This is a genomic window from Paenibacillus sp. VMFN-D1 (assembly GCF_003386155.1).
Classification (GTDB): domain Bacteria; phylum Bacillota; class Bacilli; order Paenibacillales; family Paenibacillaceae; genus Paenibacillus_AQ; species Paenibacillus_AQ favisporus.
Window position 1 is genome coordinate 100,454 of sequence record NZ_QRDU01000005.1, and the last position, 115,343, is coordinate 215,796.

Here is a 115,343-nt window from a genome sequence, read left to right on the forward strand (position 1 = left end):
AGCGGCGTGGCAAAGCAAACCGAAGTGGGTGGTGTCGAGGACGTTAAAGTCCGTCGGTCCGAACGCTTCTCTGATCGAGGGCGACCTCGCAGCGGCCATACGTGGGCTGAAGGCTCAGCATGAAGGGGAGATTGAAGTTGCCGGGCCGGAGTTGGCCCACAGTCTAACGGAGCTCGGACTCGTTGATGAGTATCGACTCTATCTCCATCCAGTCGTGCTGGGTCACGGCAAGCCGTTCTTCGCCGGTCCGCGTCCGCCGCTGCGCCTCGTGGCAAGCGATCGAATTGGCGAGAACGTGATCAGGTTGACCTACGTTCCAGTTTAGTTGTGAGGTTGGCCCAGCGGCCTAAAGGGCACGTTACTTTAATAGGGATTCTCCGGCTGTAGAGGCAGTCAGAGGATCCTTTATTCTTTAAAATTTGTTCAGTTATGCGAAATGACATAGTTATTTAAGGAATTGTTGATTAACCTAACGAGAAACGATAGTTCAATCTGCAAGGAGCATTTCGCTACGGTGAAGTGCTCCTTACATTTTTTGTTCAACAACCTATAGGTTAGCAAAGATAGGGGGGCCAAAAGTCGGGATACCAATGACGGAAAATTCCTTGGTTAGCGCGACAGGACCTTTAACTGGCTTGATATCGTTCCAAGGTGGAAAGCTTCGTGAATCAGAGTGAAGTTTAACAGCTCGCCTGGGGTGCTGAATTGGAACGGTCCCAAGGAAAACGGATTAGAAAGCTTCTCGCCCAGCATTTCAGGCACCAGATCAGATATGCGGGACAGCTGCGCTGTTAACATTTCGACCAGCTCTTCCTTCGATGGAGGATTAAACGTCCAGTCCAAGGGTTTTGTTCCTGTGTTAAACAGCGCTTCATACGAGTCCGGTATGGCCGATGGGGAGCCAAAAACCAAAGGAGAATACTTATCCATCCAATAAATCATATGGCCGAGATTCCAACGGATTGTATTGTTGAAACCTGCCGCTTGAATATCGAACAATTCCTCAGGGATTGCTTTTACCTGCTGCAGCACCAATTGACGTCCGGTTTTTGCCGTGTTGATAATCATTTCAGACACGTCGATTCCCTCCTTTATAGTGAGACGCTTGATACGTTCCTAGTTTAGGTCTCATGAAGATTACCATCAATGCAGTGGGCATTACCGAAACGTTAAGTATGAGTTAACGATTGTTCATTGACAGACAAATAAGATGGCAAGACAATAATCATTGAATATTCATTCAGCCATGCAATGTGAGAGCGGGTGTTAGTCATGGAGTTAAAACAACTACAGTATTTTATGGCGATTTGTGAGGAGCTTCACTTCACGAGAGCAGCCGAAAAGATGGGAGTCAGCCCACCCAACATCAGCCAGCAGATCAGGAGATTGGAAGAAGAGTTAGGGGTGCTATTATTCGATCGCGTGGGGAAAAAAATAGTACTAACTGAAGCCGGAACGATTCTTCAAAAACATGCTGCTGCCATGTTCGGGCATCTACAACAAGCGACTGACGCTATTGTTGATTTGAAGCATATGCAAGGCGGATCGTTATCCATCGGTGTCTTGCCCGGTGACGCGGAATTCATGTTTGAAGCCTTTTTACTGAATTTCCATCAGACCTATCCCACCATCTCACTGTCTCTTCTGGAAACCATGAAAATAACAGAACAAGTTCTGGACCGAAGCATCGATTTCGGCGTAACCGTTGGCCCTGTTATCGATACACGTATCACGTCTATTCCCCTGTATCACGAGGAGTTCTTATTGGCGGTAAGCAAGAATGATCCTCTTGCCACGGAAAGCTTCATCCCCTTAAACAAACTGCAGACCTTGAAGATGGTCATGTTCCCGCCCGATCATCAATACCGCATGCTGATTGACCGCTTTTGCATGGACCAAGGGTTTACTTTGCAGCCGCATATGGTGACGACAACGTTATCCTCCCTTCTCCAGATGGTGCAGAGCGGAGTTGGCTCCTGCATTCTGCCGAAAATGCTCCTGGACAATCTTCACCATTCAGACATCAAAGTCTTGGACCTGAGGCATCCTACGCCATCTCAGGACTTTTGTCTGATTTACCGCAACGACAGATATGTCGGATACGCCATGCGCACGTTCATCAAGACTTTGAAATCTTACATCGAGACCGCTGTCAATGAATCGAAGTCCTAATGAAACATAGGGTTTGGCCTGATCCTGCCTACGATGAATTACAGCTAAGAGAGCTGGGTCCTATAAGTAAGGAATCATCATATTTCACTAAATAGCAGCTCCTGTGTCCGTAAGCCTCCGGAAAGAAACAGCATTTTCTGATCAGCAATATGTGGGCGGGAGACATGTGGGATTAAGCGAATGCTTTTGTGATTTATTCCCAGTCACTCACAACAAAACTGGTACAAGCGTCGTCAATACTAAAGAATGGAAAATAGTCTCTGAGGGAGCGTGGACAACAGTTGCTTAAAAAGATGGCTGTTATTCTTATATTTACGACGATGGTATTCAGTACAAACGTGGCGGGGCAATCTCAAGCTGCCAGTGCGACCGCTATACAGGCGCAGACAGGCGATCAACTGTATCTGATTGAAGTTAACGGAAAATACGGTTTCATCAACGGCAAAGGCAAGGAGATTATCGAGCCGTTGTACGACGGATACGGATATTCAGGAGTATCCGGAGGGAAGGTGTATGTCGAGGACCATGCGGCTAAAAAGCAATATTACTTCAGTTCGGCGGGCAGTGAGCTGTTCGAATACAAGTTGAGAGGTGCCAGCGTTCTTTTTAATGACCGTGCGCTGTATACGACGCAGGTTCAGAACGCTGACGGAGGTACGGCGACACGGTACGGATATATAGACAGCCATGGCAAGGTGATCATACAGCCCATCTACGCCAATGCGTATAATTTCTCCGAAGGTCTGGCTCGGGTCAATGTGGGCAAAGCAGCGGGGTACATCAACACGGAGGGCGAGCTGGTCATTCCATACCGGTATAGCTCGACGTCCGATTTTTCCGAAGGTATGGCGGCCGTAATGCTTGCGTACGGCGGCAAATACGGCTATATCGACACCACCGGCAAGCTCCGCATTACACCCCGGTATGATCACGCCGATCCGTTTTCAAACGGGGCGGCAGTAGTTTACGTGAACGGAAAATATGGGTACATCGACAAAAACGGCAATTACCTGCTAACACCGCAGTTCAGCATGGCGCAGCCGTTCTCGGAAGGACTGGCTTTTGTCGAGCGTAATGGAGTCACCTTCTATATCAACAAGAAGGGTAACAAAGTCATCCAGGGCTTTAAAGCCGGAGGTTTGTTCAAGGGCGGCCTGGCTCCGGCCAGCCAGGGGCAGAGGTACGGCTATATCAATACATCCGGCCGTTTTGTGATCAAGTCGAAATTTTATTGGGCTGACGATTTTAAAGGCGAATTGGCGGTGATCAGTTTGCTCGTTCCGAATTCGCGCGAGGAAATCAGAGGGTACGTGAACCGCAGCGGAGCGATCGTCTGGCCGCCGGCTTCCGAACTTCCGAACGGAGTGACAAAGCTACAGTAAGGCAGAACAACCGAGCTTCACGGTTTGTATCGGAAAAAGAGCGCATTATAGCTAACTCATCGAAACTAACTTGCCGTTGGCAACTGTTTCATTTTTCGTTAAGCTAACGGACAGTATAGTTTAGTTATAAACGTACTTTCCAAAAAAGTGTGTGATAAACTGTTTGAAGCACAAGCCTGACTATACTGCGGATGACTTTTTAAACGATGAAAAGCTCTTTTCTTTTCTTTACTTTACATGAGTCCAGCAGAATTGAAACAAGAATTGGCGAGGGGACTTGAAGACGAAAGCCGTTAGTGAATGTAAAGTGGCCCCCTGTCAATTGTGTGTATGTTAATAGGTAAACAAATGAGCAGCGAACAAAATTTGTATTAGGAGGAGTATCTGCCATGCGCATAGAAACTCAAAATGTTGTTATAAGAACATTGGAAAAAAAAGATGCTAAAAGATTTTATTCAATTGCCAGGGAATCGGCTGTATACCGCTATATGCCAGATTGGGCTGACGGACGCGCACATCCGAAGGATTATTATGGATTGATTGATCAGTATCAAAAGCAATCGGATAATACGGATATTTCCATTGGCCGTTCCTACGCGATTGCCTTGCCAAACACCGATGAGATGATTGGTAGCATAGGAGTGGGGCTTAAAGAGAAGCTAAATGAAATCGAACTGGGATATTTCATGTCAGAAAAGCACCAAAGGAACGGATATACCAGAGAAGCGATAAGTGCCTTGGCAGAATGGTGCTTTGAGGTATCTGATGTTAAGTATTTAATCCTGACAATTAATTGTGCCAATGTTCCCTCGAACAAATTGGCTGAAAAATGTGGATTTAAATTGCTTGAAAAACGAACGCCTATAGGGGATAACCAATTTTATATGGAAAATGATAGTTACTTTTATTACAGAAGCTACAGAAAATAAGCAATGGTCCACGGTCTCCGTGGACCATTTGCAATTGGATATTGTCTCAGGTGATCTGCAGCCATAAACGCTCGTTTTACGGATCGAATTAAAAATGCTCCAAGCTTTTGGACGAGCCTAGTCGCCAGAGGCAATTTGTAGACATAAAACTAACGGAGAACGATAGCTCAATAAATACACAAATACGCGGGCTGCCGTATGATCGGCAGCCGCGTTCTGCTAACGGTAAGGATACTTCCAATTGCTGTATAATGAATATGTGAAATGGTTTGGTATAAGGGATCCAGTTTGCGAAGCTGGATCAAATGCTTCAGGTTGGAGGTGCTCCGGTGAATGAAAAGTCCATTGCTCAGCTTTACGTAATGACGGCAAAGATTCCGGAAGAAGGCGTAGAGAAATTTAATGAATATGAAAGTCATGTACTACCTTTACTTAATGAGCACGGCGCGAAAATGGAAAGAAGACTCCAAAGCCCTGATCGTCTCATTGAGATTCATATCATCTGGTTTCCATCTTCCCAATCGTTTGAGAATTATTGTACAGACCCTAGGCGCAACGAGCATATCTATCTTCTTGTTGAATCAGGTGCTGAGATTGAGTTAAGGGTGATGAAAGACTTGAAGTAATAAGCTATCGGGGAACGATAGCTCCATGAAGACATTTGAAGGCAGCCGCCACAAAAGCCGGTTGCCTTTTTCTTAAACTAACAGGCAGAATACTATAAATTTTACGTGTGGTCCTTATCCTGCTCATTTACAGAACGATTGGGAAAAAGCCATCCTTTATATATTGTGCGAACGGAATATGTCCCCCGGTCAATTCGTTTCCGACCAAAGAGATCCCAGCTTCCTGGATTTCGTCCTCCACGTCGAAGAATCCCGAACAGGCTTGGCAGCCGCCCTTCACGATCCCCGATTTCAACACCTGCTTATACAAACCGTTAAATGGATGATCCGCCTTGCTGAGTTCGTTTGGCCACTCCGTTCCGGCTCCGTCAAAGAGAACTGCAACCTCAAAGCCCTCTTCGTGCAGCTCCTGCCCGTACAACAAACCATGAACTGCCTTACCGAGATCCTGTTGATTCGCTTGAATGATGATGACAAATTTATTGGAAACTGACATTTTGAATACCTCCAATTTCATTTTTATTAATTGCGTACAAGAGATGGATTTGCAGGGGAAAACTCATGAAAGTCCCAGATAATCGGCGTGTCATTTTCAATATACAGAACTTCATCGATCTCAAACCGAACCAGCCGCTCTGCCCCCGGATGAAGAGCAATCTGGCACTTATCCCAAATGATATAGGAGCGCCCGGTCAGTTGAAGTGAATGTCCCGCTTGAAAGTCAATAAACAACATACCGGTGTTCGGATTGCTGTAAAGATTGCCAAGCGTATTAAACATGGAATTCCCGAAATAATCCGGAAAAAGAAGGGTACTCTCATCCAACAATTCTACGAACCCAGGATGACCTCCACGATGAGAGGCGTCCATTTTCCCTTCCAAACTTGCGCTGCCAATAAAAAAAGTATCCGCTAGGCGAATCCATTCCTGTTGCTCGGAACTTATCTTGTTGCTGTGTTGTGCATGTCTTTGCGTCCGGCGGAACCCCCCACTCGGTTGGAGCGATCGCTTCTGTATGTATTTGGGGCAGTTACCGTATACCTGCTCCGTTGTGACTGTCAATCGTCCGCTCTCATCGATTTCTCCCTTTCCATTTATTCTCATTCGGATTCTTCGGTTGAAATCGATCGCAAGCAATCCGATCTCCGGGTTAGAAAGCAAATTTTTGATGAGGGGATCGCTTGCAGGAGGACAGGCCATGATGGTTACCATAGTCTCCGATGCAGCGCTGATGAACCCTGGTTCACCGGTTAAAAAGGAAATCCATACCTTCCCGTTCTCACCAACAGTGGAAGCAATGATCATGGATTGTGTCTGGATAAATGCCATGGCACCCTTAAAAATAACAGACCTTATGCTTTTACTGTTCTGTTCCGCGAGGAATTCTTCACCCGCCAGCTTTTGAACGGCCAATTCCCCGGCATGATACACACCAATCACGTATTACACCTCCTTTTTTAACCATCATAAACTTCTTATGGGTATTATATATTGTTTTATTTAACCTGTAAACGTTAAATATGGGTATTAATAAATGACTGCAAAAAAAGAGTCCTAGACAATTATGAATCTAGGACTCCGTGGTATCTTTATTTTTATGCCGCTCCAAATAGGCCGTGACTTTCATGCGGTTGCCGCACGTTTTCTGGCTGCACCATCGGCGGGTACTGTTCCTGCTATTGTCATAAAAATAAAGTACGCATGCCGGGTTCTCGCACTTCTTGATCAGACGAATATCATAATGACAGAATAGATCGACGGCAGCCTCTGCTACGGGAATGAGTAAATCGCTCGGTTTCCGAAGGGCAACCTGCTTCTCGGCAGCAAATCGGTGATCGGTTCTGATCAGTTTGGTGGTGATGACCTGCTCTTGAAGTACCTTGTTGATACATGACATGTCCTCTTCCGAGACTTCGATATTCCGCGTTCTATTCTGGACCATCGTGAGCATACTTTTTCTAAGCGCTATTGCTTCCTCAACCAGCGATTCTCCTTTCCCGTACTCCCATTTCTGTATCACAGCATCGAGTTGTTCTTTCGTGTAGAAACTCATTAGGGATAACCATTCAAGCACGTCTTCCCAGCTACACAGTAATTCTACGGGTTGTCCGCCCACCGCAATCTTCGTATTGATAAAATCCAGTGCTGGATGATTCCCGATAAATTGAAAAGCAGGGGCAATTTTCTTAGGCATCTTACCGAACTCCTTACAAACTTATTCTTTCATCATTATAGTCTTTCTGCTGTTATTCGCCTAGAACGTCGCCATGGCCCGTCGATAAGGTTGCGATCAAGTGAGGGGAAGATAAATAATGCTTGCCTTAGAGTGTACTTTAAGATGTAAGATGAATATATTCCAATTCTTGGATGGAAAGGTGTGAAAGAATAATGAAGCAAAGATCGTTAGGTAACAGCGGCTTAAAGGTATCAGCGCTCGGACTCGGTTGTATGGGCATGTCCGACTTTTACAGCGGTCGTGATGAAGAAGAGGCCATTCGGACCATACATAGAGCTATAGAAGTGGGAGTTACTTTTCTGGACACGGCTGATATGTATGGCGTCGGGAAAAACGAAGAGCTAATCGGCAGAGCGGTGAAAGGCCGGCGCAGCGAAGTCATTCTGGCAACGAAATTCGGCAATGTGCGAAGTGAAGATGGTAAATTTCTGGGGATCAACGGCAGTCCGGAATATGTAAAAGCAGCTTGTGACGCCAGCCTTCGGCGCCTTGGCATTGACTATATCGACCTGTACTATCAGCACAGGGTAGACCCAAATACGCCGATCGAAGAGACGGTCGGCGCTATGGCCGAACTGGTGAGTGAGGGCAAAGTCCGTTATATCGGGTTATCAGAAGCCGCCGCTGCGACTATTCGGCGAGCGCACGCCGTACACCCGATCACGGCGCTGCAGACGGAGTATTCACTCTGGAGCCGCGATGTGGAGGATGAGATTTTGCCGGTTTGTCGCGAACTCGGTATTGGCTTTGTGCCATACAGTCCACTCGGACGCGGATTTCTTACAGGTCAAATCCAAAAGTTTGAAGACTTGGCGGATGATGATTATCGACGGTTCTCACCCCGGTTTCAAGGTGATAATTTCATTAAAAATTTGGAACTCGTAAGACGAGTAAAAGAAATAGCCGCCGAGAAAGGTGTCATGCCGTCCCAATTAGCTTTATCTTGGCTGTTGGCACAAGGAGACGACATCGTACCCATTCCGGGAACCAAACGCAGGAAGTACCTGGAGGAAAATATCGGTGCTATCTCAGTCGAACTGACTAAAGAGGATTTGGTGCGAATTGACGAAACTGCTCCCAAAGGAGCGGCCTTCGGAACCCGATATCCGGATATGAGGAGCGTAAACTTGTAGCAGGGAATATCTGATAGGAAAGTGTTGATTGAAATAAACGAACGGTGAACGTTAGTTGAATAAAACTTGATGTTGAGCAGGCTGCTGCAGCCTGCTCATTTTATTAAGCTAACGGGCAGTATAGTTCATCAAACGATCTCCCAAATAAGTTCGTGGTAAACTATTCAAAGCAGGGTACTTGAGGGAGGATACAACTCACAATGAATGAGTCTTTAGTTAAACAAGCAGCACGAATTGCAGGCCATTTTCTTCAGGAAGAAGTTAAAACCTCTTATCAGATCGAAGGAAAAGGCATCACAAATCAGGTATGCGTAGTTGAAACAGAGATCAATAAAGTGGTTGTCCGCATGAACGTAAAGGATGAATATCAAAGCTTTATCAAAGAGAAATGGTGTATTGAGCAAGCAGCTGAAGTAGGCGTTCCTGGACCTAAGGTCATGTCCATTGGCATTGTTGATGAGACAGCATATATGATTCAAGGCTTTATTGAGGGAGTCAACGGGGGAGACAGTACTGTACAAAAGTCTATTATTTGGAGAAGACTGGGCGAATATGCCAAGCTTATTGATTCTATTCAAGTGAAGGGATACGGGGAAAATCTGATTGATCCTGTCCACGGAGAGTTTCAGTCACCACCTCATGCTGGATCAGACGGTACATGGCAAGGGTATGTACAGCATAATATTAATAGTTTGACTGAGCATGATCCCTTGATTGAACATGGAGTAATCAATCAGGCGGAATCACAGAGAATAAAACAACGGTTTGAGGATATAAAGAGTGAACCGTTCCGATTCGGATTAATCCATGGTGATATCTCCTTAAAGAATACGATTATCAATCAGGCAAACCAAGTGATCTTGCTGGATTGGAATGCAAAAGTAAGCGTGGTACCACATGCAACTGTTGCTCAATTGATGCATTACCAAATCCTAGGGCTGGATGAAAGCCCAAATGCTGAAGAATTCGAAGCGTTTATAGATGGGTACGGAATAATTAGAGAAGACCTTTCTGGCATAAGGAATTATCTGTTATTACGGGCTTTTGATAACCTTAGGTGGTCTATTGATCAAAGGCCGGATCTAGTCAAACCCTATGCTGCATTCGCGAAACAAGTAGTAGATATTACGATGGATTAGCAGATTGTGCGGAACACGATAGCTTAATGAAGACATTTGAAGGCAACCGACCCCAAAGCGGCTGCCTTTTTCCTCATCTAACGGGTAGGATAGATCAGTAAAAGGATCGAATAAGTAAACCTACTACATAATCTACGGGTTTATATATTTCGACTGTATACTTTCAAAACGCTCTAAAGGTAGTTTGGCAACTTAGTAATTGGAGTTGGTAAATTATCGAGAAAAGAGGAGAAGTATGGCCATCTTAAAGGATGCAGCGTACCCATTTAATGGTTGTGAATTTGAGATTATATTAAAAGAAAAAGAAGAAGAAGGGATAATCAGCACTGTCTTTTTTCGTTTTGGTACTAACTTTCCAGAATTGAAAGCCGATATTTCTTGTTTACAGAAGGATCTAATTTCTGCTTTTTTGGATATGAAAAATATAGATACAATCACTCCAAAGGTATTTACAACACAAGATCCTGGCCTATCTATATATTATACTCCTGAATCACCAAGAAACGGTATAGATGATGTTCTTTATAGGCTAATATTTGTACTAGATGCAGGAGAAATAAATCAATATATAGCTACTGAAACTGGACCGGCATTATGTTTACTAGTTACAAAAAAACAGATTGATAGTTTTGTTCAAGAATATATTAATGAAATGAAATAATAATATAATAAGTCATTGACGAGTCAGGAAGCGCAAGAGCAGAGACTGAAGGGTTAAAGGCAAGGCATCCATTTATTAGGCATTATCGCCTTAGATGTACATATAAGTGCTTCGTAAAAATGAAGGATAAGTTAGAAGATATAATAACAGGGTAAAGATGAACCTGGTCGAAGATCCAAGTGGAGTTGAAATTCTTCATTAAATTCCTATCAGAACTTTTTTATTCTGCCGATAATGAAGGAGCATATATTTTTTTCTTCAGGAGGAATCTTCAGTGAAAAAAACAGTCATCTTGCTAACCAGTCTGGCATTAATACTTGCGTCCGCAGGCACTACCTCAGCCAAATCGGGAAACACTCCACCCGGGAAAACAAAAAACGAGGTATCGTCAAAAGCACCTGAAAAAAAGGAATCTCAAATTGAGGTGAAACAGACCCAGGAAGTCGAGTCTCCAGTAACGGTGGTCACTGACGATGGCCAAATTAAGGATTCATCAACATCGGAGACCGAGAAGTCAGACAACAACACATCAGAATCTGAGAAGAAGGGTTCCCAAGGATACAAGGGTTTGCTAAATGCTATTCAACATGTGAAAGATAAACCTGCAGGTGCCGTATTGGCAGACATATTGCTTACAACATATGCGACTGAGCTGACAGAAGAACAAAAAAAGGAACTTGAAGTCATCAAAGAACAGGATAAAGCATTGGAAACAGCAGCGAAAATGCTTGAAGAAAATGGTAGCGTGACGGACGCAGTGTATTTGCAGGAAGAAGCCATTAAAGCAAATTTTACAAATTTGGACCTGTACAAAACCATGGGAAAACTTCAAGAAAAAGCGGGTGATCAGGAAAAAGTAAAGCTATATGTGAATGGAGAAGCTTCTGCCACTGAGCCTTTTCTCAAAAAAGGCAATACGTTTGTTCCCTTTCGCACCATAGCTGAGTCTTTGAATGCGGAAGTAGCATGGAATCCTGAAGAACGCTCCATTATGGTTATGAAGGATGGGGTGAGCATCAAACTGGTGGTTGACAGTAAGACTGCAACAGTCAATGGCACCAACGTCTCTTTGGATGCGCCAGCCACTATTACAAAAGGCAGTACTTATGTGCCAGTGCGTTTTATAAGTGAGGCATTGAGTGCAACCGTCCAATGGGAAGAAGAAAGTAAAACCGTTGTGGTTTATGATGAACCAGAGGATGAACGTTAAGTGAACCGCCTCGTCTCCAAGATGGCCCCGTATTTTGATAAGATTAACGGAACTGTCAAGCCATAAGAAAAGAAGCAAGGGACCATTCGAAATGAAATGGGCCCTTTTTTTACTCTGTTCCTTTATTCATGATCATGTCCACACCATACAAAATGTTGTCTCGTTCGTTCAAAGAATGATGTCGTTCGGGCGTTTATCATATCAGATAACACGATCCAAATTCATTTTCTTGTTAGTAGATATTCACGACGTATGATGACTAAGAAAGGCGTGAGGATAGCAATGAAAAAAATCTATGTGGTCAACAAAACTCATTTGGACATTGGTTTTACCGATTTGGCAGAAAATGTCCTGCACAAGTATTGCCATGAATACATTCAAAACGCGATCACTTTGGCTGAAGACTTAAGAAAAGAGGGCAAAGACTTTGTTTGGACAACAGGCAGCTTTATTATTGAATATTACTTCAAAAACATGGATGAAGAAGCTTGTCAAAAGCTGGACGACGCCATCAAGAAAGGTTACATACGCTGGCACGCGATCCCGTGTACGTTTCACTCTGAAGCGATGACACCTCAAACTTTACATTACATCATCTCCATCTCAAAGAAGTTAGATGCTCGTTATGGATACACAACGACAAGTGCAAAAATGACGGACATCCCAGGACATACGATCGGGATTGTTGATGAGTTATATCGTCAAGGAATTAGATTCCTGCACATTGGTGTAAATGGCTCGAGCTCCATTCCAGAAGTTCCAGATACATTTCTATGGAAGCATGGTGAAAGTGAGATCATTGTCTCTTATTCAGACGACTATGGCGGCGTCATCGGAGTGGATTGCATGGATAACAAGCTGGCGTTTATGCATACGCATGATAATAGTGGTCCAGGAACAAAAGAGAAAATTAACGCTTACTTGTCAAAAATGGCGAATGCGTATCCAGACTATGAGCTTGAGATGACTTCCATGGATCAGTTTGCAAATGAACTTTGGGAAGTACGTGACCAACTGCCAGTGATTACGGAGGAGATTGGGGACACCTGGATTCACGGAACGATGTCTGATCCGAAAATCATTCGGGATTACCGGATTTTAACGAAATACATGTCTGATCACCAAATCGAAAATGATGATGCTAATTTCTATGCCATGTTAGTTCCAGAGCATACTTGGGGAATGGATATCAAACGCTATTTCAGTGACTATATGAATTATGAAAAGAAAGACTTCCAGCGAGCGCGCAGTTTAGACCAAATTACCGATGCCGATTTAACCTACGCTTATGGCATTGTTAAAGATGCAACGGTTGGCGAAATGAAATTCACTTATAATGAGTGGACGGATCGTTCGTACACATTTTATGAGTCTTCATGGAAAGAACAACGCAAGAACATTGATCGTGCAATCGCTTGTTTGGAGCCCGAAGATCAACATCACATTAAAAAACTGATCGAAGTTCCATATTATATCTTTGAAAACCAAGGTGTTGAATGTGGTTTGGAAGAATTGATTTCGATAAACGGGTATCAAGTGATGTTTGCTAGCGATGGTTCAATTACCCACTTAGAAAAGGATGGAATCCTTTACTTTGATCAGGACAACAAACTCGGCGTTCTGAGCTATACCATTGCCGGGCAAAATGACTATGATAACCTGCGTTACAACTATTTGCGTGAATTGCAGCATAATTGGTGGGCCATTGACTTCTTAAAGCCAGGAATGGAAATTCAAAAACGCATTCAATGGAATGAACATTTCACACCACATGTTATTAAATTAGTTAAGGAAAATGATTCGATGATTGCCACTTTAAAGTACAGCCAAAGAGCTGTGGAGGAGTATGGTGCTCCAAGAGTGGTAAAGGTTAAATATCAATTTGGAGATAAAGTAGAAATTGCACTTTTATTACAGGATAAAGATGCCATTCGTTATCCGGAGATTTATTCTTTTGACATGACACCACGCTTGAATTCGCCATACTTAACGAAGATTCGTAAAATGGATACCGTGATTTCACCTTTTGCAGTGGTAGGTCACGGAAATAAGCTGCAGCACATGATTGAAGAGTTAATTTACGATGGCAGCGATAAAAAAATCAATATTAAACCTATTGATGCCCCTCTGTTGGGAATCGGAACACATAACAATCTAAGCTATAACAACAAATACCATCCAGACAACCATAAATTTACGTTTACACTATTGAACACTACATGGGGAACGAATTTCACGATGTGGTATGAAGAAGATATTTTCGCTCGGTTTGAGTTAGTGCTGGGATAAAAAGTCCAAAACAAAAGAAGACAACAGGATCCTCCTGTGTGTCTTCTTTTTGGTTTAGATGCAGAAATCAGGCACCCAGGAACAGGTTCATGTCATCTTCCACATTGGTAATGCCGCCGATCCCGAAGTTATCCACGAGGACTCGGGCCACGTTAGGCGACAGGAATGCTGGAAGCGTAGGGCCCAGGTGGATATTTTTGACGCCAAGATAGAGCAGGGCAAGCAGCACGATCACCGCTTTTTGCTCGTACCAGGCAATGTTGTAGGAAATCGGCAGTTCGTTGATATCTTCAAGGCCGAATACCTCCTTCAGCTTCAAGGCAATGACAACCAGGGAGTAGGAATCATTGCACTGCCCGGCATCCAGAACTCGAGGAATTCCGCTGATTTCGCCTAGATCCAGCTTATTGTATTTGTATTTGGCACAGCCTGCAGTCAGGATGACCGTATCCTTTGGAAGTGCAGCTGCAAAATCGGTGTAATAATTCCGGGATTTCATCCGTCCATCGCAGCCGGCCATGACGAAGAAGCGGCGGATCGCGCCGGATTTCACGGCATCGACGACTTGATCGGCCACGTTCATCACAGCCGCATGGGCGAAGCCGCCGATGATCTCGCCGGTTTCAAGCTCCGTTGGGGGCGGGCACTCTTTTGCCTGCTCGATCAGTACGGAGAAGTCCTTGGCAGCGCCGTTCGCTGCCTCCGGAATATGGCGGACACCCGGAAAGCCGGTGTTGCCCGTCGTATAAATGCGGTCCTTATAACTATCCTTCGGCGGAATAATACAGTTGGTCGTCATCAGAATCGGCCCGTTAAAGGAGGCGAATTCGCTGTTCTGCTTCCACCAGGCATTGCCGTAATTGCCTACAAAATGCTCATATTTCTTGAAAGCCGGATAATAATGGGCAGGCAGCATTTCACTGTGCGTGTACACGTCCACGCCGGTTCCTTCCGTCTGCTTCAGCAGCTCTTCCAAATCCTTCAGGTCGTGGCCGCTGATGAGAATGCCGGGCCGGTTTCGAACCCCGATATTGACCTTCGTGATTTCCGGATGTCCGTACACGGATGTGTTTGCTTCGTCCAGCATCGCCATGGCGTTTACCCCGTATTTGCCGGTTTCCATCGTCAAAGCGACCAGATCCTGCACTTCAAGGCTGTCATCCAGCGTAGCCGCAAGCGCACGGCGCATAAATCGGTTCAATTCGATGTCGTCTCGCTCCAGATGAAGCGCGTGGTACGTATAAGCAGCCATCCCCTTCAAACCGTACGTAATCAATTCGCGCAGCGAACGGATGTCTTCGTTGGGGGGGGAGAGGACACCAACCGAACGAGCTTTTTCATCAAAAGCAGCTTCGTTGTCCGCTTCCCAGACGGCAGCATCAGGGAGATAAGCCGTTCCTTCCGGATATTGTTCGTTATAATAAGCACGCACCTCGCGGCGGAGCGCGATCGCTTCCTGGATTCTCCCCACAAAAACCCCGCGGTCAAAGTTAGCGTTCGTAATGGTTGCAAACAAGGAGTCCATGATAAACAGCGATACGCGCTGTTCAAGCACTTCCGGCAGCCGGACATCCAGACTGAGATAAGAGATCCCTTTCAGCAGATAAATCAGCAAATCCTGCAGGTTCGCCACGTCATGCGGTTTGCCGCATACCCCGACAAGGGTGCAGCCTGTTCCTTTGGATGCTTCCTGGCATTGAAAGCAGAACATGGACGGCTGATGATTCAAGGACGGCTCTGTCGCGTTGTTATTCATGATTCTCCCCCGTTTCGTGAGTGATTGGTCGCCTAAGGTCAACATACTTACGCGTTGTCATTGGACTGTCAGAAACAGTATACTCCGCTGCAATCACCGAAAAAGTGATGAAAATCACTAAAGGACAAACGAACATAACGTACGATCCGGAGGCGAAGAACAAACGGGTACCACTCGGCGCTTGGCTGAAATAGATGGGCAAATCAGGACACCTGCTCAAGGAAGAAAATAAAGAAATGCTAGGCGAATTGGAAAAGAAGTGGAAGCAGCGTTGGTTGATTTTGAAACGAGGGACCTTGATGATTTGTTCCGGTTCGTACTGAAAAAGTGTGACACCGAAACGAAGGAGAATGAAAGTGCAGACTTTGTGGGTTGTTTTTTAGCAGGGGGTTATTCATACTGAACAGAGGCACAATGAAACGAGAGTTATTTTTAAATAGAAGAAAGCTTAGTTGAGAATATAGGAGGAGCCATGTCCTGGAGTAAATTGAAGCAGCAGCTGGAGAGTTTTCTCAGTCCTGCGTTAGTTGGAAGGGTTGAATACCGTGCAACGGGTTATCGTTATTTACCGGATAAAGCCGGGCTTTGTTATATTTCGGTAGATAAAAAGGACGTCCTCCGAATGAATGATAAAGCGAGTCCAATAAGGTGGTATCAGACGGAGCTGGAAATTAAGAATGACCCCGATATCCAAATTCCCATCAGCGCTGAAGAAATGGAAGCGGTCCGAAAGGACACCCAGGGAAACGTTCCGGAGGATCGTCTAAAAGTCATTGCCAGAAACCGAAAAATAACAGGGTATGCCAAGGAGCTAATGTCAGCACAGGCTTCATTAAGTAAATCCAATTTTGTCGCTCTAGCTACTCAATTTTTATCTACTTCTATAGAAGAAAGCATCGAGAGCAAAGATATTTTATTGAATATTCTGGCTTTGGTGGACAGACGCGTTGGGAAAAAGCGGATTTTGAACATGTCCGAGAAAATGAAGTTAAAGCATCCTGTTGTGCAGTATTTTTATGAGCTGCGGCGCAGCACGTGTTGAGAATCTATAACTTTCGTATTTGACGAGAACCCCGTCTATATCGATTTGGACTAGAGTTGTGCATCGAACTTCCTTGTTGTAGCGTCCGATCGCGGCCTATAACATGGCTTTAGTTCTTTCTGTATAGCGAAGGGTTTTTGTTTCGTTTATACTGATATAGCCAATTTTACTTTCTAGGAGTTGTCTGACGAACTATGAACAAGAAAGAAATCGCGCACATCCGCAAGCAGTTTAAGATGGATAATGAACTGATGAAGATTTTCGATATTCTGAACGTGTACATTATGAAAGAAACGAACGAGATTTATCACTGGGAGCGGAATCCCTTTGAGTTAGTGGACCGGGAGAAGCAGGAGCTGTACATGGGCAATTTCAAAAAGCTGCTGACCGGTGAATTGGATCATAAGCTGTTCGAGCTTAAGTTTCAGGAGGAAGCGGAAGATCCGTCGAAGGTGCTGCTTCACCAGGCCATACAGACGGGAGATCCGGAGGAGTGGCAGGATCTGATGATGCTGCTCGTGAACAAAATGTTGGCGGACACGACGTATGAACGGGACACGGTCATTACGTTCGTTCGCGGACAATACTACCGGCCGACCAAGGCGAGGAATGATGAAGCGGAGGAGACCGGGAACGACGAAGTGTTCGGACATCCGTTCATTCTATGCAGCGTGAACTCTACGGAGAAGCAGCGGAAGGCGCTCTTGTTCGACTATGTGGAGAGAGAGTTTAAGTACAACGTCATTGTCGATCCGATTATCAAGCTCAGCACACCGGAGCAAGGGTTCTTCTATCCTAGCGTGACGGACAATTACTCCGACGTGAACCGGGTTCTGTATGCTACGGGGAAATCGAATGATCCGAATGAGCGCTTCATCTCTGATGTGTTGAATGCGGAACGGTCTGTGACGGCCATGGAAGAGAGAGAGATCTTTGAAGACATCGTGAAGGAAGTGGCGGGTGAACAGCTGGACTCAGCCACGATCGCACACGTGTACGAGGAGATCCATCAAGTGATTGAATCCCACCAGGATGAGGAAGAACCGGCGAAGCTCGATTACACCGATGTGGAACGCGTGCTGACCGCAAGCGGTGTGGATAACGTGACCAAGGAAGCCGTGGAACGGGCGTTTGAGTCCATTGTTGACGATAAGAACTATGAACTGAAGGCGAACAGTGTGATCCCGAAATTCACGTCCAAATCGATCAAGATCGATACCAAGGTAGCGACGATTACCATCAGCCCACAGGATTTAAGGTATATTAAACAGGTGAGCTTTCAAGGCAAACGCTGCATTATGATTGAGGTTGACGAAGATGCTGTTATTGAGGGCTTTACGCTTACTACAGAGACTTTGTTGGAGAAGGCGGAATGAAGGTAAACGCGTTTGAATGGAGTTTGCATACGTTACAGCAGTGAGGAAGATGCTTCCCTTACGAGGAGTGAGGGGAGTATTTTTGTGTTTGCTTTATTGGGTCTTGTTATTTAGTGTATTCACCATATACATTCCTGTAGAGGAGTGTTATTATTGCGACTCGCCCACAGTAGGTTAGATTTTCGTTTATAATATATGGTAATCAGTATCGTTCTTTGATAAAATTAAAAATGCCAAGGAAATGTTAAGACTCATTATTTGGTTCTAGGATCTTGGGGAAGATCTGAATGCCAACAGTAAGACAATTTTATATTAAAGAGTTTTTGGGAAATGTTTTAGAGAAGGAGGTGCGCACATGAAAATTTCAGATAGTATAAAAATTGATCCAATATGTACTAAGCGCCCTCAGAGGCCCACAATACTGTAGAGATTGATCTTAAGATCTGATCTTTAGATTTGATCCTAAGTATTGTAGTAAAAGGAAAGGACCAGAAGCTGCCGAGCTCGCCTGGTCCTTTTTCTTATGGACATATTTATTTACCCAAGATGTGCCGGGCAGAAATTTTCTCTACGGTCTGCCTGCCGAAAATCGCTCTATTCCGACTTATACAAACCTATTGGGGATAGTTTTGTATAGGTAGAGAAATACCTGGTCACAGGGACACCTAAAGATAAATTATATATGTACCTGCACCTTTAACTCGTACGCATAATGCCAATTCCTAACTTCGGGTCACTGTTTTTGTCTTTGTTGTTGTCTTGGTTTTTGTGATAGTGACCGTTTCTTTAAAGCTGTTTTTTTGTTTCTTTTGTGGTGTTTTTTTCTTGTTCTTCCTCTTGGGAAGAAATTGTTCCACAAACGGTAACACACCAAAGAATACCGTCAGTACCAAGGATAATATGGTTAAGAACATCACTTTTTGGTCCTTTCCGAGCGATTGACAGACCGCCGTTAGGCACCGAGAATTATTATAACATCGTTGATGATCAATTTGGAAGATTTTACTTTTGACTGTACCACAGAATACATGACCATTTACCAAGCCTTAACTCATTGATGCCTACTATTTTCTTCATGCTTTCATATAATTTATCTTCCGGTATGCTCAAATCACACATACCGTATGTTCACACCTTCCAATTGATTTATCACAAGAGTAGCATAAAAGTGATATAGGGGAGTCGCATGTAAATATAAAATGCCAATCCACGGTGAGCAGAAAATGTGAAGGAGCATGGCATAGGTTGTTCATACTGAACAATCGACACGTGGATAGAGTGGCTTTTACTTACAAGGAATAATTTAATAGACAATAGCTCTCAACCGAGGGGCCATTTTTCTTGGAGGAAGGAAGTGTATAATACCATTGGGTCGTTCTTGTCCTGAACTATTACTTAAACTAGTTTAATTAGTTCCATAATGCAAATGTGCTAATTCTGCCTGCCCAAATGAAGGAGTTGGTGAATAGTGACTAACGAAGAGATAGATCAAATCGTCCAGAGGAGTATTGCTAATCGTGAGTATCGGATAGGGAGAGAAACCCGTTTTTATCTTTTGACCATTAAATATGATGAGAACCTGTATGGAGTCAAGCTTTTGGATAATCATAAGGAAATTGACTCAGACGATATTCCTGGTAGGTTGGATGCCGCTAAGACAGCTAGTATGAAAATGCTCCAGCATCACTTTCCTGATGTAATGATTTCAGATATAACAATGGTCCATTTTAAAGTAGACCGTCCAAATGGTGTACCGTGGCAAAAAGATAGTATTGACGTTGTTCTAAATCTTTTTACAAAATTGAAATCTTCTACAACTGGTATAGCTAATGAAGCATATCTACATGGAGGTAAACCTGAAACTATGAAAAAAACGCTGGCAAAAAATTTGATACTTTATGGCCCTCCGGGTACCGGCAAAACTTACAATATAATTAATCATGCGTTAAGAATCCTGGAGCCAGACATCGATACTAATCTACTAACCGATCCGGGGCGTCGAGATGAGGCTGTTCAATTATACAACCGGTACATCGAAAGCAATCAAGTTGTTTTTTGTACATTTCATCAGTCCTATAGCTATGAAGACTTCGTAGAAGGTATTCGATTCGTGAAAGAAACAGAAGGCTATGAGGTTCGGGATGGCATTTTCAAGCGTATCTGTAATGCAGCTAGAGCTGTAGTCACCAATAGAAGGCATACATATGATTTTGATTTAAGCACTACTAATTTTCATAAAATATCGCTGGGCAATACGAAAGATGTCAATGATGATATTTACGACTATTGCATACAGAATAACAAGATTGCTATGGGTTGGGGTAACCAAGTTGACTATAGTCAGTGCAACAATAAGGAAAAAATTCGTGAAAAATACTTCAAGTTCGCTAATGATGAAAGAAAATTTGGGGTAGACGCAATTGAACGATTCAAACATGGAATTAATATTAATGATATCGTTATTGTTTCGAACGGCAACTATAAAGCTAGAGCAATCGGCAAAGTCACTGGCGAGTATGAATATGACGAGGAAGGAGTAATCGACTATCATCACTTTCGGAACGTAGAGTGGTTATGGGTTAGTAAAGATGATGCAGACATCGTACCAGTGGAAAGGATTCTGATTGATAAAATATTTTCACAACAGGCCATATACATGCTGGCAAAAGAAGATTTGAATATAGAAAGCCTTCGAGAGTTAATTACCGGTAAAAATGAGAAAGGTACCGGTGAGTCCCAATTTGTTATTGTAATCGATGAGATTAATCGCGGTAATATATCAAAAATATTTGGTGAGTTAATTACTTTGATCGAACCTGATAAAAGATTGGGGCAGAAAAACGAGGTATCTCTTACCTTGCCGTATTCAGGAAATAAATTTAATGTACCTTCTAATGTCCATATTCTCGGTACAATGAATACAGCCGATCGTTCCATCGCTTTGCTTGATACAGCTCTACGCAGACGTTTCGATTTTATAGAGATGATGCCCAATTATGATGTATTACCATCGGACGTTGCGGGTTTGAATGTACGCCTTTTGCTTCAGACGATAAACGCCCGAATTGAATACCTTTTCGATCGCGATCATGTTATTGGTCATGCTTACTTTATTACTGAAAGGCCGACACTATGCTTTTATATAGACGTTATGCAACAAAGGATTGTCCCTTTGCTACAAGAGTATTTTTATGACAACTGGGAATCCATAGAGCTTATATTAGGGGGCGCAGGAAAGAGTGAGAAGGATCAAGACTTTTTGATTACTAAGAAAAAGGTCAACGCTAGCCAACTATTTATCAGTAGATCCGAAATGCCAGAGTATGAGAAAACTCAGTATACTATACAAACTAATCCAACACTGAAAGCACTGACTCGCATCTATAAACAAAATGAAAATGAGAATGCTAATGAACAGGAAGCAGCCGAATGAAACATTTTGTTTTAACGGAATGTTATGGCTCACTCCCCATATCTGATCAAAATAGTAGTGCCTTTACTACAGCACAGGCGGATGAATTATCAAGTTATATATCCTTGAATCGATTGGAACAACATCTAGTTCAAATATCAAGGAAGAGTGTTACTTTTACGAATTATGTTGGCTTCATTCAATTATCATCCTGTTCTATTGAAATACTCCCTAAAGTATCCAGTAATGAACCGGCTCAATCTCGACGAGTTCTTTTACGTATGTTAGAAAGAACAGGCTTTTTAGAGGTTAACGAGAGTCAAGCTGGACAAATTAATTATGAGAAAATGAATCTGTTCGAAATCCTCGCATTGTTGTTTACAGAGAAGATTCTTAGAGAGTTATCAAAGGGAATTCTTCGGACATACATTACTCTACAGGAAGAACTGAACACTGTACGAGGAAGAGTTGATACGATATCACAGATTAGGCGAAATCATCTTAAGTCGACGGCAGTGAGTTGTATTTTCGATGAATTTCATCCCAATCATGACCTTAATAAAGTGTTCAAACTCACCTTAAGAAAGATTATGGCGCAATCAAATATACTGAAAACGCGGAAGCGGGCTAACCACGCTATGATGTACCTCGATGAGGTCGCAGACACCGTAGATGAGAGGGCTATAAGGACGCCTATTCATTTTGACCGTAGTAATCAGAGATATCAAGAGAGCTATCGGCTGGCTATGCTTCTATTGTCACAATCTGCTCCAACATCACAAAGAGGAAAAAATATAGGTAGCTCGATTTTGTTCAAGATGAATGAACTATTTGAAAGCTATATTGCTCATCTCATTCGTAAGTTAACACCGAATGTTATTATTAGGGATCATTCACATAAATTATTGATTAATTCCAGTACAGAGCGCGGTGTGTTTCAATTGGAGCCAGACCTGTTGATTACAGGCACTAATGGTCAGTCGATAATTATTGATACAAAATGGAAAAGAATCGATAGCTCTTATAATCGACATGGTGTGAAGCGGGAAGATTTTTACCAGATGTATGCTTATTTGACTCGCTATGAGCGTGTAGGTACTGTTATTTTGCTCTATCCTCATCATGATGGGATTAGTAGGACAGGTGATGCACCTTTGGAGTCGTGGTATATCGAGGGGCTATCGGATAAAAGATTGCTTGTCTATTCTATAAACTATGAGGATGAAGGGGTAGCAAAATTAAAGTTGCAATCACTTATAGAAGATTACATGGAGTAAGGACATGATTCATTTTGATATTATTGTAGCAGCCATTAAAGCAGCTAGGAAATTAATTGCTGCAGGTCAAGAAAATAAATGTTCGGTTGCGGAATCAAAATTACATTCACCGACAATAAGGGCCATTATCTAGCAAGAATCAGTATAAGTCAAGTGGTAAATGGAACATTTGAATCTAGCTTAATTGATGCGTTTAAAGGTAGGTGGTGCGAAGCTGACCAGAAACTTTCGATTGAAGGTGAGATAACGGCAGCTATAACGAGTGCATATAAAGAAAGGGATTCGTACCAAACTGGATAAATAATAGAATTCGACACGGTGTTTAGCCTAGTGGCCCTCATGCTAGTGATATAATAACTTACGGTTCTAATATCAAAACTGTAACTTTCACAAAACATAAGGCTTGCAACGGCGCTTTAATACTTTATAGCAGTTTTTTTCGTATTGTTCGACGAATTAGTAGTACAATAGTTGTAGTACGATGGAGATATCTCATGATTGATTCGTTATTGAACGGTGCAAGAAGTCTTATTGACTAATTCAGTTCTAACAGTTGGACAAGCCTTATTGGCTCTACTAACCGAAACCCTCAGTAGGCAAACAAGATTAGCAAAGGAGGATGAAAATGGGGTCTAATTTTACATTCTTAGAAAGTAGCTTTCCTATAATTGCTCAAATAGGCGCAACCGCAGAAGAATATCTTTATTCTGATCCTAATTCATGCTTGATCAAGTTAGGATTAATGGGCGAGACAATCGTCAACCTCATGTTGCAGCTCGATAGCATTCAACCTCCAAGTTACGACAACACGCATGCAAATCGCATTAAGCTATTGAAGGGACAAGGACTACTACCACGCGAAATTGATGATATCTTATACAGCTTGCGTATGGCTCGGAATAAAGCTGTACATAAGAACTACGATTCGCTTGAACGATGTAAAGTTCTACTGGGTATGGCCCATGAGCTGAGTATTTGGTTTATGCAAACTTATGGGGACTGGCAGTATAAACCAGATCAGTTTGTTTTGCCTCTTGAAAAGTCTCAAACTAAGGCTAATTACGAAGCAATCCTTCGTGAGAAAGAAGCTAGGATTGAAGAGCTTACGAAGCTAGCTGAACAATCGAAAGTAGCTAAAACGATGACGCATGAGGAACGAACCTCAAGAGGAAGCCGCGCGGCACAGCAGCTTCAGCTTTCCGAGGCGCAGACGAGGTACATTATCGACGAGCAACTTCGCAAGGTTGGATGGGAAGCAGATACGGTTCAATTACGATATTCGAAAGGTACTAGACCACAAAAAGGCCGTAACCTTGCAATTGCTGAATGGCCGACACGAAATTCCAGAGGTAAATCTGGTTTTGCTGATTACGCATTATTTGTGGGGCTTAAGATGGTCGGCATAATCGAAGCGAAGCGTCAGTACACCGACATTCCATCCGTAATCGATAACCAGTGCAAGGAATATGCACAATCCGTAAGTGAAGAACATGCCGTTTATCAGATTAGGAATTGGAATCAGTATAAAGTACCTTTTGTATTTGCAACGAACGGTCGGAAGTATTTGAAGCAGCTAGAGACGAAATCGGGGATCTGGTTTCTCGATGTACGCAAACAATCAAATATCTCCAAAGCCCTTCAAGGCTGGATGAGTCCCGATGGTATTATAGAGTTGTTGAACAAGGATACGGATTCAGCCGATCAAGCCCTGGACGCAACGCCTTATGATTTGCTTCGTGACCCAGATGGTCTAAACCTTCGCGAATACCAGATTGAAGCGATTGAAGCCGCAGAACATGCTATTATAAATGGACAGGACAAAGTACTACTATCGATGGCTACGGGAACAGGTAAGACTCGAACGATTTTGGGAATGTTGTATCGTTTCTTAAAATCTGGCCGTTTTGGGCGCATCTTGTTCCTTGTTGACCGAACGTCACTTGGGGAACAGGCACAGGATGTGTTCAAGGAAGTCAAAATCGAAGAGCTCATGACATTAGATAACATCTACAACATCAAAGAGCTCAGCGACAAAGAAATTGATAAAGAGACAAAAGTACACGTCGCCACGGTACAGAGCTTAGTCCAACGCGTACTCTATAATGACGGGGAGAAGATTCCTGCTGTTACCGACTATGACCTTATAATTGTAGATGAAGCGCACCGAGGCTATATCCTTGACAAAGATTTGAGCGATGATGAGCTATTATACCGCAATCAGGAAGACTACATAAGTAAGTATAGTGCTGTCATTGACTACTTTAATGCGGTCAAAATTGGTTTAACGGCAACGCCAGCTATTCAAACGACGCAGATATTTGGTCAGCCTGTGTTCAATTACACGTATCGTCGCGCTGTAGTAGAAGGTTACCTTGTCGATCATGATGCGCCACACACGATTGTCACCAAGCTAAGTAAAGATGGAATCACCTACCAGAAGGGCGAAGTCGTCCCGATTTATGATCCCGTTACGGGAGAAATTACAAATAGTGGCGAGCTAGAAGATGAGTTAAAATTCGATGTGGAGAAATTTAACCGCCAGGTAATTGCCCCGAATTTTAATCGCACAGTATTGACTGAAATAGCTCAAGATATTAATCCTGAGGGCGACGAGAAGACTCTTATCTTTGCGGTCGATGATGCACACGCAGATTCTATAGTTGATTTGCTCAGGGGAATATATAAGCCATACGGTGTTGACAACGATGCAGTCATGAAGATTACAGGCAGCATCGGCGGTGGGAATCCTAAGAAAGTACAAGAGGCGATCAAACGCTTCAAAAATGAACGTTACCCTAATATCGTCGTTACGGTTGATCTCTTAACGACAGGCATTGATGTGCCTAAGATTACTACTCTTGTCTTTATGCGGCGGGTTAAGTCACGTATTCTCTTTGAACAGATGATGGGTCGTGCTACACGTCTCTGCCCTGAGATTGGCAAGACGCATTTTGAGATCTACGATCCTGTTGGCGTATATGAATCGCTCAAGGATGTTAATACGATGAAACAAGTGATAATCCAGCCTTCTACATCTTTTGATGATTTGCTGGATGGACTTGAAACGCTTCCGACAGAGAAGCAGCTACAAAATCAGATTGATCTCATAGTAGCGAAGATGCAGCGTAAGAAGAGGAGCATGACCAAAGATGCCGTGGCTCATTTCCGAGACATCGCGCAAGGTGACACACCAGACAAGTTCATCGAAAAAGTGAAACACATGTCTGCAGAAGAAGCAAAAGCCTATGTACTTGAACATCGGAAAGTATTTGATATCATGAATGAAGGCGGCAGAGGGGAGCCAAGAGCTGTAGTGATTTCGGATAAAGAAGATGAGCTCTACTCTCATGAACGAGGTTATGGCAAAGGCTTAAAGCCAAAAGATTACTTGGATGAGTTTAAATCATTCATTACAAACAACATGAACAAAATCGCCGCACTCCAAGTGGTTTGTACGCGGCCTAGTGATCTTACGCGGGAAAGCTTAAAGAGCTTGCGTTTGGAGCTGGATCGAGAAGGATTTACAGAGCAACAGCTGAATACTGCTTGGAAGCAGCTGTCTAATGAGGACATTACTGCTGATATCATTAGCTTTATTCGTAAGGAAGCGCTAGGCTCTGCACTCGTCAGCCGAGCAGAGCGCACGAAACATGCGATTGCTAAACTGAAGGAGAAGCACACCTTTACTAAAATGGAGCTGGACTGGCTTCAGCGTATTGAAACGGTATTGTTGCACGAGCCAATTCTGGACCGTGACCTATTTAATACAGGTGCTTTCAAGAATCAAGGCGGCTATAATCGCATCAATAAGATTTTCCGCGAGCAACTTGATACCATAATTACAGATTTAAATCAGTATTTATTTGAAGACGGGGGACAATCAGCGTGAACAACCAAGAGATCGTATCTAAACTATGGAACCTATGTAACGTTCTTCGAGATGACGGCATTACGTTTCACCAGTATGTAACGGAGCTTACCTATATCCTGTTTTTGAAGATGGCAAAAGAAACCGAGACGGAAGAGCAAATCCCAGAGCAATACCGTTGGGATCGGCTGCTTAAGCCAAAGGGCATTGAGCTAAAGAAGTTCTACAAGGAGCTGCTCAACCACTTAGGCGAGGATAGTAAAGGCCGCGTTCGTGAGATCTATTCTGGTGCATCCTCAAATATCGATGAGCCGAAGAACCTGGAGAAGCTCATTACTTCGATTGACGCGCTAGATTGGTATTCGGCTAAAGAAGAAGGGCTCGGGAACCTGTATGAGGGTTTGCTTGAGAAAAATGCAAATGAGAAGAAGTCTGGTGCAGGGCAGTACTTTACCCCACGCGTGTTAATCGACGTGATGACGAGGCTAATGGCTCCTCAACCAGGAGAACGGTGCAATGACCCAGCCTGCGGTACATTTGGCTTTATGATTGCGGCAGATCGCTATATTAAGGAACGGACGAATAATCTCTTTGCTCTGCCACAAGAAATGGCAGACTTCCAACGTTTACATGCTTTCTCTGGGGCGGAGCTTGTCCATGAAACCCATCGTTTAGCATTAATGAATGCAATGTTACATGATATCGAAGGACCGATTATGCTTGGCGATACGTTGTCCAATCAAGGGAAGTCAATGAAAGACTTTGATGTCGTGCTCACGAATCCACCATTCGGTACGAAAAAAGGTGGCGAACGTGCAACACGTGATGACTTTACTTACCCAACGTCAAATAAACAGTTGAACTTCCTGCAGCATATCTACCGCAGTTTGAAAGCAAACGATAAAGCACGTGCGGCCGTCGTCCTTCCCGATAATGTTTTATTTGCAGATAGCGACGGCGCTTCGATCCGTAGCGACTTGATGGACAAGTGCAATTTACATACGATCTTGCGTTTGCCTACGGGTATCTTCTACGCACAGGGCGTTAAGACCAATGTGCTCTTCTTTACGCGCGGCAAGACGGATAAGGACAATACCAAGGAAGTTTGGATCTACGATATGCGCACTAATATGTCTTCATTCGGTAAAACCAAACCGCTCAAGGCTGAGCATTTTGATGCATTTATTGCGGCATATACTGCAGAAGATCGTCACAAGGTACAGGATGAGCGTTGGAATGTATTCACGCGTGAGCAAATCCGAGCAAAGAACAATAGTCTCGATATGGGGCTGATTCGCGATGAGAGCGTTCTTGATTATGACGATCTTCCTGATCCAATCGAGAGCGGAGAGCAAGTCGTAGCGCAGCTTGAAGAAGCAGTTGATTTAATTTTGAGCGTGGTTAAGGAACTGAAGTCATTGGAGGTTAGTCGCTAATGGCTAAGGTGAAGAAGGAGAGTTTATCAGCAGAAGAATTGTTAGGGCAGGCGTTGGTGCCTAAGGGTGATCAACCGTATGATGTGCCAGCGAATTGGGTGTGGACATATTTAACTACTGGCTTTGCAGAGTGCTTAGACAAATTTAGAAAGCCAATAAATGCCGCTGAAAGAGCTGAAAGAGGGGGTGACGTCCCTTATTACGGTGCAACTGGACAGGTAGGTTGGATAGATGACTTTCTGACAAACGAGCATCTGGTACTTATTGGCGAGGATGGAGCGCCGTTTTTTGATTACTTAAAAGATAAAGCTTATGTTATTCAAGGCAAGGCGTGGGTAAACAATCATGCACATATCCTTAAGTCGTACTATGGAATGAACGGAAATAAGTTTCTAATGCACTATCTCAATATTTTCAATTACAACGGCTATGTAAATGGGACTACTCGATTGAAGTTAACCCAGGCAAGTATGAATATGATGCCCGTTCCAATCCCTCCACTTGCTGAACAACAACGTATCGTTGACCGCATTGAAAGCATGTTTGCTAAGCTTGATCAGGCAAAGGAATTGGCACAAAAAGCTTTAGATAGCTTTGAAACACGTAAAGCCGCTATCCTACACAAAGCCTTTACAGGGGAGCTCACTGCTAATTGGCGCGAAGAGCACACTTTCGAGTCTGCCCAAAATCGGTTAATGAATATTATTGAAACAAGGTCAGACATTGGAAGCAAGAGTAAAGAGTTAGCTGCTTATATGGATGAACTTTTAATCGATGACGTATCAGATGCAAATGGCTGGCTTCACCTTAAAGCGATGCTGCTCTGCGATAATATTACTTGTGGAGGTACTCCAACAGGATTTATTTATGAACATGAAGATATCCCTTTTTTGAAAGTATACAATATCGTAGATAATAAGATAGCATTTGATGAAAAGCCCCAGTTCACAAATAGAGAGACACATAATGGAAAATTGAAATCATCAAAGTTGAAACCAAATGATGTAATTATGAATATAGTAGGACCACCACTTCGGAAAATTGCTGTAATTCCAGAAGATTATGCGGAATGGAATATGAACCAAGCACTTGTTCGATTTAGAACAACAGAACATGTCCTTCCAAAGTATTTCTATTACTGCTTAGTGTACCCTGCGACATTAGATGAAGTAATTAGCGATACAAAAGGTGTGGTTGGTCAAGCTAATATCTCGGTTACACAGTCTAGGAATCTTAATATTCCAGTTCCTTCGCTTGAAGAACAGTATGAGATTGTTCATATCTTGGATAGCTTTTTTGATAAAGAACAAAAAGCAAAAGAACTTATTGACGTAATAGATACTATCGATATGATTAAAAAATCAATGCTTGCGCGCGCTTTCCGTGGTGAATTAGGAACTAACGACCCGAGCGAGGAAAGTGCTTTGAAATTACTAAAAGAAGTAGTCTTGACTCAATAATTTTTGTTAATAGAGGGTTAAATTGAGTTTGCTTTAGGGTTCCTCTTGTAGTTGACAACAATAGGACTGTAGAGCGAATGTAAAAATGCCGCGAAAGAACCTTGTGAACACATTATATGATCACGAACCCTATCTAATTGTAGGAAATTCAAGGTCACATTAAACAGACCGAAGTCCGTAAACCCAATACAGCAGGTTTTCGGACACATCGGTACATAATAGGACACAGTGCATATCATACTGGCAGCGATGAAATCAGGGTTTCGATCCTGCTATGCCGAATTTTTGAGCAGTTACTTTATGAACGCTTGGTAGAACGTGGCTTGTGGATATCCAGTGTGATTACGACCTTTGGGTTGAACGGCTAAAGAACAAGGACATCTGCTAGACTAAAGCCTAGCAATGCATTTGTATTTGAATATCATGTAGAACTAAGCATCCCTAGGGGTGTTTTTTTCTTAATGCAGGAAAATAGTCTGATAAAATCGAAGAATAGCTTATACAAGTGAGGTGAGCCATTTGAGGATTTCGAGACTTCTTATCCATAACTTTGGGGGCATCAAAGATGGCGTGCTATTGTTAATAGCTGGTATTGTACTTTTCCTGCGTTGGAAGTATGATTCGATCAGCGGAATTAAACGGAGTCAAATTCATTCGTACTGCAAAATTCAATGAACTCCTGATATTGGCGTGGTGTCTTCGTAATGTTTTAGCGGGCACCCCTGTTTTGCCTGTCAATTGATCGTCTTGAGATTATGTTTCGTAATATTTTTGCAGATGCATTGGTTGTAATTCTTGCAGCAATATGTCATTCTTACTCTTGAAGTAGGGGACGATATGTTTTGTTACGATCATCTCATAGCCTTCCCATGCTCGACCTCGCTTTTAATAACGTTATTAAGCCAATTCAGTATATAAGTAGTGAATTTGAGTTTTCGTTGTGGTAGAACGAAACTGTTGTTGTCCATCTTAGTAAGAATTTCTCGCAGAAATTTCTCGGCATCTGACTTTTTCTCACATTTGGTATTGATCCATTTTTACTTCCGCTTCCCAGACCCGCCCCTGCTTCAACAAAAATGTACCAGTATGTATTGCGTTTAAGTAAACTTTCTTTAATATGCTTCGACCTCCAATATGTTTTTTAATATGAAAAAGACAGGAACGTAATTGCCCCTGTCTGCGAGACTGCTATTTGATTACATGTATTTAGATAAATCCATTTCGCTCATTAGGATGAATTCCTGCACACTCAATCTTCCTCATAAGTAATTATCGGCCAACTTTTTTAAGCTCATGTATGCTCCTTTTCATCTAGCTTTACTAGTGCATGCTTAACCTTGTTAAAATGATAAAGTTTATCCTTTGTTCTCCAAAAATCGACAAAATTCGCCCATGCCATTTGGTATACTACTTAAGAACCAGATGAGAAATAAGTTGAAAAGTAAAAATTTTCTACAGTACACACAAAATCCTTGATATAATGATACAGAACAAGTGTTCCTAATATTGGCATCGGGACTACGTGCGGATTGTATTATTAGAAGGGGGATGAAAGATGTTTACTGCTCTTTTCAGAACATTCAATAATTTATCTGAAGATCATTTATGTGAATTATCAGAGGTATCTGTGGTGAGAACATCCAGTGAACGGATCACTGATGTAATGATATCGAAGGAGAATATAACCCTAAATTATTACCGTACAATTCGCTCGGTTGAATTGTTTTATGACTTTATCTCAGAAGTAGAAATCCCAGAAATTATGAATAAGGCTTACAAGGCAAGTTGTGTTTTTTCAAAAAATCGAAATCGTGCTCTAATTTATGGTAGTAGAGTTGCGTGTAGTAATTTTGAAAGGTATTTAAAAAATAAAGCCCACATAAACTTTTCCAGTTATAACTTAAAGCTAAGTGAGATATTTGAAAGGCTGACTAATAATGAATATCAAATAAGAAACTTAGAATATCTTAATGTAGAATTTCTAGGCACAGTATTAAAATCACTCTCGTTTGAATTTAAAACGAGTTTGGATGCAAAAAGAACAATGAAAAATATACAGACCGAGCCATCCAAAGCTTGTATAGAAGTCTTTTTCAATAAAAACAAATGCATACTTAATATTGATTTGGCTAATGGGGCATTTAAAGTAGAGCACGACTCACTTCATTTAAATAATTTAGAAGAGATCAAGGAATTGATTATGGACTATTTTGAGGAGGAGTAACTTTGTCTGAAGAGCAACAATACCAAGGGGATAGATGGACAACTCAAACAAAAAATATTTTACATAGATTAGGGTGGACTCAAAAAGGAGATGCAAATTTCGATATTCCATGCGTAAATAAAGGTCCACACAAAACAAGAGACAAAGATCGAAAAAATCCACACGGTATCGACACGGTGTTCTCGTTCTATGATCCTTACAAATTGAAAGATATTGGGATTATAGTTGAGTCCAAGCATAGACAGTGGGATGGAATTACTAAATCAACCATAGAAGAATTTGTTGATCAACTTCGCATGGCTATAGAGTGTGCAGAAACGAATGAAACTTTTCGCAACATAGGCTGTCCCCCTGTTAAAACTGGGCTACTAATGATATGGTGTAACGAGCCTCATAAATTCAATGATCAAAAGTATAGAGAATATCTTAAGCAATTAACATTTAAAACAAAAAAAAGAAATCCTATAACATTGTACGTAGCCTCCAACACTGAAATTCTTAAGTGGTGCTCGTTAATCGAGAAGGTTAATGGAATTAAGAATAACTCTGGTACCATTGAATTTGGATATTATTATCCAAGTGATACATTTAGTGGCGGAGAGAACTCTGCAAGCAAAAGAGGTCATGTCAATATTGTCCATTTGTTTTCAGAGTATATCTTTGCTAAAAGTACGCAAAAAATAGAATTCAGGAATAATACTATTACACAAGAAATTAACCATATCTTTTTCTTTTCTGAGCCAACATTAGAAGAATTAAATTTCATGTACTCTTGCATAAAAAGGCGTCAATTAGAATACGGAGATGAAATCAGAATCCATTTGTATAATAGCGACCCTAAATATAGAGTTTTTATTGAAGAATTTAAAAGAACGGTAGAGGAAAAGTTTCTGAAGCAAGAATTAAAAGTTGCTTTGAACATCGAATACATGCTAAGACTTTCGGAAGTTCCTGAACAATACTCTAAATAGTAGTGAGAAGGTGGAACAATGCAGTTGAAAAAATATCCCAATAGATATCATGTTAGTAAAGTAATAGAACAATTTATGAGTAGTAAGGCTTCGATGAATTTTTTTAAGGAAAAGGGAATACTCGTTTTAGCTTCCCAGAAGAAAGATGTTGCAAAAATAGCTGCGGATCATTATTTTTCCAGAGAGAGTTTTCTAAAACTCAAAGGGTTGATTGAAACGGAACACAACTACAAAAAAACAAGTAGATTAGAAATACCTTCTAGGCAGATTGATGATTTGAAAGATGCTTTAAAAGAGATTAACGGTGTTTATCTGGATGATGAACAAAATACGATGGTGTCAGTTGTGGAAACCTCGCAAGATGACTGGAAATTCGTAATTGATTATATTGAATATAAACCAGGTATGATCGATTTGTTAGATAAGACAGCAAGAAGAGTCGAAGTTAAAGTAAATTATCAACAAGATATTTGTAGTCTGGATTTTGATACAGTTGTAAGTAGTGATCATAAAAAAGTAATGCAAGTAATTAATTATATAGAAAATAAAAACGAAGATATTACACTGAATTTTTCTGAAATAAGTTTAAAAGCTTTATCATGTGAAGAGCGAATTCAGCTATTCAATGAATTTTTTTCATATGATCACGACCAGTGGACATTCGTAGAGATAAAAAAGCTAAAAGTAAAACGAGATGAAGGCGAAAATAAATCAAAGGTAAGCTCTGAACCAGATGAGAAGATGGTAGAGAATGATCAACTACAAGGAATAAACTCTGCATTAATTGATGGTAAGAATCTAATTGAAAATAGATTTGTAAAAGGAACATTAGATAATGGATTTTACTTTTCAATGGCTCATATGCGGTTTGATAAAAAGGGGACTGCAGATTTTATTGATGTTGCAATAGAATTTATGAGCAGACCTGAGAAATGCGAAACCAAATTAGTATCTTCCGGCTATTATTACAATGATGACAAGGGAGGCGTCGTAGAAGAAACTGATGTTATAGAGTCAAAACTTCAGGATCCAATATTATTTGAATTTAAAAATGTACTGTTTCAAATTTTTAGACGGTTACTTTCTGATAAGAAGGGCTCGTTCTCCACAGGTGATAATGACGTAAAGTTTTTGGGGGAAGAAAAGACAACTGGGGACTCAGAAGGAGTAGCTGTAGATGGAATAGCTGTATCAGAAGGAATAGCAGCCACGGAAGAAGTAGCAGCTTCAGATGGAGTAGCAGAAAGATAGCTACAAATGGAGTCGATGGAACCGTGCTGGTACCGATCAATATCATTGGAAAGCTTAGTCTAAGCAATCTCAATATGTCTTGGGATAATACCCGCAACCAGGTTAGGATCTAATTTAGAAAAGAAGTGATCACGGTCAAGGTTAACGAAAAGTATGGGATTATCGGAGATGAGGGGACTTCATTAGCGCAGCCTGCCCAGATAAAGAATTGAAGGGTTATGGTTCCTGTAAGATTCGTTGGAGAAGCGTTGGGTGAACCGGTGGCATGGGATGCAAAGACTCAAACGGTAACCGTTGGGAGTTCAACGGTAAGTAGTCATGCTAAAAGTGCTCTTACCTTGGAGCGAATCCGGGTCCTCTCTCTACCTCGTGTGAACTTAAAGGAACAGATTCATGCGGGTGGATTAATGATGGTGATCTGCTATTTCCCTGTAGGAAAAGCGGATGAGTACTTTGTGAAAGAGGAAAACCGAATTGATTATTATAAAGTGCGGCCAAGCTTGAAGGGGCCTTTTGTATATTATAAAAACTTTGGAGCTATCGCAGCTGTATTTTATGGCATTATCAATGAGCAAGGAAAGGTCATACAGCTAGGTGAAACGGATGGTAACAAAGGGGTTATTGTAGACATCCCTGAGGAAAAGAATTATACGAGAAATTAATTGCTATACGGCGTTGTATACTTCGAAGTGCATCTTTGACCGGGCCGCTGAAATTGCAGAGCTGAGATTAGAGACGGAAGATGATATCATCCAGTGGCGTGAGCCGAGATGCGTGTTGGGTGAAGGTGGAGCTGGATCATGAGCAGGTGGATTTAGAGGAGCGGGTGTTGGGGATTCGGGGGACGGAATAATTTCATGATCTAATAGTTGATCTTACACAAGAAGCTGATTGGAATTCCAATCAGCATTTTTGTTATGTAAACTTATGATTTAAAAATCGCTTTTAGCACATTCTTTGCCATAGAGATCTGCTGTGGACTTTGTTGTTCGAGCAAATGCACTATTTCTTGAAGATCAGCTTGCGATTCTTCGTTACTCTCCGCATTGGTATAGGTGAAAAGTTGAGATATATCTACCTCTAATGCCTCTGCAATCTTGGCTAGATTCAATAGAGCAACGTTTTTTTCTCCTCGCTCGATTTGTCCGATATATGAAAAGTGAAACCCGCCTTTTTCCCCGAGGGCTTCTTGCGTTAGTCCCTTTTCTTTTCTCAAATCACGTAGACGAGCACCTAACCGAAGAAGGATCTCTTTATCCGTCATCATTCCACACCTCTCTACTAAAAAGTGTAGATAAAATTACAACACCTATACACCAGTGTTTGAATATTGAAAATAATACTTATAGATATTAATTTGGTGTATAATGGTAAATATAAGTATCTCCACGATCCACGAATTCATAACATCCGAGGCAATGTTTTCAATATTAGTCGTTCAATAACCGAAGTGGGAGCTGAAATATGTGGATAAGCATTCAACCTCAATGGATAATGGCACGGATACGATGAATAAGACGTCAAGCTTACAGAGAAACGTGGCTGTTCAGGCGAGAATTATTAATAAATTACTTGATCGCTCACAGATTTATATGGATTCGGCATTTCGTTTGATATACCAATCCTCAGCTCATATTTGCATTGTGTTAGGTTATCGAGCATTGGAGTCCATGTTGATGGCGCTGTATGTAAAAGAAAACAATTTGACTTCTCTTCCTCATTCACTATCCCTTGAGGACTTAGCTCGGCTTACAGACGAAAAGACTGGCCCTGATTTGGATACTGTGATGTTTATTCAGTCTATTCATTTTCTGGCAAGCTTCAAAGATACTGCTCTCCTTCAACAAATCCAAATTACTCATCTTAAGAGAGTGCTAAGTAGAGTGGACGATGTATTAGCTCGTTTATCTAGAAAAATTCTAAGCCATAGCTTGGAAGAGCACCATCACATCCCCTAATTCATCCTTTAGAATCCCAATTTGCTTGATAAAGCGGTAATGATGATAAAAAGAAAACAGCCGAGGGGCTGCTTTGCTGGAGGCGATCATCACAAGGTTCATTTCATATTTGGCAGGACCTCATTCCGGGACTCTTCTCTTGCAAGTCAGCTTTCCTTATAGATCAAAAGATATATTCATAATTCTATAGGCCTATTTGATGGGGTGTGGTAGAATTTGGGTATATAGTATCGATTTTATTTAGACGTATGTGGTGAACTAAGAACTTAGTTTCTATAAATTTAGATATAAATTGTAATTTATGAAATTATGGGAATATACCGATGTATATTACGGGTGAAGACAAGATGAGAATAGCTCACAATATTTCGGCATTGAATACAACAAACAAGCTAAATAAAAATAATAAATCCTCGGCGAGTTCCTTAGAAAAGCTTTCTACTGGCTTGAGAATTAATAAGGCAGCAGATGATGCAGCTGGCTTAGCTATTTCAGAAAAAATGAGGGCACAGATTCGTGGACTAGGTCAGGCGGAGCGAAATATACAAGATGGTATTTCATTAATTCAAACAGCAGAAGGTGCATTAGGAACGATACAAGATCATAACCTTCAAAGGTTAAGAGAACTAGCTGTACAGGCTTCCAACGGTACACTAACTGATGCAGATAGAAGTATGATTCAAATGGAAGTTGAAGAGATCCAGCAAGGGATAAATGATATTGCCAACAATACTCATTTTAATGGAATTCATTTATTAAATGTTAATGACTACTCGCCTGATACAAATTCTGGTTCAATAAGCTTTTCCAAATATACAGGAGAAAATAAAAATTCCCTTACTAGCTCAACTTTAATTGGAAATAGTGACAATATTCATAACGCTAAAGGCATAGAAATTATTTCTGGTGTCAACGATGAGTTGACTATAAAGTTCGATGGAACTTCTTACTCCATTAAAATTACAGCGGGATTTTATTATGGCTCTTCTACAGCTCTATACGATGATATAAATCTGAAACTCACAGCTCAAGGTGCTGCTGTGAAATTATCTGATGTTTATAGTGAATGGGACGATACTCATATGAGAACATTACTCACTAGTCAAATTTCAGGAGACCATACAATAGAAGTTGAAGGAACGGCATTTAATGAAATATTTACACAGGAAGAAACTTATTCTGGAACTTATGAGGTCTGGGGAAGAGAAGCTGATTTTTCTGTAGGTTACGAAGTGAAAAAAGGTATAAACGATACTCTTAACTTTACAGAGAATGGGGTTTATAAAACAATTGTGCTAGCAGAGGGTGCGTATAGTAGGGATGAGCTTGTTGCAGAATTAAATAATCAATTTACAAAGGTAAGTGCCAACATTACAGCGTCTTTTACTGGTCCAATTGGGGTAAATGTGAGCTCTGGTCCTGGCAATGAACATTATAAGCTAGCACTAAAACATAACTTTAGTGGTTCAGATAATGCAATTCAATTAGTGTCAGGAAATGCGCTTAATCCCCTGTTTATACGTTCTGCTAAACCTGGTGATGTATGGACCCCGACCACAACGAGTTATCTTAAAACTAATATTGATATTACCAATGGATTGACAATAGAAAATGGTCAAAATGAGTGGGAATTTACTATTGATGAGTTTATTAAAAAGACGATTACTCTAGATTCGGGTACATATTCGTCTAACGACTTAATCGATTCATTAAATAAGGGTTTCGAAAAAATTAGTGCAGGTATAATCGCTGTTAATGAAAATGGAAAGCTAAAGTTTGAAAGAGAAATGAATGGTAGTAGTTATACCATATCTAACTTTAAAATCATTGATGAAAAAACAAATCAAAAGAGAAATGATGTATTGAATTTGCAAGTAGGTGCGAATTCAGGAGAGGCCTTTACGATTGAACTATCTAATGTTACGACTTCAGCACTTGGTATTCATGAAATTAATCTCTCCACTAGACAAGGCGCTGAATCAGCCATCTCCAATATTGATAAAGCATTGGCAATCGTATCATCAAAACGCGCGAAATTCGGTGTTTACCAAAATGCTTTAGAACACGTATATAACAATGTTTCGAATTACAAAGTTAATTTAACTGCAGCAGAATCCCGAATTAGAGACATTGATATGGCAAAAGAGATGATGGAGTTTACAAAGAGTAATATCCTTTTTCAAGCATCCCAAGCTATGTTAGCTCAAACCAATCTGCAACCTGAAGGTGTTTTAAAGTTGTTACAATAACAATAGGATTTTCTAATAAGTATATTTTTAATATTTCTATAGGAGCGTTTCAAATGTGGTATCCCTATTAATCGGAAAGGAGCGTTCTTATGCCCATCGAACTAGGAGTCTGGAAAATTAACGGAGCGGTTGAAAGAATTCATTTTTCCAGTATAGAGACCGAGCGTAAGCTTGAGGATGTCATTACTCATGATATTAGCATTATCGATCCGTCCTTAATGCTAATAGGGAGACAGATCCTCACAGCGTTTGGCAAATTCATTGATATCCTGGCCATGAACTCCGAAGGGAATTTGTTCGTGATCGAGCTCAAGCGTAACAAAACCCCACGGGAAGTCGTGGCCCAAACATTGGATTATGCATCGTGGGTTCAACAGTTAACTTATACGAAAATCATCGAAATCTATAGCGAGAAAAATTCAGGCAGGCAGTTGGAGCAGGATTTTGTGGATCATTTTCAGACTGACTTTCCGGAAGCTTTAAACGAATCTCATCAATTGATCATCGTTTCTGCTGAGCTTGACCCGGCAACGGAAAGAATCATTGACTACCTCACGGGCTTTGGCGTGCCTGTAAATGCACTCTTTTTTCATTATTTTAAAGACGGGGATAACGAATATCTTGCCAGGAATTGGCTCATTGATCCCCACAAAGTGGAGGCTAAGTCTTCCAGCGTGTCCACTCTCAAAACGGGAAAAGCCCCATGGAACGGCAAAGATTATTATGTGTCCTTAGGAGACGGCATTCACCGGAATTGGGAGGATTGTAGAAAATATGGCTTTATATCGGCAGGGCAAGGGAAGTGGTACAGCAATACGCTGAACCTCCTGAAGCCAGGTGCCAGAGTTTTTGTGTGTATTCCTAAAGTGGGATACGTGGGAGTTGGTATCGTTACAGATGAGGTCGTGCCGATCAAGGATTTTCTGGTCGAGATCGATGGCGGAAGCGTGCCGCTGCTGGAAACGGACTTACATGTCAAAATGGATAAGGATGTCGATGATCCCGATCTGTGCGAATACGTCGTACGCGTAGAATGGCTCAAAACGGTTCCTAAGCAGGAGGCCATCTGGGAGAAAGGCATGTTTGCGAACCAAAATTCTGCTTGTAAGTTGAGAAACCAGTTTGCGATTGAACGTCTCACGGAACATTTTCAACTCGAAGAAGAATGATACCTCAAAATGTTGTAATCCAAGATTTTAATAAGGGGATGAATGTATGGCTGATGAATTGATTGATTATTTTTCAAATAAGCTGAGTGCAAAATCATTAGTTTTTAAATATATGAAGGGGTGGGACCTATTCTTTTGGATAGCTTTGTGCTTTTTTATTGTCGGACTTATTCTCTCTATAATATATAAAAATATATTATTTATATCTGCCGGAATTTTAATTTCGATATTTGCTACTTACAAATTAAATCAAAAAGCTAAGCAAATAATTAATGATAAATATAAAATTGTGATACATACGATGCTTTGGAGCTCGGATAATCAATATTATAACTATATTCAAAATCAGATCAAAAATTATTTATGTGAAAGTCAATTAAATTCTGAAAGACAATTGGATAAACTTATCGAACAACTTAGTAAAAGAGCAGAGAGTTTAAAGCCAACAATATTTTTCTTGCCTGGTCTGTTTATTGTTCTGTTTCTTCCTGTGTGGACACAGTTTGAAATCGTGCTATTTAAAGGCGTAAATGTTAACACTGCAATTTTTTTATTGGTTATTCATTTCATTCTTCTTATTTTTTTAGTGTATCTATTGGCAGGAATCAAACATATTACTGACGACCTAATGACTTTAAAAAGACAAAGAGTTCTAAATTTAATTAATCATATAGAAGATATTTCTTTAAGTAAGTTAGAAAAAAATAAAAAAGAGAATAAATTGAGATTGGTTAGAAGACGAGCTAATTAATTTTTTACATCATAGTACCAGAAATAATAAAGTGGTTGTTTTTAGACCCTATCTTATTATCAAAAAATTGATACTTAGCCAATAAAACTGATCGGAAATTCCAATCAGCTTTATTGGCTAAGTAAGTTACTACTTATGATTAAAAAGCGCTTTTAGCACATTCTTCGTCATAGCAATTGCAGAGAACTTTGTTGGTTGAGTATATTCGTTATTTCTTGAGTCTCAGCTTGCAACTCTTCGCTACTTTCTAAATTAGTATAGATTAAGAATTGATATATCTACCTCTAATGCCTCCGCAATCTTTACAAGATTCAATAGAAAAGCGTTCTTTCCTTCTAGTTCAATCTGTCCGATTTAATATGAAAGTGAAATCCACCTTTTTCTTCGAAAGCCTCTTGCGCTAAATCCTCTTTCTGTACTCAGAACAAGAAGACGAGCTCCTATCCGGAAAAGTATTTCTTTATCCGCCATTAAGTTCCACATCCCTCTGCTAAAAAAATAAAATCTCACCAGCTATACACCACTTGAATATCGATGTGCTTGCTGGCATACACGGGCACGGTTGCGACCGTCCCCCCGTCTGCGGGTTGGCCGACTTATTCCAGGATTCACGGCCTCGAACTTCATGCGATGTACCCCGGGAAGCCACGTCCTGACTAGGCCAGCAAAAGACTTCACTTACCCTCTGAAACATACCATTCTGTTTTTGAAAAATAAGGAATAGATAAGATACCTCTCTTTTTAGACAATCCCTACAGATTTTATGAAACAATTTATAAACATAAAGTGTCTTACATATTAAGGAGAATTTACCTCCGGTGTGAAAGGAGAGAGCAAACTGAGAAAGTTTAAGACACTAACATTATTCGCAACTGCAGCACTGGGGATTTCCATGGTCTTTGGTGGACATAATCAGGCATTGGCTTCTAGCATCAAGTTGATCGGGAAGAACGGCCCCATTTCCTCGGATGTTGCACCTTACTTAAAGAAGGGAACCGTGCTGGTACCGATCAATATCATTGGAAAGCTTGGTCTAAGCAATCTCAATATGTCTTGGGACAATACCCGCAAACAGGTTAGGATCTCATATCGAAAAGTCATGATCACGGTCAAGGTTAACGAAAAGTATGGGATTATCGGAGATGAGGGGACTCCATTAGCACAGCCTGCCCAGATAGAGAATGGAAGGGTTATGGTCCCTGTAAGATTCGTTGGAGAGGCGTTGGGTGAACCGGTGGCATGGGATGCAAAGACTCAAACAGTAACAGTTGGGAGATCAACGGTAAGTAGTCATGCTAAAAGTGCTCTAACCTTGGAGCGAATCCGGGTCCTCTCTCTACCTCGTGTGAGCTTAAAGGACCAGATTAATGCGGGTGGATTAATGACGGTAGTCTGCTATTTCCCTGTAGGAAGAGCGGATGAGTATTTTGTGAAAGAGGAAAATCGAATCGATTATTATAAAGTGCAGCAAGGAAAGGCGGTTCAGATATGGGCTGCTGAAACAACTTACGATATTGTTGAGAATAAGGGTCTTCCTTTCTTTCCGTATAAAATTGTTCAAGAAATAGGGGAGCGGCCAAGCGTGAAGGGGTCTTTTATATATTATAAAAACATTGGAGCTATCGCAGCTGTATTTTATGGCATTATCAATGAGCAAGGAAAGGCCATACAGCTAGGTGAAGCAGATGGGAACAAAGGGGTTATTGTAGACATCCCTGAGGAAAAGAACTACATGAAACATTAAATGGCTATCTGAATTGATGGCTGGTTCATATTTTTAAGTAAAGGGGCTAATCATGAGAAAAATAAATAGAAGATTTATAATTCTTACATTTGCTGTTCTTGTTTTGATCACAGGGACAAGTGTATATGCAAGCGATGCTCTTCCTTCTCTTTTTCCAAATGTAAGTCCCGAAGATGAGGCTCTTGCGCAAGCGGTTCAAGATCGTTTAACTCAATCATGGACCCAAGGTCGTGAGATCATACTGAGCAGTGAGGGAAGGGCATTTGGAATCAATAGCAAAGACGATGATTTGTCAAAATGGACGTTTATCGATTTTGCTCAATTTTATGAAATGATATCTACTTTTTCTATGCAAAAACGTTCTTCTTTTCTAGAGGCTTATTATAGTGAGGAGCGGAGAGCTAATCTTGACGTAGGCGATTATATGTCGGCATTACTGATAAATCCAAAAAAGTCACGGGCTTTAGTTTATTGGGAGAAGGCCAATGGTTCTTACGTTGTCATGGATTTAAAATCTAAAAGAAATTCGAAATCCTGGTATGTCGATGGAGTTGAAATTTTGACCCCTTAACAAGAAGGGCGGTTCACCAGGATGTTTACGCATTTGATCCCTAGACGAAGACTATGACATTGGTTACTACCATAATTTAGGTTTGGGGTGGATACGATGTATCTTATTTTTCTGATGATCTGCTTATTTATTTTCGCTCATTTTTATATTTAAGAATGAAAAAGAAAACTTTTTAACAAAAATATCTTTGTTAGTCATGATCGTAACCATCTGCTTAAGCATTTTGCTGGTGAATTTAGCCTGGGCTGCTGGTCCGACGAATGGGACTGTCTTTTTAACGGTCTTTGAGTTTTCGAGCGTGAGCACTATTTTTAATGTAGTCAAGGTATTAGTGACCATCACGCTGGTTTCAATGGTGGTTTACTTCTATGCCAAGCAGCGGAAATAACGATCTGATTCTCTCACAAAGTCACCAATTTTGGTGGCTTCTTTTTTTGTTTAACCATGAGCCCGACCACCTCGAAAATCCCCGCACCACCGGCCTTTCCCGCCTTCCACCACCCATCTTCCCCACCCCCGAAAATATTGCGCACCCCATCAAAAAATGTTGCTTGCCTGAAATCCGGGGCTCGGCATATCATGAGTCCATGCGGAAGCGGGCCTGCAAGTTCCGTCGAGATCATCAGGGAAGGGGAAGATCATGAGAGCCATTCGTCAGCCGAATCAGCGAAAATCTTTTCGAGTGCGTGACAACCTCCAGCTGTACTTAATAATGCTTCCCGTTCTGGTTCACATTTTTATTTTCAGCTACATTCCGATGTACGGGATTCTGATCGCGTTTCAGAATTACTACCCGGGCAAACCGTTTTTATCCCTGCACGGAACGGATTGGGTCGGCTTTCAGCATTTCATCGACTTTTTTAACGGCCCGTATTTCGGGCGATTGATGCGGAACACGTTTTTGCTCAGCTTTTATTTTCTGGTGTTTGGCTTTTGGGTGCCGATCCTGTTTGCGCTGCTGCTGAATGAACTCAAAAGCGGCGTATTTAAAAAATACGTGCAGACGGCAAGCTATTTGCCCCATTTTATTTCGAATGTGGTCGTGGCGGGGATGGTGTTGTCTTTTATCAATACAGACGGCATCGTGAACGCCATCGTCAAGCTGTTCGGCGGCACGCCGGTGGCGCTGAATACGGAGCCGGGGTATTTTCCGGCGATTTATACGATTACGAGCATCTGGAAGTCGTTTGGGTGGAGCAGCATTTTATATTTGGCCGCCATGTCCTCCGTGGACCCGCATCAGTACGAAGCCGCGAAGATGGACGGGGCCAACCGCTTCAAGCAAATGCTCCATATTACGCTGCCGGCCATCCGGCCGACGATTTTTATCCTGCTGATATTTGCGATCGGTAATTTGCTGTCGGCTAACAGCGAGTTTATTTTGCTCATCTATAACCCGATGGTGTACGAGACGGCCGACGTCATCGGCACGTATTTGTACCGCGACGGCCTGCTGGGCGGCAATTTCAGCGCAGGAACGGCCGTGGGATTGTTTATCTCGATCATCAATTTCACGCTGCTGTACACAGCCAATACGCTCAGCCGTAAATATTCCGATTACGCCTTATGGTAAGGGGGAGTCCCATGGCCGCCTTGGTCAAAAGAAATCCGAACACCATCAAGCAAGGCTCGGTTGTCGTCGACGTCGTGTTGTACGCGCTGGCGCTCGCCCTTTGCTTAATCACGCTGTATCCTTTTTATTTCGTGATCATTATGTCCATCAGCAATCCGACGGAAGTCGCGGCCATGAATGTGTTCTGGTATCCGAAAGGATTCTTCCTCGATTCGTACAAGCTGATCGTCAGCGATACGAAAATGTGGTGGGCTTATTCCAATACGTTGATCTATGTGAGTGCGGGGACGATTTTGAACTGTCTGACAGCCGTGCTCGGCGCCTACCCGCTCACCGTCCGCAATCTCATGGGCAGGAAATGGGTCGTATCGTACCTGCTGATTCCGATGTATTTTGGAGGCGGTCTCATTCCGTCCTACCTGCTGGTGAACAAGCTCGGACTGTATGACACGATGTTCGCGGTCATCATTCCGGGGATGGTCAGCATTTGGAATATCATCCTGGTGCGGACCTTCTTTGCCAACATTCCGGACGGGCTGAAGGAGTCGGCCTTTATCGACGGCGCATCCCATTTGCAGCTGCTATTCCGGGTCATTATACCGATATCCAAGCCGATTCTCGCGGTCATCGCCATTTATTCGGTCGTCGGCATCTGGAACAGCTGGTTCGACGCACTCGTGTATTTGCCGAATGAGAAGCTGCATCCGCTGCAAATGTACCTGTACCGGGTCGTGGTCCAGCAGTCGGTTGATTTGAAGATGCTGTCGATGGAGGATGCGAAAAATGCGGTCGCCAACATGCTCTCAAACATCCAGCTGAAATACGCCATCATCGTCTTTACGACGTTGCCCGTCATTTTTACATATCCGTTCTTTCAGAAGTATTTCATCAAGGGAGCGCTGCTGGGTTCATTAAAGGAATAGGCTGAGGCCATCCGAAGGGGGAAGAGTTGTATGAAAAAAAGGAAAAAACCGTTCATGTCCGCCATCGTCGCCGTTGTTCTCATTGCTTCTGTAGCCGCTTGCAGTGGTGGGGACGGTAAACCAGAGGAAGCTGACAGCAACGCCCCGGCCGGGCAGCAGTCCGCCAAGCTGCGGCTTCTCGGGCCGACGGGTTCGAACAAGTTCATCAAATTCGAGGACAGGGAGAAGTATCCGGTCTGGAAGGAAGTCGACAAGCTGCTGACCGATGCGAACCTGCAGCTCGATTACGAGCTCGTTCCGAACGAGCAGTACAACGTTGTCATCAAAACGCGGATGGCGTCCGGCTCCAACCTTCCGGATATCGTCAACATTTCGGCGCTGGACAATACGACGGTGCTCAATCTGGCGAAGCAGGGTGTGCTGCTGGACCTGAATCCGCTGATCGAGAAGTACAGCAACGGCAACATCAAGAAGATGTATGAGCAGGAGTTCCCGTATGCGAAAAAGACGACCACGACGTCGGACGGGAAAATGTACTGGTTCAGCGATCTGCACAAAAAAACGTATCAAGGCACCGATCCGGCTCCGGTCTCCTTAACGATGCTGCTCCGCAAGGACTGGCTCGATAAGCTGAGCCTTCCGGTTCCGACAAGTGCGGAGGAATACTTGCAAACGCTGAAGACGATGCGCGATAAAGACGCCAACGGCAACGGGCAAAAGGATGAGGTGCTCGTCTACGATCCGGGCTCTTTCTCGGGACCGATCGCGCAGTGGTTTGGGCTGGGGACCAGCATTTCTTCCGTGGATGTGGAGAACAAGAAGGTCGTCTCCCCGTGGTACCAGGACGGCATCAAGGATTACTTCCGCTACCTGCAGCAGCTGGTGAAGGAAGGCGTGCTCGACACCAGCCTGATCGGGGCGACAGGGGAGCAGAAGCAGCAGAAGATGACGGAGAACCAGGTTGCTTCCACAGGAGATTACAATCTGGAGACGTATCTGGAGCCGACGATCAAGGGGGGCGGGGAATATCTACCTCTTATGCCGCTTCAAGCTGTAGACGGCATTGCCCCAGCAGCCCAAATTGAGCCGCCGTTTCTGGTGTGGCAGAAATACGCGATTACGAAAGACAGCAAAAACGTAGAAGCGGCGATCAAGTATTTTGACACGATCTATTCGGATAAGTATGCGGAGCTTCTGTATTGGGGAATCGAAGGGCAAACCTATAAAAAGGATGAGAGCGGCGCGAATGTATTCATCAACAACGCCTCGGACGAAGAGCTGGCCAAAACGGGCCAGGTTCCCGGACTCCGGCTGTTCGGCGATACGGTGTTCCCGCGGGTTCAGTTCGCCAACCTCGAGTTTGAGCTGTCCGGCGTACCGAAATACAAAGCCGACAACGAGCTCAATATCCTGAAATACAAGCCGTATTTCGTCAATATGAACGACAACTATTTGGCGATTCCCGACGATCAGCAGCTGGAAGCGAAAACGAAGATTTTGACCAACCTGAACACGTATTCCACGGAGCTTGCGACCAAGCTGGCTTTAGGGCAAAAATCGCTCGACAACTGGGATCAATATATGGCCGATCTGAAAAAGCTGGGGCTGGACCAGCTGCTGGAGATCGACCAGCAATTGCTCGACAGATACAACAGCATCCAGTAACGTTGACTGTAACCGTATGGCTTTGGAAAATGGCAGGCTCCAATTCGCTTTGGAGGCTCTGCTGTTTTCCTGTTTTTGCATATCTAATGGGGAGGGGTAGCCCGTGCGCAATGGCAGCTTCGGAAGCGGCACGTTTCGTAAAATTCTGTTGTCTTATACCGCGATTTTGATCATCCCGATTATTGTGTTCAGCGCATTAAACGTGCAGCGGAACATCGTCGAGGAGAAACGCCGGCAGCATGAGGAACATGCTTTGGACGCCAAGCGGATCGCCGATCTGGTCGACAATAAACTGAATGAGCTCAAAACCTTGGGCAAAACGCTGAGCAACGAATCCTGGGTGAAGAAGCTGATGCAGGATACGAATGTATACGATCAGGAATTCGATATTACCAAAATGCTGGACATCCGCACCAGTCTTGGCAATAGCGTGAGTTCGCAGGGGATTCTTTCTTTTGGCATGGTGGTGTTCCCAGAGCAGCAGAAGGCGATGACTTCATGGGGGCTGTTCCCGCTGAAGGAATTTTTCCAATCGATTGTCGCATTCGACGAAGCTGCCGAGCAGCAGCTGCAGAGCTCCTTTGCGCAGCAGCAGTATTTTACCATCCTGCCGCCGGCCAGCATGAAGCTGTGGGGCAGCGATAAGCGCGTGATCCCTGTGCTGCAAAGCCTGGAGGTGGTGAATCATCCGCGCGCGGTTTTGGTATTGTTTATTGATAGCGCTTACTTTTCTGATTATATGCACCAGTTTGGAGGGATTGAATCGCAGGAGATCGTTATGACGTCCCGGGATGCGCTGATTTATAGCCAGGTCAAGAATGATCCGGCAGCTCGCGGCGGCACGGCTTCCTACCCCATTCATTTGTCTTCGGAGGCCAGTGATGTGCAGTATGCGATCGCCTACACGGACAGCAGCGTCATCGGCATCGGCAATTTGTTCAGCTCGCTGGCAGCCATCCTGATATCCATCGTTATTGGCGCGTTAATGGCTTATCTGCTGGCCAAAATCAGTTACCGTCCGCTCGGGGCTCTGCTGAATAAGCTGAGCGCCACGGCGCGGGTCGAGGAATCCCGAAACGGCAAAGTGACGGGTTCCGAATACAACTTTATCGAAAAATCGTTCGACCGGCTGCTGCACGAAAACCGCAAGCTTCAGCAATCGATGCAGGATTACGAAAATGCCGCCAAGTCGAATTTGTATCTTCGCCTGCTCAAGGGATATTTTATGGACGATCAGCAGAAGAACGAGCTGGGCAAACTGGGGATCGGTTATACCGAGGACATGTATTACTGCACGATGCTTGTCAGCTTCCACGCTATTCGCGACTTTTCCGACTTCGAGAAAATCCGGAAGATCGAAATGCTGATGATGGTGATCGTGGAAAAAGCGATGAGCCGTTACGGGCTGGACTATGCGCTGTTCGAGGTTACGAACGCAGACAAGGCGATGATCGTGTCCTCCGGGCAGCCGTTTGGAGACGATGATATGCTGGAGCGCATCGCTGCTGAAATGGCCGGCGAAATCGAGCGGCTGAGTGGATTTCATCCCGATATTTTATACGGAGGGGTTGAGCAAGGGCTGGTCGGCATCAGCAAATCGTATTACACGGCCAATGAAAGGCTGCGTTATACCATATTCTCGCGTGAGCATTTTCAGGTGCTGCAGGAGGAGACGATACAGGCCGGTGTCGATTATTATTATCCGACGGATTGGGAAGTGCAGCTCATCAATAACCTCAAGATCGGGAACCTGGATACGTCCCTGCAAATTTTGCATGAAATCCATGCCGAGAACGACAAGCGTGAGCTGGCCGAGGCCAGTGTGAGCCGGCTGCTCTCCTTGCTGATGGAAACGATGCTGCGGGTGCTGCATGAGCTGAATCTGGATACGGATATCTACACGAAGCAATTTTGCAGCCGGGCCAAAGCGGCGAACATCGACGAGATGTGGAGCTATATGTTTGAAGTCGGCACGCTCATTTGCGAGCGGAAGCGGTATGCCAACACGTCTTCGGCCGTGTCGGCCGGCACCGAACTGCTGCAATATGTGAATGACAACTATTCGAGCGCGGACATTTCGTTAAAGCAGCTGGCGGAGATGTATCATATGTCCCTATCGAAGGTGTCCAAAATATTCAAAGAGGTGACCGGCATCAACTTCTATGATTATGTATGCCGTCTGCGGATGGAGAAGGCGAAAGAGCTGCTCCGGGAGCGAAGCTGCGGTATCGATCACGTCGCACGCACGGTGGGGTACGAAAATGTGTATTCCTTCAAACGCGCCTTCACGCGGTATGAAGGCATCAAGCCTGATGAGTATGCGGAGTCGGCGGAGTGCCGGTGAGTTAGTTTCAACCAGCGTTTTAGAAATCCAACCCGTGGTTTAGTTATCAAATTACGCCTCGATATCATCAAGATCCAAATCGGCTATAATCAATTTATAAATTTGGGAGGTGTGTTAAATCATGGTACCGGATGCTAATCACGTCGGCGAAAGAATCAGTCAGCTTCGTCACAGCAAAAGTATGACTCAAGAAAAATTAGGACTGCTTCTAAATGTTTCGGCACAAGCCGTTTCCAAATGGGAAAAAGGAGACTCCTTGCCCGATATTTCTCTTTTAACAGAGTTGGCCAACGTTTTTGATTGCACCACAGACTACCTGCTCGGAAGAGTCAGCAATTTGCAAGCCATGCTGCCTCAAATAACAATGGAACTTCGGAAGACGACGCAAGAGGAAAAAATTAATTTTCTGGGGGAGGTGATTGCTGCAACTTCTCACAATGAACAGTCATCAGCATCACACCCATCGTTAACTCAAGTCCAGTTAGGTCCAACAGGATTAGGTTTGTGGGCAAAAGATAGATTGGTTTGTATCGCAACGACACTTTTCTTGAACGAAGCTGCGGATGCAATGCATGAATCGGTAGAATTTCCAATGAATATTTTGCCTGCCGATATTATTACTGTTATCTATGAATTATTGCTTAATAATGAAAGTTTACAGCCAGACTTCACACCCGTCGAAGAATCGATACTTCGCTCTCGCCTGCCCGTGGATATGAATTTTAACCAGGTAATCGTAGATTGTATTGAACTCGGCTTTGTGGATAGAGTTCGAGGCGGGTATAAACTTAATGTTAAAGGCGATATTGCCACACGTTTATTTTCAATCGTGCATAGGGTTGTAAGTAAACCCAGCTCGTTTTCTTTTGATTTTTCGTGATATGGTTAATTGTTTTTGATACAGATACTCGACCTGTCAAAAAGAGTTTGCTGACATAAAGCAAAAGCCCCTCTGCCGTTTTGGCGGAAGGGGCCGGTTCAAAATAAAATGATATCGTGATCGAATTTGTAAGTATTAGTCAACGAACTGCATAATTCGTCTCACTCACTTCAACTATCCGTTTACGACCTGCCGCTGAACCGTTTGATCGCTTCCTCCGTCACTGGCGTGAAGAGGTTAATCAGGTTGCCGTCGGGATCCCGAAACAGCACCGCACGGTTCCCCCACGGCATCGTGGTTGGTTCCTTGACCCACTCGCTGACAAACGGCTTCAAGCGTTCGTATTCTGCATCGACATCGTCGACACGGAACTCGAGGATGACTGTGTGATTGTCGGCTGCCACGGCGGAACCAGCACCGAACAGCTGCACCGTCTGGGAGTGGCCGATCGCCAGGGTGCACGATGACCCAACGATTTCGGCGAAGACGGGCGCGGGGCGTTCCGCCGACACGCCCATGACTTTCTCATAAAACCCGACAAGACGATCCAAGTCGTCGGTAATGATGCGTACAGAAGCAAAATTCATGAAAAACCATCCTTCCTATAATCCGTGATACAGAACCGTATATTATCATTTTGGGTCATAAACCTTCGTATTGATCTCCCATTTCTTACGGTTACATACTCCGAGTATAAAAAAACGCTACTGACAACAGTATGTCAGTAGCGTTTTAACATTCGTTTTTGCTGAACTAACGGCAGGTTAACTATAGTTTAATCAAGGGTTCATGCTCTGCCTGAATGGAAAACAATTTCTGGGCGGTCTCGATAAAGGTTTTGACCGCAATGGGACAGTCCTCCACAGGACCGGAGACGATGTGAATATCCCGGTAGGCTGCTGGTGAGATGCGTTTGAGAGGCCCGAAGGCAGGTCCAACAGGGACAGCTCAGGCATGACGGCCAAGCCTTCGCCTGCAGCAATCATTTGAAGAGCCTTTGCAAACCGGGCATATTACTGCAATCGGCATTACCGGGGTCATCTATCTGGGTTTGTTCCCATCCATCGGTTCGTTCCTGTTCTGGAACCAGGGAGTCAAGGCGCTTGGACCGGGCAAAGCCGGGATCACGATGAATCTGATGCCGATTTTCACGGCGATCCTGTCTGTGATGACAGGCCAGGCATTACTGGTCTCCCAGGTTGTTGGCGGCGTTATTGTGATTACGGGGATGCTGCTGTCCGCTAACCTCATCCGATCGGGAAAAGCCGGAACGAAACCGGTATGTATTCGGTCAGGCCAGGACTGTGCACATTAGCAATCCATGAGAAACCGGACATGCTGTTGGATGATAAAATGCAGACATAAAGGAGGCACATAAAGGAGGCTGCATATGGAACGTGTAATCTTGATGATGAATGTGCGAGAAAACAAGGGAGGAGAGATAGTCGCATGGCAAAGATCGTTTTCGCATTGAACCAGTCTCTGGACGGATACGTCGACCACGACCACCCGGCATTTCAGCCCGACCCCGTGCTATTCCGTCATTTCATCGACGACGTGCGCGGCCTGGAGGGCTGTCTGTACGGGCGCCGCATGTACGAGACCATGCGGTATTGGGACGAAGACCATTTGGAATGGGATGCGCCGGAACGGGAATACGCGGCGGCGTGGCAAAGCAAACCGAAGTGGGTGGTGTCGAGGACGTTAAAGTCCGTCGGTCCGAACGCTTCTCTGATCGAGGGCGACCTCGCAGCGGCCATACGTGGGCTGAAGGCTCAGCATGAAGGGGAGATTGAAGTTGCCGGGCCGGAGTTGGCCCACAGTCTAACGGAGCTCGGTCTCGTTGATGAGTATCGACTCTATCTCCATCCAGTCGTGCTGGGTCACGGCAAGCCGTTCTTCGCCGGTCCGCGGCCGCCGCTGCGCCTCGTGGCAAGCGATCGAATTGGCGAGAAGGTGATCAGGTTGACCTACGTTCCAGCTTAGTTGTGCGGTTGACTCAGCGGCCTAAAGGGCACGTTACTTTCATAGGGATTCTCCGGCTGTAGCGGCAGTCAGAGGATCCCTTATTTCGAGGAATGGGAAAAGCCAAGAGGGTGGACATCACACCTTCTTGGCTTTTGTGGTGTAGTGGCGGTAGAGGAGAGCCTAAACTAAGGGTTACAGATCGATTTTCCAGTTGCCCATCATTTTGGCGACTTCCGGATCTCGGTACGATAAGAAAAGACTTCCTCTCGTATCGAGGGTAGAAATTTGTTCGATATCGTCCGCGCTTAACTCAAAATCGAAAATGTTGAAATTTTCGACGATACGTTCTTTTTTCACCGATTTGGGAATGACAACAACTTCACGCTGAACAAGCCAGCGCAGCACGACCTGGGCGACGGACTTGTTGTATTTTTCCGCGATCGAGGTCAGCACTTCGTTGCTAAACAGATTGTTGCGTCCTTCAGCGAACGGTGACCACGACTGGTGCTGTACTCCCTGTTCTTTCATAAAAGCGGCGCTCTCGATCTGGTGGTAGAACGGATGCGTTTCGACCTGGTTGACGGCGGGCACGACTTCGTTATGCACAATAAGGTCCATTAGTCGGTCGGGCAGGAAATTGCTGACCCCAATCGCCTTGATTTTGCCTTCGCGGTACAGATCCTCCATCGCGCGCCAAGCGCCGTAGTAATCGCCAAACGGCTGGTGAATCAGGTATAGATCGAGATAGTCGAGCTGCAGCTTTTTCAGGGACTTGGCAAAAGCCAGTTTGGCGCTCTCGTAGCCAGCATCCTGAACCCAGAGCTTGGTCGTGATGAACAGCTCCTCACGCGGTACGCCGCTGCGCTTAATCGCGCGTCCGACCGCTTCCTCATTCAGATAACCGGAGGCGGTGTCGATCAGGCGGTAACCGGCCATCAGCGCTTCATATACCGCATTCTCGCATTCTTCTGCATCGGGAATTTGATAGACACCGAAGCCGATGATCGGCATTTGTACTCCGTTATTTAAAGTCACGGTTTGCATTGTCATTCCTCCCATGGTTTAAGTGTAAAACGGCAAACGGCCGCGAATCCCGGGAATCGGGCACCTCAGCGGGGCTTCCGCTTACGGCCGGTTTGCTTTACAATAAGCCTACTACCTTCGTGTAACACGAAGGCAAGCCTCTATCAAAAATTATTTATTTTCCAAGGGGGATTACCATGCATACGGTCAAAGAAGCCGCTTTGATCACGGGACTTACCGAGCACGCCGTGCGCTTTTATACGGATAAAGGTCTGGTGCCGAGCGTACAGCGCGATAAAAACAACATTCGGATGTTCGACGAAGAATCGATCAACTGGCTGCTTGGCGTCAAATGCCTTAAGCAATCCGGGATGCCGATTGAAGTCATCAAAACGTACATCGATCTCTGTCTCGAAGGGGACTCGTCTATTCCACAGCGCTACAAACTCATCATGGAACATAAAGAAGCCGCGCGCGTTAAGCTCGAAGAAGCCCAGCGGCACATTGCCCATTTGGAACAAAAAACGGAACTCTATCAGGCCATTTTGGAGCACCGCTCTCCAGACACGACCAATCCGGGCAACTGGGACAACATTCAGCATATGCATGGCGACGTATTTTACTCGCCTTCGGTTCGGAAGGCTTAAGAGATATTCGTGAGCGGGTCAAAGACTTTAGCGGAGGGGGTAGAACGTTGGTAGTTCTACAGATAAACCAGTTAACCCAACAATCGGGACTGCCTGAACATCCAATAAATGATGAACTTCGTCAGTTGATAAAAGAGGGTGAAGACGTAAAAGCCATTAAAAAAGCAAAAGAAACTTTAGGCTTTTCCCTGTTAGAAGGTAAAGAATATATTGATAAGCTGAAATCTGAAACCAGATAATGCTTAAAAAATGGATAAAGCCAAGAAGGGAGTTTGACCTTTCTTGGCTTCTTCGTGTTTGGATAAACGACCAGGGCGAGCGACAAAAATTATTTTACCCGGGCAATATTGACTTATCTATTTTTACCCGGGTATAATTAGTGAAGAAATCAGAGAAGGAGATACAGGCATGGGAAATGACCTAACGCGATTATACTGCACGGCATTTTTGGGTGTGAGAGTCGTCGCCAGTGGTTCGCTACAGCACGTAGTTTCTACGGTAAAGGATACTCTGGATGACAGGGACCTCACACAGCTGCTTATATTTGACGATACCTCGGGGAAGCAAATCGATGTTGATTTTCGCGGGAAGACAGACGACGTGCTCAATCGATTAGGAGAACAGTTCGGTGACTTGCCTCCCGATACAGAAGTGGATCATCAGCCTGCACGGCGGGTCGGCCGACCCAAGCTGGGGGTTGTATCCGGTGAGGTTACGTTATTGCCACGGCATTGGGAATGGCTAAAGAGTCAACCTGGAGGGGCTTCGGTAACATTACGAAAACTCATTGATGAGGCTCGCCATGCTGGAGGAGAACAGAGCAAAAGACGGGAGTCCCAGGAAGCGACATATTACTTTATGACAGCCATGGCCGGGAACTTTCATCATTACGAGGAAGCGCTGCGGGCACTGTATGCTGGTGATGTGGATCGTTTTTACCACTTTATCGATGACTGGGCACCTGATATCAGAGACCATATCAAAAAATTATCCGCTAATGCATTCCCTAAAGAGAGCTCCTGAATGAAAGCATGTGGATGGAGGAGAACATCATGATGAACACTTTGAAAGTCAATGGCATTGATTTGGCCTATGACAGTTTTGGCAACGAAAATGACGAGGCGATCATCTTAATCGCCGGGCTTGGAACCCAGATGATCCGATGGACGGTTCCGTTTTGTGAACTATTGGCAGCGCGGGGCTTTCGCGTGATCCGCTTTGACAATCGCGACGTGGGTTGCTCGACACACTTTAGCCATTACCAGACGCTGGATTTTGACGCGCTGGCGGCTGCTCTCATGTCGGGACAGCGGCCGGATATCCCTTATACTCTCGACGACATGGCCAACGATGCTATCGGACTGCTCGACGCCCTTTCCATTGACCGGGCACATTTCGTTGGCAGGTCGATGGGCGGAATGATCGCCCAGATTGCAGCCAGTGAGTACCCTGACCGGGTTTTATCACTCACTTCCATCATGTCCAGTTCCGGTAATCCCGCCCTTCCGCCAACTTCCCCGGATGTCATGGCGATGATGACTCAACCGGCGCCGAACCCCTTTGAGGATGAAGCAGGATTTTTGGCGCACAGCCTCTCTTTTGCCAAACGCATTGCCGGTACTGGCTATCCGTTTGAAGAGGACGCTTATCGGGCACTTATTCTGGAGGAAGTCCGGCGAGCCTACGATCCAGGCAGTGTCGGGCGACAAATTGCTGCGATCGCTGTCTCCGGTGACCGTCGTCCACGGCTGGCAACGATCAAAGTACCCGCACTTGTCATTCATGGGGTGGACGATCCCATGTTCGTGCCGGCGTGTGGCGAGGACACGGCTTCGGCCATCCCGGGTGCCGAACTCATGTTGGTTGAGGGCATGGGACACGACTTGCCGCATCAACTGTACGAAGAAATCGCTGATGGCATAGAGCGGACGGCTCGCCGCAATTGACACGCGTTCCTGAAAAGCGACCAACCGGAGTCCGCGGTGCCCAGAGGGAGCAGGCTCAGGCCGCAGTGCTGATCACAAGTGATAGACCGCAAACCTTGGTAAAGGGCGGTCTATTTCTTTTTCATGCAAATTTGATCCACCAAAGGCAAAGCTGTTAGCATAATACCAAGGGAACAGGGAAACGTCATGTTTTTCCTTTTATTGTCTACACTAAGCATAACGGTACGCCGCCAGCTTAAAAAAACTTATACATCATCATTTTTCCTTGAAGGGGGACATCTGTTTTGGATGCGCAGTTTCTAGATTTATTGGCCCAGCAATATGATACGGAAGAAAAAGTGATCACCGAGATCATCAACCTTGAAGCGATCTCCAACCTCCCCAAGGGAACCGAGCATTTTGTCAGTGATTTGCATGGAGAGTTCCAGGCTTTTCAGCATGTACTCAGAAACGGTTCGGGTACCGTCAAAGAGAAAATCAAAGATTTGTTCCGTGAGGAATGGACGGATCAAGAAATCAGTGATTTTGCGGCATTAGTTTATTATCCGGAAGAAAAAATACAGCTGGTTAAAGGAGATTTGTGCAATAAACAAGCCTTGAACCGGTGGTATCGACAAACGATCGAACACATGCTTAAGCTCATTTCTTATGCCTCTTCCAAATACACGCGCTCGAAATTGCGTAAAGCTCTGCCGGAGCGGTTTGTATATATTGTTGAAGAGCTTCTGTACAAAACGGATTTGACCCACAATAAGGATCCTTATTATGAGGAAATATACCGGCAAATTATCTCCTTGGGGCAGGCGGACAAGCTTATTATCGGCCTTGCTTATACGACCCAGCGCCTGGTGGTTGACCATCTTCATGTGGTCGGAGATATTTATGACCGCGGGCCGGAACCGGATAAAATTATGGACACCCTGATCAACTACCATTCAGTAGACATCCAGTGGGGGAACCATGATGCCCTATGGATCGGCGCCTATTCGGGTTCCCTGGTCTGCCTTGCGAATATTATCCGGATCTGCGCCAGATACGACAATCTGGACATCATCGAAGACGTATACGGAATCAATCTTCGCCCACTGCTGAACTTGGCGGAGAAGTACTATGATGACAATCCGGCCTTCAGACCGAAGCTGCAAGCTGACCACAACGTATCGGAGTCGGAAATTGTGCAGATTACTAAAATTCATCAAGCCATTGCCATGATCCAGTTTAAGCTTGAAATCCCGATTATCAAGAGACGCCCTTACTTTAATATGTCTGAAAGGCTTTTGCTGGAGAAAATCGATTATGACAACAATGAAATCAACATTGGCGGAAAAACTTACCCGCTGGAAAACACCTGTTTCGCAACGGTAAACCCGGAGCAGCCTGAACAATTGTTAGAGGAAGAGCAGCAGGTGCTGGAGAAGCTGCTGTTCTCCGTTCAGCATTCCGAAAAGCTGGCCAGACATATGAATTTTCTGATGAAAAAGGGCAGCCTTTATTTAAAATACAACGGGAATTTGCTCATCCACGGCTGTATTCCTTTGGACGAAGAAGGAAACATGGAAGAAATGCAGATTGAAGACCAACTGTATTCAGGCCGTCAGCTGCTCGACGTTTTTGAATATTATTTACGTTACGCCTTCGCACATCCGGAAGAGACGGATGATTTGGCTACGGATATGGTGTGGTACATCTGGACAGGGGAATGTTCCTCGCTCTTTGGAAAAAGAGAAATGACCACCTTTGAACGTTACTTTATCCAAGATAAAGAAACCCATAAGGAGAGAAAGAACCCTTACTACCATTTACGTGAACATGAGGAGATCTGCCGGAAAATCCTGCTGGATTTCGGACTGAATCCGGATCATGGACATATTATTAACGGACACACGCCGGTTAGAGAAATTCGTGGAGAGAACCCGGTTAAAGCAGGCGGGAAAATGGTCGTCATCGACGGCGGTTTTTCCAAAGCTTATCAGTCCACAACGGGCATTGCCGGATATACGTTGCTGTACAATTCTTTTGGCATGCAGCTTGTCGCCCATCAGAAATTCAACTCCAGAGAAGATGTGTTATGTAACGGAACGGACGTATTGTCTGTAAAAAGACTGGTGGACAAAGAACTGGAGCGGAAGCTGGTGAGGGAAACCAACGTCGGGGAGAAGCTGCAGCAGAAAATATCCAATTTGAAGAATCTCCTGGAATATCGCTATATGAAATGAAGCAGCTGCGAAATGGAACCATGGCTTTAGGTAAGGAGTCGCCCGAGGGCGGCTTTTTTATTTTTAAAATGTTTTGCCTCCTGCAGTACCCTGACATAATGCTGTCAAGGTGGGTGGTCTAATATTAGTAATGTAAGCAAGACAAACGCCAACCCATTTGAGGAGGAAAATGAAATGACTACAGTTAACCCGAATTGTTACGAGGTAAGTGAAGCGATCCATCCTTTCCATATCGCCGTGCCACAGGATGATCTTGATGATCTTCGGTATCGTCTGTCCCGGACGCGGTGGCCTGAAACGATGAACGGGGCCGGCTGGAAATACGGCATTTCACTCGACTACATCAAAGAGTTGGCGTCCTACTGGCAGAATGAGTATGATTGGCGGAAATACGAGGCGCAATTGAACGAGTACCCGCAGTTTACAACGACAATCGACGGAGCCCAGATCCATTTCATGCATGTTCGCTCACCGGAGCCAGATGCATTTCCTTTACTGCTTACCCACGCTTGGCCGAGTTCGATTGTGGAGTTTTTGGAATTAATCGGTCCGCTTAGCGATCCGCGCAGCCACGGCGGCGATCCGGCGAACGCATTCCATCTCGTCATCCCTTCCGTTCCCGGATTCGGCTTCTCGGGTCCGGCGCTCGGCTCCGGCTGGAATATTGCCCGCATTGCAAAGGCATGGGATACGTTAATGAAACGTTTGGGATATACAGAGTACGGATCACACGGCAGCGACTGCGGTGCACTCGTGTCCAGAGAGCTTGGTATACAAAAGCCGGAAGGTCTGCGCGGCATACACGTGCTGCAGTTATTTTCCTTCCCTTCTGGAGATCCTGCCGAGATGGTGGATTTATCGGAGGATGATCAGAAGCGGCTTCAATTCCTGGCGAATTTTCATGAACGGGCGGGCTTTAATTCGATCCAATCCACCCGGCCGCAGACGCTTTCCTACGGACTTGCGGATTCGCCGGCAGGCCAGCTCTCATGGATAGCCGAGTTATTTAACGGTTTCGGCGATCATGTGGATTTTATTGACAGGGATGCACTCCTGACGAATGTCACTCTGTACTGGTTGACCAATACGGCGGAATCGTCCGCCCGGTTATATTACGAGAACGCGCATCAGCAGCAGGAATCGCAAGGACCGAATACGACTCCGACAGGAGTGGCCGTGTTCGGCGATGATTTCAAATCGATCAAACGGTTTGCCGAACGCGACAATACCAATATTGTGCACTGGTCGGAGTTTGAGCGCGGCACCCACTTTGCCGCTATGGATGCGCCGGATCTTCTGATTCCCGACATCCGGTCATTCTTCAGCCGATACCGCTGATATTAGGGATATGGGAAAAAGCCAAGAGGGTGAAGATCGCCTTCTTGGCTTTTTCATCAAACGACATTCGACTGCTCGGCAAACAGCTTGGGCTGCTCCAGTTAGCCGTATGGAAAAGAATCCAGATAAACAATATACTGTATAGAATGAACTAAAGAAATGAATGTCATAGAATCTAGATCACTATAACTGTTTTTTATTGAGGTGAATATCAAATGGAAGAAATCGATGACTCCAAACAAATTGTATTACAAATCGGCGGTGCCTTGAAAAAGTACAGAAAAGAAAAAAACATGAGCTTGGACGACTTAGCGGAGTTAACGGGCGTCAGCAAACTTACTCTTGGGAATATCGAACGTGGAGAGACAAATCCAACGTTGGGGATGATATGGAAAATTTCAAAAGGCATATCTTTACCGCTATTGGCTTTGTTCAAATCAGAAGAACCTGTTAGTCTGTATCGAGCAGGGGAAGGACTGCGATTTTCTAATGGTCAAAAAAATTGGGTCATTGAACCTGTCTTTAAAAGCAACGATATTGAAATGTGTCGGGCATACTTACAGCCCAATAGCTCGTATTACCCTGAAGGTCATCATGTGAATACAACGGAAATTGCGACCGTCATGACGGGTTCCATTGAAATACAAGTCAACGGAGAGATTTACACATTGAATCAATATGATACGATGAGTTTTCGTGCAGATTATGCTCACTCTTATACGAATCCTACGGATAGTGAAACCGTACTCCATATCTCCTTAAAATATGGTTTCTAAAAATCGAAAATTCCTCTTATTACATACAACTCCGAATTCCATGATGGGATTCAGAGTTGTATTTTTGTTTTTAGATGAGATATGGTTTACTATAAAATACTTCTTGTTAAAAATAGTATACTATAATATACTTTTGTTGTTCGCGCGAATGTACTTGCATCATAGGCATGAATTCAGGAAGGAGAATTGAAGAATGCCGAAACAAAATATAAAAGGGGTACCATCCTCTATAGGGCTGATCATTCTCGGCATTATTGTTATTGCAGCTAATTTACGTACTCCCTTAACCTCTGTCGGTCCTTTAGTGAGTCTCATAAGGGATGACGTTCATATTTCAAATACATTAGCGGGCCTGATCACAACGGTACCCTTGCTTGCGTTTGCTTTATTATCTCCTCTAGTACCGAAATTAGGACGAAAATATGGGGTTGAACGTATCATTTTGATGGCCCTCATCTTCCTGACAGTTGGTATTGTAATACGTTCTTTATCTGGCGCAGCTGATCTGTTTATTGGAACAGCCATTCTTGGATTCGCCATTGCCGTATGTAATGTATTATTGCCAAGTATCATCAAAAGGGATTTCCCGAATAAAATTGGCTCCATGACAGGTGTTTACTCCATTTCAATGAGTTTATGTGGAGCAATCGCATCGGGAATCAGTGTACCAGTAGCCGTGAACGCAGGTCTAAAATGGCAGGGAGCATTGGGAATATGGGGGATGCTAAGCTTTGTTTCGGTCCTCTGTTGGTTACCCCAATTAAGAAATCAAACGAAGCAAACGGCCACGACGAGTCAACAGGTGGCCGGCAACGAGGTGAATGTTTGGAGATCCCCGCTTGCCTGGCAAGTAACCTTGTTTATGGGTATACAATCCATGGTTTTCTATGTGTTGATCGCATGGTTGCCTGAAATTTTAAAGCAGCAAGGAATTGACTCCAGCCAATCAGGTTGGTACCTCTCGATCATGCAGTTGGCTATGCTTCCATTTACCTTTATTGTCCCCGTTATTGCTGGGCGCATGTCCAGCCAACGTTTGTTAGTAGTCATCACAACCATTTTGCTGTTGACGGGAACGCTCGGGATCCTTTACGGCAGCTCCGATATCATTCTGTTGTGGATCATCTTACTCGGCATTGGTGGAGGCTTCGCCTTTAGTTTGTCCATGATGTTTTTCGGGTTACGTACTGAAAATGCGCATCAGGCAGCGGAACTGTCCGGCATGGCACAATCGATCGGATATCTGCTTGCCGCAATCGGTCCTGCCCTTATCGGATACCTGCATGATGCGACAAATAGTTGGAACCTGCCGCTTTTCATTCTGCTTGGCGCTTCGGTCTTACTCCTTTTAGTCGGTTTAGGCGCAGCAAAAAACCGTTATGTAGATAGCCGAAATCGTTACGAGCTGCCACGGAAAGGATGATTAGAATGTTTAACAAAATTATGGTGGCCATTGATCAAGCTGAAATAACGAACAAGCTCCTTGATGCAGCCGTTGAAATAGCCCAAAACAAACAAACGCAAGTTACCTTGGTTCATGTCAGCCAGGAATATGTGTCGAATGGCATGACCTATGTACCAGAGAATTTTTTGGAAGACATATTGAACGAAATGGAGAAAGCGGGTTTGGAACAGCTACAGCAAGCCAAATCTAAATTAAAATCTGCGGGGATTAACCCGGAAACCGTTCATCTTAAGGGTGATCCTGCACATGAAATATTAAATTATGCAAGGGATACCGAGCAGCAACTTATTATTATCGGAAGCCGTGGGCTAAGGGGCATCAAAGAAATGATGCTTGGAAGCGTTAGCCACAAGGTTTCACAGCTATCCCATTGTCCAGTCCTCATTATGCATTAACTCCTTCGGGAACTGCAGAGATAATATGGGAAAAAGCCAAGAGGGTGAACATCACCTTCTTGGCTTTTTTGGTGTCGTCATGAGGCTGATCGCGCGATTCTATCAAAAATATTATGGTTGGATTCCAGGCAAGTAGATTGTTAGATTCGTTGCCTAAACCTATAATGGAGAGTGACATAGAAGGAATAAAATAACAGATGGATAGATGAATAGAAGAACAAGGAGAGGTCTATGTGTACCCTGTGAAAAAAATGTGGAGGTTATTTCTGTGTTTGATCATTATAGCGGGGGCGCTTCCTTTAACAACAATCAATAAAGCGTCCGCTAGTGATGAAGCAGCCGCTGTCCAGTCGACGGGGAGCGTGAACACGCCAGCCAGCGACGAAGCGGCTAGTTTGGCCGAATCCCCCTCTCAGGGAACGGGCCAGTCTGACACGGAGCCGCTAACGGCTACTGTTGTGGTGGCCAAGGATAAGCTAATCATTGGGGATTCTTCAACGGTAACGATCAAATTCTCGGGAGCGGTGACCAGTTTCGATCTATCATCAGATATGACAGCTCAGAACGGCTCCTTAGGCAACCTTTCCACTCCAGACAACATCACCTACACGGCGACGCTGACGCCCACTGCGAACATCAATGCCAAGAATAACGTCATAACGCTTAACTTAGCGGGGGTGACTTATGCCGGAGGACTCAAAGGAACAGGAACTATCGATTCGAATAACTACGAGATTGATACAGAGCGTCCAACCTCCACGATTGCGATTGCCGATTCCAAACTGATGGCCGGCCAGACTACAACCGTGACGTTTACGTTCTCGGAAGCGGTAAAGGGTGTCGACCTAGCTGACCCGACTGTGGCTAACGGCACATTAAGTAACCTCAGTTCGAGTGACGGCGGCAAGACATGGGCGGCGACCCTGACGCCGACTCCGGGTATACAGGATAACACCAATATCATCACGTTAGATAATACAGGAGTGGCGGATCTCGCCGGCAATGCGGGTGAAGGAACGACCAATTCCGCCAACTACGAGATTGATACTGTACGCCCAACGGCCACCATTGTGGTTGCTGACAATGAGCTAAAGCCAGGCGAAACTTCACTTGTGACCATCACTTTCTCGGAGGCGGTGTCGGACTTCAACTTATCCAGCCTTACGGCGAGTAACGGGACACTAAGTAATCTCACTCCGATCGACGGGGGAACGACTTGGAACGTTACGCTGATGCCTAACGCCAACGTTAATGCGGCTGACAATTTCGTTACGCTCGACAACAGCATGGTGCATAATGCGGCCGGCAATTCATTGGGGGAGGGAGTGACAAAATCCAATCCCTATACTGTCGATACGGTGCTGCCATCTGCGGCATTGAGCCATTTGACCATATCGAGCGGCACATTAAGCCCTGCTTTTGTACCCGAAACGACAAGCTATACCGCCAATGTTCCTTATGCTGTATCCAGCATAAAAGTAAACGCGGCAATGAAGGATAACAGCGCCACGATGACCGTGAACGGAAGTCCGGTAGCCAGTGCGCAACCAAGTCAGGATATTTCATTAAACGTAGGTGTAAACCCCATTACGATCATTGTAGCTGCCAAGGATTTGTCGACCAAGACCTATACGATCTCCGTGACACGTGCTAATCGCGAGACAAATGAGGGCGGGAGCAGCGACAATGGTAGCAGTGGTAGCGGCAGTAACAACGGTGGCAGTGTTGACAGTGGCCATGTAAGCAGCGGCTGTTCAACAACACCGGTAATCCCGAGCGATAACAAAATCATCTCTACGGATGGTCAATTAATTCTTCCTCCAGGTAAAGCCGGAGAGGTTCGTTCAGGAGATGCCATCTCGATCTCTGTTCCAGCATGTGCGACAAAGCAAGAGCTGAAATTAGCGATCCAAAAAGTAACGGACACTCATCCATTTATAACTCATCATGGAGTTTTCCTTAGCCCGGTATTTGAGCTTTCAAAAAATGTACCGGCATCCTTCGATAAACCAGTAACACTAACTTTTGCATTTGACTCGGCAAGCTTGAAAAGCAATCAAACGGCGGCTGTTTTTTATTATGATGAAGCGAAGAAAATTTGGATCATGGTTCCGGCCGGCAGGGTACAGGAAAACCGCATTGCTGTCACTGTCGATCACTTCACAAAGTTTGCAGTACTCGCCATTGATCAAACAACCGGGTTAACCGTCATCAGCGACCCGGCGGAATTTGCCGATATCTCCGGACATTGGGCAGAAGCCAGCATCAAGCAGGCGGCAAGCACCGGAATCGTCACCGGTTATCCTGACGGCACGTTTAAACCGGGCAAGACGGTCACCCGCGCAGAGTTCGCGGTAATGCTCGTTAATACGCTAGGCATCAAAAAGCCGGGAGCTGAGCTGACCTTTATCGATTCAGCCAGTATCGGTGCATGGGCAAAAAATGCGGTCGCACAAGTGGTGCAGCTAGGTATGATGAAAGGATACGAAAACGGTACTTTCCGTCCGAACGCAGAAATCACACGCGCTGAAATAGCCGTCACCATTACCAATGCCGTGGGCCAGATCAGCAAGGATACTCCGGAAGCAGGCTTCGCAGACGACAGCGAAATTCCGGATTGGGCCAAAGGCAGCGCTGAATTTCTGAAACAAACCGGGATTATGCTTGGGAAAGACGGCAATCGATTCGCTCCCCAAGACGCTGCTACAAGAGCTGAGGCTGTGACGGTCCTGCTGAATATGTTCGCACTTCGAGGGTAGATGAAATTTTAACCCTATGAACGATTGATGTCATGAAGAAGGCTTCCGGCATAAAACGCTGGGGGCCTTTTTTTTGACGATTTGAAAGATGATTTTCTATCAGAAGGTATTCGTGATAAAAGTTTGTAAAAGTTACCCGAAGAGGAGCCGGTCGATACCCAGGTATTTACGCCTGATTGTCGCCCGGCTTTTTCTCGTTATTTAGAGGGAATTTTAATTTCAACATAGGAAAAAAGGGTGCGGGAAGAAAGTCGTATCCCACAAAACCGGTTTAACTCTGATTCGATCCTGAGAAAAGGGATATTCCACAGATGGTGGAGACTGGAAAAAGCGTATCATTTCGGGGCAGGCGAGCATTTATACGTTTGGAAAGAGGAGTAGGTGAGCATGAGTTTCGAGTTTTTTCGACGACTAGGCATGATTCCTCATTTTCGGGAAACCGCATTGACTGATCAAAAGCGCATTCATATACTTGAGCCTAAATTTGGATTTGTTAGTTATTTTAACAAAGTAAGGTGGTGGATGACATCGTGATCGGTAGGGGGAAAACCGGGAACGCCAAATTCGTCAAGCAGATGAACCGGGAAGGCATTTTGCATCAGCTCCGGCAGGAGCCCCGCTTGTCACGAGCCGAACTGGCAGTAAAAACGAAGCTTAGCCGTCCTTGTGTCTCGGCCTTGGTGGAAGAGATGATTCATGAAGGGCTCATTCGTGAGGTGGGTACAGGAGAATCCAGAGGGGGGCGCAGGCCGATCCTGTTGGAATACAATGTGCAGGCGTATGCAGTCGTAGGCGCCGTGTTTGAAGGCAGCGAGCTTGAAATGGCCGTAGCCGATATGAAGGGCGAACTGATCGCCCAAATGCATACGCGTTTGAAGCAGCCGGTGGATGGGGAATTCGCACTTCAGGCGCTCGAAGAGACGCTGGAGCGTCTGCTGGTTGCGAGCGGGACGGACCGGGGCCGGGTGATCGGTATCGGCGTTGGGCTTCCGGGCATTACGCAGCGCCGAAGCGGCACCGTCAGCCATGCTCCAAGCACGGGCTGGATGGACCTCCCCGTAGGCAGGGAGATTGAAGAGCGCCTTCAGCTGCCGGTGGTGCTGGATAATGACGTCAACATGATGACGCAGGGCGAATTTTTCGGGGGGGCCGGGTCTGGCGTATCCAGCCTGGTGTATATGTACGTCGGAACCGGGATCGGCGCCGGCATTATCCTTGACAAGCAACTGTACCGCGGAAGCAAGGAGGCCTCCGGAGAAATCGGGTATATGCGGATCGGTGACTCGCCGGGAAGGCGCAAAGGCGAATTCGGCGTGTTCGAGAAAAATTTCTCGGTGAACGGCATACACGGTAAAGCGAAGGCGCTTGGGCTTGAGGTCGACGCGGAGACGAGCATTCTCCGGCAGTTAATCCAGCTGAGCGAGGAAGGCAGCTCGCAGGCGGAGGGACTGCTGAATGACGTGTATCACGGCTGGGCTTCGGGAATCGCCAATACGGTCAGCGTGCTCGATCCCGAGATGCTGGTCTTGAGCGGCGAGATGGTCCATTTGAACGAAGCCGGACTGAACCGGATCCGCGAGCTGCTGCTGGATTGGGTGCCGGTGATGCCGGAAATCCGCTTGGCGGCGCTGCGAGAGCGCGCGGGGCTCATGGGTGCGGTGCACAGCGTGCTTGAAGCGCATTCGTACGCATCCAGGTAGTTAACATTTTGAATTATAAATTAGCTCAACATCCTAATGAGTGCTTAATCATGGGCAGAGTAGCGGAGGGGCCGGAATCGATCTGCAGAAGCGGCAGCGGGCGCCTTTGTGACCGAATTTCTACCTTGCTGAAAAGGTGAATCAAGAAATTTGGGAACAACAGCGATCGGAAGAACGATCCGGAACCGCAGCGGCCACCCTGCACCCATACTAAGAACTCACTTCAATGTTGAGCCTAAAATTAGGGGGATTAACAATGGCAAAGAAATGGTTCAAGCTCGGCATGATGTCCATCGCTCTGACAATGACGGTCGGTCTGACCGCTTGCGGCGGCGGAGACAAGGAACAGGCCGCCTCCGGTGAAGCGGGCGGGGACAAGGGATCCCAGAAGCTCGTCATCTACACCGCCCGCGACAAAAACGTCGTTGAGCAGATTCTGCCGAAGTTCGGGGAGCTGAACCCGGATATCGACGTGGAAGTGATGACGATGGGCGCCCAGCAGATCATGGAGCGGGTGCGCGGCGAGAAGGCCAATCCGCAGGCTGACTTCTGGTGGGGCGGCACGCAGTCCTCTTTTATAACGGCGGCAAATGAAGGGCTGCTGGAATCGTATAAGCCGAGCTATGCGGACAGCATTCCGGCCGAATACAAAGACGAACAGGACCGCTGGTACGGGGAGATGCTGCTGCCCGAGGTCATCATGTATAACTCCGAGGCGGTGAAGAAAGAGGATGCGCCGAAGGATTGGGATGATTTGCTCGATCCGAAATGGAAGGATCAGATTCTGATCCGTGGTGTCATGGCGTCCGGCACGATGAGAACGATCTATGATGCCATGATATACCGCCAAGATCCCGCGAATCCGGAAAAAGGCTACGAGTGGCTGAAAAAGCTCGATGCCAACACGAAAGAGTATACGCAGGACCCGACCCAATTGTACTTGAAGCTGGCCCGTCAGGAAGGAAAGCTGTCGCTGTGGAACCTGCAGGACATTCTGATCCAGAAGGAGCTGCAGAAGCAGCCGTTTGACTACATCTATCCAACCAGCGGTGCACCGATTCTGGTGGATGGTGTCGGCATTATCAAGGGTGCCAAAAACCTGGACGCGGCGAAGAAGTTCTTTGACTTTATTTTTGATGAAGGCCAGCTTAAGGAAAAGGCGGACAAGTTGTTCCAGATTCCGACCCGGACCGATATCGACAAAAGCCAGTTCCCGGACTGGTACAAAAACCTCGATACCAAGCCGCTGGACCTGGATTGGACAGTCCTTGCGGATAAAGAGAAGGAATGGATGCAGTATTGGGATGAGAATATCAAAGGCAAGGGCGGCAAATAACGGATTGCGGCTTGATGAGCAAAGTCCTGCAACCATATAAGTTAAATCAAAGAATATGATGCAGGCAAGGGAGTAAAATGATTCCGAAGAAGCGGAGCGGTCGCATTTGGCTTTCGGATTTCTACCTTAAAAGTCCAATATAATCAAGAAATCCGAAAACAAGAGCGATCATAGGAACAGTTTACGTACTTGCCCCATCATCCATTTCAACAGTTGAACTTATATAGCTACTAGGTTGTCTGCCTTTCGAATGGTTAAGAAAAATACTTATTGCACGAAGGCAATTAAGCTTGCATCTATACGTGAATGGACTTGAAGGAGGACGAATGATGATCGGAGTCACGCTGGACCGCGTCAGCAAAACATTCGGTGGGGCCAAGGGTGTGGAGGAAGTTGACGTACATATCAATCCAGGCGAGTTTTTTACCTTTCTGGGTCCGAGCGGCTGCGGCAAAACGACCACTTTGCGCATGATCGCCGGTTTCTATTACCCCAGCGACGGACGCATTCTTTTCGGTGAGCATAATGTCACCCACATGCCGCCCAATAAGCGCAACACGGGCATGGTATTTCAAAACTACGCCTTATTTCCGCACATGACCGTATTCGAGAATATTGCTTTCGGTCTTCAAGTCCGGAAACAGGGAAAAGCTGAAATTAACGAGAAGGTCACGCGCGCCCAAAAGCTGGTGCATCTCGACGGCTACGGGCAGCGCCGTATCGATCAATTGTCCGGCGGGCAGCAGCAGCGGGTTGCGCTCGCTCGTGCACTGGTGATCGAGCCGAATATTCTCCTGCTCGATGAGCCCTTGTCCAACCTCGATGCCAAGCTGCGGGAAGAGACAAGGCAGGAAATCAAGCGGCTTCAGCTGGAGCTGGGCATTACTACGATTTACGTTACGCATGATCAATCGGAAGCGATGTCCATGTCGGACCGGATCATGGTCATGAAGGATGGCGTCGTGCAGCAGATCGGTACGCCGCATGAAATTTACAACCGTCCGGTCAACCGTTTCGTCGCTTCGTTTATCGGGGAGTCCAATCTGTGGGAAGGCACGGTAGAGCGGCTGGAAGGCGGTATGGTAGATGTACGGCTTGCACCGGATTTGCGGCTGACCGGCCTCGCCAAAAACGCCTCGCCCGAATGCAAGCTGGCGGTGGGACAGAAGGTTACATTGTCGGTACGCCCGGAGGCGGTTCGGGAGGCTGCCGCGTCCGAACGCGGTGAGGACAATACGATGGCTGTGAAGGTGCTGCTATCGGAATTCACCGGGATCAGTGTGAATTATATGGCTCAGGCCGGCCCGTTGTCCGTGAAGGCAATGTTTGTCGGGCAGGGGCACCGGATGAGGGAGCGGGACGAGGAAGTGTTGTTTAACGTGGCGCCGGACAGCATTTATTTTTTGGAATAGGGGGTGACCCGAAGCGATGAACAAACCTCAGCCTCAATTGGCACCGTCGTCTATTCGCCCAAGCAGCCGTTGGAATTCGCTGACGAGATCGCCGCATTTTGTGTATGTGCTGATTGCGCCGTTATTTCTTATCCTATTGGCATATGTCATCTATCCGTTCTTTCAGACGTTCCGGCAGAGTTTGCAGCTGGACGGCGGCTTTTCGCTCCAAAACTACTCCCGTTTCTTCAGCCTGGAACATACGGCGAATCTGGAGGCCCTGTGGACGAGTGTATACATCTCGGTACTCAGCGTGATCACCTGCGGCATCGTGGGGGTGGCCATGGCATTCCTGCTCGAAAGGTACGAGTTCCCCGGCCGCAAGCTCTTGTCGGTGCTTGTCCTCGTGCCGATGGCGCTGCCGCCACTGATCGGGGTGTTATCTTTTGAATTTTTGTACGGTTCCAGCGGTATTATTCCGCGGGGGCTGCAGCATCTGCTTCATCTGGACAAGCCGCCTTTTACCCTGAAAGGGATTTGGGGCGTACTGGTGGTCCATACGTTTACGATGTACACCTATTTCTATATGACGGCGTCTTCGGCAATCAAAGGGCTTGATCCGTCGCTTGAGGAAGCCGCAGCGAATCTGGGGGCGAACCGGTTCACCATCTGGAAGCGGGTGATTCTGCCCATGCTGACGCCGGCCATCGTTGCGGCATCGCTGCTCGTCTTTATGATCTCGATGGCGTCGTACACCGCGCCGCTGATCTTCGGCATTGAACGGACGATGACGATGCAGATTTATTTGTCTCGCACCAACGGCGACTTGGATATGGCGGCGACACAATCGATGCTGCTGTCCGTCGTGTCCATTCTGTTTCTTATTCTAATGCGTTGGTACCAAGGCGCGCGGAACTACCAGAACATGAGCAAAGGCGTCAGCGTTCACCGGACCGAGGTGAAAAGCAAAGCAGGCAGAAACACCGCGATGGTTCTGTCTTTTCTCGGGGTGCTCGTGCTGATGCTGCCGATCCTCGTGATCGTGCTGCTCGCTTTTTCCGAAGACGGAAAGTGGACGACCCAAGTGCTGCCGCCGTCTTATACGCTGGACCATTTCAAGGATCTTTTCACTGACAGCAAAACATGGCGTCCCATCGCCAACAGCTTCAAAATCAGCATCGCGGCGACGATCGGCAACCTGCTGTTCGGCGTCGCAGCCGCCTATGCCATCGTGCGCATGAACTTTAAGGGGAAAACGCTGCTCGATATTCTGATCATGCTGCCTTGGGCGCTTCCGGGCACGGTCGTGGCCGTAAACCTCATTACGGCGTTCAGCGAGCCCAATGCGTTTTCCTTCGGACAGGTGCTGATCGGGAGTTTCTGGATTTTGCCGCTGGCTTATTTCGTCCGGCATCTGCCGCTGATCTTCCGCTCGACCTCGTCCACGCTGATGCAAACCGACCGTTCGGTGGAGGAAGCGGCGCGAAATTTGGGAGCGTCCTGGTGGTACACCTTCCGCCGCGTCGTGTTTCCGATGGCGCTGAGCGGCATCCTGGCGGGCACGCTGCTTGCACTTGTGGAAGGCATCGGCGAGTTCGTCGCCTCGATTCTGCTGTATACCAACAAGACAACGCCGATCTCGGTCGAGATTTTTCAGCGGATGTACGCATTTGAATTCGGAACCGCCTGCGCATACGGCGTGCTGCAAATCGTCATGATTATTCTCGTGCTTTACGTTTCCCGGAGACTGACCGGCGGCAATGCCGGCTCCGCGATTTGACCGATAGATTTTCCTGAACCTGAAGCGGTAAAAGAACACCTTTTTTCATTACGCGGCGACCTGTCCGATAAAAGGCGAGCCGATTGCGATAATGATACAGGCAGGCAGCGGCATTTGCCGATGCAGGCCAACACTCACGCTTGAAGGAGGAGAAGTAACTTGAGTCAACGTGAACTGAGTAAGAAACGCAGGGCGAAACAATGGATGGCGGCATCAATGAGCCTGGTGATGGCAGGAACGCTTGCTTTTCAGGCCGGTCCAGGAAAGGCATCTGCTGACAGGGGGGTGGTCGATTTATGGAAAGCCATCAAGCCCCTCACCACCATTGCCAGCGCGATGAATACGGGTGCTCACCCGGATGATGAGCATAGTGCGACACTCGCGTATCTTTCGCTCGGACTCGGCGTGGATACATACAGTGTCATCGCCAACCGCGGGGAAGGCGGGCAGAACGAAATCGGCAGCGAGCTTGGCAACGCCCTCGGAATCATCCGCACGCGGGAGCTGCAGGAAGCGTCGAAGATTACGAATGTGACGCTGGCGAACCTGAGCCAGAAGCTGGACGATCCGATCTATGACTTCGGATTCTCCAAAAGCCCTGACGAAACGTTGGAAAAATGGGGCGAAGACGTCGCTTATGAACGGCTGATCCGCCAAATCCGGGAGAAACGTCCGGATGTGCTGATTCCGGCGTTTCTGAACGAACCTTCGACGCACGGGCATCATCGGGCGATCAACGTGCTGACCGTACGTGCCTTCAAGGATGCGGGTAATCCGCAGGTGTTCCCGGAGCAGCTGAAGGAAGGGCTGCAGCCTTGGCAGCCGAAGAAACTTTATGTACCAGGAACGGAGAAGGCATACGATGTCTCTTTGCCGGTCAACGAATATAATGAGCTGTACGGCGCTTCCTATGCCCAGCTCGGAGAAGAATCCCGCTATATGCATAAGAGCCAGGGCATGGGCCGGCAAGTGGACGAAGGCCAAGGAACGGCCTATTACACACTTCAGGCATCGGCGGACGGTAAGAAGGACGAAAAGCCGGCAGCGTCGTTGTTCGGCGGAATCGCCTTTACGTTTGACGATCTGGCCAAAGAAATAGACGCCAAAGGAAAAGACAACAAAGTCGCCAAGCAGCTGAACACGCTGCAAAAGGACGCGAGCGAAGTCATTGCGGCTTATCCCGCTTTTGCGGAAGTCGCCCGCGAAGTTCACGAAATGAAAGCGGACGTTCAAACCGCCGTGGAGCTTGTGAAGTCATCATCTTTAGATTCATCGGCGAAAAATGATCTGCTGCATCGCTTGGACGTGAAGGAAAGACAGCTCAATAAAGCCAGCCAGGAGGCGACTTCGGTCGTCGTGAAGGTGAAGCCGGAGACCGGGGAACTTATTCCGGGGCAAACGACGAAGGTGACGGTAACGGCCTTTAACGGCGGAGACGTGAATGTCGGAAAGGTCAGCCTGAAGCTGAATGTTCCCGAAGGCTGGAATGCGAAAGCGTCAGGAGCGGCGACCTTCGCCAAGCTGGACAAAAACAAGACGGTCCAAACCGAATTTGAGGTCACCGTGCCGAAACAGGTGGAGGACTTCAATCCTTATGCGCTTCCGCTGATTTCCGCGGATATCGGGTATGAGGCGTTCGGAACGGCGGCAACGCTGCATGCGGTTCCGGATAATGCGGTAGCCGTGCTGCCGCCGGTTGCGCTGTCCCTAAGTCCGGAAGCAGCGGTTCTGAATACGCTGAAACCGGGAGACGCCGTATCGGTCAAGGTGACCGCGACGAATTATGCGCCAGGCGCGGAGAAGACGAAAATTTCGCTGAAAACGCCGGAGGGCTGGACAGTGGAGCCTGCGGTGCAGGAATTGAGCTTCGCGGCCAAATACGAAACCAAGACGGCTGAATTTACGGTCAAGGCGCCTGAGGGCGTGAAGGCGGGAAGCTACAGCTTGTCAGCTGTATCGAGCGACGGAACACTGGACAGCAGCAGAACGGTACAGGTCATCCAGTATCCGCATATCGGCAAAACCTATTACGTCAAGCCGGCCAACCTGGCCATTCAAGCGTTCGATCTGAAGGTGCCAGAGGGATTGAAGGTCGGCTATGTGTCCAGCGGGTTTGATAACATCGATCAGGTGCTGCGCCAGGTGGGCATCAATGTGACGAATCTGGACGCCAAAACGATTCAGTTCGGCGATCTGTCGCAGTACGATACGATTGTGCTCGGCATTCGGGCCTATGCGTTCCGGCCGGAACTGATTCCTAGCAATCAGCGTCTGCTCGATTACGCCAAAAATGGCGGCAACCTGGTGGTCCAGTATCACAAACCGGAAGACAAATGGTCGCCGGACCTCGCTCCGTATCCGATCAAGATTGGCGCGCCGCTGATCGAATGGCGCGTCACGGACGAAAACTCCAAGGTGACGATGCTTGCGCCGGATCATCCGATCTTTAACACGCCGAATAAGATAACATCGGCCGACTGGGAGAACTGGATTCAGGACCGCTCGGCTTACAACCCATCGGAGTGGGGCAAGGAGTACACGGAGCTGATCTCGAACGGCGACCCGGGTGAGAAAGAGTTTACGGGCACGTTCCTCACAGCCCCTTATGGGAAAGGGAATTACACGTACAGCTCCATTGTCTGGTACCGCGAAATGCCAAGCCTTGTTCCAGGCTCGATTCGCATGTTCGTGAACATGATCAGCCTGAAGCAGGGAGGGATGGTTTCCACCGGAACCACTCCCCAAAAGTAATGGATGATCGGGCTGGAATGTAGGATGAACCGTTGAAGGATTTAGCTTGAAAGGGGATGGCGCGGAGCGATAGGCTTCGCGCCGGACCCTGGATTTTCACACGGATAAAGACTTTGGCTTAATGTACATAAAACAAACCATGGAGGGGACTGGGGCAACATGAGGAATCGGGAACAGATTTTGGAACGGGAAGGTGGACATTTTCCAGGGCGCACCTATACGGAAGCCGTGCTCGAGCCTGCTTTCGATGAAGCGAAGAACAGCTTGCTTGGAGCGATGATGGCGATTAACAAGGCGCATTTGATCATGCTGAAGGAGCAGGGACTCGTAAGCGGGGAAGAAGCCTTTCAAATCGCGTCGGCCATCCGCGGCCTTGACCTGGAGGGGCTGCGCCAAGCGGAATATACGGGACAGTTCGAGGACCTGTTCTTTCAGGTTGAGCATGAGCTGCATGCAGCGGCCGGAGACATTGCCGACAATCTGCATCTGGCCCGCAGCCGCAATGATATGGGCATCGCGATTTACCGGATCGTGCTGCGGGAGAAACTGCTCGTAACGCTTCGCGGAGCCCTTGCACTCAAGAGTCAGCTGCTTTCGTTTGCAGAGGAGCATAAGGGCACGATCATGATCGGGTACACGCATACACAGCAGGCACAGCCGACGACGTTGGCCCACTATATTCTGGCGATGGCTGACTCTCTGGACCGCGACATCCGCCGGCTGCAGGCGGCTTATGCCAACTGCAACCGAAGCAGCATGGGGGCGGCAGCACTGACCACTTCCGGCTTCGCCATCAGCAGGGAGCGGGTGAAGGAACTGCTCGGCTTCGACGAGCTGATCTATAACTCCTACGACGCGATTGGCGGTGCCGATTACGTCGGCGAGATGATGACGGCCGTGCAGCTGGCCGCGATTAACCTGGGCAGGTCGTCGCAGGACTTCCTGCTGTGGTGCACACAGGAATTCGGCATGCTGCGCGTGGCCGATCCTTACGTGCAGATCAGCTCGATCATGCCGCAGAAAAGAAATCCGGTATCGTTCGAGCATATGCGTGCGCTTCTCTCCAGCTGCGTAGGCAATACCCAAACCGTGCTGACCATGATGCACAACACGCCATTCGGCGATATCGTCGATACTGAAGACGACATGCAGCCTTATGCCTGGAAGGCGCTGAAGGTGCTGGAACGGATGTACCGCCTGCTCTCCTGCGTCATCGGGACCGTGGACGTCAATAAGGAAGTACTTCGGAAGCGGACCGAGGGCAGCTTTGCCACGGTGACCGAGCTTGCAGATACGCTGGTGCGCTCCGACCGTTTGTCGTTCCGCAGCTCCCATCATATCGTAAGCCGTCTCGTGAAGCGTGCCGTCGCCGATGGACTTGCCGCTAACCAAATTACGCTGGAGCTTGTCAATGAGATCGCGCTGGAGGTCATCGGCCGCAAGCTCTCGCTGACGGAGGAGCAACTGCGAATGGCGCTGGATCCGGTTCATTTTGTGGATATTCGTACGCTCCCCGGCGGACCGGCTCCTTCAGAAATTCAAAGCGTGATCGCGAAGCGGAAAGGGGCCCAGCAGACTCAGGAGCAATGGCTGGACGCAGCCCGCAAACAGGCGGACGGAGCCTTGAAGAATCTGGATGACATCCTGGCCGGCTGGAGCGGCAGCCGATGAACATGGCGGCAATTCCTCTGCTGGCCGTAGACGGCGGGGGGACGAAGTGTCTGGCCGTGCTTGCGGATGCCGAGGGCCGGGTGCTGGCGAGCGGGCGTGCGGGATCATGCAACTACCAGGGAGTAGGGCGCGAAGCCGCGGCGCTTGAGCTTACGCGTGCGATCGAGGAAGCCAAGAGGCAGCTGGCGGATCTGAATGTTCAAGGGAATACGCGGTCTGCGTTTGACGGAGATGCTGCTCCTCTCCCTTCTCAGGCCGAAGATCCTTTACCTGCCGTAACAGTAGAGTCACCGCTGCATGTTGCCTGCGCAGTGTTCGGCCTGGCTGGTCTGGATACCGATTTTGACCGTCAAGTAATTGAGGAGCTTGTCCATGAAGCGCTTCGAAACACGCAAGTGCAGGCCGACCGCATCATCGTGGAGAATGACGGCGTGGCTGCTCTACTCGGTGCCACAGGCGGTGCCCCCGGCATTCTGGTCATCGCCGGTACCGGCTCAATCGTGTACGGGATCAACGCGAGCGGAGAAAGCGCCCGTGCCGGCGGCTGGGGCCACCGTGTCGGCGATGAAGGTAGCGGATATTGGATCGGTAAGCAGGCTATCATCGCCGCATTGCGTGGATATGACGGAAGGAGCGGCGCCACGGCGCTAACGGGTAAGCTGCTGCATCAACTGAAGCTGCAAACGGAAGAAGAGCTTTTCAACTGGGCCTACTCCGCTGCATACAGCGTAGAGAAAACAGCCGGGCTCAGCAAGCTCGTGAGTGAAGCAGAGCAGGAGGGAGACGCGTCTGCACGCATGATTCTCGAGGCTGCTGCCGATGAGTTGTTTCTAGGGGCCCGGGCCGTGATCGAAAGAATCGGATTGGCTGCAGCGGAAGAGCCATTTGCCCTGATTTTGCAGGGAGGCGTGCTGCAGAATATTCCGCTTGTGCGAAGCCGATTGGCGGAACGAATCCGTTCCATCTCGCCTCTGGCCAGCGTGGACGAGGCAAAGATGGAGCCGATTTACGGGGTGATTGCGCAGGGGATGCGGCTGCTCTAGGCAGCCGGGGAACGATCGGTCCCATACCCTTTAATAAAAACCAATGGCTTAGCTTGAAGCGCCTTTGCTAATGCAGTCACTGTTAGCATAGAAGGCGCTTTTTCTCCGTTCTCTAGTTCACCGACGCTCCGCTTACTGCAATCAATACTTTATCGATCGTCAATAAAAGACTGAAGCTCGGAATAGAGCGTTCAGTCTTTTGGGGGGCCTAGTATTTCCAAAAGGAGTTCCAAAAGGTCAGAATCTTCCCCATCGATCATTTTTCATTAACAGGTTCGTAAATGCTGCGCCCTTGCAGTCAGGCCCAACCACGTTAGTTAGTCCGTGTGTGCGACGGCTCTGATTTCGATCAGCTGCTCGGGGGACGCCAGGTATGTTACGCCGATGCAGCTGCCGGCTGGCCTGTGCTGTCCGATGTATTCCTTGAACAGCCGAATGCAATGCTCGAAGTGCTCTTGCGCTTTTGTCAGATAGATCTCTACATAAGCCAGGTTCGATTTCGTGACACCAAATCCCGCCAGCACGCGATCCAGATTTTCCAGCGTCTGCCGGGTCTGTGCCTCGAAATCTCCCTCGCCAACAAACGCTCCCTCTGTATCGTGGGAAAATTGTCCCGAAATGTAAATCGTGCCGTTGACGCTATAGCCCTGGGTGATGCCGTGATCCCAAAGATCGTGATTGTAGGTTTTTACTGTAGTCATTTTTTTCTCTCCTTTACTTCAAAGTAAGGCAAGTATAAGATGAAAAAAAATAAAAATATAGTACGCACTTTATTGATAGGTACTATCAGAAAGGGTAGTGCAAATATGAGCATGGCTGAGTATAAAGGCAAAGTTAAAAATGTTCAGGATACACCTTTTGGATACACATTATCCGTGATTGGCGGCAAATGGAAAATGGTGATTATCTACCTCCTGGCGGAAAATCAAACGGTTCGCTTTAATGATCTGAAGAGACAGATCGGGGCTATTACTTTTAAAACATTGAGTTCACAACTTAAAGAATTGGAAGCGGATGGGATGGTGACACGGAAAGAGTATCCTCAAGTTCCTCCAAAAGTCGAGTACAGTCTTACAGAGAAAGCGGAGACACTTTTACCCGTTTTGGAAGGGTTATGCGAGTGGGGAGTAAAAAACCAACCGAAGACATGAGCGGCTTTCAACTAACGGGAAACGTTAGTTCAACGCCGGCAGCATTGTTATAAATCGTAAATATACATTGGAGGCAAAATATGAATGAAATTTTCGGATGATGACTTGGTAATTCGCCTGCATGAACGGTCAGATACAGCAAACATTGTAACCATGATCAATCGTGACCCATTTCATATGTTGAACGGGCTAACGGCCGAAGCGTTTGAGCAGGATTTAGATGAACCCGGGGAAAGAATCCGCGATAACACGTTCGTTGTTGAGCTTGGACAGACAACCGTCGGTTATTTTTCTTTATGTTTCGTTGAACGGACTACATACATTTCCGTGTATTGTTACGGGACGGTGGACGTGGATTGGCGCAGGCGAGGCATTGGTACGGCAATGTTCAAGTTTATTTTTACACGACTGGCTGAAATCGCACGACAAGAGGCGAAACAAATTCACTTTATTCATCGTGCACTCACGAGTATTTCTGGAGAAACCACTCTTGGTGCCAATTTTGGCATGCAGGAGCAAAACAGCCTGGGTATTTTGTGCATAAACGACCTAAACCACATCAAAGTTTCGAGCCCTCCATCAGAATTTAAATTCCGTCCCCCTACGCTAGAGGATGCTCCAATTTGGGCAGAGATTTATAACGATGCATTCGGTGGTAACAAAACGGTTGAGAGTGTCATTCACGAATTTCAGGGAGAGAGTTTTTCCAAAAACCTGTATATGCTATGTGAAAATAAAACGGGGACAGCGGTTGGCCTCCTTTGTGCTACACTTCGAGGAATTCATGCCAGAATACCGACTATTGCAGTAAAGCGTGAATGGCACAGACGGGGTATTGGGGAAGCAATGCTATCCGAAATACTGCAAAGGCTTCAGCATTCAGGTGCAGTTGATGTTCGGTTAAGCGTAGACAGTAGCAACGATGCGGCTAAAGGGCTCTATACAAAATTTGGTTTTCAGGAGGAATATCAAAGAATTCATTATGAAGCGATCTTCTCACCGTAGCAGATTACCCGTCACGGTCAAGGAGTGAAGGACGCTATGCCATCGATTAATATGAAAAACTGAGGTGATTGTTGTGGAAGAGCTACTTTCACAAATGAAGCATATTCATGGAAGGGTTATTGACGGAAGGCATCATTTCTGGGACGTAGAGAAACTATGGGAGTTATCTAAAAACTTACCCGTTCATACAATCAAAATTGATTCAATAAAGGAACTGGATCAGGATTGTTGGTTTAAAGATAGCAGGAGGACACCCATTCCAACGATACGCAATGTTGCGCTTCATTGTCAGCGGATTATCAACGCCAACATGGAGTACCCCATATTATTATGTTCAGACGGACAATTAATTGATGGGGGACATCGAATTGCAAAAGCATTAATGGATGAAAAAAGTGAAATTGACGCCGTGTATATTACATTGCCGGAGGCGGACGTGATTCAATGAAGAAATTCTATAAGCGAAAATCCTTGACCTACAGTTAACTCTAGGCCTTATACTTCAACTAAACATGAAAAGAAGCGCAGAAGATCTAACGAAGACTAGGAAAGGAGACTGGAGAAAAAGATGTGAGCTGCCTCATCGGCATGTCTGAAAATGATCTTAGAAAATAGAAACCATACTAGAATTGGAGATTCAATTCATAATGAGCAAAAATAATGCAGGGAATGTTTTCGGCCTGGCTTTGCTGCTGGGTTTATTTTCGACGTTAGGCCCGTTTACGATTGATATGTATTTACCGGCATTTCCTGAAATCGCACATAATTTCAATACGAGCGCTTCACTCGTCCAGTTTAGCCTGACGGCTTGTTTGCTTGGATTGGGCATAGGTCAGCTCGTTATGGGCTCGCTAAGCGATGTGTATGGCCGGCGGAATCCGCTGCTGATCTCCATGGCCGTGTATATCATCTCCTCGTTGGCTTGCGCATTCGCACCCAATATTGGCTTGCTGATCCTGTTCCGATTCGCCCAAGGGTTTTCCGCTTCCGCGGGAATCGTCATCTCGCGAGCCATAGCCCGCGATCTGTACAGCGGCCACGAACTTACTAAATTTTTCTCTTTGCTGCTGCTTGTCGGTAATTTGGGTCCACTTGCTGCACCGATTGCAGGCAGCGGTATTCTTTCGTTCACAACGTGGATTGGCGTGTTTATCGCGCTGTCTCTGCTGGGGATTTACTTGTGGGCGATGACAAAATGGCGCTTGAAAGAGACGCTCCCAACGGAAAGACGCGAGAAACCCAACTTCGCGAACCAGCTGCGCAGCTACGGAATGCTCTTGCGTGACCGTCAGTTCGTCGGCTACATGCTGGCACAGGGGATTATGATCGCGGGTGTCTTTGCTTATGTTTCAGGAACACCTTTTATTTATCAAAATATTTATGGCGTCACACCGGCTGTTTTCGCCTTGCTATTCGGATCAAATGGCATCAGCTTGATTATAGGCTCGCAATTGGTCGGGCGGATGGCGCATCGCATATCTGAACAGGCTTTTCTGCTGTTTGGCCTATGGGTAGCCTTATCGGCAAGCATCGTCGTTCTAGTGGTCGCTGTATTCCATGGTCCGCTGTTCGCGTTGGTCATCCCGCTGTTTTTCTTTGTTTGCTCCATAGGCATTACATCCACTGCGGCATTTCCGCTTGCCATGGAAAGACAGGCCAATATGGCGGGCAGTGCTGCCGCACTCCTGGGGGTCATCCCTTTTCTGTTAGGTGCGGTGGTTGCTCCTATGGTTGGGATTGCCGGTGAAAATACCGCCGTTCCACTAGGCCTGATTATTTTAGCGACGAGTACGGCAGCCATGCTCGCTTATTTCGGACTGGTAAGAAAAGCTCCGCGTGCATCACAACAGGCGCAAATCCGAGCCTGATTTTTAGATCGGATTGAGGAAGTAAAGCTAAGTTAAACGAGAACAATAGCTCACAAACAACCAACAGCAGCCGGCCATTAGCCGGCTGCTGTATTTGTACTTTAAGACCAACCGCGGAGAACCTTATCCGCATCGTCTTCTAGCTCATTCCTTAATTGCAGAAAATAGTCCTCGATCTGATCAAGGAGTGCCTCTGTGAGTGCCCCGGCTCGACACAGGAATTGGAAGTCTTGATGTGTCTTTATGATCCTCATTTGTATATCCCTCCTGAAAATGAAAATGACCCCTCGAACAAGGGGCTTGGCATTAGGTCACGAATACGATATATATCTGATTTTGAACTTGATACGGTTAGATAAATTAGAGAAAGAAGGGTTAAGCATGAGTGATTCCATGAATCAGTATGAACGATTTCGCAACTCCATTCCTCTACTAAGAAACAGTACAAAGCTTGAACAAATTCACAAGGGATACTCAAGTGATGGTAAATACATCGTACATGATAGCAATGGCCACCCCCAATACATATTAAGAACCTACAACATAGATCAGGTTGAAAACAAGAAATTGGAATTTAGCAGACTGAAGATGATGGAAAAGCATGATGTGAAATGCTCTAGACCTATTGAAATTGGGGTCCTACCTGAACAAGAACTAGGTTACATGATCGTCTCATTCATTGAGGGAAATGAAGCATCAGAAGAGCTACCATTTTTAACGAAAGAAGAGCAATTCAACATTGGTATTCAATCAGGCTTCGAATTAAAGAAGATTCATCAGGTTATCTGTCCTGATAACATTAAGTCTTGGGATGAAAGAATGGCCGCCAAGCATCATCGATACCGAATGGAGTATACCAAATGCGGAGTTGCAATAAATAACGAAGAGAAGTTGTTATCCTTTATTGATGACAAACTGTACTTAATGAAGGGTAGGCCTAATATTTTCCAACATGATGATTACCATATTGGAAATCTTATCGTTAAGGACGGGAAGCTTTCAGGTATCATTGATTTCAACAGGTACGACTGGGGAGATCCAATTCATGAGTTTGTGAAAGTCGGTATTTTTAGTGCAGAAGTTAGTGTGCCTTTTTCAGTCGGTCAAATCCAGGGATACAATAATTACAATGAACCTGATGATGAGTTCTGGCAACTTTATTCACTCTATCTAGCCATGACTTTGATCTCATCCGTCGTATGGATCTTGAAGGTAAAACCGGATGAGTTAGATTCAATGTTGATGAAGATCCACCAAGTAATGGATGACCATAACAACTTTGAGTTAACTGTCCCTAAGTGGTACAGTCAGTATCAAGTTAATGTTTGACTGGGTAATTTGACCAAGAGTAGTATCAAATAGTTTTAAGAAAGGGCCATTCCGAAAAAGGATGGCCTTAAAACTTGCCGTTACAGACAGCGCGGAGAACCTTATCACAAGGAACGCCAAGCTTTTATTGTGCAACTCGAATCAAATATACGAAGATCGCCGGTGCTATGATCGAAGGGAAAGGAGGGAGGACTTCCATGTACGAATGGAACGAGATGGTCCAGCTTATGGTGGATTGGATCGAAGCCAATATAACGGAGAGTTCGTCTTTATTGAAGATGTCAGAGCAGTTAGGCTATTCCCCTTATTATTGTTCCAGGCAGTTCAACCAATTGACCGGGACAACATTACGGGATTACGTCTGGACTCGAAGAATCAGTCGAGCCGCCTTGGAGCTCCGTGACACGGACCAGCGGGTTCTGGATATTGCTTTAAAGTACGGGTTCTCATCCCAAGAGGCGTTCACGCGTGCGTTCAACAAAGCTTTTCAGCTCACCCCCGCAGCCTACCAAAAAGCTCCCCGCCCTATTAAGCTGGCTATTCGTCAGGAGGTATTCTCGCCTTACCATTATTTGATCAAGGAGCGGGATAAGATGAGCAAGGTGCATTTGCAACCAGCGGAGATCAAAGTTGAGTTCATTCGGGCGCACAAATTTATCGGGATTTGGGACCTTTCCGCAGCAAACTTTGGGGAATTCTGGGAAAGGGGACATTCTTGTGACGAGATCTGTGGCACGCTGGAGAGCATGTCCAATCACACCCTCCCTGGACAACTGGGGCAGACGGCGGGATGGTTTTACCAAAATGGTCAAAAGGGGTACCTATATGGAATCCCTGTTTCACTGGAGTACGAGGGGCCCATTCCGGAAGGGATGGAGTGCAGGGAAATTCCGGAATCGGAGTATTTGGTCTTTTTTCACCCGCCTTTCGATTATTTGAAGGATAATGGCGATGTGATGAGCACCGTTGAAGAAGTGGCGTGGAACTTCGACCCCACAGGTATGGGCTACGAATGGGATGAAGGGATCAAACAGGACTACCAACGGCATTACCCAGAGGGATATGGTTATGCTGTGCTGCGGCCGGTAAAAAAGGCATAGCCGATTATGTAATAACGTAACGTTAGACCCCTCGTAAAGGGGTCTTTTTGTATGAAATAGGCTAGTGACTCATTAGCTATTAATCCATTTCATAGACACATTCCACAATTCCTCAGCCGCGTCGGGATTCATTGCGTAAGAGGCGAGCCCCGACGGAGTCTCTCCAACACGAGGTCCGACCTCGTTGCAGTTTTCAAAATATCGGCCGCCGATACCGTTTAACAAGGGAGACGTTGCCAATAGCGCGGAAGTAGCGGTTCCCTGTTGAGGGGTCTTCCAGATGATTTCCGGATAGCCTGTTCTAGTCTCGTTTAGCTTTTTGATCTGCTCGGGAGTGATCTGTATACGGTCAACTCCCGGAGTCCGCACACCGCCAGGCATCAAAGCATTTGCTGTGATCCCCTCACTGATCCAACGTTTTGAAGCTTCCACGGCGAATAGTATATTAGCTGTTTTGGATTGTCCGTAGGCAAGAAACGGGTCATAAGGACGGCGCAGGAAGTGAATATCATCGAACACCACTGGCGAGCGGAGATGCCCCGTAGAACTAACGGAGACCACGCGAGCGCCGTCTGCTGCAGCTAGAGCATCGTGAAGTCCGGTGGCTAGAGCGAAATGTCCCAAATGATTAGTAGCGAATTGAAGCTCCCATCCTTCAGGAGTTCGCGTCTCGGGCGTTGCCATGATACCCGCGTTGTTGATCAAGATGTGCAGCGGCCCTCTCCATGAAGCAACGAATGAGGCTATCGAGGATCGATCGGTAAGATTTAAAGGCATTACCTTAACGAGTGGATTACCCGTGGTTACAGCAATATCTTCGGCTGCGAGCTTTCCCGCATTGAGATTTCGAACAGCTAGTGTCACTTCCGCGCCCGCTTCAGCCAAAGCCCGGGCTGTTTCAAGGCCGATTCCGGATGTGGCTCCCGTCACGACAGCTCTGCGACCCGCAAGATTGATCCCTGCAACGACCTCGCTTGCTGTCGATCCGGAATGAAACGGGGTTGTAATCAATGAGGACTCCGACATTGTCAATTCCTTCTTTCTGGATTTTCTAATCTCAAGGTCATTATGACTTGAATGGATATTTGGAAATAGTTTGTTACTGCTTAAAACTTGCTCAAAACTGCAAATGATAGAAACCGTTCTTTGCCTTTATCCAAAATTAAGTTACGATTACAAGAAAGGTTTTCAACGAGCTTCTGAGTATCGATCAAAGTAAAGTTGGTGAGTATTGTGGGAGAGCGGCAAATCAAGTACTACCACTTATATACGGAAAGCCCCCAATCCAAAATGTATTTGAATCAAATGCTGGAAATTGCGAAACGGATTACCCTTGTCGAGGGTCGTACCCAGACGATAATTCCGTTTCTAACGACGATGCGGTATAGTCGGCAGACTCCGGAAATTTCTGGTGTTTTGACTCCTTCGATTTGTCTGATTCTACAGGGTGCCAAAAAACTTCATCTCGGCCATGAGGTCATTGATTATCATGCTGGAGATTACTTGGTATCTGTTATTGATATTCCGGCATCCGCAGAAATTATTGGGGCTACCAAGCAATCACCCTATTTTGGTCTGCGCGTTGAATTTACGATGGAAGAGATCGCTTCTGTGGTTATGGAGGCTGGTCTTGATTTTAAACCAAGAAATAAAAAGTTGAATACCGGAGCATATGTCGGGACAGCCGATGAAGGTTTGGTGGAAACTTTTTACCGTCTGCTCAAGTTAATTGAGAAACCGGATGCGAATCGTTACTTGTCTTCTCTGATGAAACGCGAGATGATCTTTCGGCTGCTCTCTGGGGATTCAGGGCATATTTTTTTTCAACAAGTCATGATGGACCGGCAAGACGAGGGGATCGGCAAAGCTATTGCATGGTTCAAAGAGAATTATGCTCAATCGATTACCATAAAGGAACTAGCAAAATTATCGAACATGAGCGTATCCGGGCTGCATCATAAATTTAAGGCCGTAACAACATTAGGACCTATACAATATCAAAAGCAGCTTCGGCTCTATGAAGCCAGGCGTCTTATGCTGGGTGGCGCAATTCATGTGACTGCAGCAGCTATGGAAGTTGGCTATGAAAATGTCTCGCAATTTAGCCGGGAATATCGCAGGCTTTTTGGATCCTCACCATCTAAAGATATCAAAGCTTTCAGGAATAGCCCCGGTGTAGAGGAAAAACATAGTCAAAAAACTCACAACTGAGCTATAAAATAATAACTGAGAAGAGAACTATTAAGAACAATTTGGTGGTGACCACATGTCAACTTCGAAGAAAATTCAGGCTGTATTTATTGACAGGGATGGGACTATTGGTGGTTCTGAAGAGGTTATATACCCCGGTACTTTTAAATTATTTCCTTTCTCAAAACAATCGTTTGAAGTCCTTGTGAGTGCTGGGATACCAATCTACGCTTTTACAAATCAACCAGGTATATCTCGTGGAGATGCAACGATTGGCGACTTTCAGGACGAACTAACTTCCTTTGGCTTTGATCATGTATACATATGCCCGCACCAACATGAGGAGCGCTGTTCTTGCCGCAAACCCTCATCGGCTTTGCTTATTCAAGCAGCAGTAGATAACGACCTGGAATTGAAACATTGTGCTGTTATTGGGGATAGGTGGACCGATATGATTGCTGCCCAAAGAGCAGGGTGTATCAAGGTGTTAGTAAAAACAGGTTCTGGCGAGAAGGATTTGGCCAAATATCGCAATAATCAATTTTTTGGAGAATGGCTTGAAGCTGCTCCAGATTTTGTAGCTGAAAATGTACTAGAGGCTGTCAACTGGCTCTTAAAGTAGCTATTCAGTTAGTCCAACATCTGCGCAGCTAACAATGTTATTGTCACTGACATTCATCTGTTTTTATGGGATATGGGAAAAAGCCAAGAAGGTCAACATCACCTTCTTGGCTTTTCTTGCGTAGTGGCGGTAGAGGGCGGGTTTAAAAAATAATTTTTCGTACACTATCCTAGTGAACTCAAAACGTCTTTCAGCCGCTCAGCAAACGGTTTTGGCTGCACTTGGTAGCCGATGTGATTTTCCGGGAACTCGGCAATGTCTACCTCCAAACGTTCTGCCAATCCTTCGGCGGAGCGTGCGGGAAAATAACGTCTGGAGGTGCTGCCTACAGCGGGGCAGACCTGTGCCGTAGAATGAGATAGCGCAGTTTGGAGCTGCTCCAGCTTGAAAGCATATCCGAGCACGCCCGGAGCTTCCTTCGCCATGAAGTATTCCATGTTTGCAATCATGCGTTCCCTTTGCTCATCGCTCGGTGGCGAAGAAGGGCTGGGACCGTCATCATCTCGAAGTCCAATGGCTGAAGTGAACTTGATAAAAGCCGGAAATAAACCTAACTTGCGGTGATCTGCGATTAGGTCCTCCATAATCGTCTTGGCCTGTAATCGTTCATCGCCGTGTAAAAGATCCAGCAAAGGCGGTTCATGCGGAATCAACACACGCACTTGTCCGGGATAGCGCATCGTCAGATCAAGTCCAATGACAGCCCCGGAACTGCTTCCGAAAACGTATGCCGGCTCATCGGTTAAAGCGGCCAAGAGGCGGTGAGCATCGTCACTGTGCGTCTCGATCCGGTAATTTTCAGCTGGATTGGTGAGCTTGCTGCGGGAGTGGCCCCGGCGGTCGTAAGTGACGACTGTGTACTGATCGGCGAGATGGTCCGCCACCTCCAGAAATACATCGGCATCACCGCAACCCCCGTGGATCATCAGAAGTACAGGCCCTGCCCCGCGCACCTCATAGTGAATGTTTGCTCCAGGCAAAGATAACATATCCGTCTTTATCCTACTCATTTCATCTCCTCCTTATAGGAAGATCATAAGGCAGCTTTATGAACTGAATATGAATCCAACCCAATGGATGAATTGGTCATAGGTATAGGACTTGATAACACTTCCGGAGGTCATCTCCAAACTGAACTTACTGATCCAATAATGATAAACAGAATATACTAAAGAAATGAATGTTATAAGCCCCAAGGACGGACGATCCCGGGCTTTTTTGTTGTCTTGTCACCACCTAAGCATTGCAGTGATTGAAGGTGGCGTATGGTTCCCCTTAAAAAGGCCAGCTCAGTTGATGAGCTAGTCTTGATTTTGCTTTCTAAGCACTGGTAATTCCTTCATAGGGACTTACCAAAGTTGACAAAGGGGAAAATCGAAACTAATATACCTATAGGGGTATATGTATAACATCGATAAGGAGTGAAACAGCATGGCATTCAAATTTCCCAAAGCAACGACACCGCAGGAAGTAGCATTAAGACTCAATCGTGGTGAGAAGTTGTATATGCTGGATGTTCGCGAGCCTGAGGAATGGGCTGCGGGTCACTTAGAAGGCGCCAAACATATTCCGCTCGGGCAGCTTTCCGGACGACTGCATGAGCTTGATAAGTCGAAGGAGATTATCGTGATTTGCCGCAGCGGCAATCGCAGCGGTCTTGCCTGTGAATTGCTGAACGAAAAGGGATTCGACGTGGTGAATATGACGGGAGGCATGAACAACTGGAATGATGTTGTCGAAAGCTAAAGGATGTGAAAACTATGCAAACGGGAACAATCATCAATTTCGTTATCATCGTGCTCTTTGGATGGTTTATATTTTCGAGGTTAAAACCGGTTAAGGGACTCCGGAGCCTGAACGCACAGGAATTTAGTGACGAAATGAAAAAGCCGAGTAAACCCCTGCTGATCGATGTCCGTGAACCGGGTGAATTTAAGGGAGGATTTATTGCCGGGGCACAAAACATGCCACTGTCCCAACTGCCCGGATTGCTCACTGAAATCCCGAAGGATCAACCGGTGCTCCTCTACTGCCGCAGCGGTATGCGCAGTAAAACCGCGGCGAAGATGCTGCTCAAAAACGGGCACAGGGAACTGGCGCATCTACAGGGCGGTCTGGGTGCCTGGAACGGAAAACTGTCGCGTAAGTAATATCCATGATTACGTTTGGTTAAGTTAACCTAATGGTGAGATAAAAACGGGAGGCTGACATGCGATGTTTCATTACACGGTTGAAACAACCAAAACGATTGAACAAGCGATTGAAGCTCTGACGGAAAACCTGAAGGCGGAAAAGTTCGGCGTCCTTTGGCGGTTGAACATGAAGGAGAAGCTTAACGAAAAGGGTGTTGAGTTCGATATGCCGTATGAGATCCTGGAGGTTTGTAATCCGGTTGAAGCTAAACGGGTACTATCTGAAAATGCATTGGTCGGATATTTCCTGCCGTGCAAGCTGGCCGTATACGTGGAGAACGGAACAACCAAGATCGGCATGCCGAAACCAACGGCATTGATCGGGTTGGCAGAGAATGACGCCTTGATGAGCATTGCATCCGATATCGAAAAGCGTCTGACGGCGTGTGTAGATAAGAGTATATAAGTCATAGATTTCGGCTGGGGTTGCAGCAGTCTTCTTTGGGTGCCTCCCAAAAGGGGGCTTAATGCTCGTATGCCTTGCTTGTCCGTAGGAGTTCTGTGGATCTGTGGCGGATACTCTAAGGCTGGTTGGAAACTCCAACCAGCCTTTTTTGATTCTTGTAACTTTGCCGCGGCTCGCAGCGTCCTTAAAACAGTAGACAAATTTCGTTAGAAGTTGGGAGGAACCTGATGATGCGAAAATCCCGTTCCGGTCGCTGACGGAAGCGCTCGGAGCCAAGGTCGTTTACGATGCCAAGACGAAGCGGACGACCGTGACCTACGGAACGCGTGTTTTCTCGATCACCGACGGCTCCCCTTTTGCTCTCACAGACGGGAAGCAAGCCGCACTGTCTTACTCCCCGGCGACGCTGAACGGCTCGCTCTACGTGCCGATCAAGGACTTCGGCGATCTGCTGGGTGTGCAGGTGAAATGGAACGCCGGGACACGCACGGTGGAGGTAACCAAGGCGGCCGCCGCGAAATAAGGTAGGCGAATCCTTGCGGTTAGAGACAGAGTTAAGGAACACAGAACGAATGGAAAAATTCCTATTGTCCTTAATCAGCCTAATGTATACTGAAAACGGCGGGATGACCGCCGTTTTTCCACATTCACTTTACAGAATTGAAGGTCAATCGGAGCTGATTTTTAAAGACAAACCAAGGACAATGGAGATGAGCATAAAATGAAAGTAATCGGTCTTATTGGCGGAATGAGCTGGGAATCTTCTGCTTTGTACTATCGAATGGTCAATGAAGAAGTAAGAAGTAGGTTAGGCGGGCTGCACTCTGCGAAATGCCTGTTATATAGTGTTGATTTTGAAGAAATTGAACGTTACCAAGCGGAAGGAGCCTGGGAAAAGGCGGGGGAAGTGTTAGGCCAAACCGCACGCGCTTTAGAAAAAGGGGGCGCTGACTTTATCGTCATTTGCACCAATACGATGCATAAAGTTATCGATGATATTCAGTCCAAGATCCAGATCCCCATTTTGCATATAGCGGATGCTACTGCAGCCCAAATCAAAGAAAGCCAGATTCAGACGGTTGGGCTGCTTGGCACGAAGTACACCATGGAACAGGACTTTTATAAATCACGCCTGGAGCTGAACGGGATTCAGGTGATCATTCCAGATCGGGATGACAGAGAGGCCGTAAACAAGATCATCTACGAAGAGTTATGCCTGGGCAAGATTCATCAGGAATCCAGAGATTATTATAAAAAGGTTATTCAGGGCTTAATCGAATCTGGAGCCGAAGGGATTATATTAGGTTGTACAGAAATTGGACTATTGGTGAAGCCGGAAGACGCTGAAGTTCCTCTGTTTGACACAACCTACATCCATGCTTGCGAGGCTGTAAATATGTCTTTGAAAGCGTGAAATTGGAGCTGAATCCCGTACGGACCAATTAAAATAGGAGTTTATCACAGCGCGCCCGCCAGGGCGCGTTTTATAATGTGATGTAGAGTTTGGAGAACGCCATTACAGCCAAAAAATATTTAAAGAAATTTCCCGGCCGATGTTGTCACATCCCATCCTCACTCCCCGTCATACGGGTAAAATCACCGAAAGGGATGATCGAGATGGAGATGGAATACGATTACGATGTGGCGGTAGTTGGCGGGGGCGTAGCAGGTCTGACGGCAGCGGTGTATGCGGCGAAGGCGGGGAAGCGGACGATTCTGATCGAGAAGCAAGAGCGCCTCGGCGGGCGAGCCATCACGGTGAAAAAGAAGGGAGCCTACTTCAATCTGGGCGGGCACGCCCTGTACCACGGCGATGCGTTTGCGACCTTCCGCGAGCTGGGGCTAAGTTTGCAGGGAGGCCAGCCTTCCACCGATGCACTCGGCATTTGGAACGGGAAGCTGGTGACCATGCCGATGGGGGTCAAATCGCTCTTTACCACGCCGCTGCTGTCCTGGAAAGGGAAGGTCGAGCTGGCCTCCTGGCTGGCGAAGCTTGGCAAACTGGATACGCTCCGGTACGAGCGGGTCAGTCTCCGGGAATGGCTGGAGGGGAATGTCAAGGACCCCATGCTGCGGCATTTGTTTTATTCACTTTTTCGCACGGCAAGCTACGTGATAGCGCCGGATCTGCAGGCGGCGGGTCCAGTACTGCGGCAGCTTCAGAACTCCCTGAAGGGCGTGTTGTATCTTGACCGGGGCTGGGGCGCGATGGTCGACGAGTTAGGCAAGCTGGCTGAGGATGTCGGCGTGAAGCTGCTCTCGAAGAGCAATGCCGTGTCCATTGGGTACGCTGAAGGCTCCGTCCGGCATGTGCTCTGCGAAGATGGAACAATAATCAAGGCGAATGCCGTCATCGTCGCCGCATCGCCCACGATCGCTCACCAGCTGATACCCGGAGCTGAAACGACCGCCCTTCATACCTGGAAGGAGCAGGCGGTCGAAATTACGGCTGCGTGCCTGGATGTCGCGCTCCGCCGTCTGCCGAAGCCGGATCAGCAATTCGTGTACGGCATCGACAGGACGGTCTTTCTTTCCAACCAGTCGCGTGCTGCTGATCTTAGCGACGATGGATACCAGGTCGTTTCCGTGATGAAATACAAGGGGCTGGAAAGCGATCCCCAGCGGGATTTGCAAGACCTCGAACAAACGCTGGATCTCGTGCAGCCAGGCTGGAGGGATGAGCTGGTCGTCCGGCAGTATTTGCCGAAGATTACGGTTTGCCACGATTTTATGCACCTGAACCGTCAGGAGAACCCGGGGCCCGCCGTCCCGGAAATCAAGGGGCTGTATGTGGCAGGAGATTGGGCTTCGCACGGGGAATTACTAACCGACGCCGCGACAGCGAGCGCGAAAAGGGCTGTGCGGCATATTCTCTCCTTGGAGAGCGAGGAAAGGGCGACCCATGAGCATAGAAGAATTGTATGAAGCCTATAGAAAACCGCTGATATCCTATGCCTACCGGATGCTGGGCAGCATTATGGATGCGGAGGATATCGTGCAGGAGGCCTTTATAAGTTATGGCCGGCTGGAGGAGCCTGATGCGATACGAAATGAGCGATCCTTTTTGTACAAAATCGTCACCAACCGCTGCTTGGATCTGCTCCGTTCCTCGGCGAAGAAACGGGAGCTCTATGTCGGTCCCTGGCTTCCTGAGCCTCTGATGGGTTTGCTGGATGCCGCCGAGGCCGACCCGTCCGAGATCTATATGCGGCGCGAATCCATATCAACGGCATACCTTTTGCTCCTGCAGCAGCTGAGTGCCGTCGAAAGAGCCGTTTTTCTCCTCCGCGAAATTTTTCATTATTCGTTCGACGAGATTGCCGGGATGGTTGGCAAAAGCACCGCGAACTGCCGGCAAATTTTCCACCGGGCCAAAAAGAGCATCCAGGCCGAGCCTGAGCAGACTCTCCCGGTTCCCATTGCCGAAGAGAAGCTGAGAGATTTCGTCAGTTCCCTTTTGCAAGGAAATACAAGCCGATTACTGGAACTGGTCAGCGAGGGCGCGGTCATGATCTCCGATGGCGGCGGAAAGGTCAAGGCGGCACGGGTGCCTGTCATTGGATTTGAGCAGGTTACCAAACTGCTGCTTAATCTGCTCAAAATGCATGAGGGTCAATTTGCGTATTCGTTCGTTTCGGTCAACGGCATACCGGGCTTCCGGCTTGCGATGGATAATGGGGATCAGTACGTCTATTCTTTTTCTTTTAAGGATGACAAGATTCAATCGATCTATGCCGTAGGAAATCCGGAGAAAATAAGGCACCTGCCAGCATTCGAGCAGCGGGATGATGAACTTGGCACGCCGTGACAGTCACGGATAACAAACCAAACGATGACTCAACCGCGATTATCGTTAAGCTAGAGGAATAATAGAAGAAAGTGTGAAAAAGACCCTGCCGGCGCCAGCCAGCGGGGTTATTGGCGTTCATGGATGAGGTCATGCTGGACGATGAACAAAATGATGAATTATATGGTTTGCAAAATTCTAACGACTTCATCTTCAATCTGGAATTCATCAACCTTGTCCCAATGCTCAGGGCGAATCATTTGATATTTTTTCATACGGTAAAACTCCATAACGGCTTGTTTCAAGGTGAGGTCGTACCACTGGATGCTGAACGTCGGTTCCATGATCCGTCGCAGCGTAGCGTCGTCTTGAACCAAAGACAGCACTGCATTCATCCGGTTGAAAATTCCCTGATCCATCCCGGCTTCAAAAAAGCTCTCCAGCTTTTTATTCCGATTCTGCTGGGCAATAACAAGACTTTCGAACAACCGCGGATAGAATTCCTTGAGGTCCTCCAGAAACAAATCGGATATAAAAATGACGCAGATCAGCGATTGCAGGAACGTTTGCTGAAAACGCTCGATATAAGAGACGGATTCGTCGTTCACCACAGCATCGGCCTGCTGCAAGTAGTTCATCTCATACTCTACAACCTGCTGAATGATGTCATCTTTGGATGAAAAATGCTTATACAGCGTCACTTTGCTGATGTCCATATATTTGGCGATATCGTCTATTTTGAGTTGGCTGAACTTGTTCTTTCGAATGACCGGTTTTATTTTCTCGATGTAATGATCGGCGCCTACGGCTTTTCTCACGAAATGAAGCCTCCTTTGTGCTTATACAACATATTATAACGAATTCGATGTGATCACAAACGTTTTTTACTAAAATTAATAAATTAACTTTTTTTATTAATTTTGTTTACTTTATTAATTTGTGGAGTTATAATCGGTCTTGCAAAAATAAATGAGCTTCTAAGCCAAGGGAGGGAATAAACGATGAGTACTGTGGAAAAAGGGAAATACGAAGGCAAGCGGGTCGTCATTACAGGAGGAAGCAGCGGTTTCGGCCTGGAGACAGCGAAGATGCTGGTGGATGAAGGAGCGCGTGTATTGATCACCGGACGTACCCAGTCCACGCTCGAGTCGGCTCTGAAACAACTGGGGAACAATGCCGTCGCTGTCGTGAGTGACGCCTCGTCGTTGAGTGATATCAACGCCTTGGCCGACCGGGTGAAGGCGGAGTTTGGCACGATCGATGCCTTGTTCGTCAATGCTGGCGTGACGCGCTTCGTTCCTTTTGAGTCCGTTACGGAAGAGGTGTACGATGAGGTTCTCGCCATCAATACCAAGGGGCCGTATTTTACCGTGCAAAAGCTCGTCCCGCTGCTAAACGAGGGGAGCGGCGTGGTTCTCACGACTTCGGTCGCGAACGTGCTTGGAATTCCGATGATCAGCGCGTACGCTGCCAGCAAGGCAGCGCTCCGCTCCATGACGCGCAGTCTCGCCCGCGAGCTGCTGCCTCGCAAAATCCGTGTGAACGCAGTCAGTCCCGGTCCGATCGACACTGGCATTCTGGACAGATCGATGCCGGCCGAAGCCGCGGAACAGACCAAGGTGCAGATGAGACAAGAGAACCCAATGCTGCGTTTCGGTGAGCCCAGCGAGGTGGCCAAAGCTGTCGCATTCCTTGCGTTCGACGCGACTTACACAACCGGAGCAGAGTTCCCCGTTGACGGTGGCGGCTCGCAAATCTAAGTTCCATCTAAACTCGTGGTTGGCTGGCCAACCGATATGTTATACATGAACCAAGGAAGGGAAGTGGATTCATATGGAAACAATGGAAAATGAAAAAAATATGCGCGTCTTCGTAACAGGAGCAACGGGGTTCGTCGGTTCCGCGGTTGTTCGCGAACTCATTGCCGCGGGGCATCAAGTCGTCGGGCTCGCCCGCTCGGATAAGTCTGCCGCATCGCTGACGGCAGCCGGGGCTGAGGTGCAGCGCGGTTCCCTGGACGACCTTAACAGCCTGCAGGAAGGCGCCGCCGCAGCGGACGGCGTGATTCACCTGGCTTTTAAACACGACTTCGCGGATTTTGCGGCAGCCGCCGAGGCGGACAGCAAGGCGATCGAGGCGATCGGGGCGGCACTTGAGGGTACTGGAAAGCCATTCGTGGCGACCTCGGGAACGCTGATGCTTACGCCGGGGCGGCTCGGGACGGAAGAAGAGGCGTCGACACAGTCTACGCCGCGCCGGTCCGAGGAGGCTGCGCTCGCGCTGGCTGGACGCGGAGTGAGAGCTTCCGTCGTCCGCCTGTCACCGTCCGTGCATGGCCCGGGCGAGCACGGCTTTGTTCCGACTCTGATCGACATCGCGCGGGAGAAAGGTTTTGCGGCGTACGTGGATGAGGGGCTAAACCACTGGCCGGCGGTTCACCAGCTTGATGCGGCGCGCCTGTTCAGACTGGCGTTGGAAAAAGGGGCCGCAGGTGCCGTGTATCACGGGGTCGGCGATGAGGGCGTGCCCTTCCGGGAGATCGCTGAGGTCATCGGCCGCCACCTGAACCTGCCGGTACGCAGCATTTCCCGCGAAGAGGCAGAGGCTTACTTCGGTTGGCTCGCCTTCGCCGCGTCGACCGACAATCTGGCGTCGAGCGCCCTGACCCAGGAACGCTTGGGATGGCAGCCCGTGAACCCTGGTTTGATCGCGGATCTGGAACAGGGGCACTACTTCAACCGCTAAAATGGATGGATTGGGTGAATGAAGAGGTTTTTCTGAAGGTTATCTAATGAAATCGCCTGACGGTAACATTTGTGAATAAAAAGTCTTGGCTTGTGACTCAGTACCTCCTTCATGGAAGTATTGGGTACAGGTCAAGACTTTTTTGGTAGGGAAACGCTTAGTTTAAGCCAGCCGGTGGAAATTCTGTTACTACAGATCGGTGGGGGAGATGAGGAAAAAAGGTCTTGAATTCGTTGGTGTGATATAATATCGATTAGATAAATGACTAACACAAAGGAGATATACCATGGATATTTTCCAGGACCTTCAAAAGTTAATTAAGCTTACAGGTGATCGTGCAAAATTAGATGCTAAAGCGAATGGGACTTATATTGTATATAAGACGGACAGCGGCCGGATTGTTAAAGAATTTGCAAATGGTGATATTCAGACAGTAACCAACCCGGGATCTCCTTCCAATGAATGAACTTTCTCCAATCATATATGTATTCGCTGGAAACAATGGAAGCGGTAAAAGTACGATACGTAATTTGATCATAGATCGACTAGGCATTAGCGTAAATATTGATCCGGATGCATTAGCACGCAGTATTGATGCCGATCAACCGGAGAGTCGAAAAATTTCGGCGGGTAAAAAAGCGATTAAGCTTGCTAGAGATTGTATAGAAAATAAGAGGGATTTCTCTGTTGAGACAACGCTGGCTGGTGGAAATGCAATACGTCTTATGAAGGAAGCCAAAAATAAGGGATTTGAGGTCACCATGTTTTATGTCGGACTTGGGGATTATCGTCTCAATATTGAGCGTGTGGCTGCAAGAGTCCGAAATGGGGGACATCATATTCCTACAGAAGACATTATAAGAAGGCACTCAACTTCTATAAAGAATCTGCATTTAAATCTTATATTGATCGATTATTTGATTGTCATAGACAATAGCGAAGCGTCTGGAGAAATTGTGTTACAGGCCAAAAACAACGTTATCACTCATGAAGTTTCTCATCTTCCAGCTTGGGCTAAAAGCATTAAAGAAACTATCAACAAGTTTGCCTCGATTTAATCTCCCACCTCCACACATGTTACAATAAACCCAAATCATCACAGTTAATGGAGGTATCCTCAGTGGTCATTCAACTAGGCAATTTTGAAGTAAATTCCGGGCAATTGGTCGTAGCGGATCCTTGTTACGAATTGGATCGGGATACGATTATTATGGGCGTGCTGGAATCGGCCTTAATTGGCACATGGGTAGGAGAAGTGGAGAAGGTCGAGGTTCGCGACTGGGGCGAAGCCAACGCCAAGCTGACAGCTTACCACCATTCCGTGGCGGAACAGGCAGCGTCGCTGGAATGGATCAAGTGCTCTTTTGTGGCGGGGGTGGACAGCGGGCAGGCCGGAATTTTTGATATCGACAAGCACCGGATTCCGGATGCGGATGCCCCTGACGGTAAACAGGACCAAGATACCGAATGGTATTTCGCCTGCTGCGATCTCACCGAGAGCGGGGAGGAAGCAGGCGTTCTGGATGGCGGCGTCGTATCACGGACAGGCATGGGCGACGGGGCGTATGGGGTGTATAAAGCTGTAAATGCGGATAATCAAATAGTTGGCGTAAAGATTGTGTTTATTAAGGGCTAGTTAGTTCTGAAGTAGATATCATTACGATTGCTAGAATTTTTAAATAGATTTACAGGTAGATGACTCTCTCGAGGGTCATCTTTTTTTTATTCATAGAAGGAACTCACCTCATTTTCACTTCAAGCGCAACTATTTTCCGTTTTTATTGTTATATATTGTAAATGGTATTTTGTCGCTTTTACTAGAATCATGATAGAAAGTTCAAACGATAACAGAGGTGCATAATGAAGAAATTTTTGTCTCTGCTGTTCCTGTCTTTGTTCCTGCTGATCCTGCTCCCCAATTCAATCAGTGCCGCATCCAAGCCATCCAAGATTGTATTAGACGGCCAGGAACTGGTCCTGCCGGCTGATGTGAAGGTCTCGATCATTGATCAATCCATGATGATTCCACTTCGGGTGGTGGCGGAAAATTTAAAGTTTCAGGTGAACTGGGATCAACGGTCCCACAGCGTTACAATCCAGCAAAACACCAAAGCCATGTTGTTAACCGTCGGCAAAAAAGAGGCGAAGGTCGCGGATCAGCTCGTACGGCTGGATACGGCTCCCCGGAATATGAATCAAAGCGTGGTCGTCCCGATCCGGTTCGTCACCGAACAAATGGGACTCGCTGTCAATTGGGACAACCGCAATAAAACGGTATACCTGACAAGCCCGCCTCAAAACCCGGATCAAAGCAAAGATCCGAACTCCGAATCGGAAGCAGACAATACAGAGCCGTTGACGCATGTGAGTCAGATCAATTATTTAAACCAACAGCTCGTCATTCGTATGGATGGCCAAGTGACGCCCAAGATTTCAACTTTAGCCAACCCCGCCCGAATCGTTGTTGACTTACCCAATACGACCTTCGGGGCTCTGACTCAGCCGCTGGATTCAGCCATGATGGGGAAATTGGACGTGAGCGGACAGCCGGATGTATCCGAAGTCAGATATTCTCTATTTAGCAGGGAACCCGAGCAAGTCCGGGTCGTGGTGGAGTTAAGCCAGGGTCACCCGGCTTCCTATCATCAGGAGTTTATCGGCGATCAGCTCATTATAGATCTATCTGGGACGGGCAGCGATCCCCAGACTCCCGTGTCTTCAGGTGACGAGAATGAAAGAAAAATCGTAGTCATTGATGCGGGACACGGTGGAAGCGATCCGGGAACGACGAGCATCAGCAACAAACATGAAAAAGACTTTAACCTCGCGCTTGCTCTGAAAGTGCAGGAACTTCTTCTTAAGGAACCCGAAATTGAAGTCATCATGACCCGTGACAGCGACGTGTACCCTACCCGGACAGAACGCGTGCAGCTGGCCAATTCATTAAATGCGGACGTTTTTGTATCGATCCATGGCAACAGCGTACTGGAATCGCCGCAAGCAACCGGTACGGAGACCCATTATTATCAGCGGAGCAGCAGTAAACAACTGGCCGATGCGATCCATAAGCGTTTGGTCCAGGCGATGGGTCTGAAAGACCGCGGCGTTAAAAACACCAGCCTGCAGGTGATTCGTGAGACCGATATGGCTGCGGTTCTATTAGAGGTCGGATTTCTAAGCAATGTCTCGGATGAACAAGCCATGCTGTCGGACACCGTTCAGTATAAGGCAGCTCAAGCGATCGTTGATGGCATCAAAGAGTACTTAAGCATTACATAGGGAGAACATCGCAGGGAGAGAGAAATAAAAAAGAACGCTCGAAGAGCGTTCTTTCAGAGAGAATTAATAGAATTTCCAATGATCATGCCGATGCTTTTTCTTTTTCTTACAGATGACTACAGCTTTTTGACCGGGGTGCAGCTTGACGACGATTACTTTTTTTCGATTACAACACATAATGATCACCTCCTATATTAACAATCTATGCTTTTACGAATAGATTTGACTGGACAAACAGGCACAATTTGATAGGTTATGAGATCAATCGATAGAAAAGCCCCCTATTTCCTTGGCTGGAATGGGGGGCTTTCGCCTGATCAATAGACTAGTGGTTTTTGCATAAAAATAACAATATCGGAGCGGGTGCTTGTTCCGTGCTTATCATGGTATTCCCAACTGATCTGAAATTCACCGTAGCCCCAGTCGATATAACCGAGGTGTTCATATAGCCTTCTTGCCTCGGGATTGTCTTTGCTGCTCACTTCCAAACCGATATGAGTGCAGCCTCTTTCGCTTGCTAATTTCTCGGCCTCACGAATGATCGCCGTTGCTACACCTTTTTTGCGATAACCCTCTTTCGTGAGTCCTCCCTCCAGAAAGGCACTGTGAGTCACATCGATATATTGAGTTACACGAGGATCCTCAGGGCCACTCCATCGCAGTAAGAAATGTCCAATCGGATGATTGTTATGCCATGCGATCAGAAATACACCCTCACCTTTCCTCTGTACTTCGAATCGGCGATGCTGGGGATACGTCAGATTCCCGGGGCTGAACACTTCCTCAAGCAGATTCAATTGAGAATCCTCGGCTAGCTTAACCACAATATCAAACTCGTGTTGGTTCATCATTCATCACTCCTACCGGTTGATATGGATACTAATCATTCTGAATACGGGTGGCCTATTCCTTCGTAGTCATCTTAATTATGTAAAAGAATCTAAGCAGACTAATGACTATAGCATGATGCGTATAAAATAGCAAAAGCCGCCGATCCTCGATCAGAATCATTGCGGCTTTGGGATGAAACTTTATTTCCGTTTACGATTTCTCGGCTTTCTAACTTTGCCCAGTTTGCCCAATTTAACAGGAGTTTTTCTCAAGCTGGCCTTGCCTAATTTAAACTTCCGTGTACTCTTTTTCGGCGCTCTCATATTTCTTGATTTCACTGCGCCTGCGGCTTCTACCAGGGTAAGGGTATAGTTTTGGAAATTGCCGACGTTGACCTCGTCAAATCCTACTTCTCTGCAGCCCGTCCCTTGGCAGCTTTCGATCCAGCACGTGTTGAAGGCGGTACTCGGAACATCGGTGGGGAAATCTCCGCTCCACGTATTGCCGAATAGGTCATAGGCATAGTAATAATACGTTTGATTTACAGAGGATCCCGTTACCAGTAGTCGGCGTCTTCCCGGAGAAATCCGGTACCAGCCAGCTTTTGAATAAGTGATCGGGCTGCAATCCGGATCATAGTACCCCACCGCGACCCATACGGGGTTCGGCGTACTGTTTCTAACATAAAAACTCATAGCATCCACTCCATCCTGATCAAAGAATCGGTACTGCACTATTAATCTATGTGAGTTTTTTGAAAGGGTCATAGACAAATGGAAGAGGAAAGAGTCCAATTTGAAAACAGCCGCATGGGACGGATTGTGAAGGCAGACAACCAATTTGACCCGAATCCCGCCTTTACCCAACACGCATGAACGCTTTTCCAATAAAATATGGTATGCCATTCTTGATTGAGCCTCTCTGGATTATCTCCATTGTCTGTGCTGCATTCGAACCGGCTTCCTTCATCCCGTGACTGCAACGGTAAAAGAGTGGATCGCAGAGGCTGCCGCTGCCTGAATAAAGCGGTTTTTTTGTTGTTTGAAAACACGCCTGAAGAGCATTTGAATCTACTAATTTTTCATCTACTTTACAATTAGTGGGATTAATATCATAATTAGTAATCATATCTTTAGTGAGGTGTTATATGAAATCTGTTTATATCACGAGCATGGGGAAGTTCCTTCCCGGCGCCCCGGTGGGCAATGAGGAAATGGAAGATTACCTTGGCAAAATCGGAGGCAGATCCTCCAAGACGAAGCGTATCATTTTGGAAAAGAATCAGATCAAGCAGCGCTATTACGCGATGGACAAGGAGCAGAAGAGCTTGTACACCAACGCGGAGATGGCGGCCCTGGCCATACGAGAGACGTTGGAGCGCAACGCCGGTGTCCGTCCAGAGGACGTCGAATTCTTGGCGACGGGTACGACACGAGCGGATTTGCTGCTGCCGGGTTTTGCGAGTATGGTGCACGCCGAGACGGGACTGCCGGTGATGGAGATTTCTTCGCACTCGGGGTTATGCGCGAGCGGGATGCATGCGCTGAAGAACGCTTTTTTACATATCAAGTCAGGAGAGCACCGGACGGCCATCGCTTGTTCCAGCGAGTTTCTGAGCCGCGAGTTCAAACATACGAAGTTCGAGGCACAGGGCATTTACAGCAACGGCCGGGTACCGTTCGACACGGATTTTCTGCGGTTCATGTTGTCGGACGGGGCGGGGGCAGCCCTATTGCAAAATGAACCCTCCGCACAGGGTCTCTCCCTGCGCATCGAGTGGATCGACAACAAGTCGTATGCCAATGAGTACGAGACCTGCATGTATTCCGGCATGAGCAAGGAGGATGGCGGCCGTTCGTGGCTGGACTACGCCTCGATTCATGAAGCGGCCGATCACGGCGCGCTGAATTTGAAGCAGGATGTCCGGCTGGTGAATGAAATTACGAAGGTGGGGACGCGGCGTTTTTTAGAGCTGGTGGAAGAAGGGCGGATTGACCCGGACGCGGTCGATTGGATGGTGGTCCATTATTCATCGCATGTGTTCAGGGAAGAGATCTTTCAACTGCTTGAGCAGGGCGGTGTGACGATCCCTGAGGAAAAATGGTTTACGAATCTGTACACCAAAGGAAATACGGCGGCGGCTTCGATTTACATCATGCTGGAGGAACTGCTGTATTCCGGACGCCTTTCCGCGGGGCAGCAAATCGTCTGCGTCGTTCCGGAAAGCGGCCGCTTTCAGGCTTCGACGATGCTGTTGACGGTGGTTGGGGCTTGATAGCCCTTTGTAACAATCGAGTATCGAATACGATTTCCATAACTTGCATAAAAGGACCCTCAGCGGAGGGTCCTTTTTGTATCGTTGATTAAGGTGAATTTAGTAATGAAGATGGTTACAGGCTTTCGTTCATCGTTCCCTCATTCTCGCTATCTTCATCCACAGTACCTTGAGTGTTAGTACCTTCACCAGTGGCGTTACCGGCTTCGCTGAAACCTGCGACGTCATTTCCTGTATTACTAGCAGCACCAACCTCGCTGACCTCGGCCCCACCATTCACCACGGCATCCAGCGTTTTCTCATCCAGTGTCACATCATCCACATACACGCTCATCGTTCCTTCACCGCTTGGCGAGGCGATCTGCAGCCCGATGGTCTTGATCAGTGTCTTGTCGATGGCGTCGCCGTTGATGTCCTTGCCGTTCAGGTTTAGCTTGATCCACTGGTATTCGCCTGTCAGCTCGACTTCGTCAGTGGAAGCCCAGACCCAGTCCGACCCGGTCTTGATAAACAGCTTCGCTTTGGCCGTGCCGCCAGCCACTCGGGCGCGGACCATCAGGGTGCTGCCTTGGCTAAGGTCCTGATCGCTCATGTAGGCGAGCTCAAAGTGCTTGTCGGCTGCGCCAGCCGACGGAAAGTCCGCGCTGAGCACCTTGCTGCCGCCGTCCTCCGGATTGGCGATGTTGTCGGCTCCAAGGGTGTTGTCGTTCAGCGACCAGCCAGCGATGGAGCTGTTGAAGTCGAACAGCACGCCGGGTGCGGTGCCACCGCCTGCGCTGCCGTTCGGCACGGTGCCTACAGCCGGATCGAGCAGGGCATGGATGTCGTCAAAATACATCGACGATGTCAACCGGTTGCCGTCCGGCACCGCGTTCGTATAGATGGAGAACGCCTGGACGTTCTTCAGGTTCGACTTCGTCAACGTGCCGGTCGCCCCGTTGGCGGGCTTAAACTCGTTGAACGGAGCGGTGATGAGCGCCGGCTCGGTCGTCTTGGTGTCCGGGTAGTACTCGTACGTCTTGCCATCCGCGTTGATCTGCATCACCAGCTTCTGGCCCTGGCCGTCCGGCTGGTACCAGAATTGCAGGGCGTTGTAGCCGGACCAATCCGCGCCGTTCATCGCCTTGGTGATGCCGGCGTAGCCGCTGCCTGCCAGCGTGTACGTGTACTTCAGCCCGTAGCTGCCGCCGTGCTTGTGCGTGCCGTCCAGCGCAGCACCGGCCGGGTCGCCGCCGGCGTGCACAAACTTGCTGGCCAGCGCGTCGCTGCTGCCCAGGTAGCTCTCGAAGTCGTCGACGACGGCCGGGTCGCCCGACGATTCGGCATAGGCGCTGTAGAGCCTAATGTTATCGACGTAGACCGGAAGCGTATCTCCGTCCGATTGCAGCGCGCTGCCCACGATGGACAAGGCGATGTCGTCGGCGGCCGCCAGCGCATCCGCGTTCGTAAAATCGATCGTTGGGCTGAATTTAACATACTCCACGCCATCGATCGTTTCTTTGGGCAGGGATGCAAACGACGAATACGTTGTGTCCATGCCGTACTTATTAATCCAGTCCGGTGGGAGCTGCCCGACCGCGCGCAGGCTGGCCTGCTCGCTGGATGCCCCGGCTGCAGCGGGCACCCACACGTCCATTTTGACCCGTTGGATACCCGCGAGCGAGCCGGCGCCGGCTTTAGCCTTGGCGTTCTTTAACTCCAGCTTCAGCTCCTGCCATGAATCGGTTCCGTTCAAATGCGGGGCACTGATCTTCAGGGATCCGCCGTTAAAACCGCTGTACGCCGCACTGCCGTCATTCGTTCCTCCCGCCGAGCTGGTATATTCGCCGTTGTATTGGATGCCTTCCGCGTCAGCGGCCGTATCGAAAGTGTAGGCACCGGCCAGCACCTCGCCGATCTTCACGAACACCGTGTTCGTTTGTTCATGCAGCAAGGCCCCGCTGCTGCCATACAATTTAACGGTGATGTCCGCGGTTTTACCGTTCTGCTCCGCTGCCGGCGTCCATTGCGCCTCGTAGTAGCCGCTGTCCGGGTTCAGGGTCATCGGATACTCGGTATTCGAACCTTGTATGCTGTAGACGACACGATCCGGCGTTTCGTTCAGGACGCGGACACGAATGGTTGTTGAATCCTCCTTGATGGTGCTTTGGCCCGTCGGAGAAGCGATATGCATGAAGCCCTGCTCGGAGGCGGTGTTGACCTTTTTATCATAGGCGCCAATGACCCCGTCGCTGAACAGCGTGTACGTATCCTGGTAGTACTTTTTAAAATCCGGCAGCATTTCATGCTCCTGGTTCGGATCGCCGGTGGGATAAGGGACGTAAATGGAGTCCGGCCCAAAGTTGGCCCAGGTCAGCATGAACGCCATCTTTTTCGCGTCCGGATCGGATTTGAGCGTGTCCGCCAGCTTCGTGTAGAAGTCGGGCGTCGTATTGCCGGAGACCTTCATTTTCTGGTAGCCGAATTCGGTGAAGGCAGCGACCTTGCCGCGGCTGTCCGCGATGTTGGAAACGGTTTTGGCTTCCGTCTTCACGCCGTTAAACCAGGAGTCGCCCTCGCCGTTGTAGTAGCTGTCGAACCCGAGGATGTCGACGTAGTCGTCTCCCGGGTAGGTTTTTAAGTAGGTGTCCGCGGAGTCGCCAAAACCGCCGCCAGGCGAGAAGGCGTACAGGAAGTTGTGAACGCCTTTCTTGTCGCGGAGATACTCGACTGTATAACGGTAGATCTCCTTGTATTCGTCGGTCGTTGTAAAAGCGGCCCCCCACCAGAACCAGCTTCCGCTCTGCTCATGGAACGGCCGGAAGATGACTGGAATCGGCCTGCCGTCATCGGTTTTGAGGTGCAGGGCGAAATCGGCGATCTGATCGAGAAAAGCGTTATACGCCGCGTTCTTGTCCCCGCCCGGCAGGATGTGGGACACGACGTTGCCCTTGGTGTCGTAAAAATCCCCGCCTGTGACGAAGTTCGGCATATGGGAGCTGAGCGTCAGCACGCCGCCGTCGGCGTAGGCTTTCTTCATAACGGCGACGAGGTTGTCGCGGCTCCGCTCGGCATGGCCGGCCACGCCCGGCTTTTCTTTGCCTTCCAAGCTCAGCGTATCCCAGCCGAACAGCCCCGGATAGGCACCGACGCTGTTGAATGTGTCGGACTGGGTTCCGTCCTTCGCCGTGATGGACATACCTTCGGTAGTGGCATGCTGCTGGCCGAACAGGATGTTCTTGCCGCGGAGCTGATTCAAATAGACGAACAGCGATTTGGTGCGGTCGGTTGCCGCTGCGTCCGTCAGGTTGACGGTCGTGACGTTTTCCACCGGACCGCCGCCGTTGTCGCCGCCGCTGCCGTTTCCGTTCCCGCCGGAACTGGAGCCGCCGCCTGTGCTGCCCGAAGGACTGCCGCCTGCGCCTGTGGTGCCTGTGCTTCCGGATGGCGCAGGGCTTGCATTAGCTGCTCCACCGGAGATGCTGGTCGTTCCAGGCGGAAGCGCCTTGCCGTTCAGCGTGACGCCGCTGCCCTGGATCACCGCCTGCTTGATGCTGCCCGTGCCCGTGATTGCGGTGCCTGCGGCCGACGGGTTCACGGTCAGGGAAGCGATGGAGGCACCGGCGCCGAGGCTCAGCTGCACCGGCTGGTTGAACTCAGCACTGTCGATGATCGAGCTGTCACCCGCGTCCAGTTGGGACGGGCTGTTTGCCGCCAGCTGCCCGATATGGGTCGTACCGGACAGCTGTACATGCACCTGGCCGTCGCGGCGGTTGACGAGAACGCTGCCGAGATCGGAGTCCTTCACGATGACCGTATGGGAGCCGCCGCCTTCGATGAAAGTGGTGCCCTGAACCGTGACATGATCCAAGGTGACCTCGCCGTCGCCGATCCCTGGTGCCAGATACAAATTACCTTGAATGACGGCGTCCTTCAGGATGACACCCCCGTGGTTCACCACGGCGCTGCTTTGAATCTTCCCGGCGGTATAAGTACCCGCAGCCGGATAGTATGCGCTGACCAGCTTGTCGATCAGGGTAACGATTTCCGCGCGGGTAATAGGTACCTCAGGACGGAAGGTCCCGTTCGGGTAGCCTTGGAAGTAACCGGAGAGCGCCCGGACCGCTTCGCGGGCGTACACCCCGATGTGCTCTTGGTCTGGGAAGGAGAGGGTGGGGGCCGTATCGTTTCCGCTTATTTCAAACGCCCGTGCCAGCAGCACCGCAGCGTCCTGACGGGTTAGCGGTTCGCCCGGCTTGGCCGCGTTGCCAGGATATCCGGTATAGTAGCCGGCTTCCCTGGCTATGGAGAAAGCGTTTGCAAACCAGGAGTCGGCGGGGACATCCGCATAAGCTTCCTTCGACTGGGCCGTAAAGCCGAACAAAAGATTTATGAGCGAGACGAATTCTGCACGCGTGATTTCTGCATTCGGGCGGAAGGTGTGATCCGGATAGCCCTGGATCAGCCCGCTGCTCAGCCATTTTTGCACGCTGGCCTGTGCCCAGTGCCCCGTAAGGTCCTTGGCGATTATTCCGCTGAGGTCCGTTTGGGCAGCTGCCGATCCGTAGGCGGGAGACAGCAGTGAAGCGATCAATACCGCCGATAGGGTAGTGCCCAGCCATTTGGATGACTTTTTCATGAAAACTCCCCTTGATTGATAGAAGATAAAGGGCTAACAAAGTGGTTTTTTGAGCTAACAGGAGATCATATTTAGAAATTATGTAACCGCTTTATTTATCCCTTTTCGAGTCAATATACTATCATAACGGGGTGCGTCTGGCAAGAATTTAGTTATATTAATTTTCTAATAAAATAATAACAAATAATAAATCGTTATCTTTTTGCCTGGATCATCGTTCAAAGGAAAAAGCCCCCACATTCCAAAAGAATGAGGAGGCTGAGGGATTATGTGTTTTTCAATTTTGAGGTTCTCTTCCTGATATTTGTCCAGTCCTACGAAGACCGCGGTATAGCAGATTCCGTCAAATCAGGGCACCCTTCATCTATTGGAAGAATCATACCCTTACCAGTATTCATATGAACCAGGTTTGGCGAAGGCAGCTGCCGAAGACAACACCCTTAGTATTTCGATTGATGAATATAGTGACTAAAACTCCAAGTAACGCTCCGTTACTTGGAGTTTTAGATGAGCATTTGCTAGAGATCGCTTTAAAATTCGGTACTCGCGGGCCCAGCTAGAACCCTCTCGATTTTCCCGCTTCTTCTTCCGGTACGCATACCCGGGTGTATTGGATTTGGCGCAATCCAGCAGCCTTTGTCAATGGCTTTTTTTAATAATCAACGGCACGATCCAGATTTGACGTCAAAATGCAAAACGTGTTCCAGAACAAAGTAGGGTTACCTCCCCAATCACAGCATTTGTCGAACATTTGCGTATAACATCGGCCGCATGGCGTAATCATTGTTCAAACCGTATTTTTCATGGTCTACCGTAATAAACATTCCCGTTGATAAATCCCCTGTTTGTCCTTTTCTATTTTATTTGCTTATTCGGACAAGAGAAAATACATCCAGACTAGTAAATGCTCGGTAACCAGCAGCGAGTTTGCATAAGTATGAGGAGCCATTTTAGATAAATTCTATATACATATATTTACAAATAATCTTATATATCCTATAATACCACATAGAAGTAAAAATACCAAAATTTTAGGAGGAAAAAATGAAAACGAAAACTTTACTCTCTCTTCTAGTTGTTGTAATGATCTTTTCTTCTGTTTGCAGCTTTGTATCAGCTAGCAGTAGCACTAATAATATTAAAAATCCTGAACAAGAGTTTATTGACACAATAACACCTTATATTTCTGCTATCGATCAACATTATGTTTTTGATGAGAACAAAGCCTCAGCAGATGGCATTGACCAAAGTCTAATAAATAAGGCTAGAAAAACTGTTGAAGATACAAACGCTACAATTGATAACATTATTCAGGATACTTACTTAATGAATTATCAGACCGAAACAATGCCTAAAGGTTCAATCACTCCCTTCCAGGTTATAGGAGATATTGATACTGATAACTATTTTGATTATGATGTTAAATGGTGGGGGGGCGTTGATTTATGGATTAGTCCCAGAATGGTAAGTGATATGCAAGATAATAACGGTGCAATAACTGGAGGGGTTACCCTCGGTACAATTACAGTATTGGAGTTAATAAGTAAAAGAATGGGGATTAAAGTCCCAGCAAGAGTTGAAACATCAATTACTACTTTTGTAGGTGCAGTTACAAGCTATGGCATCACTACTTTTTATAGAAATTTTAAAGATACTGGAGTATTATTCAAACAAAATTGGTTGGGTGAGTTTTGGTTTGAACGTCCATAAATACAATCGATAGGAGATGGTATCTATTGAACCTTCGACTAAAGGAATTATTCAAATTGTACAAGGTTCGAAAAAGATATCTCTTGGATTTTGTCGCCTTACCGTTCATTATAACTTTTGCAACGTTCACATCAAATCCTCAATCGCCACTTACAAAGTATATAATCACCTATATAACTTTACTTTGTTTATCTTTATTAATCTATGCGATAATTCATCGGGATACCAAGTAATGGACAAAACTCCAGGTAACAAACTGTTACTTGGAGTTTTAGCTTTGTATTCTCTAAAGCCCGCTTCAAAGCTCTGCTCTAACTTGCCCAACCAGAACACGCTCGATTTCACCGCAACTGCCCGGCACCAGGTACGAATAATAAGGAGTATTGAACTTATTACGTACCAGCCAGTCTTTTTCAACAGCTTATTGATAATAATCCGCTTCACGTTCCGTCTCGTCCGTCAAACAAAACATGTTCCAGCCCTACTTTCGAGAAGCTTCGTCCGTTTTGAACCCAACTCACATTCATTTCCGACAACAGTTGACCACAGTCGGGCCTTTTTTGACAGTGAACGGCGTGCCGGCCGTTAGCGAGGTTTTGCAGAGAGGCCGGTGCCGTGTTAGTTAGGAAGAGATTGATATGTCATTCCGTTCGTGCGCTAGAACAAAAGTATATACCCAGATGCTAAAACGCTACTGACAGACCGTTGTCAGCAGCGTTTTTATATAGTCTTAGGAGATGATTTATTAAGGAGGCACCCATATTGGAAAAGAAAAACGAAGATCAAATCATGCCGGTTACCGCAGATGAGCAAAACAGCCGCTATTGGATTGGCGTTGTATCTGCCTCTCACGTGAAGCGGGGGGTCCAAGGCGGATTTGCCCAGCTCTGTCATGGAAAAGCAGCACCTTTGCGCCGGATGAGTCCCGGCGATTGGCTCATATACTACTCTCCACGAACCGACATGTCGAAAGGGGAGCCGCTTCAAGCGTTTACCGCCATTGGGCAGGTGACCGGTGACAGAGTCTACGAGTATCCGATGTCCGAATCCTTTGTGCCTTTTCGCCGGGATATCCGTTACCTTCCATGCCGTGAAGTGAAGATTGCCCCTCTATTGGACCGGCTTACCTTTACCCGCGGGAAGCGCAGCTGGGGATATGCTTTCCGCTATGGGCAATTTGAGATCGGATATGAGGATTTTCAGACGATTGCCAGCATTATGTTAGGTGATGTAACGTGGGACAATGCCAGCCAAAGCGTGCTTATTGATCTTTAGCGCGAAAAGTCACAGTCACGATCCATGGCTGTGACTCTTTTGCTTTTAAAAGGCAGAAAAAACGACCAAAGCCTCTTCACGAAGAGAACACGTGGGACAGAGAGCGGCATAGTCTTCTGATTAAGCAATGACATCTGTTTTGGATAAATAGGGCTGACTATTGTAAAGGCAATAGTGGAGAGGTTATGGCATTAATGCTGCTTATAGCGGGAGTATGTGATGGAATGAGTGGCACATTTACAGATGGTTTCAGAATGGTTATGGGAGAAAACGATGATTTTCGTTGGCTGATTTCCCAACAACGTTACCTTTTAGGCGTATCCAGTTTTAGGAAAAGTTATTTGAATGTTCAGTTTATATAATAGCTGCTTAACTTGCATAGCTACAATTTCAATATCGCTATCTACTTCATCAAGTATATAAGATTCCAATACTCCTATTATTGCCGTTCCAAGAAACTTCAAAAAAATATGCTTATCGGTAATGGGATACGAATCCTCATTAATCTTTTTATTGATCTCCCCCATCGTAAAAGACGATAGCTTTTTGCGAAATGATGAAGCATCTCTGCTTTTAAACAATGCGGCAAAAAATGATTTATGCTGCTCAAAATAAGAAAACCATGAAATAGAATCTTCTATAAGTCCCGTGTCTTTTTTTTGATCACATATTTCTCGCAATTGTGCTATATGGTCATCCACAATCTTATCTAATAGATCATACTTATCCATATAATGTAGGTAAAACGTTTTTCGACTAATGTTGGCTTTCTCCGTCATGTTTCTAACCGTAATCTCGTCAAACCCTTCCTTAACTAACATTTGCAAAAAGGTCGATTGAATAGCCTGTCGAGACTTTAATACTCTTCTATCTATTTTATTCATAGAGCAAGTCCCCCATTATTTTGTACACAATGATAACAATATGTGTATTAATACGCAAATAGCGTATTGTGGTAATAGAATCAATCGAACCTTTATTATAGTGTAAATATACACAGGGCAAATAACACGCACAAGTGTATTTTAAAGATGAAAGTAGTTTTAACTGTGAGGGTTCAGACACGGGCATTTATGCGGAGAAACTTGCTGAGCTAGCACATTGAACGGGCCTATAGAGGCACTTCAGCCGAGGGTACAACCCATGGGTAGTTATTTTATATGTTTAGGAGGGTTACAATGAAGCGATTAGAGAGAAAAACAGCAGTGATTACAGGAGGAAGCGATGGGATCGGTTTTGCCATTGCTTCGGCATTTGCCGAAAATGGCGCAAACCTTGTCTTAGTCGCTCGAAATCAAGAAAAACTGTTCCATGCAAAGCAGCTTTTACAGACAAAAGGTGTCTCAGTTGAGACAGTCTCTGCCGATCTTAAAGATCTTGCAAGCATTCCACATGTGACAGCAACACTGCTTGAGCGAACACACGGCCAAATACATGTGTTAGTCAACAATGTTGGAGTGGCCCATTTCAAACCTCTTCCTGACCTTTCCTTGGACCTCTTAGATGAAATGGTGAACCTCAATATCAAAGTTCCATTTCTTCTCATTCAACACTTGCTCCCAGCACTGACCGCAACGAGAGGGAATATTCTCAATATTTCAACCTATTGGTCTCAAAAAATGATTGCGGGACGGCCATCATCAGCCTACTCGATGACACGTGGCGCGATCAATACGCTCACCAAAGCGCTCGCTAACGAGTTGGGTGAACTCCAGATCCGCACTAACGCTATCGCTCCTGGTTCTATTGACACATCGACCTTCCGGAAGTGGCTTGATACAAAGAATCAAGAAGAGCTTTTCGAATATCAGAACTACGTTACAAGCGCGTACCCGCTGGGGCACATTGGAAATGAAGAAGATGTTGCAAATGCCGCTGTCTATCTGGCCTCTGACGAAGCAAAGTGGGTCACTGGAACCATTCTCAATATCGATGGTGGTTTGACTGTACGGTGAGGGTGATGGGCATTGAAGTCGTCCCACTCAACCCCATATCTCCCGCCAAATCAACACAACTACTCATCTAGTAATTGACGACAACATTCAAGAGATCGAATATAGCAGATGCAATTAGAAGTTATTTGATTTGCTAAAGAACTTGTCAGAAGAAACGAAAGTGAAGTTTGTATTGCTGGTTAAATATTCTGAAGCGTCAAATAGCTCTCATCTTGTTTTCTAAGATGAGGGCTATTTCAAGTTATCTATTCATTTTTAAATATGCGATAAGCGAGAGGGAGCAATGGCGACCAAGGCAGCAGATTATCGAGCGCGTCCGGATCATTGGATCAGACAACTGGGGCAACTGCTCGAACAAATATAACACCATCAGGAGTATTGTGAAAAATCGACGGCTCTGTACTTTTCTTTTGGTGAATCAGGGGGCATTGTAAGTTGACGAAAGGAAGGGGATGTATTATATTGAGTAAAACTAGGAAAATATAATATTTTTATTGTTTTCCGTCACAGGAGTGAAATGAATGAATGATCGAATTATGGAAGTGGTAAGACACGAAATCAAGCGAAGAGGTCTCCGTTTCACCATGGCGGAACTTGCGAAGCTTTCAGGGATGAGTACGAAAACACTCTATGGAGTATTCTCTTCAAAAGAGGAACTCATTACGGCAATTCTCGATGATACGATGAATGAATTGAAAGAAAAGGAGAAGGCAATTCTTGAAGACAATGAACTGAGTACACTGACTAAATTGAAAAAGTGTTTGGTTCTTGTTCCTGCAGATTTTCAGTTTGTAGATATGAACCTTATAACGGACCTCCAACGTTTCTATCCATTGCAGTGGAAGCTGCTGGATCAATTTCTGAACCAACAATGGGACAGCATCCATAGCTTGTTTAATGAAGGCATCAGCGAAGGGATTCTACGCTCTTTTAATACTGAATTATTTATTGACCTGTATGTCGGCGGATTCTATCGGCTAATAGAAGACCCCTCAGCTCGTAAGAGTAACAAAGGTCTGCAGGAAAGCTTAGAAGACATGGTGGACATTCTATTGTCCGGCATTGTACAGAAAGAAGGTTAAGAATGGTATGCACTGGATATTATTAACGTTGGCTATCCTTGCGGAAGTAGCAGGAACGACAACGATGAAATGGTCGGAAGGCTTCAGCAGGCTTACTCCTTCTTTGCTGCTCTTTGTTTTTTACGCTTCCAGTTTAACTTTTTTGAATTTTGCATTAAAAGGAATCGAGGTAAGCATTGCGTATGCGATTTGGTCGGGTCTAGGAACAGCTATTGTTGTTATAATCGGCATACTCATTTTTTCTGAACCATTGACTCTATTGAAGACCATCTCGATCATCCTTATCATTGCCGGCGTCATCGGTTTAAATCTTGGCGGGGGGAGAGCGTGATTTGAGTAAGAAATTGAGAGTGCTGTTCTTGTTTACAGATATCGGATTTATGGTGTATTGGATCGTTACGATCTTTGCGCTTATTCCCCAAGCTTACCTATACCAGGATTATAGCAACGAGTTATTAGTCATCTGGAATTGGTCCTTTTTTCCGTTAGATATTTTCATTTCGATAACAGGAATATACAGTCTGTATTTACATAAACGTCATGACCTCAGATGGAGCCAGTTGGCTTTGATCTCTCTTACCCTAACCTTCTGTTCGGGTTTGCAGGCGATAGCGTTCTGGATCATTAAAGCGGACTACGACCTGATGTGGTGGATACCCAATCTGTATTTACTGATTTATCCTTTATTTTTCATTCCAAAGCTTATTAAAACTCCTACCAACACGAGTGCATTAAGTAAATGAGGCATAAAGAAGGAGCTGCGCTGGGCAGCCCCTTCTCCGTTTATATGCTGAGTTTCTCGTTTTGCTTTTGAATAAATTCATCTTTGGTTAAACCATACAAAATAAAATCCATGTATTTGCCATTGATATATACCACTTGTCTCCGCACACCTTCTTGAACGCAGCCAAGTTTCTGCATCATCCTCGAAGAACCTTCATTTCCTTCAAGAACATAATCATTAAATTTATGAAGCCTTCGTTCCAAAAAAGCATACTTTAAGAGGATTTCCATTGCCCGGGTACCATAACCCTTACCACGATGCTCTTTATCGATGACGATCCCGATACTAAACGTTCCGTTTCTCTCGTCGATGCTGTTTAAATTAATTCCGCCGATACTCTCCCCATGTAATGTTTCAATCGTAAACATGATTCGTCCGTTCGTAGAGGTAAAATCAGCATTTTCCTCTGTAAACCTCTTTGCTCCTGAAATGGTAGGGGGTAATTCCATAGCACATTCCAGTAGGAGGCGTGCGGGAGTTTCATAGAGACCTATGTAAAAACTTTCCCAATCTTCCGGCTGGATGGCACGCAATCGAACTTCATCATCTTGCCAAAAATAATGGCAGTAATCGATCTCTTGCATCATAACGACCTCCAATGATAAACAAGAATTTAGTTAAAATCCATATTAGCACGGGGGCTCCTAATTCTGGGAATAATGAATGGTTTTAATTTTTTATTATCGTTATAAAAATAAAAAACCGGCACAACTACGCGCCGGTTCACGAAATGCCATATAGACATATTCCTAAAAATGCCATGGATACATAATAGTCTATTAAAAAATTCAATATAAGTCTATTACTTTTTTTGCATAGATTGTATGTTATTAAAGCGACCGCGGCGCAAAAACGAATCGGTGATCTTGCCGAACATAAGGAAGGGAGAAATCCTGCATGATTACACTCAGAAAAATCACGCTCGAAAACAGACGCGAAATATTTAAACTAGAGGTTTCGGAAGATCAGCGCCGCTTCGTTGCGTCCAATTTGTCCAGCGTAGCTTCGTGTTATGTTCTTGCGACCAATGGAGGACATCCTTTTCCGTTTGCCATTTACGCGGATGAGCAGCCCGTCGGTTTTGTGATGATCACGTATAAAATTACCGGTTACGATACCCCGTCCATCGCAGACGACGGCTATTGTATTCTGCGGCTGATGATGGATCAGCGACACCAAAACAAGGGCTATGGCCGGGAAGCCATGAAAAAGGTGCTGGAGTTTATCCGCACTTTTCCGGCAGGTCCTGCACAATACTGCTGGATTTCTTACAAGGCTGATAACGCGCCCGCCAAAAAGCTGTATGAGAGCTTCGGCTTCCGTGACAGTGGTGAAGTGATCGGAGACGAGCAAATCACGGTATTGCGGCTCAACTCGCCACCTTCTATTACTTGTGTCTAAGGATACGCCAACCCAAACCCAAACCCAAAACCAAACCTAAAACCAAGCAGCAGTCGGCCCGAGGACCGGCTGCTTTTCATTGAATTAGCAGGCCATTTGCAGCTCCTAGGTGGAGCCCTTTACTTTCCAACGGCATCATGCTAAACTGGATTTCGATAGTTATAGAACTGCGGAATAGATGGAGGAGGTGAGCATCATCATGGGTGATCATCAAACAGATCTGCAGGCCGTTAAGGTATATAAAGCTCTGGGGGAACCAACCCGGCTGAAGATCGCCTTGCTGCTCTCGAAAGAAAGCGATTTATGCTTCACGGCCATCGGTGAAAAGCTTGAATCCGTTGCGGGTTCGACGCTGTCGCATCATCTGAAGCAGCTGACGGATTCCGGTCTGATTGATTCACGGAAAAGCGGGTCGTATATTCACTATAACGTCAATCGGGAAGTGGCGGAAAAATTTGCGCCTTATTTAATGGCGTAATTTTTTTAACCAACATTTCGATAGTTCTAGAACTGAGGAATTGATGGTTGTACAAGTCATCCTCAATACCCTATGAAGAAGGAGTGCACTCTTATGAGCGACAAAGCAAATACGATCGAGATTGGAATCAGTACGTTTCTTCATGCAGATCCCGAAAAAGGGGGTGTCTCACATGCCGAGCGTCTGCGTCAAGCGATCGAAGAGATCCAATTGGCCGATCAAGTCGGCCTTGACGTCTTTGCCATCGGCGAGCATCACCGTATCGACTATACAAGCTCGTCTCCAGCCGTCATATTGGCTGCCGCTGCGGCGACCACGAAAAAGATCCGTCTATCGAGCGCGGTGACGGTGTTGTCTTCGGATGATCCGGTGCGGGTATATCAGAGCTTTGCGACGCTTGACGGACTGTCGAACGGGAGGGCTGAGATCATGGCCGGACGAGGCTCGTTCATCGAATCGTTTCCGCTGTTCGGCTATGACCTGAAGGATTACGAGGAATTGTTCGAAGAGAAGCTGGAACTGCTGCTCAAGATCCGAGCTTCGGAGCGGGTGACATGGCGCGGCGGACATCGTCCTGCGATTGACAATATGGGCATTTATCCTCGTGCTGTGCAGCAGCCTTTACCGGTCTGGATCGGCACAGGCGGCAGCCCGGAATCGGCCATTCGGGCCGCCTTGCTGGGACTTCCGATCGTCTTCTCAATCCTTGGCGGACCGCCGCAGCGATTCGCACCCTTGGTGGAGCTCTATAAGGAAGCGGCTGTGAAAGCCGGGCATGATCCAAATCAGCTGCAGATTGCTACGCACTCGCATGGCTTTATATCCGATACGACACAAGAGGCGTCAGAGCGGTATTACCCTGTGATGGCGGCCCAAATGAACCGGATCGGACGGGAACGCGGTTGGTCTCCTTATACACGTGACTCATACGATGCATCCTCCAGCCTTCATGGTGCTCTTTATGTCGGGGACCCTGAATATGTGGCGGAAAAAATCTTACTGCTGCACAAGAACCTTGGCCTGACCCGATTCCTTATGTACGTGGATTTCAGCACGCTCCCTCATCGCGAATTGCTGCGAACGATTGAGCTGCTCGGAACCAAGGTAGCACCGATCGTCCGCCAAGAGCTCGACCGCCAAGCATCAAGCGGTGATGATGGAGCGCTACAGACCTAATCGGGGCAGGAGATGCCTAAGGATAGGACCATATTTTTTTAGTCATGATTTCTACAGATTTAGAATTGTAAAACTGTTGGGAAGAGGAGATACACGATATGAGATGGAAAATTTATATATTGGCGATTGCGAGCTTTTTAGTCGGGACCTCTGAGTTTGTGATTGCCGGCATACTGGATATGCTTGCAAAGGACGTTGGCGT

The 115,343-nt window shown here is 46.6% G+C and carries 102 protein-coding genes and 1 pseudogene (1 of these 103 cut by a window edge); 84 read left to right on the forward strand and 19 right to left on the reverse strand.

Annotated elements, in window-relative coordinates; translation table 11 throughout:
* The first annotated feature begins 31 nt into the window (after positions 1-31).
* Complete coding sequence (locus tag C7820_RS26910) at positions 32-325, forward strand: dihydrofolate reductase family protein (RefSeq protein WP_258875458.1); 294 nt, start codon at positions 32-34, stop codon at positions 323-325.
* A 284-nt stretch (positions 326-609) separates the two neighbouring features.
* Here the strand turns inward: C7820_RS26910 and C7820_RS26915 are convergent, their stop codons facing one another.
* Positions 610-1,077, reverse strand: coding sequence for a DinB family protein (locus C7820_RS26915; RefSeq protein WP_116233640.1), 468 nt, complete (start codon positions 1,075-1,077; stop codon positions 610-612).
* Between the two features lie 195 nt (positions 1,078-1,272).
* On the opposite strand from C7820_RS26915, the gene C7820_RS26920 reads away from it, so the two are divergent.
* The 4 genes from C7820_RS26920 (at position 1,273) to C7820_RS26935 (ending at position 5,109) form a co-directional block, all read left to right on the forward strand.
* The gene (locus tag C7820_RS26920) at positions 1,273-2,172 is read left to right on the forward strand and encodes a LysR family transcriptional regulator (RefSeq protein WP_116233641.1); all 900 of its coding nucleotides are present in this window, start codon (positions 1,273-1,275) and stop codon (positions 2,170-2,172) included.
* 281 nt (positions 2,173-2,453) lie between these two features.
* Complete coding sequence (locus C7820_RS26925; RefSeq protein WP_116233642.1) at positions 2,454-3,554, forward strand: WG repeat-containing protein; 1,101 nt, start codon at positions 2,454-2,456, stop codon at positions 3,552-3,554.
* A 389-nt stretch (positions 3,555-3,943) separates the two neighbouring features.
* Positions 3,944-4,483: a GNAT family N-acetyltransferase gene (locus C7820_RS26930; RefSeq protein WP_076176579.1), complete on the forward strand. Its 540-nt coding sequence runs from the start codon at positions 3,944-3,946 to the stop codon at positions 4,481-4,483.
* A gap of 329 nt (positions 4,484-4,812) precedes the next feature.
* The gene (locus C7820_RS26935; protein WP_220376677.1) at positions 4,813-5,109 is read left to right on the forward strand and encodes a hypothetical protein; all 297 of its coding nucleotides are present in this window, start codon (positions 4,813-4,815) and stop codon (positions 5,107-5,109) included.
* Between the two features lie 127 nt (positions 5,110-5,236).
* Here the strand turns inward: C7820_RS26935 and C7820_RS26940 are convergent, their stop codons facing one another.
* The 3 genes from C7820_RS26940 to C7820_RS26950 all read right to left on the reverse strand — a co-directional run bounded on the left by C7820_RS26940 (position 5,237) and on the right by C7820_RS26950 (position 7,303).
* Entirely contained in the window at positions 5,237-5,605 is a 369-nt protein-coding gene (locus C7820_RS26940; protein WP_076176581.1) for a hypothetical protein, read from the reverse strand.
* A 26-nt stretch (positions 5,606-5,631) separates the two neighbouring features.
* Positions 5,632-6,549: a pyridoxamine 5'-phosphate oxidase family protein gene (locus C7820_RS26945; RefSeq protein WP_258875459.1), complete on the reverse strand. Its 918-nt coding sequence runs from the start codon at positions 6,547-6,549 to the stop codon at positions 5,632-5,634.
* 130 nt (positions 6,550-6,679) lie between these two features.
* Positions 6,680-7,303 (reverse strand): CGNR zinc finger domain-containing protein, encoded by a 624-nt coding sequence (locus C7820_RS26950; RefSeq protein WP_116233644.1) that lies wholly within the window; start codon positions 7,301-7,303, stop codon positions 6,680-6,682.
* Between the two features lie 194 nt (positions 7,304-7,497).
* Here C7820_RS26950 and C7820_RS26955 point away from each other — a divergent pair, with 194 nt between their 5' ends.
* The 5 genes from C7820_RS26955 to C7820_RS26975 all read left to right on the forward strand — a co-directional run bounded on the left by C7820_RS26955 (position 7,498) and on the right by C7820_RS26975 (position 13,777).
* A complete protein-coding gene (locus tag C7820_RS26955; protein WP_116233645.1) occupies positions 7,498-8,478 on the forward strand; it encodes an aldo/keto reductase in 981 nt (326 codons plus the stop codon).
* 200 nt (positions 8,479-8,678) lie between these two features.
* The gene (locus tag C7820_RS26960) at positions 8,679-9,617 is read left to right on the forward strand and encodes a phosphotransferase family protein (protein ID WP_116233646.1); all 939 of its coding nucleotides are present in this window, start codon (positions 8,679-8,681) and stop codon (positions 9,615-9,617) included.
* A 235-nt stretch (positions 9,618-9,852) separates the two neighbouring features.
* A complete protein-coding gene (locus C7820_RS26965; protein WP_089548898.1) occupies positions 9,853-10,278 on the forward strand; it encodes a hypothetical protein in 426 nt (141 codons plus the stop codon).
* Between the two features lie 274 nt (positions 10,279-10,552).
* Positions 10,553-11,488: a copper amine oxidase N-terminal domain-containing protein gene (locus tag C7820_RS26970; protein WP_116233647.1), complete on the forward strand. Its 936-nt coding sequence runs from the start codon at positions 10,553-10,555 to the stop codon at positions 11,486-11,488.
* A 282-nt stretch (positions 11,489-11,770) separates the two neighbouring features.
* Positions 11,771-13,777: a DUF5054 domain-containing protein gene (locus C7820_RS26975; protein ID WP_181909212.1), complete on the forward strand. Its 2,007-nt coding sequence runs from the start codon at positions 11,771-11,773 to the stop codon at positions 13,775-13,777.
* Positions 13,778-13,844: 67 nt separating this feature from the next.
* Here the strand turns inward: C7820_RS26975 and hcp are convergent, their stop codons facing one another.
* Positions 13,845-15,533, reverse strand: coding sequence for a hydroxylamine reductase (gene hcp / locus C7820_RS26980; protein ID WP_181909213.1), 1,689 nt, complete (start codon positions 15,531-15,533; stop codon positions 13,845-13,847).
* A 472-nt stretch (positions 15,534-16,005) separates the two neighbouring features.
* Between hcp and C7820_RS26985 the strand changes: the two genes are divergently transcribed.
* The 8 genes from C7820_RS26985 (at position 16,006) to C7820_RS27015 (ending at position 29,404) form a co-directional block, all read left to right on the forward strand.
* Complete coding sequence (locus C7820_RS26985) at positions 16,006-16,575, forward strand: SF0329 family protein (protein WP_116233649.1); 570 nt, start codon at positions 16,006-16,008, stop codon at positions 16,573-16,575.
* A 194-nt stretch (positions 16,576-16,769) separates the two neighbouring features.
* Complete coding sequence (locus C7820_RS26990) at positions 16,770-17,951, forward strand: DUF4317 domain-containing protein (RefSeq protein ID WP_116233650.1); 1,182 nt, start codon at positions 16,770-16,772, stop codon at positions 17,949-17,951.
* Between the two features lie 1,468 nt (positions 17,952-19,419).
* Positions 19,420-21,384, forward strand: coding sequence for an AAA family ATPase (locus C7820_RS33935; protein ID WP_116233651.1), 1,965 nt, complete (start codon positions 19,420-19,422; stop codon positions 21,382-21,384).
* A complete protein-coding gene (locus tag C7820_RS27000) occupies positions 21,381-22,640 on the forward strand; it encodes an McrC family protein (RefSeq protein ID WP_116233652.1) in 1,260 nt (419 codons plus the stop codon). The genes C7820_RS33935 and C7820_RS27000 overlap by 4 nt, the downstream gene beginning before the upstream one ends.
* 4 nt (positions 22,641-22,644) lie before the next feature.
* Positions 22,645-22,773, forward strand: coding sequence for a hypothetical protein (locus tag C7820_RS33940; RefSeq protein WP_258875460.1), 129 nt, complete (start codon positions 22,645-22,647; stop codon positions 22,771-22,773).
* A gap of 492 nt (positions 22,774-23,265) precedes the next feature.
* Positions 23,266-26,529, forward strand: coding sequence for a type I restriction-modification system endonuclease (gene hsdR / locus C7820_RS27005; RefSeq protein WP_116233653.1), 3,264 nt, complete (start codon positions 23,266-23,268; stop codon positions 26,527-26,529).
* Positions 26,526-27,944: a type I restriction-modification system subunit M gene (locus C7820_RS27010; RefSeq protein WP_116233654.1), complete on the forward strand. Its 1,419-nt coding sequence runs from the start codon at positions 26,526-26,528 to the stop codon at positions 27,942-27,944. Before hsdR ends, C7820_RS27010 begins: the two co-directional genes overlap by 4 nt.
* A complete protein-coding gene (locus tag C7820_RS27015) occupies positions 27,944-29,404 on the forward strand; it encodes a restriction endonuclease subunit S (RefSeq protein WP_116233655.1) in 1,461 nt (486 codons plus the stop codon). Before C7820_RS27010 ends, C7820_RS27015 begins: the two co-directional genes overlap by 1 nt.
* Before the next feature lie 753 nt (positions 29,405-30,157).
* Here C7820_RS27015 and C7820_RS34140 read toward each other — a convergent pair.
* Positions 30,158-30,268: pseudogene (locus tag C7820_RS34140) on the reverse strand (tyrosine-type recombinase/integrase); the annotation flags it as partial.
* 691 nt (positions 30,269-30,959) lie between these two features.
* Between C7820_RS34140 and C7820_RS27025 the strand changes: the two are divergent.
* The 4 genes from C7820_RS27025 to C7820_RS27040 all read left to right on the forward strand — a co-directional run bounded on the left by C7820_RS27025 (position 30,960) and on the right by C7820_RS27040 (position 34,512).
* A complete protein-coding gene (locus C7820_RS27025) occupies positions 30,960-31,628 on the forward strand; it encodes a hypothetical protein (RefSeq protein ID WP_116233657.1) in 669 nt (222 codons plus the stop codon).
* Positions 31,629-31,630: 2 nt separating this feature from the next.
* Positions 31,631-32,599: a PD-(D/E)XK nuclease domain-containing protein gene (locus C7820_RS27030; RefSeq protein ID WP_116233658.1), complete on the forward strand. Its 969-nt coding sequence runs from the start codon at positions 31,631-31,633 to the stop codon at positions 32,597-32,599.
* A gap of 18 nt (positions 32,600-32,617) precedes the next feature.
* A complete protein-coding gene (locus C7820_RS27035; RefSeq protein WP_116233659.1) occupies positions 32,618-33,850 on the forward strand; it encodes a hypothetical protein in 1,233 nt (410 codons plus the stop codon).
* A gap of 218 nt (positions 33,851-34,068) precedes the next feature.
* On the forward strand, positions 34,069-34,512 hold the full coding sequence (locus C7820_RS27040) for a stalk domain-containing protein (RefSeq protein ID WP_116233660.1): 444 nt from the start codon (positions 34,069-34,071) through the stop codon (positions 34,510-34,512).
* A 263-nt stretch (positions 34,513-34,775) separates the two neighbouring features.
* On the opposite strand, the gene C7820_RS27050 is transcribed toward C7820_RS27040, so the two are convergent.
* Entirely contained in the window at positions 34,776-35,114 is a 339-nt protein-coding gene (locus tag C7820_RS27050) for a helix-turn-helix domain-containing protein (RefSeq protein WP_116233941.1), read from the reverse strand.
* A gap of 202 nt (positions 35,115-35,316) precedes the next feature.
* On the opposite strand from C7820_RS27050, the gene C7820_RS27055 reads away from it, so the two are divergent.
* From C7820_RS27055 to C7820_RS27115, 11 genes are all read left to right on the forward strand, one after another.
* Complete coding sequence (locus C7820_RS27055; RefSeq protein ID WP_116233661.1) at positions 35,317-35,808, forward strand: hypothetical protein; 492 nt, start codon at positions 35,317-35,319, stop codon at positions 35,806-35,808.
* 323 nt (positions 35,809-36,131) lie between these two features.
* Positions 36,132-38,057: a flagellin N-terminal helical domain-containing protein gene (locus C7820_RS34060; protein WP_181909214.1), complete on the forward strand. Its 1,926-nt coding sequence runs from the start codon at positions 36,132-36,134 to the stop codon at positions 38,055-38,057.
* 89 nt (positions 38,058-38,146) lie between these two features.
* Positions 38,147-39,226: an endonuclease NucS domain-containing protein gene (locus tag C7820_RS27065; RefSeq protein ID WP_116233662.1), complete on the forward strand. Its 1,080-nt coding sequence runs from the start codon at positions 38,147-38,149 to the stop codon at positions 39,224-39,226.
* A gap of 46 nt (positions 39,227-39,272) precedes the next feature.
* Complete coding sequence (locus C7820_RS27070) at positions 39,273-39,977, forward strand: hypothetical protein (RefSeq protein WP_116233663.1); 705 nt, start codon at positions 39,273-39,275, stop codon at positions 39,975-39,977.
* An 820-nt stretch (positions 39,978-40,797) separates the two neighbouring features.
* Positions 40,798-41,721: a copper amine oxidase N-terminal domain-containing protein gene (locus tag C7820_RS27075; protein ID WP_116233664.1), complete on the forward strand. Its 924-nt coding sequence runs from the start codon at positions 40,798-40,800 to the stop codon at positions 41,719-41,721.
* A 52-nt stretch (positions 41,722-41,773) separates the two neighbouring features.
* The gene (locus C7820_RS27080) at positions 41,774-42,292 is read left to right on the forward strand and encodes a hypothetical protein (RefSeq protein ID WP_116233665.1); all 519 of its coding nucleotides are present in this window, start codon (positions 41,774-41,776) and stop codon (positions 42,290-42,292) included.
* Positions 42,293-42,932: 640 nt separating this feature from the next.
* Positions 42,933-43,865, forward strand: coding sequence for an ABC transporter permease (locus tag C7820_RS27095; protein WP_076176627.1), 933 nt, complete (start codon positions 42,933-42,935; stop codon positions 43,863-43,865).
* Positions 43,866-43,876: 11 nt separating this feature from the next.
* Entirely contained in the window at positions 43,877-44,788 is a 912-nt protein-coding gene (locus tag C7820_RS27100; protein ID WP_076176628.1) for a carbohydrate ABC transporter permease, read from the forward strand.
* Positions 44,789-44,818: 30 nt separating this feature from the next.
* Positions 44,819-46,453, forward strand: a complete 1,635-nt coding sequence (locus C7820_RS27105) for an extracellular solute-binding protein (RefSeq protein ID WP_116233668.1) — start codon at positions 44,819-44,821, stop codon at positions 46,451-46,453.
* Between the two features lie 103 nt (positions 46,454-46,556).
* A complete protein-coding gene (locus tag C7820_RS27110) occupies positions 46,557-48,797 on the forward strand; it encodes a helix-turn-helix transcriptional regulator (RefSeq protein ID WP_116233669.1) in 2,241 nt (746 codons plus the stop codon).
* A 121-nt stretch (positions 48,798-48,918) separates the two neighbouring features.
* Positions 48,919-49,677 carry a helix-turn-helix domain-containing protein gene (locus tag C7820_RS27115; RefSeq protein ID WP_116233670.1) on the forward strand — a complete coding sequence of 253 codons (759 nt, stop codon included), beginning with the start codon at positions 48,919-48,921 and terminating at the stop codon, positions 49,675-49,677.
* 182 nt (positions 49,678-49,859) lie between these two features.
* Here C7820_RS27115 and C7820_RS27120 read toward each other — a convergent pair whose 3' ends face one another.
* The gene (locus tag C7820_RS27120) at positions 49,860-50,264 is read right to left on the reverse strand and encodes a VOC family protein (protein WP_116233671.1); all 405 of its coding nucleotides are present in this window, start codon (positions 50,262-50,264) and stop codon (positions 49,860-49,862) included.
* 410 nt (positions 50,265-50,674) lie between these two features.
* Here C7820_RS27120 and C7820_RS27125 point away from each other — a divergent pair, with 410 nt between their 5' ends.
* Together C7820_RS27125 and C7820_RS27130 are read left to right on the forward strand one after the other, a co-directional pair.
* Positions 50,675-50,992, forward strand: coding sequence for a DMT family transporter (locus tag C7820_RS27125; protein ID WP_258875461.1), 318 nt, complete (start codon positions 50,675-50,677; stop codon positions 50,990-50,992).
* 134 nt (positions 50,993-51,126) lie between these two features.
* A complete protein-coding gene (locus C7820_RS27130; RefSeq protein ID WP_116233672.1) occupies positions 51,127-51,663 on the forward strand; it encodes a dihydrofolate reductase family protein in 537 nt (178 codons plus the stop codon).
* A gap of 174 nt (positions 51,664-51,837) precedes the next feature.
* Here the strand turns inward: C7820_RS27130 and C7820_RS27135 are convergent, their stop codons facing one another.
* A complete protein-coding gene (locus C7820_RS27135) occupies positions 51,838-52,689 on the reverse strand; it encodes an aldo/keto reductase (RefSeq protein WP_116233673.1) in 852 nt (283 codons plus the stop codon).
* A 176-nt stretch (positions 52,690-52,865) separates the two neighbouring features.
* Between C7820_RS27135 and C7820_RS27140 the strand changes: the two genes are divergently transcribed.
* The 17 genes from C7820_RS27140 to C7820_RS27220 all read left to right on the forward strand — a co-directional run bounded on the left by C7820_RS27140 (position 52,866) and on the right by C7820_RS27220 (position 75,882).
* Positions 52,866-53,315: a MerR family transcriptional regulator gene (locus C7820_RS27140; protein WP_076173961.1), complete on the forward strand. Its 450-nt coding sequence runs from the start codon at positions 52,866-52,868 to the stop codon at positions 53,313-53,315.
* Positions 53,316-53,362: 47 nt separating this feature from the next.
* Positions 53,363-53,554 (forward strand): hypothetical protein, encoded by a 192-nt coding sequence (locus tag C7820_RS27145; protein WP_116233674.1) that lies wholly within the window; start codon positions 53,363-53,365, stop codon positions 53,552-53,554.
* A gap of 169 nt (positions 53,555-53,723) precedes the next feature.
* Positions 53,724-54,338: a DUF2239 family protein gene (locus C7820_RS27150; protein ID WP_116233675.1), complete on the forward strand. Its 615-nt coding sequence runs from the start codon at positions 53,724-53,726 to the stop codon at positions 54,336-54,338.
* A gap of 32 nt (positions 54,339-54,370) precedes the next feature.
* Entirely contained in the window at positions 54,371-55,261 is an 891-nt protein-coding gene (locus C7820_RS27155; RefSeq protein ID WP_116233942.1) for an alpha/beta fold hydrolase, read from the forward strand.
* Positions 55,262-55,545: 284 nt separating this feature from the next.
* A complete protein-coding gene (locus C7820_RS27160) occupies positions 55,546-57,477 on the forward strand; it encodes a fructose-1,6-bisphosphatase (RefSeq protein WP_116233676.1) in 1,932 nt (643 codons plus the stop codon).
* Between the two features lie 174 nt (positions 57,478-57,651).
* Positions 57,652-58,815 (forward strand): epoxide hydrolase family protein, encoded by a 1,164-nt coding sequence (locus C7820_RS27165; protein ID WP_116233677.1) that lies wholly within the window; start codon positions 57,652-57,654, stop codon positions 58,813-58,815.
* Positions 58,816-59,030: 215 nt separating this feature from the next.
* A complete protein-coding gene (locus tag C7820_RS27170) occupies positions 59,031-59,591 on the forward strand; it encodes a helix-turn-helix domain-containing protein (protein ID WP_116233678.1) in 561 nt (186 codons plus the stop codon).
* Positions 59,592-59,784: 193 nt separating this feature from the next.
* Entirely contained in the window at positions 59,785-61,014 is a 1,230-nt protein-coding gene (locus C7820_RS27175) for a CynX/NimT family MFS transporter (RefSeq protein ID WP_116233679.1), read from the forward strand.
* Between the two features lie 5 nt (positions 61,015-61,019).
* On the forward strand, positions 61,020-61,451 hold the full coding sequence (locus C7820_RS27180) for a universal stress protein (RefSeq protein WP_116233680.1): 432 nt from the start codon (positions 61,020-61,022) through the stop codon (positions 61,449-61,451).
* Positions 61,452-61,723: 272 nt separating this feature from the next.
* On the forward strand, positions 61,724-64,210 hold the full coding sequence (locus tag C7820_RS27185; protein ID WP_147306309.1) for an Ig-like domain-containing protein: 2,487 nt from the start codon (positions 61,724-61,726) through the stop codon (positions 64,208-64,210).
* A 530-nt stretch (positions 64,211-64,740) separates the two neighbouring features.
* Positions 64,741-65,910: an ROK family transcriptional regulator gene (locus C7820_RS27190; protein WP_116233682.1), complete on the forward strand. Its 1,170-nt coding sequence runs from the start codon at positions 64,741-64,743 to the stop codon at positions 65,908-65,910.
* A gap of 256 nt (positions 65,911-66,166) precedes the next feature.
* Positions 66,167-67,246 (forward strand): extracellular solute-binding protein, encoded by a 1,080-nt coding sequence (locus tag C7820_RS27195; protein WP_116233683.1) that lies wholly within the window; start codon positions 66,167-66,169, stop codon positions 67,244-67,246.
* A gap of 329 nt (positions 67,247-67,575) precedes the next feature.
* Entirely contained in the window at positions 67,576-68,658 is a 1,083-nt protein-coding gene (locus C7820_RS27200) for an ABC transporter ATP-binding protein (RefSeq protein WP_116233684.1), read from the forward strand.
* A gap of 16 nt (positions 68,659-68,674) precedes the next feature.
* The gene (locus tag C7820_RS27205) at positions 68,675-70,417 is read left to right on the forward strand and encodes an ABC transporter permease (protein ID WP_116233685.1); all 1,743 of its coding nucleotides are present in this window, start codon (positions 68,675-68,677) and stop codon (positions 70,415-70,417) included.
* 174 nt (positions 70,418-70,591) lie between these two features.
* On the forward strand, positions 70,592-73,168 hold the full coding sequence (locus C7820_RS27210) for an NEW3 domain-containing protein (protein ID WP_397334230.1): 2,577 nt from the start codon (positions 70,592-70,594) through the stop codon (positions 73,166-73,168).
* Positions 73,169-73,327: 159 nt separating this feature from the next.
* The gene (argH, locus tag C7820_RS27215) at positions 73,328-74,839 is read left to right on the forward strand and encodes an argininosuccinate lyase (protein ID WP_116233686.1); all 1,512 of its coding nucleotides are present in this window, start codon (positions 73,328-73,330) and stop codon (positions 74,837-74,839) included.
* Entirely contained in the window at positions 74,836-75,882 is a 1,047-nt protein-coding gene (locus C7820_RS27220; RefSeq protein WP_116233687.1) for an N-acetylglucosamine kinase, read from the forward strand. Before argH ends, C7820_RS27220 begins: the two co-directional genes overlap by 4 nt.
* On the opposite strand, the gene C7820_RS27225 is transcribed toward C7820_RS27220, so the two are convergent.
* Both C7820_RS27225 and C7820_RS27230 read right to left on the reverse strand, forming a co-directional pair.
* Positions 75,879-76,028, reverse strand: coding sequence for a helix-turn-helix domain-containing protein (locus C7820_RS27225; RefSeq protein WP_116233688.1), 150 nt, complete (start codon positions 76,026-76,028; stop codon positions 75,879-75,881). The genes C7820_RS27220 and C7820_RS27225 overlap by 4 nt on opposite strands.
* Before the next feature lie 171 nt (positions 76,029-76,199).
* On the reverse strand, positions 76,200-76,583 hold the full coding sequence (locus tag C7820_RS27230) for a RidA family protein (protein WP_116233689.1): 384 nt from the start codon (positions 76,581-76,583) through the stop codon (positions 76,200-76,202).
* 105 nt (positions 76,584-76,688) lie between these two features.
* Here C7820_RS27230 and C7820_RS27235 point away from each other — a divergent pair, with 105 nt between their 5' ends.
* From C7820_RS27235 to C7820_RS27260, 6 genes are all read left to right on the forward strand, one after another.
* A complete protein-coding gene (locus C7820_RS27235) occupies positions 76,689-77,033 on the forward strand; it encodes a winged helix-turn-helix transcriptional regulator (protein WP_076174034.1) in 345 nt (114 codons plus the stop codon).
* A gap of 84 nt (positions 77,034-77,117) precedes the next feature.
* Positions 77,118-78,038, forward strand: a complete 921-nt coding sequence (locus C7820_RS27240) for a GNAT family N-acetyltransferase (protein WP_116233690.1) — start codon at positions 77,118-77,120, stop codon at positions 78,036-78,038.
* A 73-nt stretch (positions 78,039-78,111) separates the two neighbouring features.
* Positions 78,112-78,486: a chromosome partitioning protein ParB gene (locus C7820_RS27245; protein ID WP_116233691.1), complete on the forward strand. Its 375-nt coding sequence runs from the start codon at positions 78,112-78,114 to the stop codon at positions 78,484-78,486.
* A gap of 199 nt (positions 78,487-78,685) precedes the next feature.
* A complete protein-coding gene (locus C7820_RS27250) occupies positions 78,686-79,906 on the forward strand; it encodes a multidrug effflux MFS transporter (RefSeq protein ID WP_076173921.1) in 1,221 nt (406 codons plus the stop codon).
* Positions 79,907-80,287: 381 nt separating this feature from the next.
* Positions 80,288-81,235: an aminoglycoside phosphotransferase family protein gene (locus tag C7820_RS27255; protein WP_116233944.1), complete on the forward strand. Its 948-nt coding sequence runs from the start codon at positions 80,288-80,290 to the stop codon at positions 81,233-81,235.
* Positions 81,236-81,432: 197 nt separating this feature from the next.
* Positions 81,433-82,335, forward strand: coding sequence for an AraC family transcriptional regulator (locus C7820_RS27260; RefSeq protein WP_116233692.1), 903 nt, complete (start codon positions 81,433-81,435; stop codon positions 82,333-82,335).
* A 72-nt stretch (positions 82,336-82,407) separates the two neighbouring features.
* Here the strand turns inward: C7820_RS27260 and C7820_RS27265 are convergent, their stop codons facing one another.
* Positions 82,408-83,361 carry an SDR family NAD(P)-dependent oxidoreductase gene (locus C7820_RS27265; RefSeq protein ID WP_116233693.1) on the reverse strand — a complete coding sequence of 318 codons (954 nt, stop codon included), beginning with the start codon at positions 83,359-83,361 and terminating at the stop codon, positions 82,408-82,410.
* A gap of 207 nt (positions 83,362-83,568) precedes the next feature.
* On the opposite strand from C7820_RS27265, the gene C7820_RS27270 reads away from it, so the two are divergent.
* On the forward strand, positions 83,569-84,546 hold the full coding sequence (locus C7820_RS27270) for an AraC family transcriptional regulator (protein ID WP_258875463.1): 978 nt from the start codon (positions 83,569-83,571) through the stop codon (positions 84,544-84,546).
* Between the two features lie 55 nt (positions 84,547-84,601).
* The gene (locus tag C7820_RS27275; RefSeq protein ID WP_116233694.1) at positions 84,602-85,147 is read left to right on the forward strand and encodes an HAD-IIIA family hydrolase; all 546 of its coding nucleotides are present in this window, start codon (positions 84,602-84,604) and stop codon (positions 85,145-85,147) included.
* 164 nt (positions 85,148-85,311) lie between these two features.
* Here C7820_RS27275 and C7820_RS27280 read toward each other — a convergent pair whose 3' ends face one another.
* Positions 85,312-86,157, reverse strand: coding sequence for an alpha/beta fold hydrolase (locus C7820_RS27280; RefSeq protein ID WP_116233695.1), 846 nt, complete (start codon positions 86,155-86,157; stop codon positions 85,312-85,314).
* 421 nt (positions 86,158-86,578) lie between these two features.
* Between C7820_RS27280 and C7820_RS27285 the strand changes: the two genes are divergently transcribed.
* The 7 genes from C7820_RS27285 to sigJ all read left to right on the forward strand — a co-directional run bounded on the left by C7820_RS27285 (position 86,579) and on the right by sigJ (position 91,553).
* Complete coding sequence (locus tag C7820_RS27285; protein WP_116233696.1) at positions 86,579-86,893, forward strand: rhodanese-like domain-containing protein; 315 nt, start codon at positions 86,579-86,581, stop codon at positions 86,891-86,893.
* A 14-nt stretch (positions 86,894-86,907) separates the two neighbouring features.
* Positions 86,908-87,297 carry a rhodanese-like domain-containing protein gene (locus C7820_RS27290; RefSeq protein ID WP_116233697.1) on the forward strand — a complete coding sequence of 130 codons (390 nt, stop codon included), beginning with the start codon at positions 86,908-86,910 and terminating at the stop codon, positions 87,295-87,297.
* 64 nt (positions 87,298-87,361) lie between these two features.
* Positions 87,362-87,745 carry a DUF302 domain-containing protein gene (locus C7820_RS27295; RefSeq protein WP_116233698.1) on the forward strand — a complete coding sequence of 128 codons (384 nt, stop codon included), beginning with the start codon at positions 87,362-87,364 and terminating at the stop codon, positions 87,743-87,745.
* 238 nt (positions 87,746-87,983) lie between these two features.
* Complete coding sequence (locus C7820_RS27300; RefSeq protein ID WP_116233699.1) at positions 87,984-88,268, forward strand: copper amine oxidase N-terminal domain-containing protein; 285 nt, start codon at positions 87,984-87,986, stop codon at positions 88,266-88,268.
* A gap of 198 nt (positions 88,269-88,466) precedes the next feature.
* Positions 88,467-89,159, forward strand: coding sequence for an aspartate/glutamate racemase family protein (locus C7820_RS27305; RefSeq protein ID WP_116233700.1), 693 nt, complete (start codon positions 88,467-88,469; stop codon positions 89,157-89,159).
* Between the two features lie 203 nt (positions 89,160-89,362).
* Complete coding sequence (locus tag C7820_RS27310) at positions 89,363-90,670, forward strand: phytoene desaturase family protein (RefSeq protein WP_397334226.1); 1,308 nt, start codon at positions 89,363-89,365, stop codon at positions 90,668-90,670.
* Positions 90,648-91,553: an RNA polymerase sigma factor SigJ gene (gene sigJ / locus C7820_RS27315; RefSeq protein ID WP_116233702.1), complete on the forward strand. Its 906-nt coding sequence runs from the start codon at positions 90,648-90,650 to the stop codon at positions 91,551-91,553. The genes C7820_RS27310 and sigJ overlap by 23 nt, the downstream gene beginning before the upstream one ends.
* A gap of 158 nt (positions 91,554-91,711) precedes the next feature.
* Here the strand turns inward: sigJ and C7820_RS27320 are convergent, their stop codons facing one another.
* On the reverse strand, positions 91,712-92,350 hold the full coding sequence (locus C7820_RS27320) for a TetR/AcrR family transcriptional regulator (protein WP_116233703.1): 639 nt from the start codon (positions 92,348-92,350) through the stop codon (positions 91,712-91,714).
* Between the two features lie 183 nt (positions 92,351-92,533).
* On the opposite strand from C7820_RS27320, the gene C7820_RS27325 reads away from it, so the two are divergent.
* The 6 genes from C7820_RS27325 (at position 92,534) to C7820_RS27350 (ending at position 97,556) form a co-directional block, all read left to right on the forward strand.
* A complete protein-coding gene (locus C7820_RS27325; protein WP_116233704.1) occupies positions 92,534-93,292 on the forward strand; it encodes a glucose 1-dehydrogenase in 759 nt (252 codons plus the stop codon).
* A 100-nt stretch (positions 93,293-93,392) separates the two neighbouring features.
* Entirely contained in the window at positions 93,393-94,277 is an 885-nt protein-coding gene (locus tag C7820_RS27330) for an SDR family oxidoreductase (RefSeq protein ID WP_116233946.1), read from the forward strand.
* A 286-nt stretch (positions 94,278-94,563) separates the two neighbouring features.
* Positions 94,564-94,743: a hypothetical protein gene (locus C7820_RS27335; protein WP_116233705.1), complete on the forward strand. Its 180-nt coding sequence runs from the start codon at positions 94,564-94,566 to the stop codon at positions 94,741-94,743.
* On the forward strand, positions 94,736-95,335 hold the full coding sequence (locus tag C7820_RS27340; protein ID WP_116233706.1) for an ATPase: 600 nt from the start codon (positions 94,736-94,738) through the stop codon (positions 95,333-95,335). Before C7820_RS27335 ends, C7820_RS27340 begins: the two co-directional genes overlap by 8 nt.
* A gap of 62 nt (positions 95,336-95,397) precedes the next feature.
* Positions 95,398-95,913 carry a DUF4241 domain-containing protein gene (locus C7820_RS27345; RefSeq protein WP_116233707.1) on the forward strand — a complete coding sequence of 172 codons (516 nt, stop codon included), beginning with the start codon at positions 95,398-95,400 and terminating at the stop codon, positions 95,911-95,913.
* Between the two features lie 224 nt (positions 95,914-96,137).
* On the forward strand, positions 96,138-97,556 hold the full coding sequence (locus C7820_RS27350) for an N-acetylmuramoyl-L-alanine amidase family protein (protein WP_116233708.1): 1,419 nt from the start codon (positions 96,138-96,140) through the stop codon (positions 97,554-97,556).
* Positions 97,557-97,873: 317 nt separating this feature from the next.
* Here C7820_RS27350 and C7820_RS27355 read toward each other — a convergent pair whose 3' ends face one another.
* Positions 97,874-98,407, reverse strand: a complete 534-nt coding sequence (locus tag C7820_RS27355; protein ID WP_116233709.1) for a GNAT family N-acetyltransferase — start codon at positions 98,405-98,407, stop codon at positions 97,874-97,876.
* Between the two features lie 180 nt (positions 98,408-98,587).
* Positions 98,588-99,292, reverse strand: coding sequence for a DUF1036 domain-containing protein (locus C7820_RS27360; RefSeq protein ID WP_258875464.1), 705 nt, complete (start codon positions 99,290-99,292; stop codon positions 98,588-98,590).
* Between the two features lie 242 nt (positions 99,293-99,534).
* Here C7820_RS27360 and C7820_RS27365 point away from each other — a divergent pair, with 242 nt between their 5' ends.
* On the forward strand, positions 99,535-100,662 hold the full coding sequence (locus C7820_RS27365; RefSeq protein ID WP_116233710.1) for a beta-ketoacyl-ACP synthase III: 1,128 nt from the start codon (positions 99,535-99,537) through the stop codon (positions 100,660-100,662).
* A gap of 115 nt (positions 100,663-100,777) precedes the next feature.
* Here the strand turns inward: C7820_RS27365 and C7820_RS27370 are convergent, their stop codons facing one another.
* Positions 100,778-105,280, reverse strand: a complete 4,503-nt coding sequence (locus C7820_RS27370; RefSeq protein WP_116233711.1) for a glycosyl hydrolase — start codon at positions 105,278-105,280, stop codon at positions 100,778-100,780.
* A 1,044-nt stretch (positions 105,281-106,324) separates the two neighbouring features.
* Here C7820_RS27370 and C7820_RS27375 point away from each other — a divergent pair.
* Both C7820_RS27375 and C7820_RS27380 read left to right on the forward strand, forming a co-directional pair.
* Entirely contained in the window at positions 106,325-106,990 is a 666-nt protein-coding gene (locus C7820_RS27375; protein WP_116233712.1) for a hypothetical protein, read from the forward strand.
* 789 nt (positions 106,991-107,779) lie between these two features.
* Positions 107,780-108,265: an EVE domain-containing protein gene (locus C7820_RS27380; RefSeq protein WP_181909226.1), complete on the forward strand. Its 486-nt coding sequence runs from the start codon at positions 107,780-107,782 to the stop codon at positions 108,263-108,265.
* Between the two features lie 311 nt (positions 108,266-108,576).
* On the opposite strand, the gene C7820_RS27385 is transcribed toward C7820_RS27380, so the two are convergent.
* Positions 108,577-109,149 (reverse strand): TetR/AcrR family transcriptional regulator, encoded by a 573-nt coding sequence (locus C7820_RS27385; protein WP_116233713.1) that lies wholly within the window; start codon positions 109,147-109,149, stop codon positions 108,577-108,579.
* Positions 109,150-109,443: 294 nt separating this feature from the next.
* On the opposite strand from C7820_RS27385, the gene C7820_RS27390 reads away from it, so the two are divergent.
* From C7820_RS27390 to C7820_RS27405, 4 genes are all read left to right on the forward strand, one after another.
* Positions 109,444-110,220, forward strand: a complete 777-nt coding sequence (locus C7820_RS27390; RefSeq protein ID WP_116233714.1) for an SDR family NAD(P)-dependent oxidoreductase — start codon at positions 109,444-109,446, stop codon at positions 110,218-110,220.
* Positions 110,221-110,741: 521 nt separating this feature from the next.
* The gene (locus C7820_RS27395; RefSeq protein WP_116233715.1) at positions 110,742-111,302 is read left to right on the forward strand and encodes a TetR/AcrR family transcriptional regulator; all 561 of its coding nucleotides are present in this window, start codon (positions 110,742-110,744) and stop codon (positions 111,300-111,302) included.
* Between the two features lie 7 nt (positions 111,303-111,309).
* Complete coding sequence (locus C7820_RS27400; protein ID WP_116233716.1) at positions 111,310-111,633, forward strand: DMT family transporter; 324 nt, start codon at positions 111,310-111,312, stop codon at positions 111,631-111,633.
* A gap of 1 nt (position 111,634) precedes the next feature.
* The gene (locus C7820_RS27405; protein WP_116233717.1) at positions 111,635-112,045 is read left to right on the forward strand and encodes a YvaD family protein; all 411 of its coding nucleotides are present in this window, start codon (positions 111,635-111,637) and stop codon (positions 112,043-112,045) included.
* A 40-nt stretch (positions 112,046-112,085) separates the two neighbouring features.
* Here C7820_RS27405 and C7820_RS27410 read toward each other — a convergent pair whose 3' ends face one another.
* Positions 112,086-112,673: a GNAT family N-acetyltransferase gene (locus C7820_RS27410; RefSeq protein WP_258875465.1), complete on the reverse strand. Its 588-nt coding sequence runs from the start codon at positions 112,671-112,673 to the stop codon at positions 112,086-112,088.
* Positions 112,674-112,983: 310 nt separating this feature from the next.
* Here C7820_RS27410 and C7820_RS27415 point away from each other — a divergent pair, with 310 nt between their 5' ends.
* The 4 genes from C7820_RS27415 to C7820_RS27430 form a co-directional block, all read left to right on the forward strand.
* Positions 112,984-113,487, forward strand: a complete 504-nt coding sequence (locus C7820_RS27415) for a GNAT family N-acetyltransferase (protein ID WP_116233719.1) — start codon at positions 112,984-112,986, stop codon at positions 113,485-113,487.
* A gap of 199 nt (positions 113,488-113,686) precedes the next feature.
* Positions 113,687-113,965, forward strand: coding sequence for an ArsR/SmtB family transcription factor (locus C7820_RS27420; RefSeq protein ID WP_105444201.1), 279 nt, complete (start codon positions 113,687-113,689; stop codon positions 113,963-113,965).
* Positions 113,966-114,058: 93 nt separating this feature from the next.
* Positions 114,059-115,141, forward strand: coding sequence for an LLM class flavin-dependent oxidoreductase (locus C7820_RS27425; protein ID WP_116233720.1), 1,083 nt, complete (start codon positions 114,059-114,061; stop codon positions 115,139-115,141).
* Between the two features lie 98 nt (positions 115,142-115,239).
* Positions 115,240-115,343, forward strand: partial view of an MFS transporter gene (locus C7820_RS27430; RefSeq protein WP_116233721.1) — the start only. The gene runs 1,045 nt beyond the window's last position; the window shows 104 of its 1,149 coding nt (coding positions 1-104); its start codon is at positions 115,240-115,242; its stop codon lies off the right edge, out of view.

Bases quoted from the DNA above. Each gene is read 5' to 3' on its own strand.
- C7820_RS27305 (WP_116233700.1), top strand. From the start codon at position 88,467: ATGAAAGTAATCGGTCTTATTGGCGGAATGAGCTGGGAATCTTCTGCT.
- C7820_RS27135 (WP_116233673.1), bottom strand. From the start codon at position 52,689: ATGCAAACCGTGACTTTAAATAACGGAGTACAAATGCCGATCATCGGC.
- C7820_RS26990 (WP_116233650.1), top strand. From the start codon at position 16,770: ATGAACAAGAAAGAAATCGCGCACATCCGCAAGCAGTTTAAGATGGAT.
- C7820_RS27400 (WP_116233716.1), top strand. From the start codon at position 111,310: ATGCACTGGATATTATTAACGTTGGCTATCCTTGCGGAAGTAGCAGGA.
- C7820_RS27360 (WP_258875464.1), bottom strand. From the start codon at position 99,292: ATGGCATACCATATTTTATTGGAAAAGCGTTCATGCGTGTTGGGTAAA.
- C7820_RS26965 (WP_089548898.1), top strand. From the start codon at position 9,853: ATGGCCATCTTAAAGGATGCAGCGTACCCATTTAATGGTTGTGAATTT.
- C7820_RS27070 (WP_116233663.1), top strand. From the start codon at position 39,273: ATGGCTGATGAATTGATTGATTATTTTTCAAATAAGCTGAGTGCAAAA.
- C7820_RS27115 (WP_116233670.1), top strand. From the start codon at position 48,919: ATGGTACCGGATGCTAATCACGTCGGCGAAAGAATCAGTCAGCTTCGT.
- C7820_RS26950 (WP_116233644.1), bottom strand. From the start codon at position 7,303: ATGCCTAAGAAAATTGCCCCTGCTTTTCAATTTATCGGGAATCATCCA.
- C7820_RS27165 (WP_116233677.1), top strand. From the start codon at position 57,652: ATGACTACAGTTAACCCGAATTGTTACGAGGTAAGTGAAGCGATCCAT.
- C7820_RS26940 (WP_076176581.1), bottom strand. From the start codon at position 5,605: ATGTCAGTTTCCAATAAATTTGTCATCATCATTCAAGCGAATCAACAG.
- C7820_RS27265 (WP_116233693.1), bottom strand. From the start codon at position 83,361: ATGTCGGAGTCCTCATTGATTACAACCCCGTTTCATTCCGGATCGACA.
- C7820_RS27255 (WP_116233944.1), top strand. From the start codon at position 80,288: ATGAGTGATTCCATGAATCAGTATGAACGATTTCGCAACTCCATTCCT.
- C7820_RS27260 (WP_116233692.1), top strand. From the start codon at position 81,433: ATGTACGAATGGAACGAGATGGTCCAGCTTATGGTGGATTGGATCGAA.
- C7820_RS27395 (WP_116233715.1), top strand. From the start codon at position 110,742: ATGAATGATCGAATTATGGAAGTGGTAAGACACGAAATCAAGCGAAGA.
- C7820_RS27355 (WP_116233709.1), bottom strand. From the start codon at position 98,407: ATGATGAACCAACACGAGTTTGATATTGTGGTTAAGCTAGCCGAGGAT.
- C7820_RS27370 (WP_116233711.1), bottom strand. From the start codon at position 105,280: ATGAAAAAGTCATCCAAATGGCTGGGCACTACCCTATCGGCGGTATTG.
- C7820_RS27250 (WP_076173921.1), top strand. From the start codon at position 78,686: ATGAGCAAAAATAATGCAGGGAATGTTTTCGGCCTGGCTTTGCTGCTG.
- C7820_RS27130 (WP_116233672.1), top strand. From the start codon at position 51,127: ATGGCAAAGATCGTTTTCGCATTGAACCAGTCTCTGGACGGATACGTC.
- C7820_RS27080 (WP_116233665.1), top strand. From the start codon at position 41,774: ATGAGAAAAATAAATAGAAGATTTATAATTCTTACATTTGCTGTTCTT.
- C7820_RS27385 (WP_116233713.1), bottom strand. From the start codon at position 109,149: ATGAATAAAATAGATAGAAGAGTATTAAAGTCTCGACAGGCTATTCAA.
- C7820_RS33940 (WP_258875460.1), top strand. From the start codon at position 22,645: ATGATTCATTTTGATATTATTGTAGCAGCCATTAAAGCAGCTAGGAAA.
- C7820_RS27195 (WP_116233683.1), top strand. From the start codon at position 66,167: ATGGCAAAGAAATGGTTCAAGCTCGGCATGATGTCCATCGCTCTGACA.
- C7820_RS27335 (WP_116233705.1), top strand. From the start codon at position 94,564: ATGGATATTTTCCAGGACCTTCAAAAGTTAATTAAGCTTACAGGTGAT.
- C7820_RS27420 (WP_105444201.1), top strand. From the start codon at position 113,687: ATGGGTGATCATCAAACAGATCTGCAGGCCGTTAAGGTATATAAAGCT.
- C7820_RS27065 (WP_116233662.1), top strand. From the start codon at position 38,147: ATGCCCATCGAACTAGGAGTCTGGAAAATTAACGGAGCGGTTGAAAGA.
- C7820_RS27205 (WP_116233685.1), top strand. From the start codon at position 68,675: ATGAACAAACCTCAGCCTCAATTGGCACCGTCGTCTATTCGCCCAAGC.
- C7820_RS27105 (WP_116233668.1), top strand. From the start codon at position 44,819: ATGAAAAAAAGGAAAAAACCGTTCATGTCCGCCATCGTCGCCGTTGTT.
- C7820_RS27290 (WP_116233697.1), top strand. From the start codon at position 86,908: ATGCAAACGGGAACAATCATCAATTTCGTTATCATCGTGCTCTTTGGA.
- C7820_RS27415 (WP_116233719.1), top strand. From the start codon at position 112,984: ATGATTACACTCAGAAAAATCACGCTCGAAAACAGACGCGAAATATTT.
- C7820_RS27035 (WP_116233659.1), top strand. From the start codon at position 32,618: ATGCAGTTGAAAAAATATCCCAATAGATATCATGTTAGTAAAGTAATA.
- hsdR (WP_116233653.1), top strand. From the start codon at position 23,266: ATGGGGTCTAATTTTACATTCTTAGAAAGTAGCTTTCCTATAATTGCT.
- C7820_RS27025 (WP_116233657.1), top strand. From the start codon at position 30,960: ATGTTTACTGCTCTTTTCAGAACATTCAATAATTTATCTGAAGATCAT.
- C7820_RS27150 (WP_116233675.1), top strand. From the start codon at position 53,724: ATGGGAAATGACCTAACGCGATTATACTGCACGGCATTTTTGGGTGTG.
- C7820_RS27330 (WP_116233946.1), top strand. From the start codon at position 93,393: ATGCGCGTCTTCGTAACAGGAGCAACGGGGTTCGTCGGTTCCGCGGTT.
- C7820_RS27040 (WP_116233660.1), top strand. From the start codon at position 34,069: ATGGTTCCTGTAAGATTCGTTGGAGAAGCGTTGGGTGAACCGGTGGCA.
- C7820_RS27340 (WP_116233706.1), top strand. From the start codon at position 94,736: ATGAATGAACTTTCTCCAATCATATATGTATTCGCTGGAAACAATGGA.
- C7820_RS27050 (WP_116233941.1), bottom strand. From the start codon at position 35,114: ATGACGGATAAAGAGATCCTTCTTCGGTTAGGTGCTCGTCTACGTGAT.
- C7820_RS26930 (WP_076176579.1), top strand. From the start codon at position 3,944: ATGCGCATAGAAACTCAAAATGTTGTTATAAGAACATTGGAAAAAAAA.
- sigJ (WP_116233702.1), top strand. From the start codon at position 90,648: ATGAGCATAGAAGAATTGTATGAAGCCTATAGAAAACCGCTGATATCC.
- C7820_RS27365 (WP_116233710.1), top strand. From the start codon at position 99,535: ATGAAATCTGTTTATATCACGAGCATGGGGAAGTTCCTTCCCGGCGCC.
- argH (WP_116233686.1), top strand. From the start codon at position 73,328: ATGAGGAATCGGGAACAGATTTTGGAACGGGAAGGTGGACATTTTCCA.
- C7820_RS26985 (WP_116233649.1), top strand. From the start codon at position 16,006: ATGTCCTGGAGTAAATTGAAGCAGCAGCTGGAGAGTTTTCTCAGTCCT.
- C7820_RS27285 (WP_116233696.1), top strand. From the start codon at position 86,579: ATGGCATTCAAATTTCCCAAAGCAACGACACCGCAGGAAGTAGCATTA.
- C7820_RS27100 (WP_076176628.1), top strand. From the start codon at position 43,877: ATGGCCGCCTTGGTCAAAAGAAATCCGAACACCATCAAGCAAGGCTCG.
- C7820_RS27200 (WP_116233684.1), top strand. From the start codon at position 67,576: ATGATCGGAGTCACGCTGGACCGCGTCAGCAAAACATTCGGTGGGGCC.
- C7820_RS27375 (WP_116233712.1), top strand. From the start codon at position 106,325: ATGAAAACGAAAACTTTACTCTCTCTTCTAGTTGTTGTAATGATCTTT.
- hcp (WP_181909213.1), bottom strand. From the start codon at position 15,533: ATGAATAACAACGCGACAGAGCCGTCCTTGAATCATCAGCCGTCCATG.
- C7820_RS27095 (WP_076176627.1), top strand. From the start codon at position 42,933: ATGAGAGCCATTCGTCAGCCGAATCAGCGAAAATCTTTTCGAGTGCGT.
- C7820_RS27310 (WP_397334226.1), top strand. From the start codon at position 89,363: ATGGAGATGGAATACGATTACGATGTGGCGGTAGTTGGCGGGGGCGTA.
- C7820_RS27275 (WP_116233694.1), top strand. From the start codon at position 84,602: ATGTCAACTTCGAAGAAAATTCAGGCTGTATTTATTGACAGGGATGGG.
- C7820_RS34060 (WP_181909214.1), top strand. From the start codon at position 36,132: ATGTATATTACGGGTGAAGACAAGATGAGAATAGCTCACAATATTTCG.
- C7820_RS27280 (WP_116233695.1), bottom strand. From the start codon at position 86,157: ATGAGTAGGATAAAGACGGATATGTTATCTTTGCCTGGAGCAAACATT.
- C7820_RS27120 (WP_116233671.1), bottom strand. From the start codon at position 50,264: ATGAATTTTGCTTCTGTACGCATCATTACCGACGACTTGGATCGTCTT.
- C7820_RS26975 (WP_181909212.1), top strand. From the start codon at position 11,771: ATGAAAAAAATCTATGTGGTCAACAAAACTCATTTGGACATTGGTTTT.
- C7820_RS27425 (WP_116233720.1), top strand. From the start codon at position 114,059: ATGAGCGACAAAGCAAATACGATCGAGATTGGAATCAGTACGTTTCTT.
- C7820_RS27140 (WP_076173961.1), top strand. From the start codon at position 52,866: ATGCATACGGTCAAAGAAGCCGCTTTGATCACGGGACTTACCGAGCAC.
- C7820_RS27410 (WP_258875465.1), bottom strand. From the start codon at position 112,673: ATGATGCAAGAGATCGATTACTGCCATTATTTTTGGCAAGATGATGAA.
- C7820_RS27390 (WP_116233714.1), top strand. From the start codon at position 109,444: ATGAAGCGATTAGAGAGAAAAACAGCAGTGATTACAGGAGGAAGCGAT.
- C7820_RS27235 (WP_076174034.1), top strand. From the start codon at position 76,689: ATGAGCATGGCTGAGTATAAAGGCAAAGTTAAAAATGTTCAGGATACA.
- C7820_RS27180 (WP_116233680.1), top strand. From the start codon at position 61,020: ATGTTTAACAAAATTATGGTGGCCATTGATCAAGCTGAAATAACGAAC.
- C7820_RS27230 (WP_116233689.1), bottom strand. From the start codon at position 76,583: ATGACTACAGTAAAAACCTACAATCACGATCTTTGGGATCACGGCATC.
- C7820_RS27000 (WP_116233652.1), top strand. From the start codon at position 21,381: ATGAAACATTTTGTTTTAACGGAATGTTATGGCTCACTCCCCATATCT.
- C7820_RS26960 (WP_116233646.1), top strand. From the start codon at position 8,679: ATGAATGAGTCTTTAGTTAAACAAGCAGCACGAATTGCAGGCCATTTT.
- C7820_RS26920 (WP_116233641.1), top strand. From the start codon at position 1,273: ATGGAGTTAAAACAACTACAGTATTTTATGGCGATTTGTGAGGAGCTT.
- C7820_RS27155 (WP_116233942.1), top strand. From the start codon at position 54,371: ATGAACACTTTGAAAGTCAATGGCATTGATTTGGCCTATGACAGTTTT.
- C7820_RS26955 (WP_116233645.1), top strand. From the start codon at position 7,498: ATGAAGCAAAGATCGTTAGGTAACAGCGGCTTAAAGGTATCAGCGCTC.
- C7820_RS27380 (WP_181909226.1), top strand. From the start codon at position 107,780: ATGCCGGTTACCGCAGATGAGCAAAACAGCCGCTATTGGATTGGCGTT.
- C7820_RS27350 (WP_116233708.1), top strand. From the start codon at position 96,138: ATGAAGAAATTTTTGTCTCTGCTGTTCCTGTCTTTGTTCCTGCTGATC.
- C7820_RS27325 (WP_116233704.1), top strand. From the start codon at position 92,534: ATGAGTACTGTGGAAAAAGGGAAATACGAAGGCAAGCGGGTCGTCATT.
- C7820_RS27175 (WP_116233679.1), top strand. From the start codon at position 59,785: ATGCCGAAACAAAATATAAAAGGGGTACCATCCTCTATAGGGCTGATC.
- C7820_RS27170 (WP_116233678.1), top strand. From the start codon at position 59,031: ATGGAAGAAATCGATGACTCCAAACAAATTGTATTACAAATCGGCGGT.
- C7820_RS27220 (WP_116233687.1), top strand. From the start codon at position 74,836: ATGAACATGGCGGCAATTCCTCTGCTGGCCGTAGACGGCGGGGGGACG.
- C7820_RS27295 (WP_116233698.1), top strand. From the start codon at position 87,362: ATGTTTCATTACACGGTTGAAACAACCAAAACGATTGAACAAGCGATT.
- C7820_RS27015 (WP_116233655.1), top strand. From the start codon at position 27,944: ATGGCTAAGGTGAAGAAGGAGAGTTTATCAGCAGAAGAATTGTTAGGG.
- C7820_RS27240 (WP_116233690.1), top strand. From the start codon at position 77,118: ATGAAATTTTCGGATGATGACTTGGTAATTCGCCTGCATGAACGGTCA.